At 53.3% G+C, this 81,715-nt stretch carries 78 protein-coding genes, 2 tRNA genes and 1 other RNA gene (1 of these 81 only partly in view); 47 read left to right on the top strand and 34 right to left on the bottom strand.

Going from position 1 to position 81,715, the window contains the following annotated elements; all coding sequences use genetic code 11:
- Positions 1-83: 83 nt before the first annotated feature.
- The 3 genes from QT230_RS03500 to QT230_RS03490 form a co-directional block, all read right to left on the bottom strand.
- Entirely contained in the window at positions 84-935 is an 852-nt protein-coding gene (locus QT230_RS03500) for a DUF294 nucleotidyltransferase-like domain-containing protein (RefSeq protein WP_308320094.1), read from the bottom strand.
- 75 nt (positions 936-1,010) lie between these two features.
- Positions 1,011-1,337, bottom strand: coding sequence for an HlyU family transcriptional regulator (locus QT230_RS03495; RefSeq protein ID WP_308320093.1), 327 nt, complete (start codon positions 1,335-1,337; stop codon positions 1,011-1,013).
- Between the two features lie 88 nt (positions 1,338-1,425).
- A complete protein-coding gene (locus QT230_RS03490; RefSeq protein WP_308320092.1) occupies positions 1,426-2,646 on the bottom strand; it encodes an argininosuccinate synthase in 1,221 nt (406 codons plus the stop codon).
- Between the two features lie 204 nt (positions 2,647-2,850).
- Here QT230_RS03490 and rnt point away from each other — a divergent pair, with 204 nt between their 5' ends.
- Together rnt and QT230_RS03480 are read left to right on the top strand one after the other, a co-directional pair.
- On the top strand, positions 2,851-3,519 hold the full coding sequence (rnt, locus tag QT230_RS03485) for a ribonuclease T (RefSeq protein ID WP_308320091.1): 669 nt from the start codon (positions 2,851-2,853) through the stop codon (positions 3,517-3,519).
- Positions 3,520-3,689: 170 nt separating this feature from the next.
- The gene (locus tag QT230_RS03480; protein ID WP_308320090.1) at positions 3,690-4,949 is read left to right on the top strand and encodes a 6-phosphofructokinase; all 1,260 of its coding nucleotides are present in this window, start codon (positions 3,690-3,692) and stop codon (positions 4,947-4,949) included.
- A gap of 78 nt (positions 4,950-5,027) precedes the next feature.
- Here QT230_RS03480 and QT230_RS03475 read toward each other — a convergent pair whose 3' ends face one another.
- The gene (locus QT230_RS03475) at positions 5,028-6,743 is read right to left on the bottom strand and encodes a protein kinase (protein WP_308320089.1); all 1,716 of its coding nucleotides are present in this window, start codon (positions 6,741-6,743) and stop codon (positions 5,028-5,030) included.
- Positions 6,744-7,013: 270 nt separating this feature from the next.
- Between QT230_RS03475 and ppa the strand changes: the two genes are divergently transcribed.
- From ppa to purH, 8 genes are all read left to right on the top strand, one after another.
- Positions 7,014-7,544, top strand: coding sequence for an inorganic diphosphatase (gene ppa / locus QT230_RS03470; protein ID WP_035558619.1), 531 nt, complete (start codon positions 7,014-7,016; stop codon positions 7,542-7,544).
- Between the two features lie 191 nt (positions 7,545-7,735).
- On the top strand, positions 7,736-9,595 hold the full coding sequence (gene dsbD, locus QT230_RS03465) for a protein-disulfide reductase DsbD (RefSeq protein WP_308320088.1): 1,860 nt from the start codon (positions 7,736-7,738) through the stop codon (positions 9,593-9,595).
- A gap of 345 nt (positions 9,596-9,940) precedes the next feature.
- Positions 9,941-10,414, top strand: a complete 474-nt coding sequence (accB, locus tag QT230_RS03460; RefSeq protein WP_308320087.1) for an acetyl-CoA carboxylase biotin carboxyl carrier protein — start codon at positions 9,941-9,943, stop codon at positions 10,412-10,414.
- Between the two features lie 31 nt (positions 10,415-10,445).
- Complete coding sequence (gene accC, locus QT230_RS03455; protein WP_308320086.1) at positions 10,446-11,786, top strand: acetyl-CoA carboxylase biotin carboxylase subunit; 1,341 nt, start codon at positions 10,446-10,448, stop codon at positions 11,784-11,786.
- Between the two features lie 141 nt (positions 11,787-11,927).
- Complete coding sequence (prmA, locus tag QT230_RS03450; RefSeq protein ID WP_308320085.1) at positions 11,928-12,842, top strand: 50S ribosomal protein L11 methyltransferase; 915 nt, start codon at positions 11,928-11,930, stop codon at positions 12,840-12,842.
- A gap of 127 nt (positions 12,843-12,969) precedes the next feature.
- On the top strand, positions 12,970-14,010 hold the full coding sequence (gene dusB / locus QT230_RS03445) for a tRNA dihydrouridine synthase DusB (protein WP_308320084.1): 1,041 nt from the start codon (positions 12,970-12,972) through the stop codon (positions 14,008-14,010).
- On the top strand, positions 14,007-14,345 hold the full coding sequence (gene fis, locus QT230_RS03440) for a DNA-binding transcriptional regulator Fis (protein ID WP_308320082.1): 339 nt from the start codon (positions 14,007-14,009) through the stop codon (positions 14,343-14,345). The genes dusB and fis overlap by 4 nt, the downstream gene beginning before the upstream one ends.
- Positions 14,346-14,395: 50 nt before the next feature.
- Entirely contained in the window at positions 14,396-16,012 is a 1,617-nt protein-coding gene (gene purH, locus QT230_RS03435) for a bifunctional phosphoribosylaminoimidazolecarboxamide formyltransferase/IMP cyclohydrolase (RefSeq protein ID WP_308320081.1), read from the top strand.
- Between the two features lie 113 nt (positions 16,013-16,125).
- Here purH and QT230_RS03430 read toward each other — a convergent pair whose 3' ends face one another.
- The gene (locus QT230_RS03430) at positions 16,126-17,583 is read right to left on the bottom strand and encodes an NAD-dependent succinate-semialdehyde dehydrogenase (protein WP_308320079.1); all 1,458 of its coding nucleotides are present in this window, start codon (positions 17,581-17,583) and stop codon (positions 16,126-16,128) included.
- Positions 17,584-17,702: 119 nt separating this feature from the next.
- The gene (gene folE / locus QT230_RS03425; RefSeq protein WP_308320078.1) at positions 17,703-18,254 is read right to left on the bottom strand and encodes a GTP cyclohydrolase I FolE; all 552 of its coding nucleotides are present in this window, start codon (positions 18,252-18,254) and stop codon (positions 17,703-17,705) included.
- 228 nt (positions 18,255-18,482) lie between these two features.
- Here folE and QT230_RS03420 point away from each other — a divergent pair, with 228 nt between their 5' ends.
- Positions 18,483-19,049, top strand: coding sequence for a hypothetical protein (locus QT230_RS03420; protein ID WP_308320076.1), 567 nt, complete (start codon positions 18,483-18,485; stop codon positions 19,047-19,049).
- A gap of 41 nt (positions 19,050-19,090) precedes the next feature.
- Here QT230_RS03420 and QT230_RS03415 read toward each other — a convergent pair whose 3' ends face one another.
- Together QT230_RS03415 and QT230_RS03410 are read right to left on the bottom strand one after the other, a co-directional pair.
- The gene (locus QT230_RS03415) at positions 19,091-20,065 is read right to left on the bottom strand and encodes a serine/threonine protein kinase (RefSeq protein WP_308320075.1); all 975 of its coding nucleotides are present in this window, start codon (positions 20,063-20,065) and stop codon (positions 19,091-19,093) included.
- A 52-nt stretch (positions 20,066-20,117) separates the two neighbouring features.
- Positions 20,118-20,822 carry a ComF family protein gene (locus tag QT230_RS03410; RefSeq protein WP_308320074.1) on the bottom strand — a complete coding sequence of 235 codons (705 nt, stop codon included), beginning with the start codon at positions 20,820-20,822 and terminating at the stop codon, positions 20,118-20,120.
- An 83-nt stretch (positions 20,823-20,905) separates the two neighbouring features.
- Here QT230_RS03410 and QT230_RS03405 point away from each other — a divergent pair.
- The 3 genes from QT230_RS03405 to QT230_RS03395 all read left to right on the top strand — a co-directional run bounded on the left by QT230_RS03405 (position 20,906) and on the right by QT230_RS03395 (position 22,938).
- Positions 20,906-20,990 (top strand) — tRNA-Leu (locus tag QT230_RS03405).
- Between the two features lie 282 nt (positions 20,991-21,272).
- Positions 21,273-21,902 carry a hypothetical protein gene (locus QT230_RS03400; protein ID WP_308320073.1) on the top strand — a complete coding sequence of 210 codons (630 nt, stop codon included), beginning with the start codon at positions 21,273-21,275 and terminating at the stop codon, positions 21,900-21,902.
- Between the two features lie 49 nt (positions 21,903-21,951).
- Positions 21,952-22,938: a hypothetical protein gene (locus QT230_RS03395; protein WP_308320072.1), complete on the top strand. Its 987-nt coding sequence runs from the start codon at positions 21,952-21,954 to the stop codon at positions 22,936-22,938.
- 81 nt (positions 22,939-23,019) lie between these two features.
- On the opposite strand, the gene QT230_RS03390 is transcribed toward QT230_RS03395, so the two are convergent.
- A complete protein-coding gene (locus QT230_RS03390) occupies positions 23,020-23,781 on the bottom strand; it encodes an SDR family oxidoreductase (RefSeq protein WP_308320071.1) in 762 nt (253 codons plus the stop codon).
- Positions 23,782-23,980: 199 nt separating this feature from the next.
- On the opposite strand from QT230_RS03390, the gene QT230_RS03385 reads away from it, so the two are divergent.
- The 4 genes from QT230_RS03385 to QT230_RS03370 all read left to right on the top strand — a co-directional run bounded on the left by QT230_RS03385 (position 23,981) and on the right by QT230_RS03370 (position 27,748).
- Complete coding sequence (locus QT230_RS03385) at positions 23,981-24,496, top strand: FxsA family protein (RefSeq protein ID WP_308320070.1); 516 nt, start codon at positions 23,981-23,983, stop codon at positions 24,494-24,496.
- A gap of 229 nt (positions 24,497-24,725) precedes the next feature.
- Positions 24,726-25,019: a co-chaperone GroES gene (locus tag QT230_RS03380; RefSeq protein WP_308320069.1), complete on the top strand. Its 294-nt coding sequence runs from the start codon at positions 24,726-24,728 to the stop codon at positions 25,017-25,019.
- Positions 25,020-25,102: 83 nt separating this feature from the next.
- Positions 25,103-26,746 carry a chaperonin GroEL gene (gene groL, locus QT230_RS03375; RefSeq protein ID WP_308320068.1) on the top strand — a complete coding sequence of 548 codons (1,644 nt, stop codon included), beginning with the start codon at positions 25,103-25,105 and terminating at the stop codon, positions 26,744-26,746.
- Positions 26,747-27,016: 270 nt separating this feature from the next.
- On the top strand, positions 27,017-27,748 hold the full coding sequence (locus tag QT230_RS03370) for an RNA methyltransferase (protein ID WP_308320067.1): 732 nt from the start codon (positions 27,017-27,019) through the stop codon (positions 27,746-27,748).
- 101 nt (positions 27,749-27,849) lie between these two features.
- On the opposite strand, the gene QT230_RS03365 is transcribed toward QT230_RS03370, so the two are convergent.
- Positions 27,850-29,196, bottom strand: coding sequence for a Na+/H+ antiporter NhaC family protein (locus QT230_RS03365; RefSeq protein WP_308320066.1), 1,347 nt, complete (start codon positions 29,194-29,196; stop codon positions 27,850-27,852).
- A 191-nt stretch (positions 29,197-29,387) separates the two neighbouring features.
- Between QT230_RS03365 and QT230_RS03360 the strand changes: the two genes are divergently transcribed.
- The 5 genes from QT230_RS03360 to QT230_RS03340 all read left to right on the top strand — a co-directional run bounded on the left by QT230_RS03360 (position 29,388) and on the right by QT230_RS03340 (position 32,759).
- A complete protein-coding gene (locus QT230_RS03360) occupies positions 29,388-30,596 on the top strand; it encodes an MFS transporter (RefSeq protein WP_308320065.1) in 1,209 nt (402 codons plus the stop codon).
- Positions 30,593-30,721 carry a hypothetical protein gene (locus tag QT230_RS03355; RefSeq protein WP_308320064.1) on the top strand — a complete coding sequence of 43 codons (129 nt, stop codon included), beginning with the start codon at positions 30,593-30,595 and terminating at the stop codon, positions 30,719-30,721. The genes QT230_RS03360 and QT230_RS03355 overlap by 4 nt, the downstream gene beginning before the upstream one ends.
- A gap of 127 nt (positions 30,722-30,848) precedes the next feature.
- The gene (locus QT230_RS03350; protein WP_308320063.1) at positions 30,849-31,616 is read left to right on the top strand and encodes a DUF1538 domain-containing protein; all 768 of its coding nucleotides are present in this window, start codon (positions 30,849-30,851) and stop codon (positions 31,614-31,616) included.
- Complete coding sequence (gene umpB / locus QT230_RS03345; protein ID WP_308320062.1) at positions 31,613-32,428, top strand: Na,Li,K/H(+) antiporter subunit UmpB; 816 nt, start codon at positions 31,613-31,615, stop codon at positions 32,426-32,428. The genes QT230_RS03350 and umpB overlap by 4 nt, the downstream gene beginning before the upstream one ends.
- Positions 32,418-32,759 carry a P-II family nitrogen regulator gene (locus QT230_RS03340; RefSeq protein ID WP_308320061.1) on the top strand — a complete coding sequence of 114 codons (342 nt, stop codon included), beginning with the start codon at positions 32,418-32,420 and terminating at the stop codon, positions 32,757-32,759. The genes umpB and QT230_RS03340 overlap by 11 nt, the downstream gene beginning before the upstream one ends.
- Here the strand turns inward: QT230_RS03340 and QT230_RS20840 are convergent.
- Together QT230_RS20840 and QT230_RS03335 are read right to left on the bottom strand one after the other, a co-directional pair.
- On the bottom strand, positions 32,719-32,853 hold the full coding sequence (locus QT230_RS20840; RefSeq protein WP_374694433.1) for a hypothetical protein: 135 nt from the start codon (positions 32,851-32,853) through the stop codon (positions 32,719-32,721). The genes QT230_RS03340 and QT230_RS20840 overlap by 41 nt on opposite strands.
- Positions 32,850-32,993, bottom strand: coding sequence for a metal ABC transporter permease (locus QT230_RS03335; protein WP_374694432.1), 144 nt, complete (start codon positions 32,991-32,993; stop codon positions 32,850-32,852). Before QT230_RS03335 ends, QT230_RS20840 begins: the two co-directional genes overlap by 4 nt.
- Before the next feature lie 114 nt (positions 32,994-33,107).
- Between QT230_RS03335 and mntR the strand changes: the two genes are divergently transcribed.
- Positions 33,108-33,587, top strand: coding sequence for a manganese-binding transcriptional regulator MntR (mntR, locus tag QT230_RS03330; RefSeq protein ID WP_308320060.1), 480 nt, complete (start codon positions 33,108-33,110; stop codon positions 33,585-33,587).
- 6 nt (positions 33,588-33,593) lie between these two features.
- On the opposite strand, the gene QT230_RS03325 is transcribed toward mntR, so the two are convergent.
- The 6 genes from QT230_RS03325 to QT230_RS03300 form a co-directional block, all read right to left on the bottom strand.
- Positions 33,594-34,271: an RES family NAD+ phosphorylase gene (locus tag QT230_RS03325; RefSeq protein WP_308320059.1), complete on the bottom strand. Its 678-nt coding sequence runs from the start codon at positions 34,269-34,271 to the stop codon at positions 33,594-33,596.
- A gap of 11 nt (positions 34,272-34,282) precedes the next feature.
- Positions 34,283-34,681: an antitoxin Xre-like helix-turn-helix domain-containing protein gene (locus tag QT230_RS03320; RefSeq protein ID WP_308320058.1), complete on the bottom strand. Its 399-nt coding sequence runs from the start codon at positions 34,679-34,681 to the stop codon at positions 34,283-34,285.
- 91 nt (positions 34,682-34,772) lie between these two features.
- The gene (locus tag QT230_RS03315; protein ID WP_308320057.1) at positions 34,773-35,531 is read right to left on the bottom strand and encodes a DUF3750 domain-containing protein; all 759 of its coding nucleotides are present in this window, start codon (positions 35,529-35,531) and stop codon (positions 34,773-34,775) included.
- A 132-nt stretch (positions 35,532-35,663) separates the two neighbouring features.
- An RNA gene (ffs, locus tag QT230_RS03310) (signal recognition particle sRNA small type) lies at positions 35,664-35,760 on the bottom strand.
- Between the two features lie 78 nt (positions 35,761-35,838).
- Positions 35,839-35,915, bottom strand: a tRNA-Met gene (locus tag QT230_RS03305).
- Between the two features lie 87 nt (positions 35,916-36,002).
- A complete protein-coding gene (locus tag QT230_RS03300; protein WP_308320056.1) occupies positions 36,003-36,941 on the bottom strand; it encodes a choline ABC transporter substrate-binding protein in 939 nt (312 codons plus the stop codon).
- Between the two features lie 164 nt (positions 36,942-37,105).
- On the opposite strand from QT230_RS03300, the gene betI reads away from it, so the two are divergent.
- From betI to QT230_RS03245, 11 genes are all read left to right on the top strand, one after another.
- Positions 37,106-37,726: a transcriptional regulator BetI gene (betI, locus tag QT230_RS03295; RefSeq protein ID WP_308320055.1), complete on the top strand. Its 621-nt coding sequence runs from the start codon at positions 37,106-37,108 to the stop codon at positions 37,724-37,726.
- 26 nt (positions 37,727-37,752) lie between these two features.
- The gene (betB, locus tag QT230_RS03290) at positions 37,753-39,222 is read left to right on the top strand and encodes a betaine-aldehyde dehydrogenase (RefSeq protein ID WP_308320054.1); all 1,470 of its coding nucleotides are present in this window, start codon (positions 37,753-37,755) and stop codon (positions 39,220-39,222) included.
- 9 nt (positions 39,223-39,231) lie between these two features.
- Complete coding sequence (gene betA, locus QT230_RS03285; protein ID WP_308320053.1) at positions 39,232-40,905, top strand: choline dehydrogenase; 1,674 nt, start codon at positions 39,232-39,234, stop codon at positions 40,903-40,905.
- A 230-nt stretch (positions 40,906-41,135) separates the two neighbouring features.
- Positions 41,136-43,622 carry an acyl-CoA dehydrogenase gene (locus QT230_RS03280; protein ID WP_308320052.1) on the top strand — a complete coding sequence of 829 codons (2,487 nt, stop codon included), beginning with the start codon at positions 41,136-41,138 and terminating at the stop codon, positions 43,620-43,622.
- A 237-nt stretch (positions 43,623-43,859) separates the two neighbouring features.
- Positions 43,860-44,957 carry an ABC transporter ATP-binding protein gene (locus QT230_RS03275; protein WP_308320051.1) on the top strand — a complete coding sequence of 366 codons (1,098 nt, stop codon included), beginning with the start codon at positions 43,860-43,862 and terminating at the stop codon, positions 44,955-44,957.
- The gene (locus QT230_RS03270; protein WP_308320050.1) at positions 44,950-46,050 is read left to right on the top strand and encodes an ABC transporter ATP-binding protein; all 1,101 of its coding nucleotides are present in this window, start codon (positions 44,950-44,952) and stop codon (positions 46,048-46,050) included. The genes QT230_RS03275 and QT230_RS03270 overlap by 8 nt, the downstream gene beginning before the upstream one ends.
- The gene (locus tag QT230_RS03265) at positions 46,043-46,930 is read left to right on the top strand and encodes a sugar ABC transporter permease (RefSeq protein WP_308320049.1); all 888 of its coding nucleotides are present in this window, start codon (positions 46,043-46,045) and stop codon (positions 46,928-46,930) included. Before QT230_RS03270 ends, QT230_RS03265 begins: the two co-directional genes overlap by 8 nt.
- A gap of 1 nt (position 46,931) precedes the next feature.
- On the top strand, positions 46,932-47,828 hold the full coding sequence (locus QT230_RS03260) for a carbohydrate ABC transporter permease (RefSeq protein ID WP_008956663.1): 897 nt from the start codon (positions 46,932-46,934) through the stop codon (positions 47,826-47,828).
- Between the two features lie 12 nt (positions 47,829-47,840).
- Complete coding sequence (locus tag QT230_RS03255; RefSeq protein WP_035578838.1) at positions 47,841-48,113, top strand: DUF2160 domain-containing protein; 273 nt, start codon at positions 47,841-47,843, stop codon at positions 48,111-48,113.
- A 95-nt stretch (positions 48,114-48,208) separates the two neighbouring features.
- The gene (locus QT230_RS03250) at positions 48,209-49,972 is read left to right on the top strand and encodes an ABC transporter substrate-binding protein (RefSeq protein WP_308320047.1); all 1,764 of its coding nucleotides are present in this window, start codon (positions 48,209-48,211) and stop codon (positions 49,970-49,972) included.
- 178 nt (positions 49,973-50,150) lie between these two features.
- The gene (locus QT230_RS03245; protein WP_308320046.1) at positions 50,151-51,791 is read left to right on the top strand and encodes an FAD-dependent oxidoreductase; all 1,641 of its coding nucleotides are present in this window, start codon (positions 50,151-50,153) and stop codon (positions 51,789-51,791) included.
- A 143-nt stretch (positions 51,792-51,934) separates the two neighbouring features.
- On the opposite strand, the gene glpK is transcribed toward QT230_RS03245, so the two are convergent.
- The 5 genes from glpK to QT230_RS03225 all read right to left on the bottom strand — a co-directional run bounded on the left by glpK (position 51,935) and on the right by QT230_RS03225 (position 57,626).
- Positions 51,935-53,419: a glycerol kinase GlpK gene (glpK, locus tag QT230_RS03240; RefSeq protein ID WP_308320045.1), complete on the bottom strand. Its 1,485-nt coding sequence runs from the start codon at positions 53,417-53,419 to the stop codon at positions 51,935-51,937.
- Positions 53,420-53,555: 136 nt separating this feature from the next.
- Complete coding sequence (locus tag QT230_RS03235; protein ID WP_308320044.1) at positions 53,556-54,314, bottom strand: DeoR/GlpR family transcriptional regulator; 759 nt, start codon at positions 54,312-54,314, stop codon at positions 53,556-53,558.
- Between the two features lie 114 nt (positions 54,315-54,428).
- Positions 54,429-56,324 (bottom strand): SLC13 family permease, encoded by a 1,896-nt coding sequence (locus tag QT230_RS03230; RefSeq protein WP_308320043.1) that lies wholly within the window; start codon positions 56,322-56,324, stop codon positions 54,429-54,431.
- An 87-nt stretch (positions 56,325-56,411) separates the two neighbouring features.
- A complete protein-coding gene (locus tag QT230_RS20835; RefSeq protein ID WP_374694437.1) occupies positions 56,412-56,549 on the bottom strand; it encodes a hypothetical protein in 138 nt (45 codons plus the stop codon).
- Positions 56,550-56,648: 99 nt separating this feature from the next.
- Entirely contained in the window at positions 56,649-57,626 is a 978-nt protein-coding gene (locus QT230_RS03225) for an NADPH:quinone reductase (RefSeq protein WP_308320042.1), read from the bottom strand.
- Between the two features lie 298 nt (positions 57,627-57,924).
- Between QT230_RS03225 and QT230_RS03220 the strand changes: the two genes are divergently transcribed.
- The gene (locus tag QT230_RS03220; protein WP_308320041.1) at positions 57,925-58,683 is read left to right on the top strand and encodes a glycerophosphodiester phosphodiesterase family protein; all 759 of its coding nucleotides are present in this window, start codon (positions 57,925-57,927) and stop codon (positions 58,681-58,683) included.
- A gap of 43 nt (positions 58,684-58,726) precedes the next feature.
- The gene (nfo, locus tag QT230_RS03215) at positions 58,727-59,590 is read left to right on the top strand and encodes a deoxyribonuclease IV (protein WP_308320040.1); all 864 of its coding nucleotides are present in this window, start codon (positions 58,727-58,729) and stop codon (positions 59,588-59,590) included.
- 97 nt (positions 59,591-59,687) lie between these two features.
- Here the strand turns inward: nfo and QT230_RS03210 are convergent, their stop codons facing one another.
- Positions 59,688-60,122, bottom strand: a complete 435-nt coding sequence (locus QT230_RS03210; protein WP_308320039.1) for a hypothetical protein — start codon at positions 60,120-60,122, stop codon at positions 59,688-59,690.
- Between the two features lie 255 nt (positions 60,123-60,377).
- Here QT230_RS03210 and QT230_RS03205 point away from each other — a divergent pair, with 255 nt between their 5' ends.
- Both QT230_RS03205 and QT230_RS03200 read left to right on the top strand, forming a co-directional pair.
- On the top strand, positions 60,378-62,096 hold the full coding sequence (locus QT230_RS03205; RefSeq protein WP_308320038.1) for a proline--tRNA ligase: 1,719 nt from the start codon (positions 60,378-60,380) through the stop codon (positions 62,094-62,096).
- Positions 62,080-62,673 carry a transglycosylase SLT domain-containing protein gene (locus QT230_RS03200; RefSeq protein WP_308320037.1) on the top strand — a complete coding sequence of 198 codons (594 nt, stop codon included), beginning with the start codon at positions 62,080-62,082 and terminating at the stop codon, positions 62,671-62,673. Before QT230_RS03205 ends, QT230_RS03200 begins: the two co-directional genes overlap by 17 nt.
- Before the next feature lie 14 nt (positions 62,674-62,687).
- On the opposite strand, the gene QT230_RS03195 is transcribed toward QT230_RS03200, so the two are convergent.
- Positions 62,688-63,905, bottom strand: coding sequence for a PqqD family protein (locus QT230_RS03195; protein ID WP_308320036.1), 1,218 nt, complete (start codon positions 63,903-63,905; stop codon positions 62,688-62,690).
- An 8-nt stretch (positions 63,906-63,913) separates the two neighbouring features.
- Entirely contained in the window at positions 63,914-64,321 is a 408-nt protein-coding gene (locus QT230_RS03190; RefSeq protein ID WP_308320035.1) for a hypothetical protein, read from the bottom strand.
- 570 nt (positions 64,322-64,891) lie between these two features.
- Between QT230_RS03190 and QT230_RS03185 the strand changes: the two genes are divergently transcribed.
- Positions 64,892-67,129: a GGDEF domain-containing phosphodiesterase gene (locus tag QT230_RS03185; protein ID WP_308320034.1), complete on the top strand. Its 2,238-nt coding sequence runs from the start codon at positions 64,892-64,894 to the stop codon at positions 67,127-67,129.
- 197 nt (positions 67,130-67,326) lie between these two features.
- Here the strand turns inward: QT230_RS03185 and ccoM are convergent, their stop codons facing one another.
- Positions 67,327-67,449, bottom strand: a complete 123-nt coding sequence (gene ccoM, locus QT230_RS03180) for a cytochrome c oxidase subunit CcoM (protein WP_308320033.1) — start codon at positions 67,447-67,449, stop codon at positions 67,327-67,329.
- A 152-nt stretch (positions 67,450-67,601) separates the two neighbouring features.
- Entirely contained in the window at positions 67,602-68,120 is a 519-nt protein-coding gene (locus tag QT230_RS03175; RefSeq protein ID WP_308320032.1) for a peptidylprolyl isomerase, read from the bottom strand.
- A gap of 96 nt (positions 68,121-68,216) precedes the next feature.
- Between QT230_RS03175 and QT230_RS03170 the strand changes: the two genes are divergently transcribed.
- Entirely contained in the window at positions 68,217-69,578 is a 1,362-nt protein-coding gene (locus tag QT230_RS03170) for an MFS transporter (RefSeq protein WP_308320031.1), read from the top strand.
- 18 nt (positions 69,579-69,596) lie between these two features.
- On the opposite strand, the gene QT230_RS03165 is transcribed toward QT230_RS03170, so the two are convergent.
- Positions 69,597-71,414: an SEC-C domain-containing protein gene (locus tag QT230_RS03165; RefSeq protein ID WP_308320030.1), complete on the bottom strand. Its 1,818-nt coding sequence runs from the start codon at positions 71,412-71,414 to the stop codon at positions 69,597-69,599.
- Between the two features lie 145 nt (positions 71,415-71,559).
- Here QT230_RS03165 and QT230_RS03160 point away from each other — a divergent pair, with 145 nt between their 5' ends.
- A complete protein-coding gene (locus QT230_RS03160; protein WP_308320029.1) occupies positions 71,560-72,153 on the top strand; it encodes a GNAT family N-acetyltransferase in 594 nt (197 codons plus the stop codon).
- A gap of 27 nt (positions 72,154-72,180) precedes the next feature.
- On the opposite strand, the gene QT230_RS03155 is transcribed toward QT230_RS03160, so the two are convergent.
- On the bottom strand, positions 72,181-73,413 hold the full coding sequence (locus tag QT230_RS03155; RefSeq protein WP_308320028.1) for an AarF/ABC1/UbiB kinase family protein: 1,233 nt from the start codon (positions 73,411-73,413) through the stop codon (positions 72,181-72,183).
- Between the two features lie 165 nt (positions 73,414-73,578).
- Here QT230_RS03155 and QT230_RS03150 point away from each other — a divergent pair, with 165 nt between their 5' ends.
- From QT230_RS03150 to QT230_RS03140, 3 genes are all read left to right on the top strand, one after another.
- Positions 73,579-75,483, top strand: a complete 1,905-nt coding sequence (locus tag QT230_RS03150; RefSeq protein ID WP_308320027.1) for a DNA topoisomerase III — start codon at positions 73,579-73,581, stop codon at positions 75,481-75,483.
- 92 nt (positions 75,484-75,575) lie between these two features.
- Entirely contained in the window at positions 75,576-76,196 is a 621-nt protein-coding gene (locus QT230_RS03145; protein WP_308320026.1) for a type IV toxin-antitoxin system AbiEi family antitoxin domain-containing protein, read from the top strand.
- 32 nt (positions 76,197-76,228) lie between these two features.
- Complete coding sequence (locus QT230_RS03140) at positions 76,229-77,137, top strand: nucleotidyl transferase AbiEii/AbiGii toxin family protein (protein WP_308320025.1); 909 nt, start codon at positions 76,229-76,231, stop codon at positions 77,135-77,137.
- A 196-nt stretch (positions 77,138-77,333) separates the two neighbouring features.
- Here the strand turns inward: QT230_RS03140 and QT230_RS03135 are convergent, their stop codons facing one another.
- On the bottom strand, positions 77,334-78,278 hold the full coding sequence (locus QT230_RS03135; RefSeq protein ID WP_308320024.1) for an AraC family transcriptional regulator: 945 nt from the start codon (positions 78,276-78,278) through the stop codon (positions 77,334-77,336).
- A gap of 209 nt (positions 78,279-78,487) precedes the next feature.
- Between QT230_RS03135 and QT230_RS03130 the strand changes: the two genes are divergently transcribed.
- Positions 78,488-79,228, top strand: a complete 741-nt coding sequence (locus QT230_RS03130; protein ID WP_308320023.1) for an SDR family oxidoreductase — start codon at positions 78,488-78,490, stop codon at positions 79,226-79,228.
- Positions 79,229-79,439: 211 nt separating this feature from the next.
- Here QT230_RS03130 and QT230_RS03125 read toward each other — a convergent pair whose 3' ends face one another.
- Positions 79,440-80,345 carry a LysR substrate-binding domain-containing protein gene (locus QT230_RS03125; RefSeq protein ID WP_308320022.1) on the bottom strand — a complete coding sequence of 302 codons (906 nt, stop codon included), beginning with the start codon at positions 80,343-80,345 and terminating at the stop codon, positions 79,440-79,442.
- A gap of 119 nt (positions 80,346-80,464) precedes the next feature.
- Here QT230_RS03125 and QT230_RS03120 point away from each other — a divergent pair, with 119 nt between their 5' ends.
- On the top strand, positions 80,465-81,166 hold the full coding sequence (locus QT230_RS03120) for an NAD(P)H-dependent oxidoreductase (RefSeq protein WP_308320021.1): 702 nt from the start codon (positions 80,465-80,467) through the stop codon (positions 81,164-81,166).
- A 56-nt stretch (positions 81,167-81,222) separates the two neighbouring features.
- Here the strand turns inward: QT230_RS03120 and QT230_RS03115 are convergent, their stop codons facing one another.
- Positions 81,223-81,543 (bottom strand): DUF1330 domain-containing protein, encoded by a 321-nt coding sequence (locus tag QT230_RS03115; RefSeq protein ID WP_308320020.1) that lies wholly within the window; start codon positions 81,541-81,543, stop codon positions 81,223-81,225.
- 74 nt (positions 81,544-81,617) lie between these two features.
- Positions 81,618-81,715: the end of a LysE family translocator gene (locus QT230_RS03110; RefSeq protein ID WP_308320019.1), read on the bottom strand. Its footprint extends 538 nt past the window's final position; only the last 98 of its 636 coding nucleotides appear in the window; its start codon lies beyond the right edge, outside the window; its stop codon occupies positions 81,618-81,620.

Raw genomic sequence — 81,715 nt, 5'->3', positions numbered from 1 at the left:
CTTGGGTCAGTTGTCGGTATCCCATGCTCTGCTTCACTTTGGTAGGTAAGGCAGAGAGGGTACCGGCGCTGGCCCTCCTACCTCTACCGAATGATCCAAAGTGCTGCGGTTATTCTATGAATCCAGGGTTTAAGGTTAATGGCATGTTCGTGGGGCGTATCCAAGCCTGGGCTTGAGGTGATGCGCCCAAAACGATCCAGCGCTACCGGCAGTTCTTCAAGTAACGCTGCCATCTCGTCCATAAAAAGCGCTGCCTTGGGCAGCGTGGCCGCAATGCTTTCGCCCAGCTGTTTGGCCAACGCTGGGTTACCCGCTACCGGGTAATAATCGAGCAAAATATTGGTTTGTTGTACGCGTTTGACCTGGCGATCAGCGCTCCAAATTTTCAACTGCGCGTGCCATTCACTTATCCGTTTGCGCCACATCGGCCAGCGGGCCATAACATGTCCACGGCAGAGCGGAATACCGGCCTCATCTAAGCGCTGGGTAAATCGCTCGCCGAGCGCCTGAAAATAGCCGTCGATTTCGACGTGGCGATGGTCCGGGTAGTCGTCAATAACTAGCGCGTTATCTTGATCAGGGCCGAGCAGACTTTCAAAGCGTGCCGCCGAACCTAACAGCAGTACGCAATAATCGACCGGGGGTTTCCCCCACCCTTGCGCCTGCATTTCGTCGAGTGACAGGGCGATAGCCTGACGATAGAGATGGGCATTGTGGTCGCTAATCAATTGGCCAATACGCCAGGCAGGCAGATCGTAATGCACCAGCGACTCAACCAGCGATAATTGCCACCGATAGGCATCGATGAGTGAGGTTTGAGGCGAGGAGACTTTGGTAAAGAGGTGGTTTAGAGGCGCTGTAAGGGCCGACTCGTTTAACGTTCCGTTATCGTACAGCAGGGAGCGCCAGGGTGAGGCTTGGTGTACCACACGCATAGGCCTCTCCTTAAATCTTGTGGCTCGTTCTTAAACCTCGGGACTACTGCTTAAATCTTGTAACCATGCCGCTATTTAGACGTCGCCAGCACGGCGTGGATCGGGCTCGAACATCGCTTCGCCGACTTCATCAATATAGCGCTGCGCTTTCGTTACCATCATGGCATCACAGGCGTCACGGCCGGGAAGCATATCGGAGCGCTCAAAACGGTGTTGAAGCATTTCGCCGGCAGCATCAGGCTTACTGATCCAACCGCTTACGCGAAATTGGCCACTCTGATCGTCCGGCTGAGAAACAATCGAATAGCCTTTATATTCGACTGGATCAGCGGCTTTGGTCTTAGCACCGGGCGCCGCTTGAGTATCGCTACCAAAAAGGCCGGAAAATATTTTTTTTAGCATGATGGCTCCTTTTTAAACACAGTGGCTCCTTGGTTTGTAGGGCGGCAGTGCTGACTGCCGCCCTAGCAAGGTTTGCAGCGCTGTTTTATTAACTCTGTTTACGGCCTTTACCGGCAGCAATACGTAACCGCAGCGCGTTCAGCTTGATAAAGCCTTCGGCATCTTTCTGGTCGTAAGCGCCCGCATCATCTTCAAACGTCGCAATTGATTCATCAAACAGCGACTCGTCGGACTTACGCCCTACCACGATAGCGTTGCCTTTATAGAGTTTCATACGCACGACGCCCGATACATTCTTTTGGGTCTCGTCAATCGCCGCCTGCAGCATGCGGCGCTCTGGGCTCCACCAGTAACCGTTGTAGATCACTTCTGCGTATTTCGGCATCAGTTGATCTTTCAGGTGGGCCTCTTCGCGGTCTAGCGTTAGCGACTCAATAGCGCGGTGGGCGCGCAACATAATCGTGCCCCCTGGCGTTTCGTAGCAGCCACGAGACTTCATGCCCACGTAACGGTTTTCAACAATATCCAACCGGCCGATACCGTTGTCGCCACCCAGCTTGTTGAGTTTTTCGAGCACTTCATGCGCTTTCAACGGCTCGCCGTCGATCGCGACGATATCGCCCTTTTCGTACGTCAGTTCAACGTAGGTAGGCGTATCGGGAGCGGCTTCAGGAGAAACGCTCCAGCGCCACATATCGTCTTCGGCTTCGGCCCAAGGGTCTTCCAAAATGCCCCCCTCGTAAGAGATATGCAGTAGGTTGGCATCCATGGAGTACGGCGATTTTTTCTTTTTATTAGAAAAATCGACCGGAATGTTGTGCTCTTCACAGTAAGCCATGAGCTTTTCACGCGAGGTCAAATCCCACTCACGCCAAGGGGCGATGACTTTAACGCCGGGCTTCAGTGCATAGCCGCCCAGCTCAAAGCGTACCTGGTCGTTACCTTTACCCGTAGCACCATGGGAAATAGCGTCAGCACCGGTTTCATTGGCAATTTCGATCAAACGCTTGGCAATTAACGGGCGGGCGATGGAGGTGCCCAGCAGGTATTCGCCTTCATAGATAGTGTTGGCGCGGAACATCGGGTAGACGTAGTCACGCACGAACTCTTCACGCAGGTCTTCGATGTAAATCTCTTTTACGCCAAGCGCTTGAGCTTTAGTTCGCGCCGGTTCGACTTCTTCGCCCTGACCGATGTCGGCAGTAAAAGTCACTACCTCGCAGTTGTAGGTTTCTTGCAACCACTTAACGATGACGGATGTGTCCAGGCCGCCTGAATAAGCCAGCACAACCTTTTTGACATCGGACATTCTTTGCTCCTTTAAAAGATAAACCTTAGCGATTAAGTTTTGAGTCAGACGTTGAGTATAGCGTTCTCAATGCCCAGCGAATACCGTCAACGACGCCTGGGGGGTAAAGCTGCTAGAATCACCCCATTCAAAGCGGCGGCCTGCCGCTTATCTCGACTGATGACTCGCTTCAACTTTTACTCGCTTGAAAATAAGGAGAGCTGCATGAGCGAGGCAATTGCCCGCGAATTAATGGCCCAACGTTTTCGCAGCTACCTGCCGGTGGTCGTTGATTTAGAAACCGGGGGGTTTAACGCTCAAGGTGATGCCGTGCTTGAGATAGCCGCCGTCACGCTGACCATGGATCCAGAAGGCAATTTGCTGCCTGATGCCACCTATGCTTATCACATTGAGCCCTTTGACGGAGCGAACGTTGAGCAGTCCGCACTTGATTTTACCGGCATCAATCTCGACGACCCGTTGCGGCGTCAGGTAGCGCTGAGTGAATCCGAAGCTCTCGGGGAAATTTTTCGGCCGATTCGTAAATCGATCAAAGCCCACGACTGCACCCGGGCTATTTTAGTCGGCCACAATGCAGCCTTTGACCAAGGCTTCCTCAACGCGGCGGTGAATCGCTGCGGCATTAAGCGCAACCCGTTTCACCCTTTTTCAAGCTTTGATACCGCCACGCTGGCAGGCTTGATTTATGGTCAAACGGTGCTCGCCCGTGCCTGCCGCGCTGCAGGTATCGAGTTTGATAACAAGGCTGCTCACTCCGCGCGTTATGACACCGAGCGTACCGCCGAGCTGTTTTGCGCCATGGTCAATCGCTATAAAGACCTGGGCGGCTGGCAGTTAGCTCAGCGTGAGCAGGAAATGGATGGGCCGGATTAGCGTCTTACGCTGATGCAGCTACTAATGCAGAGAACAAGGCTTTACGCTAAGCTCTGCACTTCGCAACAAATCAAGCTTTACCGTCACCGCTAGGCGTACCGTTTTCTTCTCCTGGCGTTGGCAGATCACTACGATTCACCCTTTCCGTATTCAAGAGATGAGACGTTTCCATGGCCCAGCATAATGCCTTTTACGCCCAATCCGGTGGCGTCACCGCCGTGATCAACGCTAGCGCCTGCGGCGTTATCGAAGCCTGCCGCCAAGCCCCCGAACAAATTGGCAAGGTTTACGCCGGACATAACGGCATTATTGGCGCGTTAACGGAAGATCTTATCGACGTTACCCAAGAGAGCGACGAGGCAATTGCCGCCCTTCGCCACACACCGGGTGGGGCTTTTGGCTCCTGCCGTTACAAACTTAAAGATATAGATACCCACCGCGCCCAGTACGAGCGCTTGATTGAAGTCTTCAAAGCCCACGACATTCGTTACTTCTTCTACAACGGTGGTGGCGATAGCGCTGATACTTGCTTAAAGGTCTCTCAGCTTTCTGAGAAGCTGGGCTATCCGCTTACCGCCATCCACGTGCCCAAAACCGTTGATAACGATCTGCCGATTACTGATAACAGCCCAGGGTTTGGCAGCGTTGCCAAGTACATTGCCACTTCGACTTTGGAAGCCTCATTGGATATCGCTTCCATGTGCGCCACCTCTACCAAGGTGTTTGTGCTCGAAGTTATGGGCCGTCATGCGGGCTGGATTGCCGCTGCTGGCGGTTTAGCGGGTGAAGCGGAAGGCGAGCCCCCGCACATGATCATTTTCCCCGAAGTGCCGTTTAATCGTAAGGCTGCGATGGCGCGGGTTGAGGAGTCCGTTAAAAACTATGGCTACTGCGTTATTGTAGTCTCAGAGGGCGCACGTTACGAAGATGGCACTTTTCTGGCCGATGCCGGCAACACCGATGCGTTTGGTCACCGCCAGTTAGGCGGTGTGGCACCGACACTGGCGGGCATGATCAAGCAGGATTTGGGCTACAAGTACCACTGGGCAGTCGCTGACTATCTCCAGCGTGCTGCGCGCCATCTGGCCTCTAAGACGGATGTTGAGCAGGCTTATGCGGTCGGGCGCGAAGCGGTAACCTTGGCGCTAGCAGGTAAAAACGCCATGATGCCTGCGATTCGGCGTATCTCTCAGGTGCCCTATCAGTGGGACGTGATTTCTGCGCCGCTGTCACAGGTAGCCAACCAAGAGAAATTTATGCCCCGTGACTTTATCAGTGAGAACGGCCTTGGCATTACCCAAGCGTGCCGCGACTACCTCTCCCCGTTAATTCAGGGCGAAGATTTTCCACCATTTGAGAATGGCCTGCCTAAAGTGGCGAAGCTGAAGCTCGCCAAGGCAGAGCGCAAGCTGCCTATTTTCACGCTATAAACAATTGCCGTAGCAGACATACAAAACGGGGCGATGAAATGATTCATCGCCCCGTTTTATTGCCTTTTCCTACCTTAACTACCTTAACAGCCAGGAAAGAACCAGCAGCAGTAGCAGTATCCCCGCCACACCCTGCCAAAAACGCCGCGGTTCCTGACGGCTCTCCTCCCGGTTTGGCTGTCGCCCCAACGGCACCCTTAGCGCATGCAAAAATTCTGACAGTCGTCTAAAGCGCAGCGCCCGCTGAGGATCCAGCGCGCGGCGCAGAGCGTCATCCAAGTCCGGTGAAATTTCCGGGTTGGTCGTGCGCGCACTTCGGTATGTCAGCTCTTCAAGGTCGGTATGACTGCGCAGCCGGTTAGGCGTCAGTGTATACGGCAATGCCCCGGTCAACAGCCAGTAAGTAGTGGAAGCTAACGAGTACTGATCGCTGCGCCGACCAATGCTGTCCCCCAAAGCATACTCGGGAGCAGTGTGCTCATTAAAGCCAATCTGACGAAGCAGCTCACTTGAGTGGCGGTGGCCTTCGCCATCGCGCATATGGCAAGCGCTAAAATCGGTAAGCACCAGCTTGCCGTGCGGGTCGATTAAAATATTATCGGGATTGATCTGCTGATGAATAATTTCCCGATGATGCAGCGCCTGTACCGCCTTGCCAAGCTGGTTAGCGATATCTAAACGCTGAGTCAGGCTAGCCTGAGGATGGCGCTCTGCCCACTCTCGCAGCGTCTCGCCTTCAATCCGCTGCATCAGATAATAGAGGTAGCGCCGAGGCCGCGAAGGCTCCATTACTTTAACCACAAAAGGCGAGTTAACGCGCTCCACCACCCACTGCTGGAGCAAAAAGTGCTCAAGATAGGCATTGCGCAACGAAAGCTCCGGGCTGGGGGCTTTCATGACCATTTCCCGCTCACTGTGTACATCACGTACGCGGTAAACCCGAGACTGGGCCGTTCGTGACAGCACGTCAAGCACCTCCAGGCCGTCTAAACGGGCACCGGGAGCCAGCTCAGGAGGGATCGGCAGATCGCCATAGAGTTGCCCTGGATGCTCAGTAACCTCGTCGGGTAATTCATCGATACGGACCAGCTGGAAACAGAACTGATCGCCACCGTAGCCGCGATCCTGGGCACGCTGTTTGGCTTCATCGGCTAGCCGCTCACAGGCGGCATCCAGATCACTGGCGTCCTGACGAATTAAGCGCACGTAATCGGAAGGCAGCAGTGTGCCGCGCACGCCCTGGGTGGTAAACAGGAACAGATCGCCCTGCTTCACCGCAATGTGGGTATAGTCGATGTCGACACTACCATCCATACCCAATGCACGGGAGGGGTAGCGATAGCCGCCCAAATCGGTCACATGATCGCGACTTAGCTGCTCAAACTCCGCGCCGCGTAAACGAAACACCAGCGTGTCACCCATATGAAACAGATGGGCTTCGCGACCCCGAAATACCATGGCCGACATAGAGGAAACAAAACTGCCCTCTTTAACGTGCTGGCTCTGGCTATAGCACCAGCTATTCAACGCGCGCAAAACCCGAGTTGCCGAGGTTTTAACATCCCAATGATCGGGGGTTGAGAAGTAGTCAGCCAGAAACCCGCGCACACTCAGATCGCCAGCCTGCTTGGCCATCGTATTGCGTGAAATAGAGTCACTGATAACTGCGCAGCCGCCTTTAGCACGCAGCAGCGGCGCCTCAGGGAAACGCACCGACATTGAGCTGCGATGCAGACGCCGATCGGGCGCGACAAACGCTTGACCATAACTAATGAGCAACTGGGCGTGCGACAAGTCATCCTCCTAGGCTGCCGACTTGATCAAAGGACATCACTGTCAACTAACACTGTCAAAATCTCTATCAATCAACCCTGCCTATGATACACACAGCCAAGCAGAAGCGATGCCCACCAAACGTCGCTATTACATTAGCGCTTTGCTGACCCACTTTTACCTGCCACCTATATCGCATTGGTAATCGCGCGGTCATGTTCGTATAATTCTTCGCCATAAACGCCTCTGATACGATTGTCTAGCCACAACAGTACTACCAAGGAAGCAACGATGAACTTTGACAATATCCCTGCCGGGAAAGATCTACCCAACGACGTTTACGTGGTGATCGAAATTCCAGCCAATCACGATCCGATCAAATACGAAATTGATAAGGATATGGGCGCACTCCTCGTTGACCGCTTTATGGCCACGCCGATGTTCTATCCCGCCAACTACGGCTTTATCCCGCATACCCTGGCCGACGATGGCGACGCGCTTGACGCGCTGGTTGTTACGCCGCACCCGGTTCAACCTGGTAGTATCATTCGCGCGCGCCCGGTTGGCATTTTGAATATGACCGACGAAGCCGGCGAAGATGCTAAATTGATCTGCGTACCCCACGCCAAGCTAAGCTCGCTCTATGATGACATTCAGGAAGTGACTGACCTGCCTGAGCTGTTGCGTCAGCAGATCGCTCACTTCTTCGAGAACTACAAAGATCTCGAAAAAGGCAAATGGGTGAAAGTTGAATCTTGGGAAGGTGCCGACGCGGCGCGCAAAGCGATTGAAAAATCGGTTACTGCTTACCAGAAAGCGTAATCGTTTAAAGCTCTTCCTGTGGACTTGAGAGGTCGCCTTCGGGCGACCTTTTTGTATTGCCAGGATTTATAATGCCAGAATTAACGTGCTATTAATGGGCGCGTCACGTCACCGCAGCGTATGTCTCAGGGTTTTAAGTATGCGGTATGCTATTCGCCTTACTTTGCGCTGCCATTGATTAAGGACGCACCGTGTTCTCTTTTAAACGCCTAAGCCTATTTCCTTTACTGGTTTTGTTTCTCGTTTGGTTACCATTCGGCGCCCACGCCCAGTGGTTCTCCTCTTCCAGTAATCAAGACGAATTTTTACCTGTCACCGAGGCTTTCCAGCCGACGGCTTGGCACGATGGCGATACGCTCTATATAGGGATGGATATCGCCGACGGCTACTATCTTTATCGGCATCAGTTTGCTGTTTCCAGCCAAACGGAAAGCGTGACACTCGGCGAGCCAGAAATCCCCCAGGGCACCTTCACCAATGATGAGTTCATGGGCGATGTCTATGTATTCAGGGATCAGTTGGTGTTTGAAGCGCCCCTAGACGCGGCTTACTCAGGTCCTCTTAGCATTACATTAACGTTTCAAGGCTGCGCCGACGCTGGCCTCTGTTACCCGCCGGAGCAAACCAGCCTAGAGGCCAGTGAAACTCAGCCACCCAGCCAATTCGCTAACTGGCAAGCCGATAACGCTGCAGGTAATGCGGCACCTGGTACCTCCATCCAAAGAGATTTTTCTGCTCCCCAAAGCGAAGACAGCCGCTTTAGCGCATTGATTAGCGATGCTAGCTTGCCGCTCGCACTGGGGCTGTTTTTTATAGCTGGCCTAGGGCTCACCTTTACGCCCTGCGTGCTGCCGATGATCCCGATTCTCTCTTCAATTATAGTGGGCCAAAATCCTACGCGCCCGCGCGCCCTTGCACTCTCGTTCAGCTATGTCATAGGTATGGCGCTCACTTACGCACTGGTCGGTGTGTTAATGGGGCTATTTGGCGCCGGGCTTAATCTTCAGGCCCGTTTGCAGTCGGCCCCTGTGTTAATCACCTTTGCCGGGCTTTTCACACTGTTTGCCCTAGCGATGTTTGGGGCATTTAATTTGAACCTGTCACCTCGTTTAACCAACCGAATTGACGCCTGGCAGGCGCGTGCACAGCACAGTGGCCCGGCGGGCTTAGCCGTGGCAGGCGCCCTTTCAGTGCTTGTGGTGTCGCCCTGTGTAACAGCACCTTTGGCCGGAGCGCTGGTCTTTATATCGTCAACCGGCGATGCGGCCATGGGCGGCGCGGTGCTATTTGCGCTGGGCCTTGGCATGGGCGTACCGCTGCTTTTGGTCGGCACCTTTGGCGCCACGCTGCTGCCCCGGTCAGGCGCTTGGATGAACGGAGTGAAAATCGCCTTTGGACTGCTGCTGCTGGGCGTCGCCATTTGGATGATTGAGCGTTTAGTGGCCGCCCCCATTGCGCTACTGCTATGGGCAGCGCTAGCGATTGGCACAGCACTGGCGTTGGGGGCACTGAATTTCAATCAGCCACAGGGCTGGCCGCGGGCACGCCAAACGCTGGGGCTTATGCTGCTAGCGTGGGGAGTCGTGCTGGTAATCGGCGCAGCCCAAGGCGGCAGCAACCCGCTGCGTCCATTGGCTACCGCTTACAGTGTTTCCGAAGGGTCACAGGCGCAAGCTCTCGATTTTATTGAGGTAGATAATTTAGCTGCGCTTGAAGAGGCCATTGATAACGCTGGCGGCGCGAACCAATCGGTGTTCGTCCACTTTACCGCCGACTGGTGTATTTCATGCAAACTACTGGAGCGTGATGTCTACCCCGACCCACGGGTCTCCGCGGCGCTAAGCGATTACACCTTAATTGCTGCCGATGTCACCGATACCAATCCACAAAGCCGCGAGCTGCTTGACCGGTTTAGCCTCTTTGGCCCGCCCAGCCTGCTGTTTTTTAGCCAAGGCCATGAGATTCGTGATGCGCGTATTCAAGGCGAGGTGACTGCCGAGCAGTTGCAAGAACACCTTGAGTCCGTGAGCCAGTGGCTTGCGAATAGCTAATTCTCACTCTTTTCTAATAGCGCATTAAAGCGCTAAATAAGCCTTCTGGCGCAAACATCGTCAAACGGTTGTTTAATTTCACACTATCCGTGTGATCTAGTTGGGAGCTTAGACAGTTGCTGGACATCCTCGCACTTTTTCGGCAAACTTCGCTCCCATATAAGCTAAAAATTTGCTTTTTTAGCGGTGAGAACAGGGTAACGTTCACTAACATGCAGCGTTCTCCTCGCTTTTAAATTTGGTTTACTGCGCTTAACGAAACGCCTACAGCGCTTTGCCGATTCGGCGAATTTGCTCTGTGTTTAAATTTTCATAACCTTTTTATGCCATTGATGGGGCTGTGCCATGGATATCCGTAAAGTTAAGAAACTGATTGAACTGCTCGAAGAATCCAACATTAGCGAGATTGAAATTCAGGAAGGCGAAGAGTCAGTACGTATCAGCCGCCATCCGAATGGTGCCTCGTGGCAGCCACAGCCTATGCCCCAATATGCGCAGCAGCCTGGCTACGCACCAGCTCCCGCGACAGGCGCTCCTGCGGCACCGCCTGCTGCTGAAGCTGAGCCTCAGGGCGTTAGCTACCGTGGCGAAGCAGTCAACTCGCCCATGGTCGGTACCTTCTACCGCAGCCCGGCACCGGGCGCAAAATCGTTTGTAGAAGTTGGCGATACCGTCAAACAGGGCGACACCGTATGCATCATTGAAGCCATGAAAATGATGAACCAGATTGAAGCCGATCGCGACGGTGTGGTGGAAGCCATTCTGGTGGAAGATGGCGAACCGGTAGAATTCGATCAACCCATGATCGTTATCGCTTAATCTTTCATTTTCAACACGGGTGGACTCTCCCATGCTGGACAAGGTACTTATCGCGAATCGCGGCGAGATTGCCCTTCGCATCTTACGGGCCTGTAAAGAGCTGGGCATTAAAACCGTAGCGGTACACTCCAAGGCTGATCGTGAACTCATGCATGTTCGCCTGGCAGATGAAGCCGTGTGTATCGGACCGGCATCGTCAGCGCAGTCTTATTTGAATATCCCGGCCCTGATCAGCGCGGCCGAAGTCACTGACTCAACCGCTATTCATCCCGGCTACGGCTTTTTATCTGAAAACGCCAACTTTGCCGAGCAGGTTGAGCGCTCTGGATTTACCTTTATTGGCCCTCGCGCTGAGACCATTCGCCTGATGGGCGATAAAGTCAGTGCAATTCAATCCATGAAGGAAGCGGGCGTTCCTACTGTGCCAGGCTCTGATGGCCCGTTAGGTGATGACGATGAGACTAATTTAGCCACGGCACGCCGAATCGGCTACCCGGTTATTATTAAAGCCGCTTCTGGGGGCGGCGGTCGCGGTATGCGCGTGGTGCACACCGAGGGGCACCTGCTTTCGGCGATTACCGTTACCCGCACTGAGGCACACGCCGCCTTTGGCGACGGCACGGTTTACATGGAAAAATTCCTTGAAAAGCCTCGCCATGTTGAAGTTCAGGTGCTTGCTGACGGCCAAGGCAACGCGATTCATCTTTACGACCGCGATTGCTCGCTACAGCGTCGTCATCAAAAAGTGTTGGAAGAAGCCCCAGCACCAGGCCTTGATCCCGAAGCCCGCGCCCAGGTACTGGAAGCGTGCCGTCAGGCATGTATCAAGATCAACTACCGCGGCGCCGGTACGTTTGAATTCCTGTACGAAGACGGTGAGTACTTCTTCATTGAGATGAATACCCGCGTTCAGGTTGAGCACCCGGTTACCGAAATGGTGACCGGCGTGGATATTGTTAAAGAACAGTTGCGCATTGCCTCCGGTCTGCCACTGTCAATTCGCCAGGAAGATGTACAGCTCAATGGCCACGCCTTTGAGTGTCGGATCAACGCCGAAGACTCACGCACCTTTATGCCTTCACCCGGCAAGGTAACGCTATTTCATGCACCTGGTGGTTTAGGCGTCCGAATGGATTCCCACCTCTATACCGGCTACACCGTGCCACCGCACTATGACTCTCTGATCGGTAAATTGATCACCTGGGGAGCCGATCGCGAAATAGCCCTAACGCGAATGCGCAATGCCCTCGACGAACTGCTCGTGGAAGGCATTAAAACCAATATCGACCTGCAAAAAGATCTGGTGCGCGACAGCTACTTCCGTCAAGGCGGTGTCAACATTCACTACCTGGAAAAGAAACTCGGCAGTTAACGCCGCTCTAAGCCTTTCCAGCGAATTGCTTGATACCCAGCGGGGTGGCCATGTCCACCCCGTCTGTGTCTTTATTGGATGCGTCTTGACTGAGCGTGTCTTTCCTGCACCTGCCTTTAAATCGCCTTGCGGAGAACCTTCATGCCCTGGCTTCAACTCAAAGCTCATGTCGTCCCCGAGCAGGTAGAATTCCTCGAAGAACTGCTGCTTGAAGAGGGGGCGACGGCTATTGGGCTTCAAGACGCCCACGACGACCCTGTGTTTGAGCCCGAGCGTGGCACCACACCGCTTTGGGAAGACACCATACTAACCGGACTATATGACGACCTCGAAGGCGTCGAGAGCATGCTTGAGAGGATTGCAGCCGCCTGGGCCGAGCAGCAGCCTGACGAACCCTGCCCCACCATCGAGTATGAACTGCTAGCCGACCGTGACTGGGAACGCGAGTGGATGGATGACTTCACCCCGCTGCGTATGGGCCAGCGCCTTTGGATTGTGCCTAGCTGGCACGAACCCCCTGAGGCGGATGCCGTTAACCTAATCCTCGATCCTGGTCTTGCTTTTGGCACCGGCACACATCCTACGACGGCACTGTGTTTAGAGTGGCTAGATGAACTTGCGGTGGATGGACATTTAGCACAGCAGACAGTGCTGGATGTGGGTTGTGGTTCGGGCATTCTCGCCATTGCTGCGCTAAAACTGGGTGCCAGCCACGCTGATGCCACCGACATTGACCCTCAGGCACTTCAGGCCAGCCGTGACAACGCCGAGCGTAACGCTATTGCCGAGCCGGCTTTAACTCTCTACTACCCTGAGCAGTTAAGCGATGGTGGCGACTACCCTATCGTGACCGCCAATATCTTGGCGGGCCCGCTGGTTGAGCTAGCGCCAATGATTGCGGGGCATGTCGCGCCCGGCGGTCGACTTGCGCTTTCAGGCATCCTAGCCAATCAAGCCGATGAGGTTTATCAAGCCTATATAGCACAAGGCATCTGCATGGAAGAGCCGGTGGTGCGTGAAGGCTGGGTGCGACTAAACGGCCAGCGTCCAAGCTAAAGAGGCAATCAGCCTTCACCCTATCGTCGAGTAGGCGTATCATGTCGCCCCTTGTAAGCGTCTACTCGCCGCCAGTTCACTCATATAGTCTAGCAAACACAAATCTAGCAAACACAAAGCCCGCGCCATGACCTCAACCACTACATTACCCACTATTGGGCCGTATGAGCTACCGAACCGGGTAATGCTTGCGCCAATGGCTGGCGTCACCGACCGCCCTTTTCGTCAGCTATGCCGGCGGCTTGGAGCTGGCTGGGTGGTGGGTGAAATGGTCACTGCCGACCCGAGCCTGTGGCATACACGCAAATCGCAGCTGCGTATGGACCACCGCGGTGAACCCGACCCACGGGTGGTACAAATTGCCGGAGGCGATGCGGATATGCTCGCCCAAGCGGCTCGGCTGAATGCCGAACTGGGCGCACAAATTATTGACATCAATATGGGCTGCCCGGCTAAAAAGGTGTGCAACAAAGCCGCCGGTTCCGCTTTGCTCCGCGATGAGGCGCTGGTGGCGGAAATTCTCGACGCTGTTGTGGCCGCCGTCGACATTCCCGTAACGCTTAAAATTCGCACTGGCTGGTGCGCTGAATCCAATAACGGCCTGCGAATTGCCCAAATTGCCGAGTCAGCAGGCATTCAATCGCTAGCCGTACATGGCCGACATCGTCAGCAGCGCTATACTGGACAGGCAGAGTACGACACGATTGCTGAGATCAAATCTCACCTCTCGATACCAGTGATTGCTAACGGCGACATAACAAGTGCTGAAAAAGCCGCCGAGGTACTCGCTTATACCGGTGCTGATGCCGTAATGGTAGGCCGTGGCGCACAGGGCAACCCGTGGATCTTTCATCAGATCAACCATTATCTTCAACACGGTGTGCGGATGGCGTTACCCAGCCTTAGAGAACGCCATCAGGTGCTGCATGGGCACCTGAAAGCGCTCCACGAGTTTTACGGCACCACAATGGGCGTACGTATAGCGCGTAAACATATCGGCTGGTATCTCAACGAGGACCCACGCTTTACGCAGCCCCAACAGCGCGCGCTTAAGCAGCAGTTCAATGTGTTGGCATCACCTGAAACGCAATTAGATTGGATCAACGACGCGATGGCCGCCGAAGACGCCGCCACGCGTTTGCTAGCCAAAGGAAGCTATGCTGCATGACTGAACGCGATCTTCTCTCTAGCGATACCTATTCCGGCGTCACTTCCACTCAGTTGGTGGGCACGTTGGCTGACTCCGCTACTAGCACGCCACCTCAGCCGCTTCGTGAGGCCGTGGAAACCGCCATGCGCCGTTACTTCGAGCATCTCGATGGCAGTCAGGCTACCGATCTGTACGCCATGGTGATGGCCGAAGTAGAAGCGCCATTACTGGCCTGCGTACTAGAGCATACCGACGGTAATCAGACCCGGGCCGCTGACGTGCTCGGCCTTAACCGTGGCACCCTGCGCAAAAAACTCAAGCAATACAGTCTTATCGAAGGTGACGCCCAATAACTCTGGGGCGTTGTTATGATTAATTTTCCACTCTGCACACGAGCACTCTAATGGCTGATAACTCTCTTATGGATGACAATCCTCCCCTGACTGACAGCAACGCTACCCCCGTTCGCCGCGCCCTTTTGAGCGTTTCTGATAAAACCGGCATTGTGGAATTCGCCCGCGGCCTGACTGAGCTCGGTGTTGAACTGCTCTCCACTGGTGGCACATTTCGTCTGCTCCAGGAAAATGCCATTGCGGTTAAAGAGGTGTCTGAACATACCGGCTTCCCCGAAATTATGGATGGCCGCGTAAAAACCCTGCACCCCAAAATTCACGGTGGCATTTTGGCCCGTCGCGGCCAGGATGACGCGGTAATGGCTGAAAACGACATCGCACCAATCGACATGGTGGTGGTCAACCTTTACCCGTTTGCCGCGACGGTTGCCAAGCCAGACTGCACGCTAGAAGATGCCATCGAGAATATCGATATCGGTGGCCCGACCATGGTTCGTGCCTGCGCCAAAAATCACGCCTACACCACCATTGTGGTGAATAGCAGCGATTACGCCCGTGTCCTAGGCGAGCTGGCCGCGCAAGATGGCCAGGTCAGTAGCACGACACGCTTTGATTTAGCCGTAAAAGCTTTTGAGCACACCGCCGGCTACGACGGCGCCATTGCCGACTATTTGGGCCGTCAAGTTAACGCCACTGACAAGACATTCCCACGCACCTTTAACCTGCAGCTACAAAAAAAGCAGGACATGCGTTACGGCGAAAATCCCCATCAACAGGCTGCTTTCTACGTTGACCCTGCGGCTAACCAGCCTAGCGTTGCCACGGCCAAAGTCCTCCAGGGCAAACCGCTTTCGTACAACAATGTCGCCGATACCGATGCAGCGTTTGAATGCGTCAAAGCGTTTAACGAGACTGCCTGCGTGATCGTTAAACATGCCAACCCCTGCGGCGTGGCGATTGGCGCTACCGCTTTGGCAGCTTACGACAAAGCGTTTGCCACCGATCCAACCAGCGCCTTTGGGGGTATTATCGCCTTCAATACTGCACTGGACGCCGAAACTGCCCAGGCGATCATAGACCGCCAGTTTGTTGAGGTGATTATTGCCCCCGGCGTCAGCGCTGAAGCCGTTGCTATTGTGGCTAGCAAGCAGAATGTTCGCTTGCTGGATGTCAGCGCTCACTGGCCCGGCGAGCAGCAGTCAGCCCTCGACTTTAAGCGCGTTAATGGTGGCTTGCTGGTGCAAGAGCGCGATGATGGCATGGTGACCCGAGACGACCTGACAGTGGTTAGCCAGCGTGAACCCAGCGAGCAGGAGTTGCGCGATCTTGCCTTTGCCTGGCGAGTCGCCAAATTCGTTAAATCCAACGCCATTGTTTACGTCAAAGATGGCCAAACGGTGGGCGTCGGCGCAGGCCAAATGAGCCGCGTTTATTCGGCGAAGATCGCTGGCATTAAAGCCGCTGACGAAGGCCTTTCAGTACCGGGTTCGGTGATGGCATCCGATGCTTTCTTCCCCTTCCGCGACGGTATCGATGCCGCGGCAGCGGCCGGCATTACCGCTGTTATTCAGCCGGGTGGTTCGATGCGCGACCAGGAAGTCATTGATGCTGCCAACGAAGCGGGTATTGCCATGGTGTTTACCGGCATGCGCCACTTCCGCCATTAAGGTCAGCCGCTAGCTCGGCCTTTAATTATCGCCGTAAAAAAAGCCCCCATCAGCAACATGCTGATGGGGGCTTTTTTAGCCTATTTCATTGGCTAGGCAATAGCAGGTAGAGCTTAGCCAAGATCAATACAGAGATACTTGGTTTCCAGGTACTCTTCCAAACCTTGATGACCACCTTCGCGGCCTAGACCGGATGCTTTTACGCCACCAAACGGCGCAGCGGCATTGGAGATAGCCCCGGTGTTAATACCCACCATGCCATACTCCAGCGCCTCGGCCACACGCCATACGCGGGCGAGGTCACGAGAATAGAAGTAAGAAGCCAGGCCATACTGAGTGTCATTGGCCATTTCAATAGCGGTCTCTTCATCATCAAATGGGAAAACCGCCGCCAGAGGACCAAATGTCTCTTCATGGGCCACTTTCATTTGGTCGGTGGCGAAACTGATCAGCGTCGGAGTAAAGAAATTACCGCCCAGCGGATGTGGATGACCACCCAGCAACAGTTCAGCGCCATTATCAATGGCATCCTGAACATGCTCACTGACTTTTTTAACCGCATTTTCATCAATCAAGGGGCCAATATTGATGTTCGGCTTGGTGCCATCACCCACGTGTAGCTCGCTGTTCATGGCGACCGCTAATTTTTCACAAAAAGCATTAATGACGCTCGACTGCACCAAGAAGCGGTTGGTACATACGCAGGTTTGCCCAGCGTTGCGGAACTTGGCGGCCATTGCGCCTTCCACGGCGGCATCCAAATCGGCGTCTTCAAATACGATAAAGGGCGCATTCCCGCCCAGCTCTAGCGAAATTTTCTGAATATGCTCCGCCGCTTGTGCCATCAGCTTACGCCCCACTTCAGTAGAGCCGGTGAAGGTGATTTTGCGCACTTTCGGAGACTGCGTCATGGCCTGGGCAATGTCACTGGCGCTACCCGGCACGACGTTAAAAACACCGCGGGGAATGCCAGCACGTTCAGCTAATAAGGCCAGCGCGGTGGCAGAGAATGGGGTTTGACTAGCGGGCTTGACCACAATCGTGCAGCCCGCCGCCAGTGCCGCACCGGCTTTACGAGTGATCATCGCAGCGGGGAAGTTCCAGGGTGTAATCGCACCCACCACCCCTACCGGCTGTTTGGTAACCACAATGCGCTGGTTGGCTTTTGCCGCCGGAATCGTTTCGCCATAAACGCGTCGCGCCTCTTCGGCAAACCAGCGTAAAAAGCTCGCTGCATACACTATTTCGCCAGCGGCTTCTTTGAGGGGTTTACCCTGTTCAAATGTCATCAGCATGGCAAGGTCCTGCTGATGCTCGAGCATTAGGTCGTGCCACTTCATCAGCAGGTCAGCGCGCTCCTGGGCCGTGAGTGCTCGCCATGCCGGTAGCGCAGCATCGGCTGCATCAATTGCACGCTCGGTCTCAGCTTTACCTAAACGAGGAATGTCACCAATCGCTTCTCCAGTTGCCGGATTCGATACCGTAATTTGCTCGCCGCTATCTGCCGCGACCCAACTACCATCTATATAGGCGAACGGGCAGTATAGCTGTGTTTCCTTAAGCGCTTCCATGACAGACTCCTAGCCAAAATGATGGCCTTATTAGACTCATTAACGTCTTCATGCTAAGACGAACCCCCTGCTGAGACCAAATTTGCGGCGTGCTAAATTAGCCCATAAACAAGGCTAATTTAACTAATGAGCATCAAAAATTCTTGCCGTGTCGCTTGGTTGGTGCGAAAACCGCCCAGCATCACCGACGAAGTCATGCTGGAATTTTGTTTCTCTACACCTCGCATCATCATACATAAATGACGCGCTTCCACTACTACAGCAACGCCCTTAGCCTGTGTCACTTGCTGAACTGCCTCGGCAATCTCGCGCGTGAGGTTTTCCTGAATCTGCATCCGACGGGCAAACATATCGACAATACGCGCAAACTTAGACAGCCCTAATACTTTACCGTCGGGCAGATAGGCAATGTGACATTTACCAATGAATGGCAGCAGGTGATGCTCGCACATCGAATAGAGTTCAATGTCTTTCACCAGCACCATTTCATCGGTTTGCGACTCAAACACCGCACCATTGACAATCTCATCCAACGACTGAGTGTAGCCTGCATTCAAAAACTGCATAGCCTTTGCCGCCCGCTTAGGTGTATCTCTCAGCCCTTCACGGCTGGGGTCTTCACCCAGTGCGGAAATTATCTGGCGATAGTGCTCAGCGATATCATCGGGCATGTAAAACCTCGTCAAAAACTATTTTAGAAATCATTTTAAAAACCATTACAAACATTTGCACAATAAATATTAAGTAAAGAGCACATTTTAACGTATCTGCCCAACGAAGGCCCCACATGCCTGCGGCAGAGCGCCGCGTCGTCCACTTTGCAAGCTAGGGGCCTGTGATATGATAATTCGTAACTAATTTACTGCCTTTACTGCAGGCGCCAACACTGAGAGTTCGCCATGTCCTTTAAGCCATCACATTTTTGGTTAACCGCCATCGCGGCCCCATTTTTTGCAATGCCTCTATACGCCTCTGCTGCAGACGCTAAGCTGACCCTCCCCAGCGAAGCAACAGTCGGCGTTGAGGTTGTCGAAGAGCTTACCTTTGATTCAAACCAAGCGCGCCTATGCGATATTTTGCTGCACCCTACCCGAGCAGCCAGCGCCTCCCATTCATTGCCAGAGTACTGTGTGATTATAGGCAATGCGCAGTTAGTGGATGAGCGCATTCGGGTTACGACACAAGAAGCAACGTGCATTGAAACCCACGACGCTGACAGCGATATTTTCAGCGGCAATTTCAGTGCCAGCGCTTATGCTGAAGATGGACAATACGCCATACCCTGCGAAAGCACTCCTTGCACGCTCTCTCCTGGGCAAACATTTCTTCTCACGTTAGATGAAGCCCTGGAAATTACCGAGCTGGATAATCCCTCTGCAGAGCTTAATCAGCAGCGCCAACAGGCCGATGGTGAAGGCGTTGCCAACCCCATTCCTCGTGAAGACGCCGACCCGGAAGTCGAGTAATCAGCATTTCAATTTGCGCTAGTGGGTTTAAGCTAAATCAACTATGCCAACCAGCGTGGATTATCTAATTGAAGACACTGTTGCTCTAACTGGCGGATATGCTGATCCCAATAGCCGCTATCTGCCAGCCAAGGAAATGCACGTGGAAATGCCGGATCATTCCAGCGTGACACCAGCCATGCTGAGTGTCTGATCAGGCGATAGCTTCTTAACGGCTCAATTAGCACCATTTGATCACTAGGGAATGAGCCGCTCTCTTCGTACCCTTCGATAATTTCGCTTAAGTAGGATCGCCAGCCTTGGGGATCATCGGTGGGTAGTAACATCCAGATATCCTGCATAGCGGGCGCCATAATACAGTCGTCAAAATCAACGAGCGTAAACTGCTCGTCACGCCCCAGCACATTACCTAAATGGCAGTCTCCGTGGCAGCGAATCATGCGGTTGTCAGGCACGCTGTGCTTTAAAAGCTGCTGATGAACTTTTTGAATAACTTTCTCATATGCTCGCCGCTGATGACGCGTCAACCTTTCGCTACTTAGCACGCGCTGCTGAGCGTCAAGCACCCCGCTGGCCAGCTCTAAGCGTGGACGATGCTGAAAAGTTGCATTAGCGGACACTTGATGCAATCGCCCTAGCAGCTCCCCCATGGCAAACAGATGCGACGGGTTATCCAACTCTGGCGCTTGGCCAGGGCAATGGGGAAATAGGGAAAATCGAAATGCCTTAAAATAGTGTATCGACGTGCCTGCCTTATCGCGCCACGGAGCCACTACCGGTACATTTTGACTAGCGAGTTCCTGCAGAAAATCATGCTCTTCCTGAATCGCCTTATCAGACCAGCGGTCAGGGCGATAGAACTTAACAATCCAACTTTTGCCATCGTCATCGCGAAACATCAGCACACGATTTTCGTAGCTATTTAGCGCAAAGGGTTCGCCTGCAGGCCAAATATCCAGTGACTCTACGGCAGACATCACCAAATCGGGCGAAAGAGAGCTAAACGGGTGTGACATTGGTCACTCCTGGGTTGGCGAAAAAGCTAAAATTTGCGAAAAGTTTATTCTATCAATCCTTGCCAAGTGGTGTCCGCGCTGCTGCCCATATATCAACTTGGCTGGCTCCTGCATCTAGCGCAGCTTGAGCCAATGCATGCCCTGTCGACCCCGTCGTCACAACGTCATCCACTATGACGATGTGCGCCGGTAGCGGTCCTTCAAAGGCAAAAGCGCCCGCCAGATTAGCCGCCCGTTGGCGGCGATTCAATGTGCGCTGGGAGGGGCTATCTTTAATCCTTCTGGCATTAACCAGCGGCATATCACATTTCTTCCCTAACTGCTCTGCCAACCAGTGCGATTGATTAAACCCACGTGTGCGAGCATGTGCGGTGGTCATAGGCACCGACAACAGGGCATCTCCCTGGATCGCCGGCGGGGTTAACAGCATCAATTCAACCAATAACGTGCCCGCGCGCGGCGAAGCATGAAATTTAAAATCATGCACCAGTTGTTTAATCGCTCCTTGATACAGCAGCCCAGCCTGGGTGGCCGTATATGCCGGTGGCTCTGTTAGGCAGTGACCACATAGTGGCGTTTTATGCGCCACTGGATCGCCACACTGCTGGCAGGCGTGAAGATTCCAGGGCAGTTCTTTTAAACAGGCAGCGCACCACCCTTGCCCTGGTAAGGCACTGGCCATGCAGAACGCGCAGTAGCCCGGCATGCCTTGCTGAAGCAAACGACTTCCTCGCTGCAGCCACTGTTTTAACACCATGCCTTCTCCTTACGGCTAACTGAATAAATATCAAATCATTGATTGACTTACGCCACAAAATTGATAATATACGCCTCGTCTTAGCGGATGTGGTGGAATTGGTAGACACGCTAGATTTAGGTTCTAGTGCCGTAAGGTGTGGGAGTTCGAGTCTCCCCATCCGCACCAATTACTTGTTATCTTTCAATCTTTTAGCTTCATCCTCCCCTTCTGAATTAATCATTGTCGAGTTAGCTGATAGGCCTATTTTTGATCAGCTTTTAAGTTAATGGCTCAAGCATTTTATTCCATACTCTATATTCTTACTCATCAATGGCTTAACGCCATTTTTTTGTGCCTGACATTTGGGGATTCAATAGCTTATTGCCAACATTCTGGCTGACGTAAGCACAATTCTCCGCTAGATTATTAACCAAAATTGGCCCAATTACATGAGAAGGAACTCAAATAATGGAATGGCTCAACGAAAACGCTCAGGCAATCTCGGCAGTCGCGAGCATTTGTACGCTGTTTGTGTGGTTGTTTTATGCCCAACTGCTTTATAACGGCTATGTCCGTCAGCGGCGCCCTCGCGTTATTATTAATCGCGGCAGAGGTACTGGTGTCAACGCCATCTGCCTAATCAGCAACATGAGCAGTGAAGCGATCTATATTCAACACCTTATAGCGGTGCTACATACCCAAAATCGCAGCTACAACCTTGATGTAGTGGAGTATCAGCAGCGTGGCAACGAACAAAATGAAAACAGCCATCGCACTCATCAAGGCCCTCTGGCATCAGGTGACTATCTGAACATTCAAACGTTTGGTGACATCGTGAAACAAGTTAAAGAGTATTGGGAAATTGAAGACGATTTGCTGCATGAGCAAAATCTTCAGCTCGAAATTCGTGTCATTGCCATTTATGGGTCCGAAGATATGCCCATGGGCGCTTCACGTACCTTTAATTTTGATTTAGACGCAGCTCCCATCCGCCAGCTTATTCCGGCCAAAGTCGATACCCATCGTCTTAACAGCCGAGGCCAGCGCAAGCGTGTATTAGAATGGGCAAAAGAGATTGAAACCCACAAGGCACGCTAACCAATTTTTTATACTAAGCGGCAAAGCACACGACGACTGGAACTACTCGATGCATAAAATTATAACCTTCTGCTGGCTAGGCCTAATGACTTGCGTCGCGGTTAACGCTTACGCCGAAGAGGAAGATAGCGATTTACCCGAGTGGGCTGAAGAGCGTGTTGAGCCGTTTCGCGAAAGCGTAGGCAACTGGGTAGACAGTACGTCGCGCCGCATTGATGGTTTTTTTGGCACCGATGATCATATGCAGGCCAAGAACGAGTCTTATCTACGCCTAGGTCAAGAAATTGACTGGATGGAGGGCGACGGCACCCGTGGCGATACATCGATCCGTTACCGTATCGATCTACCTACCTCAGAAGAGCGCTTGCGCCTGGTGATCGAGAGTGATCCCGAAGAGTCTCAAGGCACGCTTGAAGAGCAGGGCTCGGGGCGCCTTAATAATGATCAGCGCGACCGACGCAGCTCAACATTGGGGCTAGATTGGCTAGAGAGCCGCGACAAGCGTGAAAACTGGAGCAATCGAGTGGGTGCCGGTGTGCGCTTACGCCTACCGCTGGATCCTTATGTACGTTTCACGAGCGAACGCCTATGGCAACTCGGCGAAGGACCCTGGCAGCTTGAAACAAATAACCGCGTTTCTTGGTTCAATAATGAAGGCTACTCGGCCCGGACGCGCTGGGATGTGGGTCGTGCGCTAAGCGATAGCCGCCATTTACGGTTTATCACAAACGTTCAGTGGCGTGAGGAAGAAGATAAACTCGAATACAGCGAAATTGCCGAAATCAACCACCGTATTAATCGGCGCAGCGCTCTACGCTACTCCGCCATTGCCATTGGTGAAAGCGCCTCCAATCCGCGCATGACCAATTACTACCTGCAAACGCGCTATCGGCGGGATATCCATAAAGGCATTTTGTTCGCTGATGTCATTCCAGAGCTGCACTTTCAGCGCGATGTGAGCTATGACCCACGGTGGGCGATGACGCTACGCCTAGAAATGTACTTCCAGCGTAAAATTAGCCGCGACTACTTTTAAGCCGACTCAAGATGCTCTGTCGGCGGCCTTCTGGGGCCGCCTATTTAGCTAGTAAAAATCTGCTTGGGCCCAGTAGCAAATCTATAGCCGCAATCCCCCATCGCACTCAATAATGCGTCCGGTGAAGTAGTCATTCTCAATAATAAATGCCACGCTTTGGGCAATATTATCGGGTTCACCTAAGCGCTTGAGGGGCACGCTTGAAGAAATCCGCTCCAACATATCCGGCCGCATTGCAGCGGTCATTTCAGTCGCGACAAATCCGGGTGCAACGGTGCCGGTGCGGATACCATAACGCGCCAGTTCTTGACTCCAGGTAGTCGTTAGCGCGTGTACTCCAGCTTTAGCAGCGGCATAGTTGCTCTGCCCCATATTGCCTGCCCGGGAAATGCTCGATATGTTTACGATCACCCCTTGATGCCCTGCCTCAATCATCTGGGTAGCAGCTTCACGCCCACACAGAAAAACGCCGGTTAAATTAACATTAATAACGTTTTGCCAAGCCTCTAAGGACATACGTTTTTCCACTTGCCCCTGTTTAGCCTTAACCAGCAGTGCATCGTCAGTAATACCCGCATTATTTATGCAGCCGCTAACAGGCCCCATGCGCTGCGCAATATCAGTAAATGCTTGAGTCACGGAGGCCTCGTCGGCGACATTAACTACAAAGGCCTGAGCGTCGATACCTTCAGCGGAAAGCTGCGATACAGCCTGATCGAGCGCTTCAGCACTCATATCCAAAAGCGCCATACGCGCTCCCTGCTTACCCAGCCGTAAAGCCATGGCATAACCCAAACCACGCGCCCCTCCGGTAACTGCGATCACTTTATCGGTAAGAAGCATTATTAACTCCTGGTAGCGGCTAAAAAATCGATTAATTGTGCATTGCAGCATATAAGAGTGCGTAACATAAATCGAGTTCCTTGCGTTACTAAAGAGTGCTTTTATCGCAAATCTTGAGCTGCTTGTTATTAAGATATCTGGCACCATATTAAGAAAAACACGACTGTAATGGTGTCAGTCACTTTATCTGGAGTTAATCATGCCCATCCTTATTTTCATATCACTGTTCACCTTACTTGATTTCGTTGTCCTTTTTTCAATTGGCAGCCAGATAGGTTTACTAACAACCCTACTCTTAGTACTCGGCACAGGTTTTGCCGGGCTTCATCTTATCCGTAGAGAAGGGGTCGCAACGTTTGCTCGTGCGCGTCAGCGCATGCAGGTTGGCGAGGTTCCTTCCAGTGAATTATTAACCGGCGCTGCGCTTATTTTCGGTGGAGCGCTACTGATGGCACCAGGCTTTTTATCCGACGCACTGGGTCTGGCTTGCCTCATTCCCAGTGCCCGGCAACTCATGTTTAAAGCACTGACTTGGTTAGGGCTTAAAACCGTTGTGGGTGCACAGCAAGGCTCTGGCGATTCGACTGCACGCCAGACCTCGAATGAACACAGCGAACGTTTCGATGGGGCATCCAAAAATTCTCAATCCGCGCAACAGGAAGGCCCTATTGAGGGAGACTTTATTAGCCATGATGAGCCCTTGCGTCGTCGTTAAGGCTCCTCTGGGAAGAAAATCGACAAAAAAGCAATTTTTTATTGCCCGCCCCCTTGAAAGACCATCCGCAGCCCCCACTTTTTAGCCAGCACACAAATTCGGCAGCTACTAACGGTACTGCCATTAACAATGGAGGCTGTAAGGCCTTCGCTTCTCGCGGGAAATCCCACGAGAACTTTTTTAGCTAACCGCCCTCAACTGGGCTTCAACCATACTCAGGAGAACGTGAATGAATATCCGTCCTTTGCACGATCGTGTCATCATCCGTCGCGTTGAAGAAGAGCAAAAAACCGCAGGCGGCATCGTGCTTCCGGGCAATGCAGCAGAAAAACCAACGCGTGGCGAAGTACTCGCCGTTGGTAATGGTCGCATTCTCGAAAATGGCGATGTTCGCCCCCTAGACGTTAAGGTTGGCGATAACGTGATCTTTAAAGATGGCTACGGCGTCGAAAAGCAAAAAGTCGACGGTGAAGAAGTCTTAATCATGAGCGAAGCCGATATTCTTGCGGTTGTTGAAGGCTAAGATCGTCGTCGCGCACTCTCTTATGATGAGTGCCTCGATTATTCACTTTCACGTTTTTGCATTCAATTTAGGAAGTAGCAGATATGTCAGCTAAACAAGTCAAGTTCTCAGATGATGCTCGTAAGCGCATGGCCCGCGGTGTTGACGTTCTCGCCAACGCGGTAAAAGTAACCCTCGGCCCGAAAGGCCGGAATGTGGTACTGGAAAAATCTTTCGGCTCCCCCACCGTGACTAAAGACGGTGTTTCTGTTGCCAAAGAGATTGAACTGAAAGACAAGTTCGAAAACATGGGCGCCCAGATGGTTAAAGAAGTCGCTTCACAGACTTCTGACGCCGCAGGAGACGGCACCACCACCGCTACCGTTCTGGCCCAAGCCATTATTGCTGAAGGTCTGAAAGGCGTAACGGCGGGCATGAACCCGATGGATCTTAAGCGCGGCATTGATCAAGCCGTTGCTGCTGCCGTTAAAGAAATCAAAGCAATGTCTGTACCCTGCACCGACACCAAGTCGATTGCACAAGTAGGTACCATTTCTGCTAACGGCGACCAGCGTATCGGTGAAATCATTGCCGAAGCGATGGAAAAAGTCGGTAAAGAAGGCGTCATCACCGTTGATGAAGGTCGCGGCTTTGAAGACGAGCTGGAAGTTGTTGAAGGTATGCAGTTTGATCGCGGCTACCTCTCGCCTTACTTCGTCACCAACCAGGACACTATGACGGTTGAACTGGAAGATCCTTACATCCTGTTAGTGGATAAAAAGATCTCCAACATCCGCGAGCTGCTGCCGGTACTGGAAGCCGTTGCCAAGCAAGGCAAGCCGCTGGCTATTATCGCTGAAGATATCGAAGGCGAAGCCCTCGCAACGCTGGTTGTCAACAACATGCGCGGTATCGTTAAAGTAGCTGCAGCCAAAGCACCTGGCTTCGGCGACCGTCGTAAGTCCATGCTGCAGGATATCGCCATCCTGACCAACGGCACGGTCATTTCTGAAGAAGTTGGTCTGACGCTTGAACAAGCAAACCTGGATCACCTGGGTACTGCCAAGCGTATGACCATGTCGAAAGAGAACACCACCATCATTGATGGCGCTGGTGCGGAAAACGATATTGAAGCACGCGTTAGCCAAATCCGTGCGCAAATCGAAGAGACCTCTTCTGACTACGACAAAGAGAAGCTGCAAGAGCGTGTTGCCAAACTAGCAGGCGGTGTTGCCGTTATCCGCGTCGGTGCTGCCACCGAAGTGGAAATGAAAGAGAAGAAAGCCCGCGTTGAAGACGCCCTGCACTCCACCCGTGCGGCCGTTGAAGAAGGCGTGGTGCCCGGTGGCGGTACAGCACTGGTTCGCGTAATGGCGAAAGTACAAGGTCTAACCGGCGAAAACGAAGACCAGAACCACGGTATCAACATGGCGCTGCGCGCTATGCAGTCACCGCTGCGCCAGATCGTGTCCAACGCTGGTGAAGAGCCTGCTGTCGTCATCAACCGTGTTAAAGATGCAGAAGGAAACTTCGGCTACAACGCACAAACCGGTGAATTCGGCGACCTGTTTGAAATGGGTGTTCTGGATCCGGCTAAAGTTACCCGTTCTGCGCTGCAGTCCGCAGGTTCGGTTGCTGGTCTGATGATCACTACTGAGTGCATGATCGCTGAAGATCCGGAAGAGAAAGACGCCGCACCTGATATGGGTGGCATGGGCGGAATGGGTGGTATGGGCGGCATGATGTAATGCATCCCTGAGCCCTTCGCTCTATTGACGGCTAGCGTTTAGCTGTCACCAAGAACCCCGCCTTGCGGGGTTCTTGCGTTTTGAGGCGTGTACAGGCACGGGGTTGTCGATATTGTTTTTGAAACAGTTGTTGAAACAGTTGTTGAAACTGTTGTCGATACCGTTTTTGAAACTGTTGCCGCAACACATGTCAGCCATTTTCAGGGCCGAACGTGCTACTATCTGCGCGATTTTTTAAGCTATATTTTTTTAACTACTGGGCTCCAGCGCATGTTGCAGCATATCCGTATCGTACTCGTTCAGACCTTCCACCCCGGTAATATCGGCGCTGCGGCCCGGGCCATGAAAACCATGGGCTTAACAGAGCTGGTGCTGGTTAATCCGCGTTTATTCCCCGATGAAGAAGCGACTCGGCTAGCGGCGGGCGCCACTGATGTGCTGGAGAGTGCACGTGTGGTTAACTCACTGGAGGAAGCCGTTAACGATTGCGTCCAGGTCGTCGGTGCCAGTGCGCGCTTACGCAGCCTGCCCTTGCCCCACTTTGACGAGCCCGATGAGATGGCGGCAGACGTCATCCAGAACGCGCAAACGGCGCCAGTGGCGCTAGTATTTGGGCGCGAACGCTCGGGACTGACGAATGATGAGATCCGCTGCTGCACCCACCAGGCCAGCATTCCTGCCAATCCTGATTACGGCATTCTGAATTTATCCCAGGCGGTACAGATACTGGCTTATGAAGTGCACCGCGCCTGGCGTAAAGGCGAGGACAGCGGCTTTGCTTATCAACGCCCGCTGGAGGCGACGCCGCCCAGCCGCGAACAGTTCCTACACTTTCAAGCGCACCTGGGCCGCTTGATGCAGGATAGCGGTTTTTTAACTCAGCCCCACGCCCGCACTGAAGAACAGCTTCAAGCCCTCTTCGCCCGCGCACAGCCCAGCCGCAAAGAGCTTTCATTGTTAAGGGGCTTATTAAGCGCGTTTGAAAGCCACCTGCCTAAATAGCGAAAAGGCTCCAGCTTAATCAAAAAAGATACAACCAGAAAAAAGGGACAACCAGCGTTGTCCCTTTATGATTCTAAAATAGACGTTTTAAAGCAGCCCCTTTAGAGCATCATCGCCGCTAGCCAGCCAAAGCCTACTAACGGAATGTTGTAGTGCAGAAATGTCGGCACCACGCTGTCCCACATATGATCGTGCTGACGGTCAACGTTAAGGCCTGAGGTTGGCCCCAAGGTTGAATCCGATGCTGGCGAGCCAGCGTCGCCTAGCGCCGCGGCGGTTCCCACCAGCACTACTGTGGCCATGGGCGAGAAGCCAAACTGTACCGCCAAGGGCACAAAAATAGCGGCAATAATCGGAATCGTTGAGAACGACGAGCCAATACCCAGGGTAATAAACAGCCCTACCAGCAGCATTACCAACGCTGCTAAGCCACGGTTATCACCAAATAGCGCAAAGGCCCCTGACACCAAAGCGTCAATCTCCCCGGTGGTCTTCATTACTTCCGCAAAGCCCGCCGCAGAAATCATGATAAAGCCAATCAGTGCCATCATACGCATACCGCTGGTAAACAGGTCGTCCGCTTCGCGCCATTTAAAGATCCCGCCCATTGAAAGCAGGCCAATCCCTACCAACCCCCCCAATATCATTGAGCCGCTATAAAGCTGCAGACCAAGTGCCGCGACGATCGCCACGCCTGACATTACTAACCCCAGCATATGCGGCTGAGCAGGTGCATGTCCTTCAGTCACATTAGCGTTAGCAATATCTTGGGCCTGGTATTCTCGCGGGCGCCGATAGCTCCAAAACAGCGCAACGATTAACCCCAGCGCCATACCGCCGACCGGTATCGCCATGGCCATCGGCACCATGCCACGGGTAATTTCCAGCCCTAACGGCTCTCCTGCGCTATTCAAATTAGCCAGCAAAATATCATTAAGGAAAATCGCCCCAAACCCTACCGGCAGCAGCATATAGGGTGCGGTTAAACCGAAAGTGAGCGCACAGGCTACCGCACGACGATCCAACTTTAAGCGGTTCATTACGGTTAACAGCGGCGGAATCAACACCGGTATAAAAGCAATATGTACCGGAATCGCATTCTGCGAAGAAATCGCTACTAACAGCACTGCCGTCAGCAGCAACATTTTGACCCGCGCCTGCTGGGCGGCAGTGGTTTCCTTACCCAAAAGCGTTATCAAACGGTTAGCCAACATATCGGGCAATCCGGAGCGGGAAATAGCCACGGCGAAAGCACCTAAAGTGGCATAAGCCAGCGCCACTTGGGCCCCGCCCCCAACGCCTTCATTAAAGGCATCCAGCGTCTGCTCAAGCGATAGCCCGCCCACTAAACCACCGACTAACGCGCCGACCACTAAAGCAAATACCACTGAGACACGCACAAGCGAAAGCGCCACCATCACCAGCACGGCAAGAATTACTGCATTCATGAAGATCCCTAGAGCTATTGAGCGGTCATTAACAGCGAAGGAGGCGGATTTTAGCAGATTAGAAGTGTAAACCTAAATGACGCCACTCATATGAGCGTTTTTATACTAGGCACTCTATTTGGCAGCTTCTAAACGCCCACAAGCCATGCGATAGTAAGCAAACTGTAAGCCTGCAAATAAAAGAGAACATCATGGCTCTTATTCGCAACCATGCGCTGCTACTGATCATATTAGGAAGTTTGGTTATCTCCACGGCCATGGGCTTGCGTCATGGCTTTGGGCTGTTTATGGAACCACTCAGCAGCGACCTTGGCTGGGGACGCGGCGTATTCGCCTTTGCAATCGCTCTCCAAAACCTTGTCTGGGGCTTAGCGCAGCCCTTTACCGGCGCCCTAGCTGACCGCTTTGGCGCAGCAAAAATTATTGTGCTGGGTGGGTTACTCTATGCCCTAGGTCTGCTGTTTATGAGCCTTTCTACCTCTGCGTTGGGTATGACGCTCAGCGCGGGGCTGTTGATTGGCTTTGGCCTTTCGGGCACCACATTTTCGGTTATTTTGGGTGCCGTTGGCCGTGCGGTAGCGCCTGAAAAACGCAGTATGGCCATGGGTATTGTTAGCGCCGCCGGGTCATTTGGGCAATTCGCGATGCTGCCGGGCACCCTGGGCCTTCTCGAGTGGCTTGGCTGGGCAGCAGCGCTGATGGCAATGGCTGCGATCGCCACTATCATCATTCCGCTTGGCGCCATGCTGCGCGATAAGCCCTCCGCCAAAACGGCGTCTGATTTAAGCCTCAAAGATGCACTTAATGAAGCAGCAGGCCAAAAAGGCTTCTGGCTACTCTGTTTAGGCTTTTTTGTCTGCGGTTTTCAGGTGGTTTTCATCGCCGTACACCTACCCGGCTACTTATTCGATAACGGTCTTGCGGTGCAGGTGGGCACGACGGTGCTGGCGTTAGTCGGCCTGTTCAATATTGTCGGCACCTATACCGCCGGTTGGATGGGCGGCATTTGGTCCAAGCCCAAGCTGCTTACCTGGCTTTATTTGATTCGTGGGGTGGTGATTACTGCCTTCGTATTCTTGCCACTGAGTCCTTTTAGCGCTTACTTATTCGGCATCGTGATGGGGCTTTTATGGCTCTCTACTGTGCCATTGACCAACGGCATCGTGGCATCAGTCTTCGGCGTTCGCCATCTCTCCATGCTGGGCGGCATCGTATTTCTATTTCATCAGCTAGGCTCTTTTATGGGTGTTTGGTTGGGCGGCTATTTTTATGATATTACCGGTAATTACGATGCGGTATGGAAAATTGCCATTGTGCTCTCTGTTGTGGCTGCCGCCCTGCATTGGTTTATCAATGAGAAGCCGCTTAGGCAAGACGCTGTAACCACGGTGACGTCATGAACGCTGTTAAAACGCTAGGCACTCTATTATTAGCAGCCGCGCTACTTGCTGGCTTGGCTATCGCGTGGTGGGGTTGGCAGAACCTGGATCCTTCACTGCTGCTATTGGGCAGTCGACTCTGCTGAATATTTGGTTCGTTGTGTTTTCCGTGCGCGAGATCAATTTTTTGACTATTGATAGCCCTATACTCTGATTCTACTTAGATAACGCCTCTGCGTTACCGGTATTTACTCCTGATACGCGGAAGACTCAATGGATCTAGTGGTATCGCTTGCCCACCAATTAAAAGACAGCCTGCGAGATCTTGCGCCGGTGGTGTTGGTAATGGCGTTTTTTCAGCTAGTGGTTATCCGTCAACCCCTGCCCGAGTCACTCGCGTTGATCGATCTGGCCTTGGGTTTAACGTTTGTGCTCGTAGGCCTTACGCTATTTATTAAAGGTCTTGAGCTGGGGCTATTTCCCCTGGGTGAGAACCTAGCCCGCGCATTTGTAACAAAAGGCTCGATAACCTGGCTACTGCTGTTTGCTTTTGCATTGGGGCTTGGCTCTACCGTGGCCGAACCTGCATTGATCGCCATTGCCGCCAGGGCGGCTGACGTTGTTGCCCAGGGTGGGCTTATCGATAATAGCCCTAGCGCACAAACCAGCTTTGCCTTTTCTCTGCGTATGGTAGTAGCGGCCTCGGTTGGGGCCGCTGTGGTGATCGGCGTAATACGTATTTTTAAAGGCTGGCCGCTGCATTTAATGATTATTGGCGGTTACCTGCTGGTACTGCTGTTAACACTGCTTGCACCTGCTGAGATGATTGGCATCGCCTACGACTCAGGCGGCGTCACCACGTCAACAATTACCGTACCACTGGTAACCGCACTGGGCGTTGGCTTAGCGTCCTCAATAAAAGGCCGCAGCCCGATGCTTGATGGCTTTGGGCTTATTGCACTCGCTTCAGTAATGCCGATTATTTTTGTGCTGTTATTTGGCATTGTGGGCATCCACCTAATACCGGGCGTCGCGCCATGAGCCTGATAGCGACTTTTTGGGGCACGTTGCTGGATATCCTGCCCATTGCTGCGATCATATTCGGCTTTCAATACTTAGTGATTCGAAAACAGGTAAAGCGCCTACCACAGGTGCTGGCCGGTTTTTTGATGGTTTGGGTAGGGCTGTCGCTGTTCCTGGTGGGCTTAGAACAAGCGCTGTTTCCAATGGGTGAGTTAATGGCAACCCAACTGACACAGCGTGAGTTTCTACCTGCTTTGGCAGAGGGCGCCCAGCGCCATTGGAGCGACTACTATTGGGTATATATTTTCGCGTTTACGATTGGCGCCAGCACCACTATCGCCGAGCCATCCCTTATCGCAGTCTCGTTAAAAGCAGGCGAGATTTCTGGCGGCACGATTAATCCCTTGATGCTGCGTATAGCGGTGGCACTCGGCATGGCGTTTGGTATTACGCTGGGCACTTGGCGCATTGTGATGGGCTGGCCGTTGCAGTGGTTTGTCTGCGGGGCTTACCTGCTGGTGATCGTTCAAACGCTGCGGTCACCGCGATCCATCATTCCACTGGCATTTGATTCTGGCGGGGTCACAACGTCAACCATTACCGTGCCTATTATTGCCGCGCTGGGATTAGGCCTCGCCGCTGAAATACCGGGACGCAGCCCGATAATGGATGGGTTTGGCATGATCGCGCTGGCCTGTTTATTTCCTATCATTACCGTGATGGGTTACGCCCAAATCGCCGAGTGGAAAATTACCCGACAATACTCAGCCAAGGGCCTCACCTCTCAGCAAAGCAAGCTGTTAAAAAAAGGAGAGCGCGATGCGCTTTAAACTGATTGTCGCCATGGTAGAAGTCGAGTTAACCGATGCCATTTTGGATGCCGCACGCCAGGCAGGGGCAACCGGTTCCACCATCGTTAACAACGCTCGCGGAGAAGGGTTAAAAAAAGCCCACGGCATCTTCGGCATGGAGATAACCGCACAACGGGATATGCTTTTGTTCTTGGCAGAAGAGCACCGCAGTCGGCATATCCTGGAAGCGATAGCGCGGATAGGCGAGTTTGATGAAACCCCTGGCACCGGCATCGCATTTCAGCTTGATGTCGAAGATGCCGTCGGGGTTAAAAGTCAGATTCAATCGCTATCGCCACGACCAGAATAATACCGACGGTTTCCAGACTGACCACTAACGTCAACAGCAGCGCCGAGCGCAAAGCGCCGGTGAACATCAGCCCTATGGCCGCGTCAGACTTCATCCGCGTGTGGCGCTCAGTCGCGCCGATCCTACCGGGATCAATGCCCCAGTAATAAAAGCGCCAATAAAGAACGGCCAGCCCAGCAGATAGGCAATCGCCACCCCAGGCAGCACCACATGATCAAATAGACTGCAGCTCAACAAAAAAGCTTTGTGCAAACAGTTTAGCCTTGGCTAAGAATGTTGTGTAAAAATAGTCTACTATCTCAATGACTATCCAATGATTGTTATCACTGCCTCCGATATAATTTGCCAATGACTGATTCTAATTCGAACGCCTCATTGATCGCCCCAAGCATTCCTGGTGATGCACTGCCCCCCGTGGAGCAGCACGCGCAGCAGTATGCAACGGTGCGCAACGCCCATGAAACTGAGCTGATTGAAGACTATGTTGAGCTGATTGGCGACTTACTGGCACATCGCGGCGAAGCGCGCGCGGCGGATATTGCCAATCGCATGGCGGTCAGCCAAGCGACGGTATCGAAAATGATCCGGCGTTTAAATGAGTTGGAATTGGTCACCAGCAAGCCCTACCGCTCTCTGTTTCTAACCGAGGCAGGCCAAAAAATGGCGGAAACGTCACGCGCCCGCCACGATGTTGTGCTGCACTTTTTACGCGCACTCGGGGTTAAAGATAGTACTGCGCGCATTGATGCCGAAGGCATGGAGCATCATGTCAGCGATGAAACCCTCGCGATCATGCAGCGTTTTACTAAGCAGCAGCAAAAAAAATAGGCTCGCTTATCGCGGGGAGCAGCGCAGATGGTTCACTTGTGTAATGGCGCCGTTCCAAATCATTTCTAAGTGCGATGTCTGAACAACACCAGTGACACTGCGTGGCGTCATCAGCGCCCAACACTGCCCACCTGGATAACGCACCGAGTGGTAGCGTAGACCACCGCTCTGCTGACGAATTTCAACGCCGAACGCTTGTGCGTCCGTGTAGTCATCGGGTGCATAAATGCTGTGCTCAATAGGCAATGCCCGCGCGTCAATAAAACCATGCTCATTGAAAGTGCCTTTTAAACCACGAAAGACAAAGCGCTCGTAATGCAGTCCGGTTATATTTTGCCAATACGCTTGCTGGTGATACGTTACTTCGGCAATCGCCGTTTCAAGCGTAGCGGCAAAATAGAGCACGCCATAGCTGCCATTGCTAAAGCGCGAGCCCTGCGGATTCACATGCGTAAATGGAGCAACCGCATAAGAGCAGCCACGAATTCCGAAAGGTATCTGCTCGGGTGGAAGCAGCGCTAAATTACCCACTTCATTTTGTAACCGCGGGTTTGTTAACGCCTGGAGAGCGTGCAGCGCGGCGAATTCATCCGCGTTTGCCACGTCATCAAATAGATCAACGGGTGGAAATTTGCTATTAACCAGCCGGTAGCCAATCACCTCGCTTGCTGGTAACGCCAGCAAATCAGCAGCCTTTACCACTGACCGCCTCGCAGGCTATCGATACGCTTAAAGGTTTCGTAGAGCGCCGCAAAATCTCCTGAACCCATAATTTCTAGCGGCGTCCGACCATTGAAGTAAGGGTTATGATTAATCATATTGACAAACCCATAAAGGTTCATAGGGTTATCAAATATCATCCGCAGCGCCGCGTGGATGTTAAGCAAATAGCTGATTCGGGTCAGTTGGTCGCTGTCTAACTTGATTTCAGCCAGATCACCACGGCGGGCGCGGGCATACGTGCTGTGCGAGACACGCAAAATCGCTTCGCCCTGCTCGCCAGACGCGCGCCATTTATCGAGAATTTGTACCGCCGCTTTCAAACCTGACGCTGCGGCCGTTTTGTTTTGGGTAATATCGTATGCGGTTTGCATAGTGCCTTCTTCCTTCCCCTCTATTTATCTACAAATACTAGATTAACTAATAAGTATCTGCAAATACTTGCTAGCTGCTCCCTAATGGCTGTCAGCTTCCCTGCACATTAGCAGGCATTCCTAACCGCCCTATGCCAGGCAGTTTCAAGGCGGGCCGCATCACATCGATGCCGAAACTCAGACCTAGCAAGTTAATCTCGATACCCTCTTCTTTCGCCAAGATAAGACCAAATATACCGCCCAGAGAGAACTGGTAGCCGGTACCACTGGGTGCAGGAGCGAACACACTGTTGAGCATGTAATCTTTGCCGATAGCAGTAACCGGCAATGCCACGTCAAATCCCGGCACCTCGCGTATGACCCAGGCAATAAAGCTATTGCTATTGGGGCCTGGCCATACGCGATATAGATCGGCTTGAGGATAGTCGGCAGCCGCCGCCTCTATCAGGGGAATCATCTGCGTCGCTGCATCACCACGATAATCAGCCAATAACGTAGGCGGGTTGCCAAACCAAGCTCGGTCCGGCGTATCAATGAAAGAAATCACCGTGGGTCGGCGCCAACTCAATACCTGATGCAGCCGATAGCTATCGGCATTTTCTGTTTTGGTTGCGATCCAGATATGCTCGCCAAACGCCCCACGCCAGTTATAAGCACGCGCAGAATAGACCTGGATCACGGCCTCTGAACTTATCGCTGGGTCTGGCGCTATGCCTGCGGAAGCACGATCAAGCGACGACCAATGAGCATCCATCACCACCTGATTACTGGCCAATATCCATACAGGCCCCATTAACAGCAGCGCCAAAAGAGCTACGAGGCTGAGCAGCCACCGCAGTAGCATTTTCATTGGGTTGTCCGTAATGATCGTTATCTGTAGATACCGTGATAGAGCATTAGACGCAAGCTGATGTCTTAGCGGCTTAGGGGAAAGTGATATTAAGGAGAGGGATAGAGAAGCGAAAGCTAGAAATGGAGGCGGCCCCAAAAGCCACATCCCGGCACACGCAGCCACCACTACCGTTGCTCCCTTCCGGGCCTGGCGGGGTTCGCAGTTTAGCGTTGCGGGAGGACCTAAGGGGCCACCATAACGGCACACTCTTTTGTCTAAAAACTGTTTCTATTAAAAACAGCAGCGAGTGTACTGATTGCTGATGTGGTGGCTACGCCCTGATTTGAACAGGGGACCCCATCATTATGAGTGATGTGCTCTAACCAGCTGAGCTACGTAGCCTTTCCGTCATCAACGGGTGCAGATTATGCCTACCTTAAATACGAAAGGCAAGCCGGATTCCGGCTTGCTTCTCTTAGCTAAATCGCCTTACTGAATAGCGGCGCGCACTGCTTCGCCGCCTGGCTCGCCGTCACGAGTCGTAACGCCGTCCAACCACTTGTCCAGCACGCCATCATTAGCCTTCAAGTAGTCACGCGCGGCATCACGAGGATCTTCGCCATCATCCATGATCGCGCTCATTAGCTGGTTTTCCATTTCCAGCGTAAAGGTCATATTGCGCAACAAGGTACCCACATTCGGGCACTCATCCACGAAACCGGCACGGGTATTGGTGTGCACCGTCGCACCGCCTAAATCCGGACCAAAATAATCATCGGCATCAGAGAGATAGGCCATCTCAAAGTTAGAGTTCATGGGGTGCGGCTCCCAGCCTAAAAACACCATCCACTGCTCATTGGGCACCCGAGCGCGCAGTTCCGCCAACATTCCCGCTTCGCTGGAGTCGATCACCTGCCAATCGCCTAACCCATAGGCGTCTTCATCGATCATCTGCTCGATGAGCTCGTTGCCGTCGTTGCCCGCTTCGATGCCGTGCACGCTGCTCTCAAACTGATCTGCATGCTCAGCCAAATCATTAACCGACGTCACGCCCGCATCGTAAACGTATTGGGGCACGGCCAGGGTGTACTTGGCCCCTTCCAAATTGGCGACCAAGCGTTCAACTTCACCGCGTTCGATGTAGGGATCGCTGATAGACGCCATTGAAGGCATCCAATTACCTAAAAAGACATCGAAATCATTGTTGCGCATACCGGCGTAAGCAATCGGCACGGACACCGTATCGACGCTTGGCTCATAGCCAAGCCCTGCAAGCACTTCACTGGCTAAAGCGGTGGTCGCGGTGATATCGGTCCAACCGACTTCAGCAAAACGCACGCTGCTGCACTCATCGGCGTAAACCGCCGTTGGCAAACCCGCTGCCAGTAATAAAGCACCCGCGTAGCGTGAAGAAATTCTGCTCATCATCGTTGTCCCCTTAAAGCAATAAATATTGTCGGCGCCTTTTTATTGATTGAACGTTCAATAAAAAAATGCCATCATTGTTAGGTAATCATGTCTACGCTCGGGTTTCAAGCAGCGACCCACGTCAGACATTCAACGAATTAGGAGAATCTCTTTAGGAGAACATCGTGCCAAAGGTGGGAATGGAACCGATACGCCGCCAGCAGTTAATTAACGCAACCATGGCCGCGATTGATGAAGTTGGCTTGGCCGAAGCAACGGTCATGCGCATTTCGCGCCATGCGGGCGTTTCAGCGGGCATTATCAGCCACTACTTTGGCGGTAAAGATGGCCTACTGGAAGCAACGATGCGGCAAATTCTTACCGACCTTACCAAGGCCGTTGCGGTACGCCGTGATGCGCTGGAAGACGACTCGGCCCGCGCTCATATCGGTGCCATCATCGAGGGCAACTTTGACCGCACGCAGGTAACAGGCCCTGCTGCCAAGACCTGGTTAGCGTTCTGGGCCAGCAGCATGCATAAACCTATGTTGCAGCGGTTGCAAAACGTCAACGATCGCCGCCTTTACTCCAATTTATGTCACCAGTTCCGACGGGTAATGCCTCGCACAGAAGCCCGTAACGCAGCACGTGGCTTGGCCGCCATGATCGATGGGCTATGGCTGCGTGGCGCGCTTACAACAGAAGGTCTCAACGCTGAAGAAGCCCGCTTTCTAGCGCACACCTATCTTGATCAGCTTCTTGCGCACTATGGGTGCCAACAACCCGCATCCAACACTTACAGCTAATTTTTATCTTATTTAAGGAGTCCTACATGGCCGCTCAAGAAGTACAGCCACTCTATATTGATGGTCGCCAGGTAGACGCCACTTCAAGCGAAACGTTTACCGTTACCAATCCGTTTGATGGCAGCCTGCTGGCCACTATCGGCCAAGCCAGCCAAGCCGATGTCGATTCAGCCGTCGCAGCGGCCCAACGCGGCCAGCGCGAGTGGGCGGCGATGACCGGCATGGAACGCTCGCGCGTTCTGCTGCGTGCCGTAGCACTATTAAGAGAGCGCAATGACGAACTGGCCGAACTGGAAACCCGCAACACCGGCAAGCCCATCAGCGAAACCGCTAGCGTCGATATAGTGACCGGCGCGGATGCGCTGGAGTACTACGCAGGCTTGGCACCCGCTATTGAGGGCAGTCAGATTCCCCTTCGCGATAGCTCGTTTGTGTACACCCGCCGCGAACCGCTGGGCGTGATTGGCGCGATTGGCGCCTGGAACTATCCGATTCAAATTGCCTGCTGGAAAGCCGCCCCGGCGCTAGCTGCAGGCAACGCGGTCGTATTCAAGCCCAGCGAAGTTACCCCGCTCACCGTGATGAAACTGGCGGAAATCTTCACAGAAGCAGGCCTGCCTAACGGCGTCTTTAACGTGGTACAGGGTGACGGCCGCGTGGGCGCAATGCTCACTGAGCACCCCGGCATTGCTAAAATCTCATTCACCGGCGAAGCGGGCACCGGCAAGAAAGTGATGGCCGCCGCCGCAAGCTCAACGCTGAAAGACGTCACCATGGAACTGGGCGGCAAATCACCGCTGCTGGTCTTCGCAGATGCCGACCTGGATCGCGCGGCTGACGCCGCGATGATGGCCAACTTCTACTCCAGCGGGCAAATCTGCACTAACGGCACGCGGGTATTTGTCGATCGCAGCGTAAAAGACGCCTTTGAAGCCAAGCTGGTAGAGCGCGTTAAGCGCATCAAGGCGGGCGACCCAATGGACCCCAGCGTCAACTTTGGCCCGCTGGTCAGCTTCGAGCATCAACACAAAGTGCTCTCCTATATTGCCCTGGGTAAAGAGCAAGGCGCTCGGCTGTTAGTCGGTGGCGACGAGTGGAACACCGGCAGCTATACCAACGGCGCCTGGGCGGCACCCACCGTATTCACCGACTGCACCGACGATATGCGCATTGTGCGCGAAGAGATCTTCGGCCCAGTGATGTCGGTGCTCGCCTTTGACGACGAAGCAGAAGTCATTCGCCGCGCCAATGACACCACCTACGGCCTTGCTGCCGGTGTCTTCAGCGAAAGCCTGAACCGCGCTCACCGCGTGATTCACCAGCTCGAAGCAGGTATTTGCTGGATCAACACCTGGGGTGAGTCGCCTTCCGAAATGCCCGTTGGCGGCTATAAAGAGTCGGGCATTGGCCGCGAAAACGGTATCGAGACACTTAATCACTATACCCAAACCAAGTCCGTACAGATTGAAATGGGCCCGTTTGAGTCAGTGTTTTAAGGAGTTTATATGTCTCAACCACGTGAATTTGATTACATCATTGTCGGCGCAGGCTCGGCCGGTAATGTGCTGGCTACTCGTCTAACCGAAGACAGCAGTGTCAGCGTGCTACTGTTAGAAGCAGGCGGCCCTGACTATCGCTTCGATTTTCGTACCCAAATGCCTGCTGCTCTAGCCTTCCCGCTACAGGGCAAGCGCTACAACTGGGCGTTCGAAACCGACCCCGAACCGCATATGGATGGCCGTCGTATGGAGTGTGGCCGTGGCAAGGGGTTGGGCGGCTCCTCGCTGATTAACGGCATGTGCTATATCCGCGGCAATGCCCTGGATTACGACAACTGGGCCAAACAGCCTGGCCTTGAAGACTGGGACTACTTAAGTTGCCTCCCCTACTTCAAAAAATGCGAGAGCCGTGACGCTGGTGCCAATAGCTACCACGGCGGCGACGGCCCGGTCAGCGTGACTACACCGAAGGACACTACCAATCCGCTTTATCGAATCTTTATCGAAGCGGGCAAGCAAGCAGGCTATCCGGAAACTGAAGACGTCAACGGCTACCAGCAAGAGGGCTTCGGCCCCATGGATCGATTCGTGACGCCTAAAGGCCGCCGCGCCTCAACTGCCCGTGGCTATCTGGATACGGCCAAACAGCGCCACAATCTCACCATCGAAACCCATGCCGTCACCGACGTTATAGAGTTTGAAGGCAAGCGTGCGGTGGGTGTTCGCTATGAACAGAAAGGCGAAAAACAGCAGGCCTACGCCCGTCGTGAAGTGCTGTTGTGCGGTGGCGCCATCGCCTCGCCACAGATTCTACAGCGCTCCGGTATCGGCAACCCAGAACTGCTGAAAGAACTCGATATCGAAACGGTTCACGCCCTACCCGGCGTCGGTGAAAACCTCCAGGATCATCTGGAGATGTATATTCAGTACGAGTGCAAGGAGCCTATCTCTCTCTACCCCGCACTGAAATGGTACAACCAGCCCAAAATTGGCGCCGAGTGGCTGTTTAAAGGGACTGGCGTGGGCGCCAGCAACCAGTTTGAGTCCTGTGGTTTTATCCGCAGCCGCGATGAAGAGGAGTGGCCCAACCTGCAGTACCACTTCCTGCCCATCGCGATTAGTTACAACGGTAAAAGCGCGGTGCAAGCCCACGGCTTCCAGGCCCATGTTGGCTCTATGCGCTCGGAAAGCCGCGGCCGCATTCGCTTGACCTCGAAAGACCCTCACGCCGCACCCAGCATTCTGTTCAACTACATGGCCAAAGAGAAAGATTGGCAGGAGTTCCGCGACGCCATTCGCCTCACCCGCGATATCATCGCCCAGCCAGCCTTTGATAAATACCGTGGTCGTGAGATTGCTCCTGGTCCAGACGTCCAGACGGATGCCGAACTGGACGCTTTCGTCAAACAGCATGCCGAAACCGCCTACCACCCCTGTGGCAGTTGCCGGATGGGCAACGACGAGATGGCGGTCACTGATGGTCAGGGCCGCGTCCATGGACTAGAGGGCCTGCGCGTCGTCGATGCCTCACTCTTCCCGGTGATCCCCACTGGCAACCTGAACGCGCCGACGATTATGCTGGCGGAGAAAATCGCCGACCGTATCAAAGGTCACGAGCCACTTCCTCGCGCCAGCATTGACTACTATGTGGCTAACGGCGCACCGGCCAAACGCGCCTGAACATTTAGTCTGTTTACCACTCAAAACGCTATGGCTTGTCGCCATGGCGTTTTTTTTGGCTACGTTAAAAGAACGAGCTACGCCAAACGTGCCTAAAAACTTGCGTGTGGTAGCCCCCATCTGCCAATATTCAAACAAGTGTTCGACTCAATATCTCAACAACGATGTTACTCGCGTTTTATTAACAACAGTCGGCCTGCAACAATGGCCAGCAAAAAGAGAGATAACCTATGCTCACCCTCCTTCTTATCGTGCTCGCCATTGTTGGCTTGCTCGTGGTCATGCGTCGCGAAGCAGGCGCCCCAGCAGCGCTTGCGGTGCTGGGCGTATTAGGCCTTGTTGGACTGCTGCTTGATGCCGAAGTCATCGGCGTACTGCTGCTAATAGGCGCCGCAGCGGTGGCCGCCGCAGGCTTAACCACGCTGCGGCGTAAATGGCTAACACCGCGCCTATTCGCCATCTTCAAAAAAGTCGCGCCAAAAGTCTCCGACACCGAACGAACGGCCTTAGAAGCGGGCAGCGTTTCCTGGGACGGAGAGTTATTCTCAGGCAAGCCTCAGTGGAACAAACTGCTCGCCTTCAAAGACGACGGTCTGCGCGACGATGAAAAAGCCTTCTTAGCCAATCAATGTGCCCAAGCGGCGGGCATGTGTAACGCCTGGGATATCGCCCAAGAGCGTGCCGATCTACCCCAGCAGCTTTGGGATTTCCTAAAGAAAGAGGGCTTCTTCGGCATGATTATTCCGAAGGAGTACGGCGGCCTGGGCTTCTCAGCCAAAGCCCAGTCCATGGTGCTGCAAAAGCTCTCTGCCAACGAAACCCTGATGGTCACCGTGGGCGTACCCAACTCTCTCGGTCCTGGCGAGCTGCTGCTCAAATACGGTACTCAGGAGCAGAAAGATCACTACCTGCCGCGCCTATCTGACGGCCGTGAGATTCCCTGCTTCGGCCTCACCGGCCCCCGTGCCGGTTCAGACGCCACCTCGCTGCCCGATACCGGCGTAGTGTGCAAGCAAACCATTGACGGCGAAGAAGTGATTGGCCTGCGCCTTAACTTCGAAAAACGCTGGATTACCCTGGCGCCCATCGCCACCGTCGTAGGCTTGGCCTTCCGTCTGTTTGACCCGGAAAAACTGTTGGGTGACGAAGAGGATCGCGGCATTACTCTGGCGCTGATCCCCCGTGATACCGCTGGCATGGAAATTGGCCGTCGCCATCACCCTATTGGTAGCCCGTTTATGAACGGCCCGATTATCGGTAAAGACGTATTCGTACCGCTGGACACCATTATTGGCGGACCGGACATGATCGGCCAGGGTTGGCGCATGCTGGTGGAGTGCCTGTCGATCGGCCGTTGCATCACCCTGCCATCCGGCGCTACCGGTACAGCGCGCTACGCCCTGGGCTGGAGCGGCGGCTTTACCCGCGTTCGTCGCCAGTTCAATGTGCCAGTGGCGGAAATGGAGGGCGTTCAGGAGCCCCTAGCGCGCATGACCGCGCTGGCCTACATCTCCCAGGCCACGGTTTATCAAACCGCTAACATGATCGATCACGGCGAAAAGCCTGCGGTCCCCTCGGCAATTCTGAAAAGCCAATTAACCGAGTTTCAGCGCGTCATACTGAGCGACGCTATGGACGTTCACGGTGGCAAGGCGGTGACCCTTGGCCCGCGTAACTACTTGGGTATCGGCTACAGCGCCAACCCGGTAGCGATTACCGTGGAAGGCGCCAATATCATGACCCGCAACCTGATGATCTTTGGTCAGGGCGCGATTCGCTGCCACCCTTACGTGCTGGACGAGCTGGCAGCGAAAGACGCCAACGATATGCAGGCGTTTGATAAAGCTTTCTTCGGCCACGCAGGGTTAATCTTCGGCAACGCGGCGCGGGCCTTTACCCTGGGGTTTGGCATCGGTAAAGCCAGCGTGCCCTTCGATGGCCCCGCAGTTGCCTATGCCCAGGATATCGCCCGTCTCTCCGCCGGCTTTGGCCTGTGTGCCGATGCCGCGATGGCGAGCCTGGGCTCAGCGCTGAAGAAACGCGAAATGATCTCTGCACGTCTGGGGGATGTGCTGTCTAACCTCTACCTGACGTCCATGGTGCTCAAACAGTGGCAGGCAGGCAGCAAGGTAGAAGGCGAAGAGGCACTGCTGCACTACAGCTGTCGTTTCCTGCTCCAGCGTGCCGAGCAGGCGTTTGTGGAGATTTTCGATAATCTACCCAACCGCGCCCTGGGCAAAACGCTCAACGCTGTCGTAATGCCTACCGGCCGCCGCTGGAACAAACCCCACGACGACCTGGCCCGCGATATTGCCCAGCGTATTTCTACGCACAGCGCCCTACGCACAAAACTGTTGGAAAACACCTGGGACGCGGACGACGGTGAACAGCGCAACCCGCTGGCGCGCTACAACGCCCTGTTGGTGGATTATGACCGCGCCGAAAAAATCTATCGCACCGTCAACAAGGCTTATGCCAAAGGTGAGCTACCACAGACGGCGCTTCACCCTGAAGCACGCGTCGAGGCTGGCTTGGAAAAGGGCTTGATCAGTGCTGAAGATGCCGACTTTATGCGCACCTTCGAGGCCGAAGTGCTGGAAATGCTCACCGTGGACGATTTCGCCTACGATGCCTTTGCCAAAAACAAATCCACGTTGATCGATCACAACGCGAAACTTACTCCAGCGCCTAAGCAGGAACAGGAAAACGTTAAGTAATACTGCTTTTTCAAATCGTTAGCTATAAAGCAAGCCGCTTCCTGGACTCAGGGGCGGCTTTTTTGTGTTCACTTTCTACGCCTAAATGCGTAGACCAATAGGCCAAAAACGCGTTGCAAGTTCGCAAACGATCAACTAGCCTTTCGTAAACGAAAACGATCTACACTATCAATCAACGTTAACCCTCAACGCTATCCAATAACCCTATCCAATAACAATGACGCTAGCGAGATCGGCATGTCCTTACATTTGCAAAATATCGATCACATCGTTAACGGTGTGCCGCATATCAGCGGAATAGACCTAGCTCTTGAGCCAGGCTCTTTCAACGTACTGTTGGGCCGAACGCTGGCCGGAAAAACTACCTTGATGCGCTTAATGGCGGGGCTTGAACCACCCACCCGCGGCAAAGTGATGATGGATGGCAAAGACGTCACTAACGTCTCCGTGCGCAAGCGCAACGTCTCTATGGTGTATCAGCAGTTTATCAACTACCCCAGTCTCACCGTTTACGACAACATTGCTTCACCACTTAAACTGGCCAAACAGCCTAAAAGCGAAATTGATAAGCGGGTTGGTGAAATCGCTGAAATGCTGCATATCGAGCAGTTGCTCAATCGCTACCCCCAGGAGCTTTCGGGAGGCCAGCAGCAGCGTACCGCCATGGGGCGGGCACTGGTCAAAGACGCCGACTTAATCCTGTTTGATGAGCCGCTGGTCAACCTGGACTATAAACTCCGCGAAGAGCTGCGCGACGAACTACGCGAGCTGTTTAAAGCGCGTAACTGCATTGCGGTATACGCCACCACCGAGCCCAATGAAGCGTTAGCGCTGGGCGGCAACACGGCGGTTCTTCACGAAGGAAAACTGCTTCAATACGGCCCTACCGAGCAGGTCTATCGCGAACCCAACGGCCGTTTCAGCGCAGAAATGTTCTCCGAACCACCCATCAATATTGTTCCCGGCCAGTTGACCGACAGCGAGATTACCTTCGATCAATCGCTGCACTTTCCCTGCGATGAGAAGCTAAAACGCCTTGAGCCAGGGGATTATGACTTTGGCGTGCGGGCGTCGCACCTCACCCTGCAACCCCAGCAGGCCGATGACCTGGCGCTGGATGTGCATGTAGATGTAGCAGAGATTAGCGGTTCAGAAACGTTTCTGCATGTTCACCATGAGCGCTTTCCTCTCGTTCTGCACTTAGCGGGCATACACCAGTTTAGTGTTAATCAACCCCTGAAAGTGTACTTCCCTACCCACCAGCTTTACGCCTTCGACAAGCAGGGCCACACAGTACATATTCCTGCACGTCAGGGAGGAGCTGCCCATGGCTGAGATCACGTTAAAAGGTTTGGCGCACTCCTACGAAAAAGCCCCCAAGGGCGCAGCGGATTACGCCATCCGCCAGATGGAACACGTATGGCACCAGGGCGGCGCCTATGCGCTATTGGGCCCTTCAGGCTGCGGTAAATCGACTCTGCTGAACATTATTTCGGGTCTGCTGGAACCTTCAGAGGGTGACGTGCTGTTTGACGGCCAACGGGTCAATGAACTGCCCCCAGAAGAGCGCAATATTGCCCAGGTGTTTCAGTTCCCGGTGATCTACGACACCATGACGGTGTTCGACAATCTCGCCTTTCCCCTGCGCAATATGAATACCCCCGAGTACCGGGTGAAACCCAAGGTGCTCGAAGTCGCCGATATTCTTGAGCTAACCCCGCTATTGAATCGCAAAGCCAAAAACCTGACCGCCGATGAGAAGCAGAAGGTCTCCATGGGCCGTGGTTTGGTGCGCGACGACGTCACGGCCATCCTGTTTGACGAACCGCTCACCGTGATCGACCCACAGCTCAAGTGGAAACTGCGCCGCAAGCTCAAAGAGATTCACGAGCGCTTTAACATCACCATGATCTACGTGACCCACGATCAGTTGGAGGCCTCTACCTTCGCGGATAAAATTGCCGTGATGTACGAAGGCCAGGTGGTGCAATTCGGCACCCCGCGAGAACTGTTCGAACGCCCGGCGCATACCTTTGTGGGTTACTTTATTGGCAGTCCCGGCATGAACTTTATGGCCGTCGAACACCGCGACGATCAAGTCATGTTCGGCTCGCAGCCGCTACCGGTTAGTGGGCAGATGAAGCACGCAGTCGCCAACGCTAGCTCTGCCAATATCAAGTTGGGCATCCGCCCCGAGTTTATCGCCATTTCCTCAAGCGAAATGGCGAATAGCGTGCCCATTCAAGTGACCAGCGTGCAGGACCTGGGCACCTATTCCCTGCTGACCTTCAAACTCAACGAGCAAACCTTTAAAGCCCGCCTACCCGAAGGCCATCCGCCGGTAGGTGAAACGGCATTCGCGCACTTCGACGACGCCCATGTGGCGCTGTATATCGATGAATACTTGGTGGAGGCTGGCCATGAATAATAAAGTACCCAATAACAGAGCCTGGCTACTGGTGCTACCCATGCTGGTGTTGGTAGCGTTCTCTGCCATCATTCCGCTAATGACCGTGGTCAACTACTCGGTGCAGGACGTGCTCGGCCCCCATGCACGCTTTTTTACCGGCACCGAGTGGTTTCAAAGCATGCTCAATGACGATGCGCTGCAGGCGGCGTTTCTTCGTCAAATATCGTTTTCACTGATTATTCTCGCCATTCAGATTCCGCTAGGGATCGGCATCGCGCTGATTATGCCCAAACGCGGTTGGCAGGCCTCGGCGGTGCTGATCCTCATTACCCTGCCGCTGCTAATCCCTTGGAACGTAGTGGGCAGTATTTGGCAAATCTTTACCCGCGGCGATATCGGCTTAATGGGCTGGGGCCTGCGCCAGCTAGGTGTCGAATACAATATTACTCGTAATGCGGGCGATGCCTGGGTAACGATCATCTTAATGGACGTGTGGCACTGGACCCCGCTGGTGGCCATGCTGTGCTACAGCGGCCTGCGCTCGATTCCCGAAGCTTACTATCAGGCAGCGCGTATCGACCGGGCCTCGAAATGGGCGGTGTTCCGCTATATCCAGCTGCCCAAGCTTACCAACGTACTGGTTATCGCCGTACTGTTGCGCTTTATGCACTCCTTTATGATCTACGCCGAGCCCTTTGTATTGACAGGTGGCGGGCCAGGCAGCGCCACCACCTTCTTAAGCCAATCTCTGACCACCATGGCGGTCGGCCAGCAGGATTTAGGCCCTTCTGCAGCGTTCTCTCTTATCTACTTCCTGGTCATTCTGCTGGTGAGCTGGGTGTTCTACACCACCATTATGAATATGCAGAAAGACAAACCGCCGCATGGAGGTGCTTAACATGAGCTATCAACTCGAAAACACCCAGCGCGGTGAAAAGTACAACACGATTTTTAGCAAGGTGTCACCAGCCAAGCGGCGTAACCGCACCGCTCGTGCCCACTGGCGCTCACGTATCTTGCTTGGCCTTTATCTGGCGCTGATGATTCTGCCCATTTACTGGCTGATCAATATGTCGCTCCAGACCAATAGCGAAATTCTCGGCTCCATGACGCTATGGCCCCAGAACCTGACCTTTGATAACTATATCGGCATCTTCACCAACTCAAGCTGGTACATGGGCTACGTTAACTCGATGCTTTACGTGGCGATGAATATGCTCATCACCATTTGCGTCGCGCTACCCGCCGCCTACGCCTTTAGCCGTTACACCTTTATTGGCGACAAGCATCTGTTTTTCTGGCTGCTGACCAACCTAATGGCGCCACCTGCGGTATTCCTGCTGCCCTACTTCCAGCTCTACTACTCAGTGGGCTTGTTTGATACCCACATTGCTGTCGCGCTGGCTCACTGCCTATTCAATATCCCGCTGGCTATCTGGATTTTGGAAGGCTTTATGAGCAGCGTACCTAAAGAGATCGACGAAACCGCCTATATCGACGGCTACAGCTTTCCGCGCTTTTTCGTCAAGATTTTTATCCCCATGATCCGTTCCGGTATCGGCGTCACGCTGTTCTTCCTGTTTATGTTCTCCTGGGTGGAGCTGCTGCTGGCACGTACGTTGACCGCCACTGATGCGCAACCCATCGGCATGATCATGACACGTACCTCCACAGCCTCCGGAATTGACTGGGGCACCCTGGCCGCTGCGGGGGTACTCACCATTATTCCCGGCATTCTGGTGGTCTACTTCGTTCGCAACCATATCGCCAAGGGCTTCGCCCTGGGCCGTACCTGAGGAGATCTCACTATGTCTTGGATGGTATGGACAGTGCCCACCGCCATATTCTTTTCATCGATTGCCGCCATGCTGGCAGGCATGACGGTATGGGAGATTTTGTCGCCCACCATCGAGCGTAAAGGATTTTTACCCATTGCCACCACTCGCGGGGATCGGCTGTTTATCGGCCTGCTCTCAGCGGCCTTTATCCACTTGGGGGTGATTGGCTTCACCTCACTCTCCATTTGGATTGCACTAGCGGTATCAGCCGTATGGCTGCTGGTTTTAATGCGCTGGGGTTAGCCCTTGGGACTAGCTTTTGGGCAATGCCACCAGCGTTTAATCGGTATCAAGGACGGCCAAGCCATCAAGGAAGAACACAACAAAACGAGGTCAACATGCAAAAGCACTGCAATAAATCCAAACTCACGAAATTCAGACTGACAACCCTCGCCGCCAGCTTGCTGCTGGCATCTGGTACGCTGTCAGCGCAGGAAGAGGATACCCGCGCTATTGCTGAGCGCCTGGTCGATGAGCACTTCCAAAACTCGACGCTGAGCCGTGAAGAGCAAATCGAAGAGCTGATGTGGTTTGCCAAAGCCGCCGAGCCTTTTCGGGGCATGGATATCCAAACCGTTGCCGAAGGTCTCACTACCCACGTTTATGAAAGTGAAGTGTTAGCGGAAGCCTTTAGCGAGCTCACCGGCATCAATCTGACCCACAACATCATCGGTGAAGGTGATGTGGTGGACACCATGCAGAACCAGATGCAGTCGGGTAACAGTATCTACGACGGCTTCGTCAACGACACCGACTCCATCGGCACGCATATCCGCTACGGCACGACTATCAACCTAACTGAGGCGATGGAGAACGAGTGGGCCGACTACACGCTGCCTACCCTCGACCTGGATGATTTCATTGGCTTGCAGTACGGCACCGGGCCAGATGGCAGCCTCTATCAACTGCCTACCCAACAGTTCGCCAACCTTTACTGGTTCCGCTATGACTGGTTCCAACGTGAAGACCTGCAGGAGCAGTTCGGGGAAATTTACGGCTACGACTTAGGCGTGCCCACCAACTGGACAGCTTATCAAGACATTGCCGAGTTCTTTACTGAGCATGTGGGGGAAATAGACGGTACGAAGGTTTATGGTCATATGGATTACGGCCGCCGCGACCCGTCGTTGGGCTGGCGTTTCCACGACTCCTGGCTCTCTATGGCGGGTATGGGCAGCCCCGGCGTGCCTTCTGGTAACCCGGTGGATGACTGGGGTATCCGTGTCAATGAAGACAGCCAGCCGGTAGGCGCAAGCGTCAGCCGCGGCGGCGCTACCAACTCACCCGCTTCGGTATTTGCCATGCAAAAAGCCGTTGATTGGCTACGCGACTTTGCTCCACCCGAAGCGCAGGGTATGACCTTTGGTGAAGCGGGCCCGGTACCTGCGCAGGGGCATATTGCCCAGCAGATCTTCTGGTACACCGCCTTTACCGCCGATATGACCGACCCTGCGGTTGCGGTGACCGACGACGAAGGCAATCCGCTATGGCGCATGGCACCTTCCCCTACCGGCCCTTACTGGGAAGAGGGTATGAAGGTGGGCTACCAAGACGTAGGGGCATGGACATTCTTTGACTCTACCCCGGAAGACCGGCGCACCGCGGCGTGGCTGTTCGGCCAGTTCACCGTGTCTAAAACGGTGTCGTTAGAAAAACTCATGCATGGTTTAACGCCGATCCGTGAATCTGACATTTTCTCTGAGCAGATGACCGAAATGGCGCCCAAGCTGGGTGGCCTGGTGGAGTTCTACCGCAGCCCCAACGAGTCGAACTGGACGCCTACCGGTACCAACGTGCCTGACTACCCACGCATGGCCCCGCTATGGTGGCAGAACCTGGCCCCCGTCATGAGTGGTGAAGTCACGCCTCAGGAAGGTCTCGACAAACTGGCGGCGGATATGGATAGCACCATGCATCGTCTCGCCCGGGCCAACGTCTTCGACAGCTATGCTCCCGTACTTAACGAAGAGCAGGATCCGCAATACTGGCTGGATCAGGAAGGCTCACCCAAACCCAAGCTGGAGAATGAAATGCCGCAAGGCACCACCGTTCCTTATGACGAAATGATGGAAGCCTGGATGGAAGCCGGTTCACGCCAATAGTAACTATGCGCCAAGGGTAACTTATTACGCCAAAAGCAATGGGCGTAAGACTCACCCCGCATAAAAGCAACAGGGCGGGCAACCGCTTGCCCTGTTGAGGGTTTCATTGGCGGCTGGCCAAAATACAGGACAAAACACCCACGGCAACCGGGCTATTTATTGGTTAATTGGATCCGCTATGAAACTGCGAAATCGAAACATTGAAAAATTACCTCACGAGACCTTTGATGCCCTGATTATCGGGGGCGGTATTAACGGCGCAGCCACGGCGGCGGCGCTGGCTGGCAAAGGCGCAAAAGTCGCGCTGATTGACCGCGGCGACTTCGCGGGCAGTACCAGCATGCACTCCTCCAACCTAGTGTGGGGAGGCATTAAGTATATGGAAAGCAAGGATTTTGCGCTGGTTCGCAAGCTGTGCAAAAGCCGCAATCACTTGATTAAGAGTTACCCTTCCACGGTGCAGGAGATTCGTTTCCTGACCACTATTTCAAAAGGTTTTCGCCACTCGCCTCGCTACCTGTGGGCGGGAACCTGGCTGTACTGGCTAATGGGCAATGGCTTCACGAAACTGCCGCGCCTGCTCTCGCCGAAAAAAATCAAGCAACAAGAGCCCATTATCGATATCAAGGACTCCGTGGGCGGCTTCGAGTACTCCGACGCCTACCTCCACGATAACGACGCACGCTTTGTATTTAACTTTGTGCGCCACGCGCTTAACTATGGAGCAACTGCCGTCAACTACGTGGAGTCACTCGGCGCCGAGCGTGAAGGTGATCTATGGGTGACCAAAGCGCGCAACGTGATGGATGGCAATACTTTCGATATCCGTGCCAAGGTGTTGATCAACGCCGCCGGCCCTTGGGTAGATCAGCACAATGAGCTCACCGGCCAAAAGACCACCCATCATCACCTCTACTCCAAAGGCATTCATCTCATTGTTCCGCAGCTAACCGACTCGCAGCGAGTGCTGGCTTTTTTTGCCGACGATGGCAGGCTGTTTTTTGTCATTCCCATGGGCAATCGCACCTGTATCGGCACCACCGATACCCACATGGAGCACCCTGAGGTGGACGTTACCGCCGAAGATATCGCTTTTGTGCTGGAGAATATCAATAAACGCCTCACCTTGGATAAACCGCTCACCCAGGATGACATTATCTCAACGCGCTGTGGCGTAAGACCGCTCGCCATTAAAGATAACCAGGGCAGTGACCGCGATTTCCTACAGCTATCGCGAAAGCACGTGATCGACACCAATGCCGAAAGCGCCCATATCAGCATCTTTGGCGGTAAACTTACCGACTGTTTGAACGTTGGCGATGAGATTGCCGAAGCGGTGGGCCGCCTGGGCGTTGCCCTGTCAGACCCCAATTTTCAGTGGTATGGAGAACCGCCCAAGCCCGTGAAACAGCAGTTTATGGATCAAGCCAAGCGCATGAACCTGGATGCCATGACGGCCTCTACCTCATCCGAGCTGCTCTCCATTCGGCTTTGGCGGCGCTACGCCGATCAGGCCATATCGATGCTTGAGAAAATCCGTCAGGATCCCGCTCAGGGCGAAATTTTAATTGAAGGCACAGAGTACATCCGCTGTGAGATTGAGCATGCCCGCGACCACGAGATGATCACCCAGCTCGAGGATTTCCTGCGCCGCCGCGCGAAAGTCTCACTGGTGGTGCCTCATGAACAATTACGCCAATCCAGCGGTTTAAAGGAGGCGTGTCGGGTGCTGTTTGGCGACGACGCTGACGAGCGTTTTAACCAGTACTTTGAACAAAATCGCGATACCGCGCTACCGCCGACTTCTTCTGTGGTTTAACCTCTTTATTGATTAAATATATTCAGTGGATAAACTTAAAAAGCCCCTTCATATCAATGAGGGGGCGTTAGTGTGTGTAAACAGAACAGTCATTAAGAACAGTCATTAAGAACAGTCATTAAGCGTCGGCGACTGGGCCCTATCTAGGTAGAGCGCACGCGTGAAACGGCGTCCAACCAGCCCTGATAGAGCTGCTCGCGGGTGGTCTCTTCCATCGTCGGCATAAAGCTTTTCTCACAGCGCCACAGCTGTTCGATCTCTTCCAACGTTTGATACCAACCTAGGCGCAGCCCGGCTAAGTAAGCCGCGCCCAGTGCGGTGGTCTCCAAAATAGTCGGGCGATCCACCTGAACACCCAGCATATCGGCAAGAAACTGCATCACCCAGCTGTTCTTCACCATGCCGCCATCGACGCGTAACGTGCCTGGTGGAGCCTCCATATCGTCGTTCATGCAGTGCTGTAAATCGCGGGTTTGATAGCACACCGCTTGTAGGCCAGCGGCCACTATTTCAGCGATGCCGGTGTCCCGGGTTAAGCCAAAAATAGCGCCGCGTGCTTTCGGATCCCAGTGGGGAGCACCTAAGCCGGTAAAGGCGGGCACCAGATAAACGCTGTGACCGCTACGGGTCTGCTGGGCCAAAGCTTCGGTTTCCGATGCGTCGGCAAACAGGTTTAGGCCATCGCGCAGCCACTGCACCGTCGCCCCGGCCACAAAAATGCTGCCCTCCATAGCGTAGGTCGGCTTACCGTTAAGCCGGTAGCCAATCGTGGTCAGCAGGCGATTACGCGAAAGCGACGGTGTCTCACCGGTATTCACAATCATAAAACAGCCAGTGCCGTAGGTGCTTTTGCCCATCCCCGGTTGAAAGCACGCCTGCCCCACTAAAGCCGCCTGCTGATCCCCCGCCACCCCAGCAATGGGCAGCGCAGCGCCCAGCCAGTGCGCTTCGGTAGTGCCAAAATCATCGCTGGAGTCTTTTACTACAGGCATAAGATTGGCGGGGATATTAAATAGCCCCAGCAGCTCTTCATCCCACTCCTGGGTATGGATATTAAACAGCGCCGTACGTGAAGCATTAGTGGCATCAGTCACGTGCTGCTGACCACCGGTCAGCCGCCAGATTAAAAAGCTATCCACCGTACCGAATGCCAGCTCGCCCTGCTCAGCGCGCTCCCTGGCACCCTCAACGTTATCTAATATCCAGGCAAGCTTCGTAGCCGAAAAGTAGGGGTCAATTAAAAGACCCGTTTTCGACTGAACAACATCGGTGTGGCCTTGATCGCGCAGCGACTGGCACAAATCTGAGGTGCGGCGATCCTGCCAGACGATGGCGTTATAGAGTGGTTTACCGGTTTGCCGATCCCAAACAAGAGTGGTTTCCCGCTGGTTGGTAATACCGATGCCGGCTATTTGCTCAGCGGAAACTTCAGCGTTGCGTATCACGTCCCGGCAGGTTGCTACTACCGTTTCCCAAATATCTTCGGGGTTGTGCTCAATCCAGCCGTCGTGGGGGAAATGCTGGGTGAATTCCTGCTGGGCAACAGCAGCCACTTGGCCTTGGCGATCAAACAGAATGGCGCGGGAGCTGGTGGTACCTTGATCGATGGCGAGTATAAAAGAGGACATATCGAGTTCACTTTGTTGTATTGTCTTTCGATTTTGTATACTTACTTTCGCTTTATTATCATCTAAGGCTACTCCAGCCATCCAAAATGCTCAAGGATGAAACTACCTCATTAAGCAATTTCATCAAGCAATCTCATCATGCAATGTACAGCGCCACATCGTGCTGATTGAGCAAACGCTGAATCGCTTCCGGCGGTTTGCGGTCAGTAAATAACGCATCCAGCTGTTCCAAGTTGCCTTGTCGCACGACCGGATTACGGTGAAATTTAGAGTAGTCCGCCGCCAAATAAATGCGCCGCGAATTAGCGATAATTGCCTGAGCCACGCGCACCTCCTGATAGTCAAACTCCAGCAGCGAGCCATCCTCGTCAATACCACTGATACCGATAATGCCGTAGTCCACTTTAAACTGATTAATAAAGTCGATAGTGGCTTCGCCGATAATGCCGCCATCCCGGGAGCGCACCTGGCCACCGGCGATGATCACAGTAAAGTCCTCTTTATGCTGCAGAATGGCGGCGACATTAAGGTTATTGGTAATAATCTCAAGGCCCTGATGTTCTAACAGCGCTTGAGCAATCACTTCGTTACTGGTACCGATATTGATAAACAGTGAGGAGTGGTTAGGGATATGCTGGGCTAAACAGCGGGCAATGCGCTCTTTCTCTTCCAGATGCAGCGTCTTACGCGTGCTGTAAGCGGTATTCACCGTACTTGACTCGATTCCCACCCCACCATGAACGCGTCGCACCCGGCCTTCATCGGCCAGGGTATTCAAATCGCGGCGGATGGTTTGCGGTGTCACGGCAAAATGATCGGTAAGCTGTTCGATACTCATATAACCGTGCTGGCGAACCAGCTCGACAATGGCATCCTGACGAAATTGTTGATTCATAAGCCCAGCCTGTTCGATTTTTGTTGGTATATGAACATAATCTAGCAAAATTTTCGAAATCTAATAACTTTCATCAAACAATTCGGCAGGCGCCAAACCGACAGACAACGCCTACTACAGCGGCCACACCAACAAAATCAGCGGGATCGCAACCACCAGAACGACCAGTGAAAGCGGTAAGCCCAGTTTCCAATAATCGCCAAAGCGGTAACCACCCGGCCCTAGCACCAGCGTATTGGATTGATGTCCGATCGGGGTTAAAAACGCACAGGAGGCACTAACCGCCACCACCATCAAGAACGGGTCGAGTGAGACATCAAAGCCATTGGCTAAACTCACCGCAATAGGCGCCATCAGCAGCGCAGCCGCCGCATTGTTGACCACATTGGAGAGCAGCATAGAGAGTAAAAACAGCCCGACCATGGTGACGACGACCGGCCAGTCACTGCCAAAGCTCAGCAACGCGTCGGCAATCAAATCAGCACCACCGCTGGTTTCCAACGCTTCACCCACGGGTATCATCGCCGCTAGCAGCACGATGACAGGGCCATCAATGGCTTGGTAGCCTTCGCGCAGTGGCAGCACACCAATCAACAGTGAAGTCAACGCGGCGCTGCTCATCGCGACGGCAGCGGGAAGTAAATCAAATAGCATGGCCATAATCGCCAGGGCAAAAATGGCAATCGACATTATCAGTTTACGCGGCTGGCCCAGGTACAGCTCACGTTTAGCAAGTGGCAGGCAGCCCAGTGAGGCAAGGCTTTCCGATATCTCGCTTTCACTGCCCTGCAGGAGTAATACATCACCATTTTTAAAACGAATATCGCGTAACCTCTGCTTTAAACGACCGCCATCCCGGGCGACGGCTACTAAGTGCAGCCCAAATTGATGGTTCAAACGAAGCTGGCGTACGCTGCGATTAATCATCATGGAATCATTACGCACTACCGCTTCAATTAGCTGTAGACCCTCGGTATCCACCGGCTGGCGATCTTTTTTGGCCTCTTTCTTATGGGCAGTATCAGTGCCTTTATCATCTAGTGAATGCTCTGCGTCTTTTGCCTCTGAATCTTCCGCCAGCTCTTCCTCTAGCTCCTCCTCCAGTTCAGCAATCGCACTGAGCCCCACTTTGTCTTCCAGCATTTGCAGCTCGTCGGGCCCTGCCTCCAACAGCAGAATATCGCCTTCTTCCAAGGCGCCGTGAAAGTTATAGCCAGCGCGACGATTATCATCGCGAACCACCGCCAAAACGGGGATGGTTTCATCCAGCTCGTCGCGCAGCTGTTGCAGCGTCAAACCTCTGGCTTTCGACTCTTCGCCTACTTTTAGCTCAACCAAATAGTTGGCGGTATCAAACATCTCATCGGTAGAGGCTTGCCCACTGCGCTTCGGGGTCAAGCGCCAACCAATCAGAACAATAAACGCCAAACCGGCGAGTGCCACTACAATGCCGACCGGTGTAAAGCTGAACATACTAAACGCCTCACCGGTCACATCCCTTCGATAGCTGGAAATAATGATATTAGGCGGGGTGCCGATCAACGTTGTCAGCCCGCCAAGCAAAGAGCCAAACGCTAGCGGCATGAGCAGTAACGAGGGCGAGGTGTTATGCTCGCGGGCCAAGCGCATTGCCACCGGCAGCAGCAGGGCCAGAGCGCCCACGTTATTCATCATACCCGATAGCAGTACGATAGTGCCCACCAGCACCAAAAGCTGTAACAGCAGGTTTTCACCTACTTTAAGCACTTGATTGGCAATAATATCGACCACACCGGAGCGCTCAAACCCACGACTCAGCACCAGCACGGCGGCCACAGTAATCACCGCCGGGTGGCCAAAGCCTGCAAAAGCGCCTTCGGCTGGCACTAGCCCTAACATGACCGAACCCAACAAGGCCGCCAGCGCCACCAGATCATAGCGAAATCGCCCCCAGATAAACGCGGCAAGCGTTAGCCCGAGGACGATAAACACCAGCGTACTGGGTGCTATTGCTAAGTCTTCAATCGACATCCTTTTCCTACTCCCTTACCGCCGCTCAATGACAGCCGCATACAATTGATGCGCGCCATACCATAGGCATCGCTATTCCAATGCACATTAGACGTTTACCATACACAGGTATAGCCCCTGCAAATTTATTGCCCTGTAGTTATAAAAACCCGAGTTATAAAAACCCGAGTTGTAAAAACCCGAGTTGTAAAAACCCGAGTTGTAATAATCTGAGCTGTAAAAAATCTGACAGAAAAAAAAGCCCGGCGAAGCCGAGCTTTAGAGGAGGATTGGACGCCGCCGAAGCGGCCCCCATCAGCGATAGCAAAAGGCCCACCAAACCCTCTATGGCAATAGAATAGTAGACCCTGTGGTTTTGCGGCTTTGCAGCGCGTCTTGGGCTTTGCCCGCTTCTCCCAACGGGTAGCGATTAGCGATATCGATGCTAACTTTACCGCTTTCAATCATGGCAAAGAACTCTTCACACATCATCTCCAAACGCTCGCGGGTATCAGCGTAGCCATTGAGGCTAGGACGAGTCACGTAGAGCGCGCCCTTCTGGTTAAGGATGCCGATATTAACCCCATCCACTGGCCCAGAGGCGTTGCCGAAGCTGACCATTAGCCCACGGGGCTTCAGGCAGTCCAGCGACATTTCCCAAGTGTCTTTACCCACCGAGTCATAGACCACATCGCACATACCGCCGTTGGTGAGCTCGCGCACGCGCTCAACCACGCTCTCTTCGCTGTAATTGATCGTCGCCCAGGCGCCGTTGGCCATGGCTAGATCCGCTTTTTCTTGTGAGCTAACGGTACCAATTAGCTTAACGCCCAGAGACTTTGCCCACTGGCAGGCAATTGATCCCACCCCACCAGCGGCGGCGTGGAATAGAATGGTTTCGCCACCTTTCAACTCATAGGTTTGGCGCAACAGATACTGCACGGTAAGCCCCTTGAGCATACTGGCCGCAGCAGTCTCAAAATCCACGAAGTCGGGTAGTTTGACCACCTTTGCCGCCGGCAGTGTATGCAGCTCGGCATAGGCACCTAATGGGCCTTGCGCATAGGCCACACGATCGCCCACATTAAGGTGCGTGACACCCTCGCCAACGGCATCCACCACGCCCGCGCCTTCTGTACCCAGCCCAGAAGGCATAGCAGGCGCAGGATAAAGGCCGGTACGAAAATAAATGTCGATAAAATTTAGGCCAACGGCTTTGTTGGCGATACGCACTTCACCCTGGCCGGGTTCAGCAGGCGTTACGTCGACCAACTCAAGTACCTCTGAACCGCCGGCACGAGCAAATTGAATACGCTTAGACATTAGTATCTCCTTATTAATTATTGAGCTTGTTATGAGCACTCATAGCAACAGGTGCCGTTATACAAGCGCGTCGCGGCGTTTAAATCAAGCTAGCACGCTAGCGTTTTTTACCTCAGTCGTTTAAGGAGCAGAATTTAAGGGCTAGGGTTTAAGGATCAGGGCTTAAAGATCAGGGCTTAAAGATCAGGGCTTAAAGATCAGGGCTTAAAGATCAAGCCACGAAGGAGATGAAATCCCGCTGTCATGCACTCATGCTAGTATTAGTGCTCTTTTATCGTCTAAGGCTTAGAGATTTGTCATGACGCATCCCGCCATTCAAGTACCCGCACTCATTGCCCACCGCGGCTACTCCGCCGCCGCCCCAGAAAACACCCTTGCAGCGGTGCGCGCTGCCCACCAAGCGGGGGCCACATGGGTCGAGCTGGATGTGCAACTACTGGGTGACGGCACCCCGGTGATTTGGCACGACAGCGACGTCGCGCGTTGCTCAAACGGCCGCGGCGGGCTTGCCTCCATGGATTGGGCCAAGGCGCAAGCCCTGGATGCAGGAAGTTGGTTTGACGACCGTTTTGCGGGTGAGAAAATGCCCAGCTTGGCGCAAATGCTAGCACTGCTCAATGAGCTGAAAATGGGCGTGAATATGGAAATAAAGGTCAATAAAGGCCGCGACCCCATCGCGCTGGTTGAACGCACGCTGCCGGAAATGCTCGATACGCTCCCCCCCGAGCGTTTGATTATCTCATCCTTCAATGCCAGCGCCCTTACCCATTGCCGTCAGTTTGCTAGCACAGAGCGGCTGGCCCTGGGCGTGCTGTTCGGTAGCGTGCCTAGAAGCTGGCGTGAGCAGTGCGAGGCCATTGAAGCATTCAGCGTGCACCCTCACTGGCCACGCTTAAAGCGTGCTCAAGCCGACGCCATGCAGCGCGATGGCTATCAAATTTTGTGCTATACCGCCAATGATCCCAGTGCCTTTCATAGCCGTTGGGCGTGGGGTATCGGTAGCGTTATCACCGATGAACCCGCCGTGTTCAAGCGCTTTTTAGATAGCCATGGATAAGTTCAAACGCATGATAAGCTCAAACACTGACAAGGAGGCTACCGTGAAATACCTAGGAGCCCACGTGAGCGCCGCTGGCGGTGCAGACCAAGCCGTACACCGAGCGGTAGCCATTGGCGCAGACGCCTTTGCGCTGTTCACTAAAAATCAGCGCCAGTGGCAAGGTAAGCCGCTCACCGATGAAGCGATTCAAGCCTTCCGCGACGCCTGCGCCGAGCATAGCTTCGCCCCAGAGCAGATTCTGCCCCATGACAGCTATCTGATTAATCTTGGCCACCCGGAGCAGGAAGGCCTGCGCAAATCCCGGGATGCCTTTCTGGATGAGATGCAGCGCTGCGAGCAGTTGGGGCTGACGCTGCTTAATTTTCACCCCGGCAGCCACTTAAATAAAATCAGCGAAAGCGACTGCTTAAAGCGTATTGCGGAATCCGTCAATGAAGCACTAGCGCATACTCAAGGCGTCACGGCAGTAATTGAAAATACGGCGGGGCAAGGTACCAACCTGGGCTGGCGCTTCGAGCATTTAGCCGAAATCATTGCCCACGTGGACGATAAAACCCGCGTTGGGGTATGTATTGATACCTGCCACGCCTTTGCGGCAGGCTACGATTTGCGCAATGCAGAGGCGACTCAAGCAACCCTGGATGAGCTCGGTAAAGTGGTGGGGTTTGAGTACCTACGCGGGATGCACTTAAACGATGCTAAAAGCAACTTTGCCAGCCGCGTGGATCGCCACCACAGCCTGGGTAAAGGCAACATCGGCCTGCCCGCCTTCACCACCATCATGCAAGAGCCGCGGATTAACGCCATTCCGATGATTTTAGAGACCGTCGAGCCCGAGATATGGGCCGATGAAATCGCTTGGCTCCGCACCCAGGCGCTAGCCGCGCTCTCAGAGTATTGCTAATCCTGACTAATATGCTTAGCCAAACGACAGCGATCAACAAAAAAATCTCAGCTAGGCGTTAAGCCCAACTGGGGGTTTGTTTTTTTGCGGCATAGCATTACATGGCAGAAAGCTTCTCTTCATCCAGTACGCCAGACATACGTACCATGGCCAGCGCTTCATCCAGATTTTCCATCTCTTCAATCATGATCAGCTCACTCTCTAAACTTACCGGCTGGCCGGCTTTCTCAGAGAGCAATTTTTCGAGGGAAGCTAAATCCATAGTGTCGTCTAAGTTGTGCACATCGACTGAGGCGCTGTTACGGCCCGGCAGGTAGATGGTGCCATTAGAAAAATCCACGGCGTAGGCAATCACACCTGGCACAATAAAAAACAGCAGTCCCACGCCGTTGGCAACTGCGATTACCGGATCAATATCACCGCTCAATTGCCCTTTTCGCTCTGGGTGAAAAAGAGTACCGCAACCACTTAATGAAACAATTGAGACGCCGATCACGGCCCCGGTTAACCAGCGACGAACTGCTTGATGCATGGAGGTTCCCTCAAACAAAAAAGTAACGATAGCCGATATAGCGTGTTGCGCTTTGGTTTTTTGCCGACTACCGCGCCATAAAACTCGATAAGTTTAGCACAGCGATTTAAAAGCATAGATGATTTAGCGATAAGGACTATTTTGCCGCGTCAACCACTAGGCCGTACAATGCCAGCATTCAACGCTTACAAGCACGTTTTTAATAACTGCGCTTTCAAAAACTACGCTTTCAAAAACCAAGGAATGCCCACGCCCATGCGCGCCAGCCAACTACTGATTGCCACTCTGAAAGAAACCCCGGCCGATGCTGAAGTCATTAGTCATCAGCTAATGCTCCGCGCCGGGATGATTCGCCGTTTAACCTCAGGGCTTTATACGTGGCTACCACTTGGCCTGCGCACGCTGCGTAAAGTTGAAGCCATTGTGCGCGAAGAGATGAACCGCGCCGGTGCTCAAGAGGTTCTCATGCCCGCAGTACAGCCCGCCGAACTATGGCAGGAGTCTGGCCGCTGGGAGCAGTACGGCCCCGAGCTGTTACGTCTCAAAGACCGTCACGACCGCGACTACTGCGTTGGCCCGACTCACGAAGAAGTCATTACTGACCTAGTGCGTAAAGAGATCGCCAGCTATAAACAGCTGCCGATCAATTTTTATCAGATTCAGACCAAGTTTCGCGACGAGATTCGCCCGCGTTTCGGGGTAATGCGCTCGCGTGAGTTCGTCATGAAAGATGCGTACTCCTTCCACTTGGATGAAGCCTCGTTGAAGCAAACCTACCAGGATATGTACGACGCTTACACACGCATTTTCACGCGTTTGGGCCTCGACTTTCGTCCGGTGATCGCCGATAACGGCTCTATCGGCGGTACCGGCTCCCACGAATTCCACGTGCTCGCGGACTCCGGCGAAGACGATATCGTGTTCTCCAACGCCTCCGACTACGCCGCGAACATGGAAAAGGCCGAAGCCCTGCCCGCTCCGCTGGGCAGCGACATACAGCGCGAAGCGCCTTCCCAAGAGATGCATCTGGTAGATACACCTAACGCCAAAACCATTGCCACCCTGGTTGAACAGTTTGATCTACCCATCGAGAAAACGGTCAAAACCCTGATCGTACGTGCCGCCGAAGGTGGCCTGATTGCCCTATTGGTGCGTGGCGATCATGAGCTGAACGAGGTAAAAGCAGAAAACCTTCCTCAAGTGGCGGCTCCGCTGACTATGGGCAGCGAAGAGGAAATTCGCGCAGCAGCCGGCGCCGGCTTTGGCTCGCTTGGCCCAGTGAACCTCAATATGCCCATTATTGCCGACCGCAGCGTTGCCCTAATGAGCGACTTTGGGGCGGGTGCCAATATTGAAGGCAAGCACTACTTCGGCATTAACTGGGAGCGCGACGTTGCCCTGCCAGAAGTGGCCGACCTGCGCAATGTAGTGGAAGGCGATCCGTCGCCCGATGGCCAGGGCACGCTCTCGATCAAGCGCGGCATCGAAGTTGGCCACGTTTTCCAGCTTGGCCAAAAGTATTCCCAGGCCATGAACGCCAACGTACTCGGCGACAATGGCAAAACCAGCCAGCCGTGGATGGGCTGTTACGGCATCGGCGTGACCCGCGTGGTCGCTGCAGCCATTGAACAGAACCACGATGACTCGGGCATTATCTGGCCCAACGCCATTGCCCCCTTCCAGGTGGCACTGGTACCCATGAACGCGCACAAATCCCAGCGTGTCCGCGAAGAGTCCGAGCGTCTTTATCAAGCGCTGAGCGCTGCCGGTTTAGACGTGCTGCTGGATGATCGCGATACTCGCCCTGGAGTTAAATTTGCCGATTTAGAACTAATGGGGGTTCCACACCGCTTGGTGATCGGTGATCGTGGTCTAGACAACGGTGAACTGGAGTACAAAGGCCGCCGAGATAGCGAAGCCACCATGGTGCCTGCGGATCAAATCGTTGATTTTCTGCGTGAGAAAGCTAGCTAAAGTAATAACCCTACGCGGGATCTTGCTGAGCGGCACTGGGTTTATAGCGACAAGCCTAGTGGCCGCTCAGCCGCTATCTCCCCCCCTGTCCGCTACCCTTGAAGCGGCTAATCAACAGCATCAAACGTCTCAGCAGCAGTGGATTGCGCGTCAATGGCGTGCTCGTATGGATACGCCGCTTGCACGCTTTGTTCGCAATCCTGAACAGCGCCAAATGCTGCTAACACACATCTATCAAGAAGCCCGGCTGGCAGGGCTACCGCCGGATTTGGTGTTAGCCTTGATCCAAGTCGAGAGCGCCTTTAAAGCCGATGCGATCTCCTCCGCAGGTGCGGTCGGCCTGATGCAAATAATGCCTTTTTGGGTCAGTGAGCTTGGCCTGCCGCTTGACGATTTGACGCACCCGCCGCGCAACTTGCGCTATGGATGTACGATTCTGGCGCACTATCTGGCTATCGAAAATGGCGACTTCACTCGGGCGCTGGCACGTTATAACGGCAGCTTGGGGGAAACCTGGTACCCGGAGCGGGTCATGCATGCCTGGCGAGATACCTGGCGTGCGTTTGCACCGCGTTAATCGCGCTAATCACGCTACCTGGTTGTCGCAGGCTCAATTAAACCTGCGGCCCAAAACTGACCCAGTAACTCAGCCATATCTCTGCGGACTTGCTCCAGGGAGACGGGCATAAAAAAGGCCACCAGCGTTTGGCTTAACTCTTCAACACTCATCGCCTCATGTTGCAGCAATGCCCACACCGCGCGACTGGTCACGTTCATACGGTGAATAGTGCCGCCCTCTTCAGCAATCACAAATAGCTCGTCGCCGAGCGGGTACTCATGCGCTGCTTGGCGCGCACGCCAATAACGCTGATCATTTCTTTCCAGCGCCGCGGCTGGAGAGATTGCCGCTGCCTGTGAAGGTGACGTATACGTTGATGGCTGGGCGTAGAGCGCATCTTTTAGCTCTCGGCCCACAAATACTGCCGCTTGATAGGCATCTGAGTAACGCAGTAGAAAACAGGGTATTCGCTGCACCAAGGGCCAAAATTTGGCGATTAGCATTTGATCAGAAAGCGTATCGGCAAAGTTTTGCTTCAACAGTTGCCACAGCCCTTCCCCGTGCTGCAACGACGTTAGTTGGGGGTTGGTCACGCGACTGTCCCGGTCTATTAATAAGATTGCTCCTACCGGGCTTTTTTCACCGTGGCTAGCCAGTTGAGTGTCATCCAGGGCTAAATAGCCATAGCGGCTATCAGAGGGCCCTCTATGTTGACTGATAAACTCCAGCAACGCCTCATCCATCGCAGTGGGAAGTGGTAGACGCAGCCGCGGGGCGATGCCAAGCGACATACCTTCCCCTTCGGGCGTTAGGGCCACCACATCATCACCAAAAACTCGATAGCCAGCGGCAGCCAACGCGGCGGTAAAGGTGCTTTTACCGGCACGGTGAGATTCAGGAAAAATCACCAACTGCCCCTCTATTTCCGCCGCCCCACAGTGCAGACCAATATAGTCGGAGTGCTGGCGTAAAAACGCCCCGGCTACATCCGCTATTACGCTACATGCCGTGCTTACGGGCGTTTCTAGCCATATACCTTGTGGCAGCGCCGGTGCCTGCTGCCAAAACCCCTTCTCTTTCTGCCAAACGCAGATAGCCGGTTCTGTCGGCTGACGTGTGCATGCAGATAACGCCCAACCCGGCATCGCTTGTTGCAAAACCGGCAGTAGTGGCTGCGCGTTAACCAAGCGAATACAAGGGCCTATTCCGGGTAACGCGTAATCGGTGGTTAAGGCGTCTGACGCTAGCATGGTCGACCTCACCAGCGGATCGGCAGTAGGCGACTGATTCGCAGCTCAATCACACCATCACGCTCCCAGCGCGAGCGTTCGTCACGCCCATAGGGCCGCCCCTGATGGTGGTGATAAGGTGAGCGCGAATAGCCGTTGCGGGTATATTCAGGCCGAGAATAATCAGGCCTTGAGTAACCGGGACGTGAATAGTAGGGCCGCGAATGGCTAGGCTTTGAGTGGCGGCGCCGTGAATGCCTGTGTGGGTGATGGCCGCTAGGACGAGAGTGACGGCGTTCATGGGCTTCAGCTTGGTCCATAGAGAGCAGCGTAGGGGCCACATAAAGAGCAGCCGCTCCTAGCCCTAGACTTGCCAATACCTGACGGCGAGAACGACGCTGCTTCAGTAAGGTTGTTGCTTCATCTTGAGGGCTCATTGCTTATCTCCGCAGTTATCGAACACTGTTTCTTCAGTATTCAATTTAACCACTGTTTAGCCGGAGTGCCACTCAATCAAGCCGCTTTCCCTATTGTTTACTCTTTTTTTGCAAATATTGGGTGGTGGAGTCACCAAGTCATCCGGCATACACATTCGCCCATGACTAGCCCGTAGCAACCCTGGAGCTTATGTACCGTTGAAGCAAGGTCTGAAAATCGAGAACTTATGCTGGCAAAACAGCGCGCTTAAAGCGAATATGCTAGATTCGCTGGGTGTAGAGGACTATGTGATGGTGGAGAGGCATCACCTCAATACCTTTTTGATAGGAATTATCACTAAACTAACTGATCATTATGAATTATCAAGCTTATTATTAACATAAACTCAATATACACTACAGCTTTCTAAAATATAAAATAGAATTTTGTATGCATTGAAAAATATAGGCTGCACCATTTGTCTTTAAACATACGTAACTAATCGAAAACAACCTCATACCAATTTCTAACAAACATATAATGCAAGTCACTAAAAATACTAATATAAATCTTTTGACGTTGGGAAAATCATGAGTTTTAGAAAACAGTTATTCATCTTATTGCTAGGTTTTACAATATTATCCCAACTATTTTCGGGGGCTTACTATTTACATACAGACTACATAAAAAATAATAAACGAACCAATGAAATATCAAAAAAATCACTTGATTATGTAAGATACAAGATAGATAAAAAGACTAATAAACTAGAAGCCTCCCTTTCTCTTTTGAAAAATGACGCTCTATTCTTCAACCTTTTAGGCACTAATGATATCGAAAAAACTTCCTCACTAATCAACAACTATTATCTAACCGAAGATGATAGCTTTTGGATTATCACAGATTTAGAAGGAAGTATTAAAGCATCAAGTTTCCAAAAAAGCGAACCTACGCCACTGATCAATTCTTCAGCACTAACGCCATCATCACTAAACCTCAGTAATTTTATCTTACTCAATGGTAAAATTTATAAATCAGTAACAACATTCATCGCATCACCTAGTTTCTTGGGTACTATCAGCTTTGGCTTCTCACTCGACAGTATAGCTTCCGATTCATCAGCTCTTCTAGACAATACCCGCATTCACTTCATGAGAATGACAAATCAAAACAATGGCGAAAACAGTAGTGAAAACAATAATACAGATATATCATCTACTGCTATTACAGCACTTATCCATAAAAATGAACAAGAAAAGATTTTAGCCTTCATAAATAAAAACGAATCAATCAGAGGAACAATCTTTGAATATAGAAAAGACCTGATATTTTTCGCCATCTTATTACTAGCCCTAGCTTTAATAGTCGCATTAATTTCCGCATATATCAGCACTCCCTTAAAAGAGCTTTATCGCGTATCAAAGAGTATCGACAACAATCGACAGATTTCAGTTCCTAAATCCATACACCGGTACACTGAAACAAGTTCAGTCACTAATTCTTTAGCTTCGCTGTCTAAAAAAATCAATAAATACGACCAAACATTAAGCCATATACAAAAACATGAAAACCTAATAACCACTCACAACTATCAAACTATAATCGAGGCATTAGAGACAAAAATTAACGAGCAAGAAAATTTTATTATTATGCGATTAGCATTGCATCACTTACGATCAATCAACGCTTCATTTGGCTATGAAATTGGGGATCAGTATATATCCATAATTGCCAAAAGACTTAGCAGCTTAGCATCTACATCCAATCAAATATTTCGTCTACACAACAATGAATTTTTAATAGTTACAGATTACGAAACTATAGACAAAAACTGGCTAAACCTTTTATTTCAAACGCTAGCAATACCAGTTTCAATTGGCGAAAACATAAAAATAAACCCTTTTTTTTCAGTGGGTCAAGTCAGTCATCCTCTCAACGGAGACGACACCCAAACTCTATTAAGACGTGCAGATATCGCGTTACAACAAGCGCGCAACAAAGATGTTAGAATTGAACTCTATACCGATGAGCTGGAAGAAGTGTATCGCCGAAAGGAAATTATAATTAATAGTTTAAAGCCAGCTCTCGCCAATCATGAATTTTGGATAGAATATCAACCAAAACTTGATATCAAATCAGGTAGGGTGGAACATTTCGAAGCTTTAATGCGTTGGTATCATCCTACTTTAGGTTTGATATTCCCAGATGAGTTCATTGAATTAGCCGAGCGTTCTGGCAATATGAGTATTTTAAGTCAATGGATGCTAAAAAATATTTTTCAGCAACTACATATCTGGAAACAACGTGGACATCTATTATCAGTTGCCATCAACTTATCAACCAGTGATCTTACTGATCCGACACTACCGGAGAAGCTATCTTACCTTTTCTCCACTTATGATATAAAACCATGGCAGCTATCTATTGAAATAACAGAAAGCACAGCAATGCAAGACACAGCCACCACCATTAAAGTTTTAGATGACATTTCAAATTTGGGAATTTTACTTGCGATTGATGATTTTGGCACAGGTTATTCATCATTAGCACAGTTAACAAAGCTGCCTGTCAATGAGCTAAAAATTGACAAAACATTTATTCTTAAACTTTGCTCTGAGAGTGGCAATCTGGCAATTGTACGTTCAACTATTGATTTAGGTCATCTTCTTGAGTTAAAAGTCATCGCAGAGGGCGTAGAAAATTTAGAAACGGCAAAGATTCTTTCACAAATGAAGTGTGATTACATACAAGGTTACTGGCTCTCAAAACCCATGCCCGCCCACCAGGTATTGAGCTGGCTCAAAAATTTTAAAAAGATAATCCTTTAAATATTTTTTTAGAGAAAATCATTCTTTAAAAGCCTATATATAGCTCTGCACTCAGAAGGTTGTCAGCACATCATATACTATAATTAAATTAACCCTAGTATAGTTTTATAAAAAAGCCAGCCTTGAAGGGCTGGCAAAAGGAGGTTTACAGGTTAAGCAAACCTCCTCCCCTGACAAAGCTTACAAAAATAGAGCGGCTATTTCTTGCGTTCGTCTTTACGCAGATGATCACGAATCACAAATCCCACCCAGCCCACCATAAAAGCGATCACTAAAGCGACAGTGGCCAAGCCAAAAATAACTGCGTCATCCCAATACATGGTGAATCCTCCCGCCGTGATGTATACGTGCATATTAATCACTCAACGGAGAAAGAATGCTGACCCAGATCAAATTAAGCGTGGTGAGTGTAAGCGGTTAAACAGCAAATTGATGCAGGTCAATTTCTGGGCATTAGTGTGTCGCTAAAACGCTAGAGGACTTTGCGATCTTCCACCTTGCTATGCTCAGTGCCCAGCGGAAGCGGGTGGCCTTTGGCAAGCTCTGCGCGGGTGGCTTCGCGCACTTCGAGGATGGTTACCTGATAATTAAGCGTGCGTCCTGCCAGGGGATGATTAGTATCGACCGTGATGCGGTCGCCATTGACGTCTAATACTGTGACAATTTGCGGGCCGGCCTCTCCTTCGGTCTGAAAGCTCTTACCGGGCGCCAGTTCAGCGCCGCCAAACGAACTGCGGCTCACCTCTTGAACCAATGCTTCGTTACGCACCCCGTAAGCATCAGCCGGCATGAGCTGCACACTCAGTTCGGCGCCTACTGCCTGCCCCGCTAATGCGTTCTCTAACCCCGACAAGATATTGTCGTGACCGTGTAAGTACTCCAGCGGCTTATTGCGCGCGCGTGAGTCATCCAATACTTGCTTGCTCCCATCGTTGAGCACGTCGCTAAGAACATAGTGCAAGGTAACTACCTGATGCGCGGTAATCGACATGGAAAACTCCTCTCCGGTAAGCTGTCGGTTTTGTGGCGAAATATTACCTCAGTTTACCACTTGGCCGTTGTTAACGTCTTTCAGGAGTAGCGTGAAATGCCCAGCCCCACCCCCCAGCGCAGTTGGTTTGCTGCGTTGGCAATTTATTGTCGCGCACCCGTTATCACTATGCTGTTTTTGGGGTTTTCTGCTGGTCTACCGTTTTTGTTGGTGTTTTCAACACTTTCTGCCTGGTTGCGCAGCGATGGCGTTGAGGTCGCAGCGATTGGCTTTTTTGCCTGGATCGGCATGCTCTACTCGATCAAGTTTTTTTGGGCACCGGTGGTGGATCGTTTAGCGCTGCCGCTGTTGACTCGCGCTTTTGGCCAACGCCGGGGCTGGATGCTGCTGGCCCAGGGAATGATTGCCGCTGGGCTTGTGGGCCTTGCCGGATTAAGCCCGGTGGGTAATTTGGGCTGGGTAGCCTTCTTTGCGCTACTGATCGCTTTTGGTTCAGCGACCCAAGACATTGCCATTGATGCCTATCGCATAGAGTCCGCCGACGACGACGTCCAGGCGGCCATGGCCTCTACATACATTATTGGCTATCGCGGCGGTCTGCTCGCTGCCGGTGCCGGGGCGCTGTATATCGCGGCGTCGGCTTCCTGGAACGTGGCGTATCTCAGTATGGCGGCGCTAATGAGCATTGGCGTACTCACCGTGCTGGTACGCCCAGAGCCAAAACGCGCGTCGCTCTCTATTCAGCTTATCCATGAGCCCAAAGTGCGCGCCTTTATTCGCGCCAGCCGCGGTAAACCCAAGGTTTTACGCCGCCTGGGTGCCTGGAGTATCGGCGCGCTGGTCTGCCCCTTTACCGATTTCTTTACCCGTTACGGGGTAAAAGCACTGTGGATTTTGGTGTTTATTGCGGTATTCCGAATCAGCGACTTGGCTATGGCCTCCATGGCCAACCCGCTGTATATCGACTTGGGCTTTACACTGGCAGAGATTGCTAACGTGACCAATATATTTGGCATTGCGATGAGTATTGCCGGCGGGATTTTAGGCGGGCTGTTTGTGGCACGTTATGGTATCGGCCCTTTGCTGATTTTTGGCGCAGGATTAGTGATGGTAACCAATTTGCTATTTGCCGTTCTCGCCCTGGTGGGCAATCAGCTCCCCATGCTGGTAGTCACGATTATTGGCGATAACCTCGCCAACGGTTTAGCCAGCGCCGTCTTCATCGCCTTTCTCTCCAGCCTAACGTCGCGTGCTTACACCGCTACGCAGTACGCGCTGTTCTCGTCATTAATGACGCTACCGGGCAAGTTTCTGAGCGGATTTGGCGGGCTGGTCGTTACCGCTCAAGGCTACCCAAGCTTTTTCGTGATTGCCACACTACTTGGCGTACCTGCCATTGTCTTAGCCATCTGGATCAGCCGCGATAAGCAGTTAGTGCCAACGCCAAAGCCCGCATAAGCGGGCTTGTAGGCTGGATTAGCGGTGTGCTTCGAGCCAATCTAGAGCGCCTGGTGTCGTTCGCCACTGATCACGCATCAGCGTGCGGTACTGCCACGCTTCCGCCCTTGAGCCAGGGTCGACCTGGCCATCTGGATGGGGCATTGAAGGTCGAGGATTTTCAGCACAAATCAGCTCTAGCGCGTAGCGGTTATGGCCGAGCACATCGCTAAGCGCGGTTTCTGCGGCCTCACGCTGCTCTAATCGATAGAGCGCCAGGGTTTTACCCATCAGTAGCCCAAGCACCAGCGATCCATCGTCGTCACTTTCTTCCGCTAACGCCAACGCTTCTTCATTGCGGTCATCACGGAGCAGTTGATCCAACACAAGTTCGCGCAGGCCCAAGCTATCCTCCTGGTCAATCAGCAGCAGCTCTTCGGCTAACTCCCGAGAGTGCTGGCGGGCGCCACGCTCCATCCCTACTACCAGCGCCAGCCCCGTGCGCAGCAACATGGCATTGTTGGCGTCATCCCAACACAGGCTACCGTCCCCTTCGGCGCGAGCTTGCTCCAACCAGCGCGAGAGGCGCATCGCCAGAGGTTCCAGCAGGCTAGGCGCCATCCACGGCAGGCTGCCAAAACGGCTAGTAAGGGCCAACGTCAAGTCTTGCACCACCTGGGGCGCATCAAGCCACTCGGGATGCGAGCAGAGTGCCGACATCCACTCAATGGCGTTGCCCCAAGGGTCATCGCGAAAGCCCAGCGCTACATCTTCATCTACAAGCACCTGGAACTGCTCATGCCAAGCGGCGAACAGCGTCGCCTCACGAGCACTGGTGTTATAAAGCAATCGACCACTTTCAGAATCGGCGCTGAAATCGATTTTGGGGGCGGTGGGCAGAGCGGCTAACAGTGACTGAAGCGCCACCAGCGGCGTGGCCAAATCCTCTTCTGCGCTGAGCAGCTGATCGGCTAGCGTCGCGCCAGGGTTATCGGCGAGTGCGGCCAAAAATTCCAGTTGATCTTCGTCAAGCTCGCCCTGGCGAACCAGGCGGCGATACCAGAAGTTGGCGCGCTCTTTGGCTTCCTGTTCGTGGCCTTCATGCAGCAGCAGCATGGCCTCGATATAAGCCAACGTTGGCGAATCGGGCAGCGCCTGCTGGGCTTTGACAAAGGCGCCCCGGGCGCTATCCAAGTCATCGTTATCCAAATGCATCAAGCACAGCCGCTCAAGCGCCACGCCGCGCAGAAACAGCGGCCCGCGCTCCATCACATCGTCCAGCAGATCGGCGCGTTTACGGCTGAAACCACGCTCTTGATAAATATCCAGCAGGATTTCAAAGGCGGGTTCGGCCTGCTCGGGCAGCCGTGACCAGTCGCTGCCATCGAACAGTGATTCGAGAATTTGCATGGCACGACCGGTCTGGCCGCTTTCAGCGGCAATCAGCCCGGCTTCGAGCAGCGCTTGGGCCGGTGCTTGCTGGCTATCCAGCGCGGCTTTAAGGGTGGCGCCCTTCCATTCGCGTAGCGAAAGCATCCACATCATCTGATCGGGAATTTCGGTGGGAAACTGAACCTGATAGCAGCACTGCTTGAATTTGCGCCCGGAGTCGCACCAGCACGGCTCGTTACGCCCCGGAGTAGCGAGAGACTCGCAGGCAAAATCGAGCCGCTCCAGCGGCGTTTGCGACCAAAGCACTGGCGCTAAGGCTTGCGCCATGGCTACGTCGCCCTCGAAGGCTTCTGCGCCTCTGGCACGCACCCAGGTCATGAAGTCCGGATAGTGTTCTTGCTGCCTGATTGCCGAGAGTGCCCCGGAGGCAAATCCCAGCAGCTGATCAACCCATACCGCCAGCATTGCCGTCTCCATTAGATTTCAAAGCGGCATAGTTTAGCATGACCCTTAGGGATCACGCAGAGAGGATTGGCGGTGACCGTAAGGGCTGCTAGAGTGCAGCGATTCGAGCAAATCACGCAGCGTGTGAGTCGACTGGAGCGAAGCAATGAGCGAACTGACGGTTAGTCTCTGCCAAGGTCAGGCAATAGCACCCCATTTGAAGGCGCTTGCCAGTCTTCGCATCCGTGTCTTTCGCGACTTTCCCTACCTCTACGATGGCGAACTCAGCTACGAAGCGGATTATTTAGGTCGCTATGCTGAGAACCCGGATAGCCTATTCGTATTGGCCTTCGACGGAGAAAGCTTGGTGGGGGCAGCTACCGGGCAACCCCTGAAGGATGAAATCGACGAATTCCGCCACCCGTTTGAAGCCAACGACCTCAATCCCGAGCGTGTTTTCTACTATGGTGAATCTGTGCTGCTTCATACCTATCGTGGCAGTGGAATCGGTAAACGCTTTTTGGCCGAACGAGAAGCCCACGCAAACCGATTAGGCTTTGATATAGCCGCTTTTTGTGCAGTTGAACGATCAGTTGATCACCCTGCTAAGCCTGCCGACTACCGCTCGCTTCACGGTTTTTGGAACGCCCATGGCTACCAGTGTCACGGCGAACTAGCCACCACTTTCGCTTGGCGAGATGTTGGCGAGCAGTCGGAAAGCGATAAGCCAATGGTGTTTTGGCTGAAACCCCTCCGCTAGACAATCACCCATTTAGATGGTTTACGCCTACGCAAGCAATGGTCGGGTTCGCTCATGCATATCCAACCGCGCGCCCAAACGCACCAGATTCCAGTAGTGGCCGTTTAGCGCGCGGGAGAGCAATAGCGTATCCGCGGGTGGCTGCAGGCGATCCATCGCGGCCCACACTTTGGGCGTCAGCTCACGTAATCGGCGGTGCACCCGCACATCGCTAAAGTCCTGCTCACCCGGCTCAAACAGCGGTGCAATACACTCTGCCGATTCACGATACAGCGCCAACGGCGCCCCCTGGCCCTGGCGCCCGCCCATTTTCATTAGCGCCTCGTCCATGCCCATCGCATCATGCTTTAGCGTGGCATCTAGCAATTGCATCATGGCTTTTATGCGCGCCTCTGGTACCGCTATGACCGCGCCCAAATCGTAAATCACTAACCGCCCTTGCGCATCGGCGGCGAAGTTACCCGAGTGAGGATCAGCGTGCAGCTCGCCATAGGTAAATAGTTCTTGGGTGATCCAGTCAGCTAACGCTTGGGCTATGTTTTGGCGCGTTTTATCATCAGCCTCAGACAGCTCTCGCAGCGGCGTGCCGTCGACATAGCGCATCGCCAACACGTGGGGGCCGCAGAGCTCCGGCAGCGGCTCGGGAATCACCAGCCGCTGATCATCCTTATAACGCTCACGGTAGCGAGCCAGCGCATCGGCCTCAGCGTAGTAATCCAACTCTCCCCGCAGGCTTTCGGCCAGCTCTTCAAACAGTGCATCCAAACGCGCCTGAGGCACCTTAAACCAGCGGCCCAAACGCATGATGCGGCGTACCTGCACCAAATCACTCTCTAACACGTCGGCAAGGCCCGGGTACTGTACCTTGAGCACAATTGTTTCGCCTTCGTGGGTGGTCGCGCGATGCACTTGCCCCATAGAGGCGCTGGCGAACGGGCGCTCCTCGATCGCGCTGAAGTAGTGGTCAATATCACCGTACTGCATCACCAACGCTTCACGAATTTTTGGCCACGGCATGGGCTCGGCTTGGCGCTGCAGGCGGGCTAACTCTTCGGCTAAATCAGGCGGTAGCAGGTCATCCCACTGAGACATAATTTGCGCCAGCTTCATGGCCGGGCCTTTGAGCTCTGAAAGTCCCTCAAACAGCGCCTCACCAAGTGCACGCCAATCCGCCTGACCGCCCAGCCGCGTTTTCAGCAGTGCGCCGCCGGTACGTGCGCCTAAGCCCATTAAGCGCCGTGTTCTACCTTGATCACGCATTGGTTATGCCCCTTTCATGCTACCAACCCAATTATTTATACAGAATCTATACAACCTAACAGCATAAAGCACTGACCGCATCACTCTCTTTTGCCCTGCAACCTAATCTTTAAAGCGTCTGCTACCATAGGCGACATCAAAGGATCCGATGAAGGCTTCACTGCTATGCGCCTGATAATTGCCGAAAAACCCAGCCTCGCCCAAGCTATCGCAGAGGCTCTACCGGGCACTAGCAAGCGCCACGACGGCGCTATTAACTGTGGCGACACCACGGTCACTTGGTGCCTAGGACACTTATTAGAACAAGCGCCGCCGGAAGCCTACGACCCCGCTGATAAGCAGTGGCGGCTGGATCGGCTACCCATCGTGCCACAGCAGTGGAAACTGATGCCGCGCTCGAAAGCCCGCGGCCAGCTTGCGATAATTCGCAAGCTGATCAAGCAAGCCACCGATGTGGTGCACGCTGGCGATCCCGACCGCGAGGGCCAGTTGCTGGTACAGGAAGTGATCGAGCACATGAAGTATCGCGGCCCGGTACAGCGGCTGCTGATCAGCGATCTTAACAAACCGGCAGTCAGCCGGGCGCTTGCCAAGCTGCGCTCCAACGTTGAGTATCAACCGCTGTTCCAGGCCGCCCAGGCTCGCTCCCGCGCCGACTGGCTGTATGGCATTAATCTAACCCGCGCCTGGACACTCACCGGCCGCCAGGCTGGCCACGATGGTGTGCTCTCGGTTGGCCGCGTCCAAACCCCGGTGCTCGGGCTAATCGTGCGCCGCGACAATACTATTCGCGATTTCGTGCCTCACCCGTTTTATCCGCTGTGGGTGGATCTAAAGGTCGCCCAGGGCCAATTGCGTGCCTGGTGGGCACCCAAAGAGCACCAACCATTAGATGACCAAGGTCGCCTAATTGACCGCACTCCGGCTGATGCTTTAACGGCTCAATTACCCGGCGCTTCCGGGCAACTGACCAAGCTCGACCAGCAGGAGAAACGCCAGGCGCCGCCGCTGCCCTACTCGCTGTCTGCTCTGCAGGTCGACGCCGCCCGCCGCCACGGGCTCTCCGCGCAGATGGTACTGGATATTTGCCAGCGGCTTTACGAGCGCCACAAGCTGATTACCTATCCGCGTTCAGACTGCCGTTACCTACCCGAAGAGCATCTTCAGCTTGCTAAGCGTAGCCTCACCGGCGCCTGCCAAAACGATAAGACACTACAACAGTGGCTCAATGGCGCGGACTTTACCCTGCGCTCCAAGGCCTGGAACGACAAGCAAGTCGGCGCCCACCACGCGATAGCGCCCAGCGGTAAACCGGCCGATTTTAGCCAACTTTCCGATACTGAAGGCCATGTATTTCGGCTGATCGTGCGCAACGTCATGGCGCAGTTCTACCGCCCGCTGCGCACCTTCGAAGTCAAAGCCGAGTTCACATTGCTTGCCGAGACCTTCCGCGCCCGTGGTCAGAGCATTCTCGACCCCGGCTGGAAACCGCTATTCACCACCCGCGATGAAACCCCACCGCTGCCGCCGCTCACCCAAGGCGAAGCCTGCCAGGCATTAGGCGCAGGCGTGGAAGAGAAAGAGACCCGCCCGCCGGAACCCTTCACTGACGCCAGCCTGATCAAGGCGATGATGAACATCAGCCGCTACGTGGACGACCCAGAGGTGCGCCGCACTCTACGCGACACCGACGGCCTGGGCACCGAAGCCACCCGCGCAGGTATTATCGAAACCCTGGTACAGCGCGGCTATCTAGTACGCCAGCAAAAGGCCCTGCGCGCCACCAAGCTCGGCAGCGCATTAATAGCCGCCCTGCCCAGCGCTGTGAGCACGCCAGAGCGTACCGCTTTGTGGGAACAGCGCCTGCGGGCAATATCCGAACAGCAGGATGATCCCGCGGCCTTTCAGCAAGCGCTGCTGGATGACTTACGCGGCCTCCTCAACCACAGCGATGCCTCCAAACTACGGCAGAGCCTGCAGACCGCCCAGGGCGAATCGGGTGGCCCTTTGATGCACACGAGAATTAGAAACAAACGAAGAGGAAGCGTGAAACGTAAACCTGCCCAATAACATTGATGGTGCTTGCAACTATTGCAGGCACTACTTGAACCTTCGACAGCAACCAGACAAACTATCACCAGATATCAATAAGTGGTGACAGTTTGTCTGATTTCGGCTCCGCCCTATCTTCCCGGGCGCAACTCCAAACCCTATTCCATCAGCACGGCGGACAGCTTCGTTTGAGCGAGGCGCTAGCCCAGGGTATTAGTCGGTACCAGTTCTATCGACTCCGCGATGAAGGACTTATCGAGCCGCTCAGCCGTGGCCTTTACAGGCTGGTGAGCCTGCCACCGATTGAAAACCCGGATCTGGTGGCCACCGTTACCCGTTTCCCCAATGCGGTGCTCTGTCTAATTTCGGCGCTGGACTGGCACGGCATCACCACGCAGATACCCCACCAGGTGCATTTGGCGGTGGAGCGTGATGCCCGCCTGCCGGTTTTGGATTATCCACCAGTCGCCGGTTACCGGTTCTCCGGGCAGACCTTTAGCGAAGGTATCGAGCGGGTCGAGGTGGATAGCATCATGCTACAGGTCTACAACCCAGAAAAAACGCTGGCGGACTGCTTCAAGTTCCGTAACCGCATCGGCATGGATGTGGTGCTGGAGGCTCTGGAACTTTACCGCACCCGCAAAACCTTCCTACCAGGGAAGCTAATGGAATACGCCAATATCTGTCGCGTCGCCAAGGTCATGGCGCCTTATGTGGAGGCCAAGCTGTAAAGAAAGTCCACGCAAAGTAAAAGGAGATGATCGTGACCAAAAACATCGCCGCATCTGTTCGCCAAAAATTGCTGAACATATCCCGGGAAGAAAAACGCCCCTTTCAGGAGTTACTGCAGTACTACGCAATGGAGCGTTTTCTTTACCGGCTTAGCCAATCGACTCATAACCGGAGTTTTACCCTTAAGGGCGCCCTGCTGCTATGGGTTATGCAGGGGCCAGATATTCGACCGACGCGTGATATTGATATGCTGGGCCAAACAAGTAACCGTCCAGAGGCTATTCTGGCCCAGGTGAGCGATGTGCTGGCTACGGGTGTCGTGGATGATGGTTTATCTTTTGATTCAAACACGCTGAAAGCCGAAGCCATTACCGAAGACGCCGATTATCAAGGGATTAGGGTGACGTTTACAGGGTTTCTCGGCAACGCCAAAATACCCATGCAATTGGATATTGGTTTTGGTGATATTATTTTCCCGCTTCCTTCCTGGCAGATGTTCCCTGCCCTACTGGACTTCCCCACCAGCAGAATTCTTTGTTACTCACCAGAATCATCCATTGCTGAAAAGTTTCAGGCGATGATCAATCTGGGCGAACTAAACAGTCGCATGAAAGACTTTTACGATATTTGGTTACTTTCGCGGCAGCACTCTTTCACACTTTCAAATCTGGCTGGCGCTATCGTAAGAACCTTTGCCAACCGACATACGGAACTACCTGAAACCAATCCCTTTTCTACCGATTTTGTGGACAGCAAACAGCCCCAATGGCAGGCTTTTCGTAAACGTCTTGGCCAGCCTCATGTGCCGGAGGCATTTTCGGAGGTTGTAACAGCGGTGTTGGAATTTCTTGCTCCCGTGATAGAGACACTATCCGCCAACCCAGTGCAGAAAATCTGGCACCCACCCGGACCATGGCGTCGACAGATCGAAGGTGCGTGAATCAATTCGCGAATATGGCTCAGCCCGCATCAGGGTGAGATCGTTGCCTTGGCGTCCTCCAGCGAAACGGTATTGCCCTCACGAACATCCATGAGTCCCTGCGCCACCGCCTTTACAAACCGCAATTCCTCTGCTGTTTTCTCATGATTCTCAAGCCCCTGAACAACAGCAAGGTGGTGTAATTTAGGACACAAAGTCAGTGAGGCACAGCAATATCGACCAGATGAGTCGGCGGCAATAAATCAAGGCTCGCTTTCATAGTGCGCACCTCTTCCGCTGGCGGGCGGCCAAAGAAACGCTTAAATTCGCGGCTAAACTGGGAGGGGCTCTCATAGCCGACCCGGCTAGCGGCGGCGGCTGCCGTCACCCCGTCACGTATCATTAACAGCCGCGCATGGTGTAAACGGGTGGATTTAATGTACTGGATAGGCGAGGTTTGGGTGACCGCCTTGAAGTGCACGTGAAAGGCTGGGGCACTCATACCTGCTTCATTGGCCAGACTGGCGACTTCCAGCGGATCAGCATAGTGGGCATGAATACGGTTGAGCGCCTTAGCGATTTTGCCAAATTGACCATAGTGGGAAAGTGCTGTTCGAACGCTGCCACCCTGTTCTCCCGTCAATACCCGATAGCAGATTTCCCTGACGATAAAAGGGGCGAGTATATGCGCATCCGTTGGGTAGGCAAGCGCACTCAGCAGCCGCAACGTTGCATCGGCCAGCGGCACTTCCAGTGGGGTAGAGAGCATCCCACGCGGCGCCTCTGATGCATGCACCCCTGATGTTTCCAGCATCGTCACCAACTCAGCGATCACTACCGCATCCAGGCGGATCGCAATGCCCAGCATTGGCTCTTCAGGGCTGGCTTCTGTTTCCGACGTAAATGGCAGAGGCACCGATAACACCAAGTAGTGCTGTGCATCGTAGATGTATACTTCATCCCCCAAATAGCCACGCTTTCGGCCTTGGCAGATAATGACAATACTTGGCTCGTAAAGTACCGAGGTATTTTGCAGTGGGCGGTTAGAGCGCATAAAGCGCACGCCATCCAATAGCGACTGGGTATAGCCTTCGTGAGGTGCCAGTTGGTACAGGTACTCGACGATCTTACGGTAAACCACAGCATCACTCTTCAATGTCATGTTAACCACCTCTGCACATACGTGCCGCACCGGAATTAACTCGCCGCGCCGGGCATCTCTTAAGAGTAATATACATGCTGGGTGGCTTAACGCGCCGCATGCTATTAACAATCAAATAGGATTAGGCAATGATGCAATAGGAACGCCTATACTGATGCCCGCCGTGGCAGCTTACTCTTCTCAAGGTCAACCACTGAGAGGATTACCCAATGACTGCGTCATCAACCCCATCGTCTAAAGTTGTTTTATTAACCGGTGCCAGCAGCGGTATCGGTGAAGCCACTGCCCGCTGGCTAGCAGGCCAAGGGCACAGCTTGATCATTGGTGCACGCCGCACCGACCGACTGGAAGCATTGACCCACTCCCTTCGCGCTGAAGGGGGTAGCGTGAATTTTCAGGCTTTGGATGTCACTAACCTTCATGACATGCAGGCGTTTGCGGATTTCGCGATCAATACCCATGGCCGCATTGATGTGATCATCAACAACGCTGGCGTGATGCCACTCTCCCCTTTAGCGGCGCTCAAGGTGGATGAGTGGAACCGCATGATCGACGTTAATATTCGCGGTGTACTCAATGGCATTGCTGCCGTTCTGCCAACAATGCAGGCCCAGAAGAGTGGTCAGGTGATCAACATCTCTTCCATCGGCGGCCTCACCGTTATGCCCACCGCCGCCGTTTATTGCGCCACCAAATATGCAGTTCGCGCTATTTCCGATGGCCTACGCCAGGAAACCGACAACATCCGTGTGACCTGTGTCTACCCAGGTGTGGTGGAATCGGAACTGGCCCACACCATCACCGACGCTGAAACCGCAAAAGCGATCAACCTTTTCCGCCAGATTGCCCTCAAGCCCGAAGCGATTGCCTCAGCCATAGCCCATGCCATCAACCAGCCCGATGACGTCGATACCAGCGATATCGTAGTGCGGCCCACGGCTAGCCAATAACAACGTATACATCATGCCCGGGCTATTGCCGGGCGTGCTGAGCCGTAGAATGAGTGATTGCAGATGTTCCTGCCATTAACTGGACACGGCACTGTTGGCCGCTGGCATTTTCACTATTTTTTCAGTGGTCGCCACTGCTCAAACCGGATCCTCACAAAAACTATTTACTTAGAACCTAAATAAGATAACGGTATAAAAATATTTCAATTGTTTATTGTGCTTGCGTGCATAAATGCCCCGGCACCGACTTCACCCACTCGCGTATAGCCAGAATCGTCGGATCGTGCTGGCGACTTTCCGGGTAGACCAGAAAAAACGGTTTGCCTTCAAATGCCGGGCCAAAAGGTTGCACCAAGCGCCCTTGCTCTAATTCATCCTTAATCAACTGGCGGCTCATCAGCGCTACGCCCTGCTCACCCACAGCGGCAGAAATAGCGTGGGTCTCGTCGGAAAACACCAGCCCGGCACTAACATCCAACCCAGACACCTTTGCGTGTTTCTGCCAGAAGCTCCAATTCAGTGGCGCAGAGACTTCTCCCTGAGGGCGAAAATGAATCAACGGGTGCAGAGGCAGCTTTGCTATATCACGCAGGCCAAGGCGCGGGCTACAGGTCGGGGCAAAGGTGTTATCAAAAAGCTTCTCCGCTAGCAACCCCGGCCAACGGCCATCGCCATAACGAATGGCAATATCTGCCGTTACTCCATCCAGCGGAACTGGCTCATGTGAAGCATGAACCCGCAGATCAATATCTGGATGGGAGTCGCGCAGTAGGCAAACCCAAGGCAGCAGCCAGCGCACCGCGACCGCGGGCGTTGTGGAGAGTGTCACGGTTTGGCGAGCGGGCACAGCACTTAGCCGCTCGACCACATGGCTGATGCTATCAAACGCGGTTTCTAGCACCTGTAGCAGCTCGCGGCCTTGAGGTGTCAGCTCCAGTTGACGAGGTTTACGCAAAAACAGCGAAACGCCCAGCGCCTCTTCGAGTCCTCGGACTTGGTGGCTAATGGCCGTGGCAGTCACCGAAAGCTCCTGAGCGGCCTGCTTGGCGCTCTCATGCCGGGCAGCCGCTTCAAAAGCGCGAAGCGATGAAAGAGAGGGTAATCGGCGATGGTTCATGAATGAGATTTACTCATCTATTGCTGCAAGAAAAGATCGTTTGTTTAGGCTGAAAGGCTCGGACTAAGCTAAGCCTGTTGTTAATCATAGATGAGTTCAACTCAGATTAGGAGGCTGCCGTGACACATATTCTGCATATAGACGCTAGTGCCCGACCCGGCATTGCTGGAACAGATAACCACGGCTCACATAGCCGCCATCTAACCTATCAGTTTGTCAGTCAGTGGCAATCAGACCGCCCACAAGATACGGTCACCTATCGTGATATAGGTCAGAACCCACCGTCGATTATTAACCACGACTGGATTGCGTCTGCCTTCACCCCCGAAGAACGGCTAGAACCCTGGATGAAGGAAGCGCTAGCAGAAAGCGATCAATTGGTTGATGAGTTAATTGCCGCTGATATTGTGGTGATCGGCACGCCCCTATATAACTTTGGCATGCCAGCCACCCTTAAAGCGTGGATCGATCAAGTGGTGAGGGCCGGCAGAACAGTGGAGTTCGATGACTCCAACCCGATAGACCCTTACGTACCCAAGCTCATAGACCGAGAAAGGCATGCCGTTGTGCTCGCAGCCAGAGGCGGCGTAAATATGTCACCTGGCGAAGAAATGGCCCATATGAACCACCTGGAACCACACTTGGCCACAGCGCTTGGGTTTATAGGCATTACTCGCGTTCACTATATCGCTATTGAAGGACAGGAAGTGGGTGGTGAGGTATTAGCCAAATCGGTTGCTGACACGATACTAAAAATCGAAACGCTTGTTGAAAAGCTGCAAGTAGCGTTGGAAGGCGCTCCATCGCCTCAACCGGCCTAAATGTAAGTGGAAGATCTTTTATCGTAAACACACTGAAGCGTAAGGAGCGGCTATTGCTATCCCAAGATGTCCGCTCCTTTATGCCCTTCTGGTACGCCTTGCACTAACAGAACATCACCCTCTGTATGCAGGGTACGGAATGGGCGGATCTCTTTATATGCAGCCGAGCCATACCAAGCTTGTGCTTGCTCCATGGTAGGAAACTCAATCACCACCATATCACCAGCCCATGCTCCCTCAAGCGGAATGTATGGCCCGCCATGAATGAGGTATTTACCCGAGAACGGCGTGAGCGTTGCATCGATGCCTTCTAAATATTGTTTAATTTCAGGATCGAAGCGAGTTTCACGGATAAGAGCAACAGCATAAGCAGACATTATCACCATCCTTCATTTAAACGAAAAGAGACACCCGCGCCAACACTACAAGAGCAAAAATAGTATTACGTAGCCTACCTTGCGCTGGCAGCAAGCCGTACACCCAACACGACAAAAAGAGCTCCCAGGGATCTATCCATCCACAAACCAACGCGAGGCGCGCTCTTTAGGA

It is taken from the genome of Halomonas sp. SpR8 (assembly GCF_031010195.1).
In the GTDB taxonomy this organism is placed as follows: Bacteria; Pseudomonadota; Gammaproteobacteria; order Pseudomonadales; family Halomonadaceae; genus Vreelandella.
The sequence above is the reverse complement of the archived record's forward strand: the minus strand, read 5'-3'. Positions and strand labels throughout refer to the sequence as shown.

Bases quoted from the DNA above. Each gene is read 5' to 3' on its own strand.
- QT230_RS03500 (WP_308320094.1), bottom strand. From the start codon at position 935: ATGCGTGTGGTACACCAAGCCTCACCCTGGCGCTCCCTGCTGTACGAT.
- QT230_RS03495 (WP_308320093.1), bottom strand. From the start codon at position 1,337: ATGCTAAAAAAAATATTTTCCGGCCTTTTTGGTAGCGATACTCAAGCG.
- QT230_RS03490 (WP_308320092.1), bottom strand. From the start codon at position 2,646: ATGTCCGATGTCAAAAAGGTTGTGCTGGCTTATTCAGGCGGCCTGGAC.
- rnt (WP_308320091.1), top strand. From the start codon at position 2,851: ATGAGCGAGGCAATTGCCCGCGAATTAATGGCCCAACGTTTTCGCAGC.
- QT230_RS03480 (WP_308320090.1), top strand. From the start codon at position 3,690: ATGGCCCAGCATAATGCCTTTTACGCCCAATCCGGTGGCGTCACCGCC.
- ppa (WP_035558619.1), top strand. From the start codon at position 7,014: ATGAACTTTGACAATATCCCTGCCGGGAAAGATCTACCCAACGACGTT.
- accB (WP_308320087.1), top strand. From the start codon at position 9,941: ATGGATATCCGTAAAGTTAAGAAACTGATTGAACTGCTCGAAGAATCC.
- accC (WP_308320086.1), top strand. From the start codon at position 10,446: ATGCTGGACAAGGTACTTATCGCGAATCGCGGCGAGATTGCCCTTCGC.
- prmA (WP_308320085.1), top strand. From the start codon at position 11,928: ATGCCCTGGCTTCAACTCAAAGCTCATGTCGTCCCCGAGCAGGTAGAA.
- dusB (WP_308320084.1), top strand. From the start codon at position 12,970: ATGACCTCAACCACTACATTACCCACTATTGGGCCGTATGAGCTACCG.
- fis (WP_308320082.1), top strand. From the start codon at position 14,007: ATGACTGAACGCGATCTTCTCTCTAGCGATACCTATTCCGGCGTCACT.
- purH (WP_308320081.1), top strand. From the start codon at position 14,396: ATGGCTGATAACTCTCTTATGGATGACAATCCTCCCCTGACTGACAGC.
- QT230_RS03430 (WP_308320079.1), bottom strand. From the start codon at position 17,583: ATGGAAGCGCTTAAGGAAACACAGCTATACTGCCCGTTCGCCTATATA.
- folE (WP_308320078.1), bottom strand. From the start codon at position 18,254: ATGCCCGATGATATCGCTGAGCACTATCGCCAGATAATTTCCGCACTG.
- QT230_RS03420 (WP_308320076.1), top strand. From the start codon at position 18,483: ATGTCCTTTAAGCCATCACATTTTTGGTTAACCGCCATCGCGGCCCCA.
- QT230_RS03415 (WP_308320075.1), bottom strand. From the start codon at position 20,065: ATGTCACACCCGTTTAGCTCTCTTTCGCCCGATTTGGTGATGTCTGCC.
- QT230_RS03410 (WP_308320074.1), bottom strand. From the start codon at position 20,822: ATGGTGTTAAAACAGTGGCTGCAGCGAGGAAGTCGTTTGCTTCAGCAA.
- QT230_RS03400 (WP_308320073.1), top strand. From the start codon at position 21,273: ATGGAATGGCTCAACGAAAACGCTCAGGCAATCTCGGCAGTCGCGAGC.
- QT230_RS03395 (WP_308320072.1), top strand. From the start codon at position 21,952: ATGCATAAAATTATAACCTTCTGCTGGCTAGGCCTAATGACTTGCGTC.
- QT230_RS03390 (WP_308320071.1), bottom strand. From the start codon at position 23,781: ATGCTTCTTACCGATAAAGTGATCGCAGTTACCGGAGGGGCGCGTGGT.
- QT230_RS03385 (WP_308320070.1), top strand. From the start codon at position 23,981: ATGCCCATCCTTATTTTCATATCACTGTTCACCTTACTTGATTTCGTT.
- QT230_RS03380 (WP_308320069.1), top strand. From the start codon at position 24,726: ATGAATATCCGTCCTTTGCACGATCGTGTCATCATCCGTCGCGTTGAA.
- groL (WP_308320068.1), top strand. From the start codon at position 25,103: ATGTCAGCTAAACAAGTCAAGTTCTCAGATGATGCTCGTAAGCGCATG.
- QT230_RS03370 (WP_308320067.1), top strand. From the start codon at position 27,017: ATGTTGCAGCATATCCGTATCGTACTCGTTCAGACCTTCCACCCCGGT.
- QT230_RS03365 (WP_308320066.1), bottom strand. From the start codon at position 29,196: ATGAATGCAGTAATTCTTGCCGTGCTGGTGATGGTGGCGCTTTCGCTT.
- QT230_RS03360 (WP_308320065.1), top strand. From the start codon at position 29,388: ATGGCTCTTATTCGCAACCATGCGCTGCTACTGATCATATTAGGAAGT.
- QT230_RS03355 (WP_308320064.1), top strand. From the start codon at position 30,593: ATGAACGCTGTTAAAACGCTAGGCACTCTATTATTAGCAGCCGCGCTA.
- QT230_RS03350 (WP_308320063.1), top strand. From the start codon at position 30,849: ATGGATCTAGTGGTATCGCTTGCCCACCAATTAAAAGACAGCCTGCGA.
- umpB (WP_308320062.1), top strand. From the start codon at position 31,613: ATGAGCCTGATAGCGACTTTTTGGGGCACGTTGCTGGATATCCTGCCC.
- QT230_RS03340 (WP_308320061.1), top strand. From the start codon at position 32,418: ATGCGCTTTAAACTGATTGTCGCCATGGTAGAAGTCGAGTTAACCGAT.
- QT230_RS20840 (WP_374694433.1), bottom strand. From the start codon at position 32,853: ATGAAGTCTGACGCGGCCATAGGGCTGATGTTCACCGGCGCTTTGCGC.
- mntR (WP_308320060.1), top strand. From the start codon at position 33,108: ATGACTGATTCTAATTCGAACGCCTCATTGATCGCCCCAAGCATTCCT.
- QT230_RS03320 (WP_308320058.1), bottom strand. From the start codon at position 34,681: ATGCAAACCGCATACGATATTACCCAAAACAAAACGGCCGCAGCGTCA.
- QT230_RS03315 (WP_308320057.1), bottom strand. From the start codon at position 35,531: ATGAAAATGCTACTGCGGTGGCTGCTCAGCCTCGTAGCTCTTTTGGCG.
- QT230_RS03300 (WP_308320056.1), bottom strand. From the start codon at position 36,941: ATGATGAGCAGAATTTCTTCACGCTACGCGGGTGCTTTATTACTGGCA.
- betB (WP_308320054.1), top strand. From the start codon at position 37,753: ATGGCCGCTCAAGAAGTACAGCCACTCTATATTGATGGTCGCCAGGTA.
- betA (WP_308320053.1), top strand. From the start codon at position 39,232: ATGTCTCAACCACGTGAATTTGATTACATCATTGTCGGCGCAGGCTCG.
- QT230_RS03280 (WP_308320052.1), top strand. From the start codon at position 41,136: ATGCTCACCCTCCTTCTTATCGTGCTCGCCATTGTTGGCTTGCTCGTG.
- QT230_RS03275 (WP_308320051.1), top strand. From the start codon at position 43,860: ATGTCCTTACATTTGCAAAATATCGATCACATCGTTAACGGTGTGCCG.
- QT230_RS03270 (WP_308320050.1), top strand. From the start codon at position 44,950: ATGGCTGAGATCACGTTAAAAGGTTTGGCGCACTCCTACGAAAAAGCC.
- QT230_RS03265 (WP_308320049.1), top strand. From the start codon at position 46,043: ATGAATAATAAAGTACCCAATAACAGAGCCTGGCTACTGGTGCTACCC.
- QT230_RS03260 (WP_008956663.1), top strand. From the start codon at position 46,932: ATGAGCTATCAACTCGAAAACACCCAGCGCGGTGAAAAGTACAACACG.
- QT230_RS03255 (WP_035578838.1), top strand. From the start codon at position 47,841: ATGTCTTGGATGGTATGGACAGTGCCCACCGCCATATTCTTTTCATCG.
- QT230_RS03250 (WP_308320047.1), top strand. From the start codon at position 48,209: ATGCAAAAGCACTGCAATAAATCCAAACTCACGAAATTCAGACTGACA.
- QT230_RS03245 (WP_308320046.1), top strand. From the start codon at position 50,151: ATGAAACTGCGAAATCGAAACATTGAAAAATTACCTCACGAGACCTTT.
- glpK (WP_308320045.1), bottom strand. From the start codon at position 53,419: ATGTCCTCTTTTATACTCGCCATCGATCAAGGTACCACCAGCTCCCGC.
- QT230_RS03235 (WP_308320044.1), bottom strand. From the start codon at position 54,314: ATGAATCAACAATTTCGTCAGGATGCCATTGTCGAGCTGGTTCGCCAG.
- QT230_RS03230 (WP_308320043.1), bottom strand. From the start codon at position 56,324: ATGTCGATTGAAGACTTAGCAATAGCACCCAGTACGCTGGTGTTTATC.
- QT230_RS03225 (WP_308320042.1), bottom strand. From the start codon at position 57,626: ATGTCTAAGCGTATTCAATTTGCTCGTGCCGGCGGTTCAGAGGTACTT.
- QT230_RS03220 (WP_308320041.1), top strand. From the start codon at position 57,925: ATGACGCATCCCGCCATTCAAGTACCCGCACTCATTGCCCACCGCGGC.
- QT230_RS03210 (WP_308320039.1), bottom strand. From the start codon at position 60,122: ATGCATCAAGCAGTTCGTCGCTGGTTAACCGGGGCCGTGATCGGCGTC.
- QT230_RS03205 (WP_308320038.1), top strand. From the start codon at position 60,378: ATGCGCGCCAGCCAACTACTGATTGCCACTCTGAAAGAAACCCCGGCC.
- QT230_RS03195 (WP_308320036.1), bottom strand. From the start codon at position 63,905: ATGCTAGCGTCAGACGCCTTAACCACCGATTACGCGTTACCCGGAATA.
- QT230_RS03190 (WP_308320035.1), bottom strand. From the start codon at position 64,321: ATGAGCCCTCAAGATGAAGCAACAACCTTACTGAAGCAGCGTCGTTCT.
- QT230_RS03185 (WP_308320034.1), top strand. From the start codon at position 64,892: ATGAGTTTTAGAAAACAGTTATTCATCTTATTGCTAGGTTTTACAATA.
- ccoM (WP_308320033.1), bottom strand. From the start codon at position 67,449: ATGTATTGGGATGACGCAGTTATTTTTGGCTTGGCCACTGTCGCTTTA.
- QT230_RS03175 (WP_308320032.1), bottom strand. From the start codon at position 68,120: ATGTCGATTACCGCGCATCAGGTAGTTACCTTGCACTATGTTCTTAGC.
- QT230_RS03170 (WP_308320031.1), top strand. From the start codon at position 68,217: ATGCCCAGCCCCACCCCCCAGCGCAGTTGGTTTGCTGCGTTGGCAATT.
- QT230_RS03165 (WP_308320030.1), bottom strand. From the start codon at position 71,414: ATGCTGGCGGTATGGGTTGATCAGCTGCTGGGATTTGCCTCCGGGGCA.
- QT230_RS03160 (WP_308320029.1), top strand. From the start codon at position 71,560: ATGAGCGAACTGACGGTTAGTCTCTGCCAAGGTCAGGCAATAGCACCC.
- QT230_RS03155 (WP_308320028.1), bottom strand. From the start codon at position 73,413: ATGCGTGATCAAGGTAGAACACGGCGCTTAATGGGCTTAGGCGCACGT.
- QT230_RS03150 (WP_308320027.1), top strand. From the start codon at position 73,579: ATGCGCCTGATAATTGCCGAAAAACCCAGCCTCGCCCAAGCTATCGCA.
- QT230_RS03135 (WP_308320024.1), bottom strand. From the start codon at position 78,278: ATGACATTGAAGAGTGATGCTGTGGTTTACCGTAAGATCGTCGAGTAC.
- QT230_RS03130 (WP_308320023.1), top strand. From the start codon at position 78,488: ATGACTGCGTCATCAACCCCATCGTCTAAAGTTGTTTTATTAACCGGT.
- QT230_RS03125 (WP_308320022.1), bottom strand. From the start codon at position 80,345: ATGAACCATCGCCGATTACCCTCTCTTTCATCGCTTCGCGCTTTTGAA.
- QT230_RS03115 (WP_308320020.1), bottom strand. From the start codon at position 81,543: ATGTCTGCTTATGCTGTTGCTCTTATCCGTGAAACTCGCTTCGATCCT.